The 115,343-nt window shown below is 64.0% G+C and carries 101 protein-coding genes, 1 tRNA gene and 1 pseudogene (1 of these 103 running past the window's edge); 55 read left to right on the top strand and 48 right to left on the bottom strand.

Translation table 11 applies throughout. The annotated features are described in order from the left end of the window. Positions 1-230: 230 nt before the first annotated feature. Entirely contained in the window at positions 231-848 is a 618-nt protein-coding gene (locus J1C48_RS11235) for a GNAT family N-acetyltransferase (RefSeq protein WP_207257935.1), read from the top strand. Positions 849-1,238: 390 nt separating this feature from the next. On the opposite strand, the gene J1C48_RS11230 is transcribed toward J1C48_RS11235, so the two are convergent. Further along, positions 1,239-2,558, bottom strand: a complete 1,320-nt coding sequence (locus J1C48_RS11230) for an MFS transporter (RefSeq protein WP_207257934.1) — start codon at positions 2,556-2,558, stop codon at positions 1,239-1,241. A 195-nt stretch (positions 2,559-2,753) separates the two neighbouring features. On the opposite strand from J1C48_RS11230, the gene cyoA reads away from it, so the two are divergent. From cyoA to J1C48_RS11195, 7 genes and pseudogenes are all read left to right on the top strand, one after another. Next, complete coding sequence (gene cyoA, locus J1C48_RS11225; protein ID WP_207257933.1) at positions 2,754-3,854, top strand: ubiquinol oxidase subunit II; 1,101 nt, start codon at positions 2,754-2,756, stop codon at positions 3,852-3,854. A 57-nt stretch (positions 3,855-3,911) separates the two neighbouring features. Beyond that, complete coding sequence (cyoB, locus tag J1C48_RS11220) at positions 3,912-5,915, top strand: cytochrome o ubiquinol oxidase subunit I (protein ID WP_207257932.1); 2,004 nt, start codon at positions 3,912-3,914, stop codon at positions 5,913-5,915. Positions 5,916-5,918: 3 nt separating this feature from the next. Continuing rightward, positions 5,919-6,545, top strand: a complete 627-nt coding sequence (gene cyoC, locus J1C48_RS11215; protein ID WP_207257931.1) for a cytochrome o ubiquinol oxidase subunit III — start codon at positions 5,919-5,921, stop codon at positions 6,543-6,545. Further along, a pseudogene (gene cyoD / locus J1C48_RS11210) lies at positions 6,545-6,949 on the top strand (cytochrome o ubiquinol oxidase subunit IV); the annotation flags it as partial. The gene cyoC and the pseudogene cyoD, both read left to right, overlap by 1 nt. Before the next feature lie 140 nt (positions 6,950-7,089). Then, on the top strand, positions 7,090-7,896 hold the full coding sequence (locus tag J1C48_RS11205; RefSeq protein WP_210345371.1) for an SURF1 family protein: 807 nt from the start codon (positions 7,090-7,092) through the stop codon (positions 7,894-7,896). A gap of 44 nt (positions 7,897-7,940) precedes the next feature. After that, on the top strand, positions 7,941-8,696 hold the full coding sequence (locus J1C48_RS11200; protein ID WP_207257929.1) for an HAD family hydrolase: 756 nt from the start codon (positions 7,941-7,943) through the stop codon (positions 8,694-8,696). Between the two features lie 144 nt (positions 8,697-8,840). Further along, positions 8,841-9,758, top strand: a complete 918-nt coding sequence (locus J1C48_RS11195) for a dihydrodipicolinate synthase family protein (protein ID WP_207257928.1) — start codon at positions 8,841-8,843, stop codon at positions 9,756-9,758. 108 nt (positions 9,759-9,866) lie between these two features. On the opposite strand, the gene phnE is transcribed toward J1C48_RS11195, so the two are convergent. From phnE to phnK, 6 genes are all read right to left on the bottom strand, one after another. Continuing rightward, positions 9,867-10,712, bottom strand: a complete 846-nt coding sequence (gene phnE / locus J1C48_RS11190; protein WP_207257927.1) for a phosphonate ABC transporter, permease protein PhnE — start codon at positions 10,710-10,712, stop codon at positions 9,867-9,869. Positions 10,713-11,162: 450 nt separating this feature from the next. After that, positions 11,163-12,173, bottom strand: a complete 1,011-nt coding sequence (phnD, locus tag J1C48_RS11185) for a phosphonate ABC transporter substrate-binding protein (protein WP_207257926.1) — start codon at positions 12,171-12,173, stop codon at positions 11,163-11,165. A gap of 51 nt (positions 12,174-12,224) precedes the next feature. Then, positions 12,225-13,085, bottom strand: a complete 861-nt coding sequence (gene phnC, locus J1C48_RS11180; protein ID WP_207257925.1) for a phosphonate ABC transporter ATP-binding protein — start codon at positions 13,083-13,085, stop codon at positions 12,225-12,227. Between the two features lie 110 nt (positions 13,086-13,195). Further along, positions 13,196-13,819, bottom strand: a complete 624-nt coding sequence (locus J1C48_RS11175) for a DapH/DapD/GlmU-related protein (RefSeq protein WP_207257924.1) — start codon at positions 13,817-13,819, stop codon at positions 13,196-13,198. After that, positions 13,819-14,547, bottom strand: a complete 729-nt coding sequence (phnL, locus tag J1C48_RS11170) for a phosphonate C-P lyase system protein PhnL (RefSeq protein WP_207257923.1) — start codon at positions 14,545-14,547, stop codon at positions 13,819-13,821. The genes J1C48_RS11175 and phnL overlap by 1 nt, the downstream gene beginning before the upstream one ends. A 4-nt stretch (positions 14,548-14,551) precedes the next feature. After that, positions 14,552-15,331, bottom strand: a complete 780-nt coding sequence (phnK, locus tag J1C48_RS11165) for a phosphonate C-P lyase system protein PhnK (RefSeq protein WP_207257922.1) — start codon at positions 15,329-15,331, stop codon at positions 14,552-14,554. A gap of 71 nt (positions 15,332-15,402) precedes the next feature. Here phnK and J1C48_RS11160 point away from each other — a divergent pair, with 71 nt between their 5' ends. Both J1C48_RS11160 and J1C48_RS11155 read left to right on the top strand, forming a co-directional pair. Beyond that, positions 15,403-15,702, top strand: coding sequence for a BrnT family toxin (locus J1C48_RS11160; protein ID WP_207257921.1), 300 nt, complete (start codon positions 15,403-15,405; stop codon positions 15,700-15,702). Continuing rightward, positions 15,647-15,994 carry a BrnA antitoxin family protein gene (locus J1C48_RS11155; protein ID WP_343217695.1) on the top strand — a complete coding sequence of 116 codons (348 nt, stop codon included), beginning with the start codon at positions 15,647-15,649 and terminating at the stop codon, positions 15,992-15,994. Before J1C48_RS11160 ends, J1C48_RS11155 begins: the two co-directional genes overlap by 56 nt. A gap of 55 nt (positions 15,995-16,049) precedes the next feature. Here J1C48_RS11155 and J1C48_RS11150 read toward each other — a convergent pair whose 3' ends face one another. Next, positions 16,050-16,931, bottom strand: coding sequence for an alpha-D-ribose 1-methylphosphonate 5-phosphate C-P-lyase PhnJ (locus J1C48_RS11150; protein WP_207257919.1), 882 nt, complete (start codon positions 16,929-16,931; stop codon positions 16,050-16,052). 68 nt (positions 16,932-16,999) lie between these two features. Here J1C48_RS11150 and J1C48_RS11145 point away from each other — a divergent pair, with 68 nt between their 5' ends. After that, on the top strand, positions 17,000-17,170 hold the full coding sequence (locus tag J1C48_RS11145; RefSeq protein WP_207257918.1) for a hypothetical protein: 171 nt from the start codon (positions 17,000-17,002) through the stop codon (positions 17,168-17,170). Positions 17,171-17,184: 14 nt separating this feature from the next. Here the strand turns inward: J1C48_RS11145 and J1C48_RS11140 are convergent, their stop codons facing one another. Genes J1C48_RS11140 through phnG form a run of 3 tightly spaced genes read right to left on the bottom strand, consistent with a single transcriptional unit; the run spans position 17,185 to position 19,385 of the window. Next, the gene (locus J1C48_RS11140) at positions 17,185-18,315 is read right to left on the bottom strand and encodes a carbon-phosphorus lyase complex subunit (protein ID WP_207257917.1); all 1,131 of its coding nucleotides are present in this window, start codon (positions 18,313-18,315) and stop codon (positions 17,185-17,187) included. Positions 18,316-18,318: 3 nt separating this feature from the next. Beyond that, positions 18,319-18,927, bottom strand: a complete 609-nt coding sequence (gene phnH / locus J1C48_RS11135) for a phosphonate C-P lyase system protein PhnH (RefSeq protein ID WP_207257916.1) — start codon at positions 18,925-18,927, stop codon at positions 18,319-18,321. Further along, a complete protein-coding gene (gene phnG / locus J1C48_RS11130; protein ID WP_207257915.1) occupies positions 18,927-19,385 on the bottom strand; it encodes a phosphonate C-P lyase system protein PhnG in 459 nt (152 codons plus the stop codon). Before phnG ends, phnH begins: the two co-directional genes overlap by 1 nt. Positions 19,386-19,492: 107 nt before the next feature. Between phnG and phnF the strand changes: the two genes are divergently transcribed. Next, positions 19,493-20,218 carry a phosphonate metabolism transcriptional regulator PhnF gene (phnF, locus tag J1C48_RS11125; protein WP_207257914.1) on the top strand — a complete coding sequence of 242 codons (726 nt, stop codon included), beginning with the start codon at positions 19,493-19,495 and terminating at the stop codon, positions 20,216-20,218. A gap of 31 nt (positions 20,219-20,249) precedes the next feature. Here phnF and J1C48_RS11120 read toward each other — a convergent pair whose 3' ends face one another. The 3 genes from J1C48_RS11120 to J1C48_RS11110 all read right to left on the bottom strand — a co-directional run bounded on the left by J1C48_RS11120 (position 20,250) and on the right by J1C48_RS11110 (position 23,274). Beyond that, positions 20,250-21,761, bottom strand: a complete 1,512-nt coding sequence (locus tag J1C48_RS11120) for a tripartite tricarboxylate transporter permease (RefSeq protein WP_207257913.1) — start codon at positions 21,759-21,761, stop codon at positions 20,250-20,252. Next, entirely contained in the window at positions 21,761-22,282 is a 522-nt protein-coding gene (locus tag J1C48_RS11115) for a tripartite tricarboxylate transporter TctB family protein (protein ID WP_207257912.1), read from the bottom strand. Before J1C48_RS11115 ends, J1C48_RS11120 begins: the two co-directional genes overlap by 1 nt. Before the next feature lie 71 nt (positions 22,283-22,353). Then, complete coding sequence (locus J1C48_RS11110; RefSeq protein ID WP_207257911.1) at positions 22,354-23,274, bottom strand: Bug family tripartite tricarboxylate transporter substrate binding protein; 921 nt, start codon at positions 23,272-23,274, stop codon at positions 22,354-22,356. A 411-nt stretch (positions 23,275-23,685) separates the two neighbouring features. Between J1C48_RS11110 and J1C48_RS11105 the strand changes: the two genes are divergently transcribed. Together J1C48_RS11105 and J1C48_RS11100 are read left to right on the top strand one after the other, a co-directional pair. Continuing rightward, positions 23,686-25,416 carry an IlvD/Edd family dehydratase gene (locus J1C48_RS11105; protein WP_207257910.1) on the top strand — a complete coding sequence of 577 codons (1,731 nt, stop codon included), beginning with the start codon at positions 23,686-23,688 and terminating at the stop codon, positions 25,414-25,416. 87 nt (positions 25,417-25,503) lie between these two features. Further along, a complete protein-coding gene (locus J1C48_RS11100) occupies positions 25,504-26,238 on the top strand; it encodes an HpcH/HpaI aldolase family protein (RefSeq protein WP_231081706.1) in 735 nt (244 codons plus the stop codon). Positions 26,239-26,373: 135 nt separating this feature from the next. Here J1C48_RS11100 and J1C48_RS11095 read toward each other — a convergent pair whose 3' ends face one another. Next, positions 26,374-27,357, bottom strand: a complete 984-nt coding sequence (locus tag J1C48_RS11095; RefSeq protein WP_207257909.1) for a LacI family DNA-binding transcriptional regulator — start codon at positions 27,355-27,357, stop codon at positions 26,374-26,376. A gap of 187 nt (positions 27,358-27,544) precedes the next feature. Next, positions 27,545-28,603: a phosphotransferase gene (locus J1C48_RS11090; protein ID WP_207257908.1), complete on the bottom strand. Its 1,059-nt coding sequence runs from the start codon at positions 28,601-28,603 to the stop codon at positions 27,545-27,547. Positions 28,604-29,161: 558 nt separating this feature from the next. Here J1C48_RS11090 and J1C48_RS11085 point away from each other — a divergent pair. After that, positions 29,162-30,472, top strand: a complete 1,311-nt coding sequence (locus J1C48_RS11085) for an aspartate aminotransferase family protein (RefSeq protein ID WP_207257965.1) — start codon at positions 29,162-29,164, stop codon at positions 30,470-30,472. Between the two features lie 46 nt (positions 30,473-30,518). Here J1C48_RS11085 and J1C48_RS11080 read toward each other — a convergent pair whose 3' ends face one another. The 5 genes from J1C48_RS11080 to J1C48_RS11060 form a co-directional block, all read right to left on the bottom strand. After that, the gene (locus tag J1C48_RS11080; RefSeq protein ID WP_207257907.1) at positions 30,519-31,244 is read right to left on the bottom strand and encodes an FCD domain-containing protein; all 726 of its coding nucleotides are present in this window, start codon (positions 31,242-31,244) and stop codon (positions 30,519-30,521) included. A gap of 76 nt (positions 31,245-31,320) precedes the next feature. Beyond that, positions 31,321-32,316: a 5-oxoprolinase subunit C family protein gene (locus J1C48_RS11075; RefSeq protein WP_207257906.1), complete on the bottom strand. Its 996-nt coding sequence runs from the start codon at positions 32,314-32,316 to the stop codon at positions 31,321-31,323. Then, positions 32,309-33,178, bottom strand: coding sequence for a 5-oxoprolinase subunit B family protein (locus tag J1C48_RS11070; protein WP_207257905.1), 870 nt, complete (start codon positions 33,176-33,178; stop codon positions 32,309-32,311). Before J1C48_RS11070 ends, J1C48_RS11075 begins: the two co-directional genes overlap by 8 nt. 6 nt (positions 33,179-33,184) lie before the next feature. Beyond that, complete coding sequence (locus J1C48_RS11065; protein WP_207257904.1) at positions 33,185-34,567, bottom strand: acetyl-CoA carboxylase biotin carboxylase subunit; 1,383 nt, start codon at positions 34,565-34,567, stop codon at positions 33,185-33,187. Between the two features lie 3 nt (positions 34,568-34,570). Beyond that, complete coding sequence (locus J1C48_RS11060; protein ID WP_207257903.1) at positions 34,571-34,813, bottom strand: acetyl-CoA carboxylase; 243 nt, start codon at positions 34,811-34,813, stop codon at positions 34,571-34,573. A gap of 221 nt (positions 34,814-35,034) precedes the next feature. Here J1C48_RS11060 and J1C48_RS11055 point away from each other — a divergent pair, with 221 nt between their 5' ends. The 13 genes from J1C48_RS11055 (at position 35,035) to J1C48_RS10995 (ending at position 52,335) form a co-directional block, all read left to right on the top strand. Beyond that, the gene (locus J1C48_RS11055) at positions 35,035-35,952 is read left to right on the top strand and encodes a LysR family transcriptional regulator (protein WP_207257902.1); all 918 of its coding nucleotides are present in this window, start codon (positions 35,035-35,037) and stop codon (positions 35,950-35,952) included. Positions 35,953-36,243: 291 nt separating this feature from the next. Next, positions 36,244-36,954: a LamB/YcsF family protein gene (locus tag J1C48_RS11050; protein ID WP_207257901.1), complete on the top strand. Its 711-nt coding sequence runs from the start codon at positions 36,244-36,246 to the stop codon at positions 36,952-36,954. A gap of 180 nt (positions 36,955-37,134) precedes the next feature. Beyond that, complete coding sequence (locus J1C48_RS11045; RefSeq protein WP_207257900.1) at positions 37,135-38,103, top strand: AraC-like ligand-binding domain-containing protein; 969 nt, start codon at positions 37,135-37,137, stop codon at positions 38,101-38,103. A 250-nt stretch (positions 38,104-38,353) separates the two neighbouring features. Then, positions 38,354-40,378: a hydantoinase/oxoprolinase family protein gene (locus tag J1C48_RS11040; RefSeq protein ID WP_207257899.1), complete on the top strand. Its 2,025-nt coding sequence runs from the start codon at positions 38,354-38,356 to the stop codon at positions 40,376-40,378. 5 nt (positions 40,379-40,383) lie between these two features. Then, positions 40,384-42,342, top strand: a complete 1,959-nt coding sequence (locus J1C48_RS11035; RefSeq protein WP_207257898.1) for a hydantoinase B/oxoprolinase family protein — start codon at positions 40,384-40,386, stop codon at positions 42,340-42,342. An 84-nt stretch (positions 42,343-42,426) separates the two neighbouring features. Then, positions 42,427-43,518: a TMAO reductase system periplasmic protein TorT gene (torT, locus tag J1C48_RS11030; RefSeq protein WP_207257897.1), complete on the top strand. Its 1,092-nt coding sequence runs from the start codon at positions 42,427-42,429 to the stop codon at positions 43,516-43,518. A 73-nt stretch (positions 43,519-43,591) separates the two neighbouring features. After that, a complete protein-coding gene (locus J1C48_RS11025) occupies positions 43,592-45,142 on the top strand; it encodes a sugar ABC transporter ATP-binding protein (RefSeq protein ID WP_207257896.1) in 1,551 nt (516 codons plus the stop codon). Continuing rightward, positions 45,139-46,164, top strand: coding sequence for an ABC transporter permease (locus tag J1C48_RS11020; protein WP_207257895.1), 1,026 nt, complete (start codon positions 45,139-45,141; stop codon positions 46,162-46,164). The genes J1C48_RS11025 and J1C48_RS11020 overlap by 4 nt, the downstream gene beginning before the upstream one ends. Further along, complete coding sequence (locus J1C48_RS11015; RefSeq protein WP_207257894.1) at positions 46,157-47,182, top strand: ABC transporter permease subunit; 1,026 nt, start codon at positions 46,157-46,159, stop codon at positions 47,180-47,182. The genes J1C48_RS11020 and J1C48_RS11015 overlap by 8 nt, the downstream gene beginning before the upstream one ends. A gap of 70 nt (positions 47,183-47,252) precedes the next feature. After that, entirely contained in the window at positions 47,253-48,116 is an 864-nt protein-coding gene (locus J1C48_RS11010) for an FAD binding domain-containing protein (protein ID WP_207257893.1), read from the top strand. 14 nt (positions 48,117-48,130) lie between these two features. Beyond that, positions 48,131-48,595 carry a (2Fe-2S)-binding protein gene (locus J1C48_RS11005; protein ID WP_207257892.1) on the top strand — a complete coding sequence of 155 codons (465 nt, stop codon included), beginning with the start codon at positions 48,131-48,133 and terminating at the stop codon, positions 48,593-48,595. Beyond that, entirely contained in the window at positions 48,592-50,949 is a 2,358-nt protein-coding gene (locus tag J1C48_RS11000; protein ID WP_207257891.1) for a xanthine dehydrogenase family protein molybdopterin-binding subunit, read from the top strand. The genes J1C48_RS11005 and J1C48_RS11000 overlap by 4 nt, the downstream gene beginning before the upstream one ends. A gap of 51 nt (positions 50,950-51,000) precedes the next feature. Then, a complete protein-coding gene (locus J1C48_RS10995; RefSeq protein WP_207257890.1) occupies positions 51,001-52,335 on the top strand; it encodes an aspartate aminotransferase family protein in 1,335 nt (444 codons plus the stop codon). Between the two features lie 116 nt (positions 52,336-52,451). Here J1C48_RS10995 and J1C48_RS10990 read toward each other — a convergent pair whose 3' ends face one another. Continuing rightward, entirely contained in the window at positions 52,452-53,102 is a 651-nt protein-coding gene (locus J1C48_RS10990) for a nucleoside/nucleotide kinase family protein (protein WP_207257889.1), read from the bottom strand. Positions 53,103-53,422: 320 nt separating this feature from the next. Here J1C48_RS10990 and J1C48_RS10985 point away from each other — a divergent pair, with 320 nt between their 5' ends. The 6 genes from J1C48_RS10985 (at position 53,423) to J1C48_RS10960 (ending at position 59,158) form a co-directional block, all read left to right on the top strand. After that, positions 53,423-54,430 carry a tripartite tricarboxylate transporter substrate-binding protein gene (locus J1C48_RS10985; protein WP_207257888.1) on the top strand — a complete coding sequence of 336 codons (1,008 nt, stop codon included), beginning with the start codon at positions 53,423-53,425 and terminating at the stop codon, positions 54,428-54,430. Between the two features lie 105 nt (positions 54,431-54,535). Next, complete coding sequence (locus J1C48_RS10980; protein ID WP_207257887.1) at positions 54,536-55,048, top strand: tripartite tricarboxylate transporter TctB family protein; 513 nt, start codon at positions 54,536-54,538, stop codon at positions 55,046-55,048. 6 nt (positions 55,049-55,054) lie between these two features. Next, the gene (locus J1C48_RS10975; RefSeq protein WP_207257886.1) at positions 55,055-56,611 is read left to right on the top strand and encodes a tripartite tricarboxylate transporter permease; all 1,557 of its coding nucleotides are present in this window, start codon (positions 55,055-55,057) and stop codon (positions 56,609-56,611) included. Then, complete coding sequence (locus tag J1C48_RS10970; RefSeq protein ID WP_207257885.1) at positions 56,608-57,474, top strand: shikimate dehydrogenase; 867 nt, start codon at positions 56,608-56,610, stop codon at positions 57,472-57,474. Before J1C48_RS10975 ends, J1C48_RS10970 begins: the two co-directional genes overlap by 4 nt. Before the next feature lie 175 nt (positions 57,475-57,649). Beyond that, the gene (locus J1C48_RS10965) at positions 57,650-58,327 is read left to right on the top strand and encodes a L,D-transpeptidase (protein ID WP_207257884.1); all 678 of its coding nucleotides are present in this window, start codon (positions 57,650-57,652) and stop codon (positions 58,325-58,327) included. A gap of 225 nt (positions 58,328-58,552) precedes the next feature. Continuing rightward, entirely contained in the window at positions 58,553-59,158 is a 606-nt protein-coding gene (locus tag J1C48_RS10960) for a DsbA family protein (protein ID WP_207257883.1), read from the top strand. 104 nt (positions 59,159-59,262) lie between these two features. Here J1C48_RS10960 and J1C48_RS10955 read toward each other — a convergent pair whose 3' ends face one another. The 11 genes from J1C48_RS10955 to J1C48_RS10905 form a co-directional block, all read right to left on the bottom strand. Further along, on the bottom strand, positions 59,263-60,621 hold the full coding sequence (locus J1C48_RS10955) for a hypothetical protein (protein ID WP_207257882.1): 1,359 nt from the start codon (positions 60,619-60,621) through the stop codon (positions 59,263-59,265). 18 nt (positions 60,622-60,639) lie between these two features. Then, on the bottom strand, positions 60,640-61,659 hold the full coding sequence (locus tag J1C48_RS10950; RefSeq protein ID WP_207257881.1) for an ABC transporter permease subunit: 1,020 nt from the start codon (positions 61,657-61,659) through the stop codon (positions 60,640-60,642). Further along, positions 61,656-63,179 (bottom strand): sugar ABC transporter ATP-binding protein, encoded by a 1,524-nt coding sequence (locus J1C48_RS10945; RefSeq protein ID WP_207257880.1) that lies wholly within the window; start codon positions 63,177-63,179, stop codon positions 61,656-61,658. Before J1C48_RS10945 ends, J1C48_RS10950 begins: the two co-directional genes overlap by 4 nt. Before the next feature lie 171 nt (positions 63,180-63,350). Then, a complete protein-coding gene (locus J1C48_RS10940; protein WP_207257879.1) occupies positions 63,351-64,295 on the bottom strand; it encodes an ABC transporter substrate-binding protein in 945 nt (314 codons plus the stop codon). 82 nt (positions 64,296-64,377) lie between these two features. After that, positions 64,378-65,430 carry a substrate-binding domain-containing protein gene (locus J1C48_RS10935; protein ID WP_207257878.1) on the bottom strand — a complete coding sequence of 351 codons (1,053 nt, stop codon included), beginning with the start codon at positions 65,428-65,430 and terminating at the stop codon, positions 64,378-64,380. Between the two features lie 425 nt (positions 65,431-65,855). Next, entirely contained in the window at positions 65,856-66,059 is a 204-nt protein-coding gene (locus tag J1C48_RS10930) for a hypothetical protein (RefSeq protein ID WP_207257877.1), read from the bottom strand. A gap of 860 nt (positions 66,060-66,919) precedes the next feature. Further along, the gene (locus J1C48_RS10925) at positions 66,920-68,974 is read right to left on the bottom strand and encodes a pectate lyase family protein (RefSeq protein WP_207257876.1); all 2,055 of its coding nucleotides are present in this window, start codon (positions 68,972-68,974) and stop codon (positions 66,920-66,922) included. A gap of 530 nt (positions 68,975-69,504) precedes the next feature. Then, positions 69,505-70,803 (bottom strand): serine hydroxymethyltransferase, encoded by a 1,299-nt coding sequence (gene glyA, locus J1C48_RS10920; protein WP_207257875.1) that lies wholly within the window; start codon positions 70,801-70,803, stop codon positions 69,505-69,507. 14 nt (positions 70,804-70,817) lie between these two features. Continuing rightward, positions 70,818-73,595 (bottom strand): phosphoenolpyruvate carboxylase, encoded by a 2,778-nt coding sequence (locus tag J1C48_RS10915; RefSeq protein ID WP_231081705.1) that lies wholly within the window; start codon positions 73,593-73,595, stop codon positions 70,818-70,820. Positions 73,596-74,113: 518 nt separating this feature from the next. Then, positions 74,114-74,189: transfer RNA gene (locus J1C48_RS10910), tRNA-Glu, on the bottom strand. A 101-nt stretch (positions 74,190-74,290) separates the two neighbouring features. After that, positions 74,291-74,656 (bottom strand): DUF6476 family protein, encoded by a 366-nt coding sequence (locus tag J1C48_RS10905; RefSeq protein WP_207257874.1) that lies wholly within the window; start codon positions 74,654-74,656, stop codon positions 74,291-74,293. Positions 74,657-74,805: 149 nt separating this feature from the next. Here J1C48_RS10905 and J1C48_RS10900 point away from each other — a divergent pair, with 149 nt between their 5' ends. Then, positions 74,806-75,819 (top strand): RluA family pseudouridine synthase, encoded by a 1,014-nt coding sequence (locus J1C48_RS10900; protein ID WP_207257873.1) that lies wholly within the window; start codon positions 74,806-74,808, stop codon positions 75,817-75,819. A 15-nt stretch (positions 75,820-75,834) separates the two neighbouring features. Here the strand turns inward: J1C48_RS10900 and J1C48_RS10895 are convergent, their stop codons facing one another. Genes J1C48_RS10895 through J1C48_RS10885 form a run of 3 tightly spaced genes read right to left on the bottom strand, consistent with a single transcriptional unit; the run spans position 75,835 to position 78,231 of the window. Next, on the bottom strand, positions 75,835-77,247 hold the full coding sequence (locus J1C48_RS10895) for an FGGY-family carbohydrate kinase (protein ID WP_207257872.1): 1,413 nt from the start codon (positions 77,245-77,247) through the stop codon (positions 75,835-75,837). A gap of 4 nt (positions 77,248-77,251) precedes the next feature. Beyond that, a complete protein-coding gene (locus J1C48_RS10890) occupies positions 77,252-77,392 on the bottom strand; it encodes a hypothetical protein (protein ID WP_207257871.1) in 141 nt (46 codons plus the stop codon). A 35-nt stretch (positions 77,393-77,427) separates the two neighbouring features. Beyond that, a complete protein-coding gene (locus J1C48_RS10885) occupies positions 77,428-78,231 on the bottom strand; it encodes a DeoR/GlpR family DNA-binding transcription regulator (RefSeq protein ID WP_207257870.1) in 804 nt (267 codons plus the stop codon). A gap of 211 nt (positions 78,232-78,442) precedes the next feature. Here J1C48_RS10885 and J1C48_RS10880 point away from each other — a divergent pair, with 211 nt between their 5' ends. Both J1C48_RS10880 and rhaI read left to right on the top strand, forming a co-directional pair. Beyond that, on the top strand, positions 78,443-80,542 hold the full coding sequence (locus tag J1C48_RS10880; protein WP_207257869.1) for a bifunctional rhamnulose-1-phosphate aldolase/short-chain dehydrogenase: 2,100 nt from the start codon (positions 78,443-78,445) through the stop codon (positions 80,540-80,542). A gap of 105 nt (positions 80,543-80,647) precedes the next feature. Beyond that, entirely contained in the window at positions 80,648-81,940 is a 1,293-nt protein-coding gene (gene rhaI, locus J1C48_RS10875; RefSeq protein ID WP_207257868.1) for an L-rhamnose catabolism isomerase, read from the top strand. 124 nt (positions 81,941-82,064) lie between these two features. Here rhaI and J1C48_RS10870 read toward each other — a convergent pair whose 3' ends face one another. Both J1C48_RS10870 and J1C48_RS10865 read right to left on the bottom strand, forming a co-directional pair. Then, positions 82,065-84,746: an alpha-L-rhamnosidase gene (locus J1C48_RS10870; RefSeq protein ID WP_207257867.1), complete on the bottom strand. Its 2,682-nt coding sequence runs from the start codon at positions 84,744-84,746 to the stop codon at positions 82,065-82,067. Between the two features lie 234 nt (positions 84,747-84,980). Continuing rightward, positions 84,981-85,652, bottom strand: a complete 672-nt coding sequence (locus J1C48_RS10865; protein ID WP_207257866.1) for a GntR family transcriptional regulator — start codon at positions 85,650-85,652, stop codon at positions 84,981-84,983. 205 nt (positions 85,653-85,857) lie between these two features. Here J1C48_RS10865 and J1C48_RS10860 point away from each other — a divergent pair, with 205 nt between their 5' ends. From J1C48_RS10860 to rpoH, 5 genes are all read left to right on the top strand, one after another. Next, positions 85,858-86,871 (top strand): DctP family TRAP transporter solute-binding subunit, encoded by a 1,014-nt coding sequence (locus J1C48_RS10860; RefSeq protein ID WP_207257865.1) that lies wholly within the window; start codon positions 85,858-85,860, stop codon positions 86,869-86,871. Between the two features lie 2 nt (positions 86,872-86,873). Then, entirely contained in the window at positions 86,874-87,392 is a 519-nt protein-coding gene (locus J1C48_RS10855; protein ID WP_207257864.1) for a TRAP transporter small permease, read from the top strand. A 10-nt stretch (positions 87,393-87,402) separates the two neighbouring features. After that, a complete protein-coding gene (locus J1C48_RS10850; RefSeq protein WP_231081704.1) occupies positions 87,403-88,707 on the top strand; it encodes a TRAP transporter large permease in 1,305 nt (434 codons plus the stop codon). Positions 88,708-88,782: 75 nt separating this feature from the next. Then, the gene (locus J1C48_RS10845) at positions 88,783-89,691 is read left to right on the top strand and encodes a dihydrodipicolinate synthase family protein (RefSeq protein ID WP_207257863.1); all 909 of its coding nucleotides are present in this window, start codon (positions 88,783-88,785) and stop codon (positions 89,689-89,691) included. Between the two features lie 248 nt (positions 89,692-89,939). Next, entirely contained in the window at positions 89,940-90,842 is a 903-nt protein-coding gene (gene rpoH, locus J1C48_RS10840) for an RNA polymerase sigma factor RpoH (protein ID WP_207257862.1), read from the top strand. Positions 90,843-90,941: 99 nt separating this feature from the next. On the opposite strand, the gene J1C48_RS10835 is transcribed toward rpoH, so the two are convergent. After that, positions 90,942-91,961 carry a DUF2125 domain-containing protein gene (locus J1C48_RS10835; protein WP_207257861.1) on the bottom strand — a complete coding sequence of 340 codons (1,020 nt, stop codon included), beginning with the start codon at positions 91,959-91,961 and terminating at the stop codon, positions 90,942-90,944. Between the two features lie 63 nt (positions 91,962-92,024). Here J1C48_RS10835 and J1C48_RS10830 point away from each other — a divergent pair, with 63 nt between their 5' ends. Further along, positions 92,025-92,537 (top strand): gamma-glutamylcyclotransferase, encoded by a 513-nt coding sequence (locus J1C48_RS10830; RefSeq protein WP_207257860.1) that lies wholly within the window; start codon positions 92,025-92,027, stop codon positions 92,535-92,537. A gap of 32 nt (positions 92,538-92,569) precedes the next feature. Here the strand turns inward: J1C48_RS10830 and J1C48_RS10825 are convergent, their stop codons facing one another. From J1C48_RS10825 to ftsE, 4 genes are all read right to left on the bottom strand, one after another. Next, the gene (locus tag J1C48_RS10825) at positions 92,570-93,319 is read right to left on the bottom strand and encodes a lysophospholipid acyltransferase family protein (protein WP_231081703.1); all 750 of its coding nucleotides are present in this window, start codon (positions 93,317-93,319) and stop codon (positions 92,570-92,572) included. A gap of 122 nt (positions 93,320-93,441) precedes the next feature. Then, a complete protein-coding gene (locus J1C48_RS10820) occupies positions 93,442-94,164 on the bottom strand; it encodes a YdcF family protein (protein WP_207257858.1) in 723 nt (240 codons plus the stop codon). Positions 94,165-94,412: 248 nt separating this feature from the next. After that, entirely contained in the window at positions 94,413-95,378 is a 966-nt protein-coding gene (locus tag J1C48_RS10815; RefSeq protein ID WP_207257962.1) for a cell division protein FtsX, read from the bottom strand. A 16-nt stretch (positions 95,379-95,394) separates the two neighbouring features. Further along, the gene (ftsE, locus tag J1C48_RS10810) at positions 95,395-96,054 is read right to left on the bottom strand and encodes a cell division ATP-binding protein FtsE (RefSeq protein WP_207257857.1); all 660 of its coding nucleotides are present in this window, start codon (positions 96,052-96,054) and stop codon (positions 95,395-95,397) included. 65 nt (positions 96,055-96,119) lie between these two features. Between ftsE and J1C48_RS18930 the strand changes: the two genes are divergently transcribed. The 3 genes from J1C48_RS18930 (at position 96,120) to J1C48_RS10795 (ending at position 98,063) form a co-directional block, all read left to right on the top strand. Next, the gene (locus J1C48_RS18930) at positions 96,120-96,941 is read left to right on the top strand and encodes a hypothetical protein (RefSeq protein ID WP_207257856.1); all 822 of its coding nucleotides are present in this window, start codon (positions 96,120-96,122) and stop codon (positions 96,939-96,941) included. Then, complete coding sequence (gene hpt, locus J1C48_RS18925) at positions 96,938-97,474, top strand: hypoxanthine phosphoribosyltransferase (RefSeq protein ID WP_207257855.1); 537 nt, start codon at positions 96,938-96,940, stop codon at positions 97,472-97,474. Before J1C48_RS18930 ends, hpt begins: the two co-directional genes overlap by 4 nt. Positions 97,475-97,655: 181 nt before the next feature. After that, entirely contained in the window at positions 97,656-98,063 is a 408-nt protein-coding gene (locus J1C48_RS10795) for a response regulator (RefSeq protein WP_207257961.1), read from the top strand. 346 nt (positions 98,064-98,409) lie between these two features. Here J1C48_RS10795 and sciP read toward each other — a convergent pair whose 3' ends face one another. Then, positions 98,410-98,700 carry a CtrA inhibitor SciP gene (gene sciP / locus J1C48_RS10790; RefSeq protein WP_207257854.1) on the bottom strand — a complete coding sequence of 97 codons (291 nt, stop codon included), beginning with the start codon at positions 98,698-98,700 and terminating at the stop codon, positions 98,410-98,412. 311 nt (positions 98,701-99,011) lie between these two features. Between sciP and mnmA the strand changes: the two genes are divergently transcribed. After that, complete coding sequence (mnmA, locus tag J1C48_RS10785) at positions 99,012-100,190, top strand: tRNA 2-thiouridine(34) synthase MnmA (protein ID WP_207257853.1); 1,179 nt, start codon at positions 99,012-99,014, stop codon at positions 100,188-100,190. Positions 100,191-100,343: 153 nt separating this feature from the next. Here mnmA and J1C48_RS10780 read toward each other — a convergent pair whose 3' ends face one another. Further along, complete coding sequence (locus J1C48_RS10780) at positions 100,344-101,303, bottom strand: Gfo/Idh/MocA family protein (protein ID WP_207257852.1); 960 nt, start codon at positions 101,301-101,303, stop codon at positions 100,344-100,346. A gap of 153 nt (positions 101,304-101,456) precedes the next feature. Then, positions 101,457-102,965 (bottom strand): sigma-54-dependent transcriptional regulator, encoded by a 1,509-nt coding sequence (locus J1C48_RS10775; RefSeq protein WP_207257851.1) that lies wholly within the window; start codon positions 102,963-102,965, stop codon positions 101,457-101,459. A 237-nt stretch (positions 102,966-103,202) separates the two neighbouring features. Between J1C48_RS10775 and J1C48_RS10770 the strand changes: the two genes are divergently transcribed. The 7 genes from J1C48_RS10770 (at position 103,203) to J1C48_RS10740 (ending at position 112,473) form a co-directional block, all read left to right on the top strand. Further along, complete coding sequence (locus J1C48_RS10770) at positions 103,203-105,029, top strand: M3 family oligoendopeptidase (protein ID WP_207257850.1); 1,827 nt, start codon at positions 103,203-103,205, stop codon at positions 105,027-105,029. A gap of 161 nt (positions 105,030-105,190) precedes the next feature. Next, positions 105,191-106,747 carry an ABC transporter substrate-binding protein gene (locus tag J1C48_RS10765; protein WP_207257849.1) on the top strand — a complete coding sequence of 519 codons (1,557 nt, stop codon included), beginning with the start codon at positions 105,191-105,193 and terminating at the stop codon, positions 106,745-106,747. Positions 106,748-106,835: 88 nt separating this feature from the next. Then, positions 106,836-107,780 (top strand): ABC transporter permease, encoded by a 945-nt coding sequence (locus tag J1C48_RS10760; protein ID WP_207257848.1) that lies wholly within the window; start codon positions 106,836-106,838, stop codon positions 107,778-107,780. After that, complete coding sequence (locus J1C48_RS10755; RefSeq protein ID WP_207257847.1) at positions 107,777-109,720, top strand: dipeptide/oligopeptide/nickel ABC transporter permease/ATP-binding protein; 1,944 nt, start codon at positions 107,777-107,779, stop codon at positions 109,718-109,720. The genes J1C48_RS10760 and J1C48_RS10755 overlap by 4 nt, the downstream gene beginning before the upstream one ends. Further along, positions 109,717-110,709: an ABC transporter ATP-binding protein gene (locus tag J1C48_RS10750; RefSeq protein WP_207257846.1), complete on the top strand. Its 993-nt coding sequence runs from the start codon at positions 109,717-109,719 to the stop codon at positions 110,707-110,709. Before J1C48_RS10755 ends, J1C48_RS10750 begins: the two co-directional genes overlap by 4 nt. A gap of 116 nt (positions 110,710-110,825) precedes the next feature. Further along, positions 110,826-111,374: a hypothetical protein gene (locus J1C48_RS10745; RefSeq protein WP_207257845.1), complete on the top strand. Its 549-nt coding sequence runs from the start codon at positions 110,826-110,828 to the stop codon at positions 111,372-111,374. 133 nt (positions 111,375-111,507) lie between these two features. After that, positions 111,508-112,473, top strand: a complete 966-nt coding sequence (locus tag J1C48_RS10740; RefSeq protein ID WP_207257844.1) for a lipase family protein — start codon at positions 111,508-111,510, stop codon at positions 112,471-112,473. Between the two features lie 103 nt (positions 112,474-112,576). Here the strand turns inward: J1C48_RS10740 and J1C48_RS10735 are convergent, their stop codons facing one another. Then, on the bottom strand, positions 112,577-113,680 hold the full coding sequence (locus tag J1C48_RS10735) for a TRAP transporter substrate-binding protein (RefSeq protein ID WP_207257843.1): 1,104 nt from the start codon (positions 113,678-113,680) through the stop codon (positions 112,577-112,579). 274 nt (positions 113,681-113,954) lie between these two features. On the opposite strand from J1C48_RS10735, the gene J1C48_RS10730 reads away from it, so the two are divergent. Then, positions 113,955-114,713 (top strand): gamma-glutamyl-gamma-aminobutyrate hydrolase family protein, encoded by a 759-nt coding sequence (locus J1C48_RS10730; protein WP_207257842.1) that lies wholly within the window; start codon positions 113,955-113,957, stop codon positions 114,711-114,713. Between the two features lie 12 nt (positions 114,714-114,725). Here J1C48_RS10730 and J1C48_RS10725 read toward each other — a convergent pair whose 3' ends face one another. After that, positions 114,726-115,343 carry the 3' portion of a nickel/cobalt transporter gene (locus J1C48_RS10725; RefSeq protein ID WP_207257841.1) on the bottom strand. It continues 465 nt past the right edge of the window, so only the last 618 of its 1,083 coding nucleotides appear in the window; the start codon falls outside the window, past its right edge — the gene reads right to left on this strand; it ends in the stop codon at positions 114,726-114,728.

The raw sequence follows: 115,343 nt of genomic DNA, 5'->3' as shown, positions 1-115,343 counted from the left end.
ACTTCGCTCCAAGCCCTTGTTTTGCCGCATGATGTGACCCGAAACGTCCTACAACCTGTCGGCACCATCATGCTCCAAACTGAAGCGCGGACGACATTGAAGTGCAAAGGCTTTACGTCTCCCGATGCACGACGCGGCGTTGCTTTCCGCGCACATGCCCGCTATCGGGCAATCAAAGCCCCGCCGCCTGCGCGCGGCCGCGGATCGGTCCCTCACGTGAGATGGTTTCAATGGTCCTGCCCGACGGTTTCACCGACATTCCCCTCGGCAAAATCGCCGCAATCGCGACGATTCTGGAGCGGCGGGAGCCGCCGGAGACTGGATCTCATATCGCAATCGATCAACCAGGCTGGCGCTTTGCGCTTGTCGAAGCCCCGGACCTCGACTGGTACAGCGATCTGATTCGCCGCGTCGGCTCGCATCATCTCTGGTACCAGCGCCTGATCCAGAGCCCTGATGCGATCACCGCCAAGATCACCAGCCCGGCCACGGTGATCCACGCGCTGTTCGTCGACGGGACGGCACAGGGCATCGCCGAACTCGACTTTTCCCAGAAAGGCGCCGCCGAACTCGTCTATTTCGGCGTCACGCCGGAGCTTGCCGGCTCGGGCGCCGCCCATGTCATGATGTCCCAGCTGGTGCGCTTCGCCTTCGGCCGCGGGATCGAGCGGCTCTGGCTGCACACCAACACGATCGACCACCCGCGGGCGATGGCCTTTTATCACCGGGCCGGTTTCACACCGGTGCGCCAAATGCTGGAGCTTGCCGACGATCCGCGCCTCATCGGCCTGTTTCCGAGAGAGACCGCGCCGCAGGTGCCGCTGTTTGAGCCTGCCACAAGCGACTGACACGAGCACTTGCGCGCCAAGGCATCGCGCTTGCGGCGGTCACCCCGTGATGATCTGCGCGATAACGCTTCGTGCTCGCGGCCCGCTTCAAGACGTCTCGGTTACGCTCCGTTTCGAGCGCTCGTGCCGCTCATCGCGGCCGGCAGCCAATATCGATGGCGCCGGGCGTTATCGGCGCATGGTCTTGCGTCCCATCATCCCTTCGCCAGCCATGCATTTAGTGCATTTCTAAAATGCGTAAACATGGGGAGCCGCGGCGGGATAACGGTCATGACGGCGCGACGCCGTGGCCGACCTGCCCGAATCAAATCGGACCGGCAGCTCTCAGCCGGCCCGTTTGCAGCTCCGATGCGGAGGTGAGAGGCGGAAGCTGGCGGCGCAGCCCCGGGCTCAGCCGCGATTTTCGAGCAAGTTGTTGTAGCGCAGGGCCAGCATGGTTCCGACCGCGCCCGACAACAGATAGAGGCCCGAGGCCACCAGTCCGAGATGATAGGAGAGGTAGAGCGCCACGAAGGGGGCAAATCCCGCGCCGAACAGCCAGGCCAGATCCGATACCAAGGCCGAGCCGGTGTAGCGATAGTTGCGCGGGAAGTTTGAGGCGACGGCGCCCGAGCACTGGCCGAAGGACACACCCAGCAGGATAAAGCCGAAGACCATGTAGATGATCTCGCCGGCAGCGCCCTGCGCCAGCAGCGACGGGGCGAATCCGCTGAAGATGGCGATGAACAAGGCCGTCATCCCCAGCAACTGGCGTCGCCCGTATTTGTCAGCGAGGATGCCCGAGGCGACGATCGCAACCGCGCCGATGGCGGCGCCAACGGCCTCGATGATCAGGAAGTGGGTAACGTTCTCGTCGGTGAAGAGATCGACCCAGGACAGCGGGAACACCGTCACCATGTGGAACATCGCGAAGCTCGCCAGCGGAGCGAAGGCGCCAACGATGATGTATTTCGAATATTGCCGGAGGGTTTTGCGCACGCGGGTCGCCTGCAACTCGCGGCGCTCGAACTGATGCACATATTCCGGCGTCACGACGATGCGCAGGCGGGCAAAGAGCGCCACGACATTGATCGCGAAGGCGACGAAGAACGGAAACTGCCAGCCCCACTCGTAGAACTGCTCGGACGGCAGAAAACCATGGAAGAAGGCGAACAGGCCCGAGGCGACGACAAGGCCGAACGGCGCGCCGAGCTGCGGCACCATCGCCCACCAGCCGCGCTGATTTTCCGGGGCGTTCATGGCAAGCAGCGAGGCCAGACCATCCCATGATCCGCCGATGGCGAGGCCCTGGCCGATCCGAAGCAGGGCCAACAGCCAGATCGCCGCAGGGCCGATCTGATCGTAGGTCGGCAGAAAGGCCACGACCACCGTCGAGGTGCCGAGCATCAGCAGCGCGATCGTCAGCTTCGTCGCCTTGCCGTGCAGACGGTCGATCGTCATAAACAGCCAGGTTCCGAAGGGACGGGCAAGAAAGGCCAGCGCGAAGATCGCGAAGGAATACAAAACGCCGGTGACCGGCGTCACGAACGGAAAGATTCGCTGCGGAAAGACCAGAACCGAGGCGATCGCGAACACGAAGAAGTCAAAAAACTCAGACGTTCGTCCAATGACGACGCCGATCGCGATCTCGCTGGGATTGAGGGCATGCCCTCCAACGTCCCGCGCTTCGGGTGCATCTGCGAAATGGGGGTGGGCAACTGTCTCGCTCATTCTGCGATCCCAAGCACGAATAGGGTCAAGCGGCAAGCGTGCCGCACATTAACGACGTGTAAGGTGGCGCCGTGTCACCGAAAAGGGGGTTGAGGCACTGCGCGTTTTGTTCAATACCAGCGCCGTGTGGCAGTCAATGACCGGTTCCCGCCGGGCTACCCACATTCCGATCCAGTTCAATACGAGGCCGCTCCATTGCGTCCCTTTCGCCTTCTCGCAGTCCTATCGCTCCCCCTTCTGTTGAGCGCCTGTGATTCCGCCCTGCTGTTTCCCAACGGTGATATTGCAGCGCGGCAACGCGACATGCTGCTGATCGCCACCGGCTTGATGTTGATCGTCATCGTGCCGGTCATCGTCATGTCGCTCTATATTCCGTGGCGCTATCGGGCTTCCAATAAGAAGGCCGATTACGATGCCGATTGGAATCACTCCACCAAGCTCGAATTGGTGATCTGGACCGTGCCGCTGCTGATCATCATCGTCCTTGGCGCGGTGACATGGGTCGGCACCCATCTGCTCGATCCGTTCCGCCCGCTCGATAAGGTCACTGCCAGCCAGCAGGTCGATCTCAAGCAGGATCCGCTCGAGGTACAGGTCGTCGCGCTGAACTGGAAATGGCTGTTTATCTACCCGCAATACGGCGTTGCGACGGTCAACGAGCTGGCGGCGCCGGTGAACCGGCCGATCCAGTTCGATCTCACCGCCGACACGGTGATGAACGCCTTTTACATCCCGACGCTGGCCGGCATGGTTTACTCGATGCCCGGCATGGAAACCAAGCTGCACGCCGTCATCAATAAGCCGGGTGTCTACGACGGCTTCGCCTCGCAATATAACGGCGCCGGCTTCTCCGACATGAGCTTCAAGTTCTATGGCCAGAAGAAGGGCGATTTCGAGGCCTGGATCAACAATCTGAAGGCCTCGAAGAAGACGCTCGACAGGGCGGCCTATCTCGATCTCGCCAAGCCGAGCCAGGACGTGCCGGTCACCTACTACACGTCGGTCGACAAGAGCCTGTTCGACCGGGTGGTCGGCATGTGCGTCCCGAAGGGTAAGCTCTGCATGCAGCAGATCGTCGACATCAACCAAGGCAAGATGGACGCCGGCAAGACGATCGACGTCAATCGCCTGACGCACAACACCTACGATCTGGATGCCTACGGCCATACCCTCGAGGCCCAGGGTGCCACCGCGCCGGCCTCGAATTACAAGCCGCACAGCGACGAATTAAAACCCGACGCCGGCTCGAACGCCGGCCAAGGTAGCGTCGCCCCGCCGCAACTTCATACGAACTGACCGAACGGTCCGGCGATCATCGCCGGACCTTGCGATCTTACACACAGAGATAAATCCATGCTGGGCAATACGGATCTCACAAGGCTGATCTTCGGGCGCCTGACGCTCGATTCGATCCCGTATCACGAGCCGATCCTCATCGGGACGTTTCTCGCCGTCGCCATCGGCGGCGCCGCGGTGGTCGGCGCCCTCACCTATTTCCGACTCTGGGGCTATCTTTGGAAAGAGTGGTTCACCAGCGTCGACCACAAGCGCATCGGCGTCATGTACATGGTGCTGGCGATCGTCATGCTGCTCCGCGGCTTCGCCGACGCGCTGATGATGCGTACCCAGCAAGCGCTGGCCTTCAACGGCTCACAGGGCTTCCTGCCGTCGCATCACTACGATCAGGTCTTCACCGCTCACGGCGTGATCATGATCTTCTTTGTGGCGATGCCGCTGATCGTCGGGATCATGAACATCGTCGTGCCGCTGCAAATCGGCGCCCGCGACGTCGCCTTCCCCTTCCTCAACAATTTCAGTTTCTGGATGACCGCCGGCGGCGTGGTGCTGATCATGGCCTCGCTTTTCATCGGCGAGTTCGCCCGGACCGGCTGGCTCGCCTTCCCGCCGCTGGCAGAGGCCTCGAACAGTCCCGGGGTTGGCGTCGACTATTACATCTGGGGTCTGCAGATCGCCGGTGTCGGCACCTTGCTTTCCGGCGTGAATTTCCTGGTGACGATCATCAAGATGCGGGCGCCCGGCATGACCATGATGCGCATGCCCGTCTTCACCTGGACGTCGCTGTGCACCAACATCCTGATCGTCGCCTCCTTCCCGGTCCTGACCGCCGTCCTCGCCCTCCTGTCGCTCGACCGTTACGCGGGAATGCACTTCTTCACGAACGACCTCGGCGGCAACTCGATGATGTACTTCAACCTCATCTGGATCTGGGGTCATCCGGAGGTCTACATCCTCATCCTGCCGGCCTTCGGCGTGTTCTCCGAAGTCACCGCGACCTTTTCGGACAAGCGCCTGTTCGGCTACACCTCGATGGTCTACGCGACGGTGGTCATCACCATCCTCGCCTATCTCGTGTGGCTCCACCACTTCTTCACCATGGGCAACGGCGCCAGCGTGAACTCCTTCTTCGGAATCACCACGATGATCATCTCGATCCCGACGGGGGCGAAGATCTTCAACTGGCTCTTCACCATGTATAAGGGGCGGGTGCGTTTCGAGTTGCCGATCATGTGGACGATCGCCTTCCTGGTGACCTTCACCCTCGGCGGCATGACCGGCGTTCTCCTCGCCGTTCCCCCAGTCGACTTCACCGTCCACAACTCGCTGTTCCTGGTCGCCCACTTCCACAACGTGATCATCGGCGGCGTGCTGTTCGGCATGTTCGCGGCGATCAACTACTGGTTTCCAAAGGCCTTCGGCTTCAAGCTGGATCCGTTCTGGGGAAAGGTCAGCTTCTGGTTCTGGGTGATCGGCTTCTACTTCGCCTTCATGCCGCTCTACGTGCTCGGCCTGATGGGTGTGACACGCCGCCTGCGGGTGTTCCACGATCCCTCGCTGCACATCTGGTTCATCATCGCCGCCTTCGGTGCGGCGCTGATCGCCTGCGGCATCGGTGCGTTCCTGCTGCAAATCTTCGTCTCGATCCGCAAGCGTCACGAGCTCGCCGACACAACCGGCGATCCTTGGAACGGCCGAACGCTGGAATGGGCGACTTCCTCGCCGCCGCCGCACTACAACTTCGCCTTCACCCCGGTTGTCCATGACCTCGACGCCTATGCCGACATGAAGAGGCGCGGCTTCAGCCGGCCGATGGAAGGCTTCAAGCCGATCCACATGCCGAAGAACACCGGAGCCGGCGTTGTCCTGGCGGCGCTCTCGACGATCTGCGGCTTTGCCCTGATCTGGTACATCTGGTGGCTGGCCTTCGTGAGCTTCGTCGCTCTGATCGCGACGGCCATCGGGCACACCTTCAACTACGACCGGGACTATCACATCCCGGCGGACGAGGTCGCGGCGTCGGAAAAGTCCTTCGCCGATGCCCTGGCTTCGCGGAGTTAATTGATGTCTGAAGCAATCCAGAGTCAGGAGATCGGCACGCCGGTCTTCTTCGACCTCGACGAACATGAACATGCCCCGGGATCGAGCACGATGCTCGGTTTCTGGATCTATCTGATGAGCGACTGCCTCATCTTCGCTGTCCTGTTCGCGACCTACGGCGTCCTGGCCGGAAATTACGCCGCCGGCCCGCGCCCGGACGAGATCTTCGAGCTGCCGCTTCTGGCCGTCAACACGGCGATGCTCTTGTTCTCGTCGATCACCTACGGCTTTTCGATGATCGCCATGCAGAACCGCAAGAAGGAAGCGGTGCTCGGCTGGCTGATCGTTACCGCCCTGTTCGGCGCGTGCTTTGTCGGCATCGAGCTTTACGAATTCGCTGGCCTGATCCATGAGGGCGCCTCGCCCGAGCGCAGCGGCTTCCTGTCCGGCTTCTTCACCCTCGTCGGCACCCACGGCCTGCACGTGACCTTCGGCATCATCTGGATGATCACGCTGATGGTACAGGTCTACAAGCGCGGCCTGATCGAAGCCAACCGCCGCCGCCTGATGTGCCTGTCGATGTTCTGGCACTTCCTGGACGTCATCTGGATCGGCGTCTTCACCTTCGTCTATCTCATTCGGGTGATTTGATGAGCAGCGCCTCCCACGCGTCCACGGCCCACGAAAGCGGTCACCACGACGACCACCACGGCCATCACGAAAGCGGTGAATCGCATTCGACCATGAAGGGCTACATGACCGGCTTCATCCTGTCGGTCATCCTCACGGTCATCCCGTTCTGGCTGGTCATGGCCCGCCCGCTGGAGGACGCGGTGCTGACCGGCATCCTCGTGGTGCTGTTCGCCGTCGCCCAGATCATCGTCCACATGATCTACTTCCTGCACATGGACTCCAAGTCCGAGGGCGGCTGGACCGGCATGGCGCTGATCTTCACCGTCGTCCTCGTGGTGATCACCATCTCCGGCTCGCTTTGGGTGATGTACCACCTCAACAAGAACATGATGCCGATGGGCGCCGCGACCATGCAGGGCATGTCGATGGACATCGATGGCGTGAATGCCGGCGAGAGCTTCCAGACCAAGCCCGACGGCAACGCGGCTTCGACCGCCAAGCCCGGCGACGCGGCGGCGCATTAACCGCCGCATCGCCGAGCCTTTCGAGGAAGGCCGACATTTTGGACGACAATTCCACCATCGATCCGGGGGCGGCGCGCGAGCGTCGTCCCCGCTCTCGTTTCAAGCGGGCGCTCCTCGCCCTCGCCGGCCTGATCCTGTTTGCCGGCTTCATCGGTCTCGGCATCTGGCAGCTCGAACGGCGGGTGTGGAAGCTAAACCTGATCGCGGCGGTGAACGCGCGCGTCGCGGCTGCGCCGGTGCCGGCGCCCGGCCCGAAGGACTGGGGCGCGGTCAGCTTCGATAGCGACGAATATCGCCACGTCGCGGCCACCGGCCGTTTCGTCAAAGGCGCCAGCGCCTTCGCCCAGGCGACGACCGACTATGGCGGCGGCTTCTGGCTGATGACGCCGCTGAAGGACGAGCGCGGCTTCACGGTGCTCGTCAATCGCGGCTTTGTGCCGTCGCGCGACTTTGCCGCCGATGCCGCCCTCACCGATCAGCCCATCGCCGTCAACGGTCTCTTGCGGATGAGCCAGCCGGGCGGCGGCTTTTTGCGCGCGAACGATCCGGCAGACGGCCGGTGGTATTCCCGCGATGTCGCGGCGATCGCCAAGACCGAGAGGGTCGACGGGCCGGTCGCCCCATATTTCATCGACGCCGGTTCACCGCGCGACCACCAACCGCTACCGAATGTCGAGATGGGCGTGCCGGACACGACAAAGCTCCATTATCCGATTCCCGGTCTGACGCGGATCTATTTCCGCAACGAGCATCTGGTCTACGCCTTCACCTGGTTCGGCATGGCGCTGCTGGTCCTGATCGGGGCCGTCGTCGTGGTGCGGCAGGAGCGGCGCGAGGACGTCTGACCCAAAGACCGGCATGAGACTGGCGGCTGCATAAGGGCCTACCCATGGCAGATCCGATCCTCGGCGTTCTTTTCGACAAGGACGGCACCCTCGTCGACTACAGCGCGACCTGGGCGCCGATCAATGTCGCGGCGGCGTGCTTTGCGGCGGATGGCGATCCAGATCTCGCTGAACATCTGCTGCGCATCGGCGGGCACGACCCCGTCACCGGACGGATCGCCGCCGGCAGCCTGCTCGCGGCAAGCCATACGATTGAAATTGCCCAGGCCTGGCGGAACGCCGGCTCGCCCTTCACCGCCGCCGCGTTGACCTGCGAGCTCGACCGGATTTTCACCGAAGGCGCCGCGGCGGCGGTGGCCGTGCCCAACGTCGTGCAGCTGTTCCAAGAGTTGCACGGAGCGGGCATGCGCAGCGGCGTCGCGACCAGCGATAGCGTCGCCGGCGCGCACGCGACACTGCGCACGATCGGTCTCGACGGCCTTCTGGACTTCGTCGCGGGTTATGACAGTGGCCATGGCGGCAAGCCCGAGCCGGGCATGGCGACGGCGTTTTCGAAGGCAACGGGCCTTCCCCCGTACGCACTTGCCATGGTCGGCGACAATCTCCACGATATCCGCATGGGCCGCGCGGCAGCGTTTTCGCTGTGCGTCGGGGTTCTCACCGGGACGTCGACGCGCCAAGATCTCGAGGCCGAGGCCGATCATATCCTCGACGACGTGACTCATTTGCCGCATCTCCTGCAGCATCTCGGCCGCTGGCCGAGCCGACAATTTGACGCCGGCGCGAACCCGCGAGGCTGACGCACGTCGCCTCATCCAAGGGGCGATTGCAACGTATACGCAGATGTGGCCTTATGCGCTTGATGCGCCCTGCGCCAAATCAAAATCTTGAGTCGCAGCCGTCATTGCCCTTTGCATCATCGCCCCGACGAGCTGATTTCTGCCATGACGAAGTATACCTACACCGGCGCCTGGCCTGTCGCGCCAACACCATTCCATGACGACGGCACCCTCGATCTCGACGGCATGCGCCGCGCGCTCGACTGCATCGTTGACCAGGGCGCCGACGGCATCTGCATCCTGGCGAATTTTTCCGAACAGTTCCTGCTCTCCGATGCCGAGCGGGAGACGCTGACCCGGCTTTGCCTCGAGCATGCCGGCGGCCGGGTGCCGATGATCGTCACGATCTCGCATTTCGCGACGCCGATCGTCGTTGAACGGGCCCGCCTCGCCAAGGCGCTCGGCGCCCGTGCGGTGATGATGATGGCGCCTTATCACGGCGCGCTTTTGAAGGGCACGCCGGAGCAAACCTTCGAGCAGTTTCAGCGCGTCGGCGAGGTCGGCATCCCGATCATGATCCAGGACGCGCCGCTGTCCGGCGTCGACCTCTCGGTTCCTTTGCTCGTGCGGATGGCCCGCGAGATCGAGATGGTGAAGATGTTCAAGATCGAATCGATCGGCGCCGCGACGAAACTCCGCCGGCTGATTACCGAGGGCGGCGAGGCGATCGAATGCCCGTTCGACGGCGAAGAAGGCATCACCATGCTCGCCGATCTCGACGCCGGTGCCAAGGGCACAATGTGCTCGGCGATGGTGACCGAACATATCCGCGCGGTCGTCACGGATCATCTCAAAGGTGACCGCCAGGCTGCCCTCGCCGGCTATCAGCGGCTGCTGCCGGCGGTCAATCACGAGAACCGGCAATGCGGCTTTCGCGCCGCCAAGGCGGCGATGGTCGAAGGCAAGGTCTTTAAATCGGAATTTTGCCGCCATCCGATCCCACCGCTTTCGCCCGAGACCCGGGCCGAGCTGATCGACCATCTCCGCCCGCTCGATCCGATCGCGATGAAGTGGGGGCTGTAACCGCGATCGTCTGATCAAAGGAGACGCACCTGCAAAGACAGCGCACGCCGCTTGCCCAAAGGCATTTGGCGCGCCGAGAATCGGCGATGGGCTTGCGCCGTCGCAAATTCACGTCACAAAGCGGCGAAGCTGCTGGGACAACAGGTCGGTCATCACCACCGTCACGACAATGATGATGAGGATCGCGGCGGTCTGACCGTAATAAAAGCCGCGCACCGTCTCAAACAGGATCTGACCGATCCCGCCGGCGCCGATAATGCCGAGTACGGTGGCGGCACGCACATTCGTCTCGAAGCGGTAGAGTGTGTAGGAGACCCAGAGCGGCAGAACCTGCGGGATGACGCCGAAGACGACTTCCTGCACCCGCGTCGCGCCGGTCGAGCGAATACCCTCCACCGGGCGCGGATCGATCGCCTCCACCGCCTCGGAAAACAGTTTTGCCATGATGCCGGTGTTATGGATGAACAGCGCCATGACGCCGGCAAAGGGGCCGAGGCCGACGGCGACGACGAACAGCACCGCCCAGACCACCTCCTGAATGGCGCGGAAGAAATCCATCAGCCGACGGCAGGGATGCAGGATCCACCAGGGCACCATGTTGCGCGCGCACAGGATACCAAAGGGGATCGACAGAATAAGCGACAGGAAGGTGCCCCACACCGCGATCTCGACGGTGACGATCATCTCCTGAACGTAATAATGCCACTCGGAAAAGTCGGGATGGGAAAAGCCCTCCAGATATTGGGCCATATTGCTGGAATCGGTGAACAGGGAGATCCAGCTCCCCATGTCTGCTGGCCCCCAGCTGATTACCAGGGATGCGATCAGACCGCCGGCGATCACGACATTCCAGATGGTGCGCGACCAGTCTCGCCCTCGATTGACCGACAGCGCGATGGGTTTGGCGACACCGCCGCCGGCCGACTTAGGAACAGTGTCGCTCGTCGTGCTCATGTCAGGTCGTGCCTCTCATCGGACGGTTTTTGGCCGGCTAGAGCGGAATGCGATGAACTGGAATCGCCACTTCGCTGCAAGCCATTGTTTTGCCGCATGATGTGACCCGAAACGTCGTGCAACCTTTCGGCACCATGCTCTATCCCGGCGGCGCGCAGCGTTCGGCCCCTGGCCGTTTCAAGCCTGTTGCGCCGCCGCCGCTCTGCCGACCGTCGGCGTCAAACGATCCGCTGGCGGAGCGATAGCGCGCCCTTTGGACCTGGGTTCAAATGCACAGAGGAGGCGCTGCCGCATTGATTTGATGCGTCATTCTTGCCCGCGCTCGATCCCGATTTCCGGGCCGATGCTGGCGAGCCATGGCAGGCGATAGGCTCGGACGGCCGACCTCCGATCCCGGGAACGGCCGTCCTCGATGTCAACGCAGCACCAACAGCCGCTGCGGATCAGCTGTTACGAGCCCGACGTTTTGCTCATGGCGTCGAGCTTCTTCTCATAGGCCGCCTTCTTGGCTTCGAGATCCTTGATCTTCGCCGCCTTCTCGGACGCATCCATATTGGTCTTGGCCTTGAGCTGCGCGATATCCTTGGTCATTTCCATGACCCGGATCGGCAGCAGCTGATCGTCGTTCGACGGCTTGAACGGCCCCCATTCGAGACCGGCGAGTACCTTTTTCTCGGCGGCCGCGTCGCCCGTGGACTTATCGGTGCCGTAGGAAAGAACGAAGTGCTCAATCTTTTCCTTCTCCGCCGCCGGCAGCTTCTTCGAGATGACCAGCGGATCGGACGGAATGATCGTCGACTTCCAGATGATCTTGATCTTCTTGTAGGCGTCGGGATGGTTCTTCTCGATTAGCGCCATGTTCTCGGTGTTATTGGTCGCCGCGTCGACCAGACCGTTGGCAACCGCCATGGCGTTGGTCTCGTGATTGGCGTTGGTCACCGTCTTGAAACATTTCTGCGGATCGACGCCGTGCTTGGCGAAGACGAAGGTCATCGGCACCAGATAGCCGGAGGTCGAGTTCGGATCGCCGAGACCGAACTTCAGCGTCTTGTCGCACTTCAAAAGATCGTTGACCGACGTCAGCTTGGAATCGACCGGCGCGAGGATGACCGACCAGTAGCCGGCGTTCCCGTTCGCATAGGTGGACTGGGCGAAGATCTGGCCGTCGGCGCGATCGACGGCTTCCATGGCCGACTTGTTGCCGAACCAGGCGACCTGGACCTTGCCAAAGCGCATGCCCTCGATCACACCCGCATAGTCGGTGGCGAAGAACGGATGCACCTCATAGCCCGTCTGCTTGGCCATATCCTTGAGGAATGGCTCCCATTTCGGGCGCAGATTCATCTGGCTTTCGGTCGAGATGATGCCGAAGTTGATGACCGTAACGTCTTTGGCGACAGCGGTGCCGCCGAGGGACAGAGCGATCGCCGCAGTGGCGAGCGCCTTCGAGAAGAAGTTCATGGGTGATCTTCCTGTTGAAGAGAGTGACGGATAGGGTAGCACCCCGCATTGTCAGGCGGGGATCAGGTCCTTCTGCCGCTGACGAACGTCAGAGGGAGTCGAGGCGGAGGCCTCGGCGGCTTGCGGCTTAACCGGAAGGCGTTGCGGCAAGACGAGCTCTTCTGATGCCGCTCCGTAGAGTTCGGTCAGAAAGGCGTCGGTGAGCGCGTCGGACGGACCGTCATAGACGACCCGGCCCTCACGAAGCGCGACCGTGCGCGGACAATAGACCCGCGCATATTCCACCTGATGCAGCGACACGAGCACCGTGATGCCGTCGCTCGAATTGATGTTTGCCAACGCATCCATCACTCGGCGTGCCGAGGCCGGATCAAGCGACGCGATCGGCTCGTCAGCGAGCAGAATTTTCGAGCGCTGCATCAAGGTCCGGGCGATCGCCGCGCGCTGTTGCTGGCCGCCCGACAGCGTCGAGGCGCGCTGCCATGCCCTTTCAGCGATGCCGACGCGGGACAACGCGGCGATCGCATCCTCCTTCTCGGCCCGCGTGAACAGGCCGAGCGTGCCGCGCCAGGCCGGAATGCGGCCGAGGACGCCAACGAGGACATTGGTGATCACCGGCAGGCGGGCGGCGAGATTGAACTGTTGGAAGATCACGCCGGTCTTGCCGCGCAGCGCCCGCATATTGGCGCCGAACTTGCCATCCCGCTGCTGGGTCTCGCCGAAGATGCGAATATGCGAACCGGCATCGCCGCGCTCCAACCCGGCGATATGGCGCATCAAGGTCGACTTGCCGGAGCCAGACGCGCCGATCAGTGCGACCATCTCGCCCTCCTTGACGACAAGCCCGATCTGCGACAGCGCCTGGATCCTGAAGAACCGCTTGGACAGATTCTCGACTGCGATCGCCGTCATGACATGCTCCCGCTCGGTGTCGCCGCTGACATGATGAAATCATTAAATTCAAAAGATGAGACTTAGATGACACCTCTATGATGCTTGGATGACGGTCATTATCCGTTGGATTAATTACACTTATCCGTGTATTTGACGATGAATTCCGCAGCGTCTAGCTTACGGAAATCTTCCAATGCTTCGTGCAGTTCGGCGTGCGACCAATCCCACCAAGCCAGCGCCTGCATGCGGCTCGCGATGTCCTCGTTGAAGCGGCGGCGGATGGTCTTCGCGGGCACGCCGCCGACGATCGTGTAAGGTGGAACATCCTTCGCGACCACGGCTCCGGCTCCGATCACCGCGCCGTTGCCGATGGTGACACCCGGCAAGATCGTCGCGCCATGGCCGATCCAGACGTCATGACCAATGACCACCCGGTGCGCCCGGCGCCAGTCGAAGAAAGCGGCCTCGTTGTCCGCGCCCTCGAAATAGTCGCCGGCCCGGTAGGTGAAGTGGTGAAGGGTCGCCCGCCAGGTCGGATGGTTGGTGGCGTTGATCCGAACCGCCGCGGCGATATTGACGAATTTGCCGATCGAGGTGGCCCAGATGCTGCAGTCTTCCATCACATAGGAATAGTCGCCGAGCCACGTCTCGGACATGCGGCTGCGCTGGGAAACCTCGGTGTAACGGCCAAGATCGCAGCCCGCGACTTCGGCGCTCGGATGGACAAGCGGCGTTTCGGACAGCTTCGGCATCACGCCGCATCCTTGCGCGCGGAAAAGGCCGAGACATCGACGATGCGGGTGGCGATGCGCTCGCGCACCTCTTCATCGTGGAAGATGCCGAGAATGGCGACGCCGCGCTGGCGCTTTTCCTCGATCAGCGCGCAAACCACGTTGCGATTGGCGTTGTCGAGCGAGGCGGTCGGCTCGTCGAGAACGAGCAGCGGGTGGTCGGTGAGAAACCCACGGGCGATGTTGACGCGCTGCTTTTCACCGCCCGAAAAGGTCGCCGGCGGCAGCTCGAACAGCGCCTCGGGCAGGTTCAGCCGCGTCAGCAGAGCCGCCGCGCGCGGACGGGCTTCCGCCAGCGGGATGCCGCGCGTCAGAAGCGGCTCGGCGACCACATCGAGCGCCGAAACCCGCGGGATTGCCCGCAGGAACTGGCTGACATAGCCGACGACATCGCGGCGCAGCGCAATCACCCTGCGCGGGCTTGCCGGCGCGACGTCGACGAACGCCGTATCGGTCGCGCCACGCAGCAGGATCCGGCCAGATTCTGCAGCGTAATTTCCGTAGATCATCCTCAGGATCGAGGATTTGCCGACGCCCGATGGACCACCGAGAACGACCACCTCGCCGGCATCGACATGAAACGCGACGCCGCTGACCACCGGCAGATGAACACCGCCGCGCAAGTGATTGGTAAAACTTTTGGAAACGGCTTCGACGATCAGTCGCGTTTCAGGCGAGACACCGCGCATGAATTCAGACCTCCAGGATCGAGGCGACGAGAAGCTGCGTGTAGGGATGCTGTGGATCGTCGAGCACGCGGTCGGTCAGGCCGTGTTCGATCACGTGGCCCTCTTTCATCACCATGATCCGGTGCGACAGCAGCCGCGCGACGGCGAGATCGTGGGTGACGACGATCGCCGACAGGCCCATTTCGCCGACCAGTCCGCGCAAGAGGTCGAGCAGGCGCGCCTGCACCGAAACGTCGAGACCGCCGGTCGGCTCGTCCATGAACACCAGCCGCGGCGCGGTGACGAGATTGCGGGCGATCTGCAGGCGCTGGCGCATGCCGCCGGAAAACGCCGTCGGCCGGTCGTCGATCCGCGTGCCGGGGATTTCGACCCGGGCGAGCCAATCCTCTGCCGTCTGGCGGATCCGGCCGTAATGGCGATCGCCGACCGCCATCATCCGCTCGCCGATATTGGCGCCAGCCGAGACCCGCATGCGCAGGCCGTCGGCGGGATTTTGATGCACGAAGCCCCAATCGGTGCGCATCAGGAAGCGCCGCTCGGCCTCGGTCAGCGTCGCCAGATCGCGCATGCCGCCGTCGCGCATCTGATAGGACACCGTGCCGCTGCTCACCGGCATCCGGCAGGACAGGCAGTTGAGCAGCGTCGTCTTGCCGGATCCGGATTCGCCGACGATCGCCAGGATCTCACCGGGAAACAGCGCAAACGACACCGCCTTGCAGCCGATATGGGCGCCATAATGCCGGGTGACGGCGTCAACGGTGAGGAGTGGGAGGTCGTCGGTCATGAACTTGCGCACCACGAACCAGAAGATGCATTCTGTCCCACCACGGGCACGTGTCTTGGCTGTGTCGGCACATGGGTGGTAGGCAGGGATTTGAATGGGACGATGCCAAAGCGACGGACAATCTCCGGCGCGGACGTCCCGCATTCGAAGAGGTGTTGCAGTTCAACTTCACAACCGCCATCTTCGGCGAAGATAACCGTATCGATTACGGTGAAGTGCGGATCAAGGCGATCGGATTTGTGCGAGAACGCCTGCACGTTCTCGTCTATACCGAGCGAGACGGACGAATACGTGTCATCTCGTTCCGAAAGGCCAATGACCGGGAGATCAAACGCTATGATCGTCAGACGCGAAGTTTTCATCAAAACTGAGGCGACAGCCGAAGACTGGGCCGAGGCCCACGAAAAGACCCAGAGGGCTCTGGCGGCGATGACGCCTGAAGAAGATGCAGCCATCACGGCCGACGCACTGCTCGATCCCGACAACCCGCCGATCGAAGAAGATGAAATCGAGTTCGTCGGCTGGAAAGAGGCGCAATTTCGGCTGAAGGGGAGAACCACCATCCGCGTCGATCGCGACATCGTCGAGCGGTTCCAGCGCGCCGGCGACGACTGGGAAGCGCGCATCAACGAAGCCTTGCGCGCCGCAGCGCCTGCCGAGTGACGCCGCGGGCTTTGCCGCGCCATGCCCGGCTGCGGCGCCAGAGCCGCCCCGCGGCTCATTGCGCAGCCTCCAGCGGTGCGGCAGCCGGTCCGACATGGCCCGCTGCGCGCCGCTCTTCGCAGTGATCGGTATCTGAACAGGCAAACAGCCGGCCGCCGCGATCGTCTGTGACGATCTCGTCCAGATAGACGCCGGTCGCCCCGCATAGGCCGCAGCATTCGGAGAAGGTCTGGACGGCGAAGGGATGATCCTCGAAGTCGAGGCTCTCGACCGTCGTATAAGGCGGGATCGCATAGATCCGCTGCTCGCGGCCGGCCCCGAAGAGCTGCAGCGCCGGGCAGTTGTCCATCTTCGGATTGTCGAATTTCGGGATCGGCGACGGATCCATCACATAGCGGCCCTCGACCTTCACCGGATAGGCGTAGGTGGTGGCGATATGGCCGTGTTGGGCGATATCCTCGTAAAGCTTCACATGCATCAGCCCGTATTCCTCGAGCGCATGCATGATCCGCGTTTCGGTCTCGCGCGGTTCGAGGAAACGCAAGGGTTCCGGGATCGGCACCTGATAGACCAGCGTCTGGCCCTCGCTCAGCGGCGCCTCCGGGATACGGTGACGGGTCTGGATGATTGTCGCCTCGCGCGTCCTGGTGGTCACCGCGACATCGGCGACCCGGCCGAAAAAGGCTCTGATCGAGACCGCGTTGGTGGTATCGTCGGAGCCCTGATCGATGACTTTCAAGACATCGTTCGGGCCGATGACCGCCGCCGTCACCTGCACGCCGCCGGTTCCCCAGCCATAGGGCATCGGCATCTCGCGGCTGGCGAACGGCGCCTGATAGCCGGGGATCGCCACGGCTTTCAGGATCGCCCGGCGGATCATCCGCTTGGTCTGTTCGTCAAGATAGGCGAAGTTGTAGGCAGGCAGCCCGGCACTCATCGCAAGGCTCCCGCATGACGAACGGGGATGTCGCGGCCCGGCGCCACACCAGAGAGAGGTGCGTTCCGATGGCGTGGATGGCGCTCGGCGAACTTTTCGCAATCCTGTTCGGTCTTCTCGCCGGCTGGTATTTTCTCGTCTATCGCGACCCGGTCACAGGCAAGCATGGCCGTAGCCTCACCGGCCGGCCGCCGCCTTCCGCTGACGGGAGCGACAAACGGAAGCGCCGGGACGAATGAGGGTGAAAGCTCGGTCATCGTGCCGCCTCCGCGTCGTCTGAGTTCTTGCGGCCAGTCGGCGGCTCGCCGTCACCGCCCACGCCAGCGGCCGTGGCGCGCATCGTGCGCAACAGCTGCAACTCGGCCTGAAAGTCGACATAATGGGGCAGCTTCAGGTGCTCGACGAAGCCGGTCGCCTGGACGTTGTCGGCATGGGCGAGAACGAACTCTTCGTCCTGCGCCGGGGCACGGCGTTCTTCATCGAACTCGTCGGCTCGAAGCGCACGGTCGACAAGGCTCATCGCCATCGCCTTGCGCTCCATCTGGCCGAAGACCAGCCCGTATCCACGCGTGAACTGCGGCGGCTCGGATTTCGAGCCGGTAAATTGCGACACCATCTGGCACTCGGTGACCCGCACCCGGCCGATGACGACGGTAAAATCGAGGCCGTCGATCTCGACCTCGACATCCACTTCGCCGATACGGATTTCGCCAACAAAGGGATGGGTGCGCCCGAAGCCGCGCTGCGTGGAATAGCCAAGGCCGAGAAGGAAGCCCTCGTCTCCCCTCGCCAGCGCCTGCAGCCGAAGGGCCCGCGCGGCGGGATAGGCGAGAGGTTCGCGGGTGAGATCGGCGGGATCGTTGCCGTCCGCTGCGCCATCGCTTTCGATCAACGCCTCATCGCCCAGAATGTCGGTGACGCGCGGGGCACTGCGACTGCTCTCCGCCACGCGGCGCTCCGGCGCCTCGACCGGCAGATCCGCCGCCATCGCCGGCTCGATCAGCCGGTGGGTGTAGTCGAAGGTCGGGCCGAGCAGCTGGCCGCCAGGCAGATCCTTGTAAGTTGCCGAGATCCGCCGCTCGATCCGCATCCGCCCGGTCTCGATCGGCAGCGACACGGCAAAGCGCGGCAGCGTCGTGCGATAGGCGCGCAGCAGGAAGATCGCCTCGATCAGATCGCCACGCGACTGGCGCACAGCCATCGCGGCCAATTCCGGATCGTAGAGCGAACCCTCGGCCATGACGCGGTCCACCGCCAGCGCCAACTGCTGGGTCAATTGCTCGAGCGTCAGGGCCGGCACCTGCCGATCGCCGCGACGGCGATCGTCGAGCAAACGATGGGCATTGGCGATGGCGCGCTCGCCCCCCTTGACGGCGACATACATGGCTCAGCTCCTCTCGACGACGGTTGAGCGCGGCAAGGCCATCAGCCGGGTGCCTGAGGTGAGGATCAGATCGAACCCGCAGGGAAACAGTGCGCGATTGCGCTGGCGAAGCTCGGTGAAGCCGCTGTCAAGCCCGAGGATGTGGATGGTCTGCACCCCGTCGACACCCGGCCCAGTGAGGACGAAGCCGTCGCCGGCGGTCAGATCGTCGACCTCGACGAGCACCGTCGCCGCGCGGTCGGGATATTGCAGCGTCCCGAGCGGCAGGGCCTCGAGCAGCATCGGGCGAAGCGTCGAGACGACCGCGAAGGCCGCCTCTTCGATCGGACGCAGCCGCGCGCCAGTCTGGAAGGCGAGCCAAGCGGCTAGATCGTCACTCGCCGCCTCGACATGGACGGGCGTGGCGGCATCGGCCATCGCCGCAAGCACCGCGCCTTGGGCTTGTCTCAGCGGCTCTGGCGGCCGGCAGCGATCGCCCAGATCGACCACCGTTCCCGGCCGCGCCATGGCAGCGAGGAGCTTGGCGAACACCGCCTGGGCGTCGAACACCGGATCGGCAAAGCCGCCTTCGACTGTCCGCGCCGTCGCCACCGCTGCGTCTTGCGTGACCATCAGTCTTCCCCGCGTGCCATCGTGAAGAAATCCACCTTCGTCGCCGCCGTTTCCTCGGCGCGCTGGCCGTCCGCCGCTGCGATCAGCCGTTCGATCTCGGCAACGACCTCCCGCTCGACGGCCGCCTGGCATGTATCGATCTGCCAGAGGGCGTCGAAGGCGGCGGCGTGACGGGCCTTTTCCAGATCGCGGCCGAGAATCATCGCGTGACCAACCGGCCCATTTGCAAGACGCACGCTCGCCCGCGTCGCGCTCGCCTCACCGAGATTGAAGGCGGCGCCGCCACCGCCGGTCCGTCCCCGCACCATGACGAGCCCGACCTCCGGCCCTCGCACCGGCACAATCGTGCGCCCGTCGGCCAAACTCGGCCACCGCGCTTCGAGAAAGCCGGCCGGCGCCTGCGCAAAGGCACTCATCGCGCGGCGGCGGCGCTCGGTCGGATCGGCAGCAGACCGCATGCGAAGCACCCTTCAATCCCAGCAAATTGTCTATTTGTATAGACAACTGTCCAGTCATCGACTAGCACGTCCGGAGTGACAGTTGAATGACGCCGTGAAAGAGCCTGATGAATTTGACGGAGACCGCCGAGGGCGTCGCCAAGTGGCTGCAGGTGAGCAACGCGCTGCGCGCGGCGCTAGCGAATGGCGCGTTCGGCGCACAGCTGCCGCCGGAGACCGAGCTTGCCGACCGATTTGCGGTCAATCGTCATACGGTTCGCCGCGCGATCGCGGCGCTGACGGCGGAAGGCCTGCTCCGCGCCGAACGGGGCAAAGGCACTTTCGTCGCCGGCGATGTCGGCCGCATGACCTATCGCATCGGCGCCAAGACCCGCTTTTCGGAAAACGTCGCGGCGGCGGCGCACAATCCCGGCGGACGGCTGATCGGCACCGGGCGCGAAGCCGCCACCATCGCGATCGCCGAAAAGCTCGGCTGCCGACCGGGAACGCAGCTGCTGCGACTGGAAACCCTCGGCGCCGCCGACGAAACGCCCGTGCTCATCGCCACGAGCTGGCTTGTGGCCGAGCGCTTCAACGGCATGGTCACGGCCTATGCCGAAACCGGATCGATCACCGCTGCCCTCGCCCGGCTCGGTGTCGCGGACTATCGGCGCGTCGAGACCCGGGTGACGGCACAGACCGCCGGGCCGAGCGAGGCATTGCGTCTCGGCTGCGCCGTCGGCACCCCCCTCCTGCAGACGGTCGGCATCGATGCCGACACCGATCTCCACCCGATCCAGGTGGTCCGCACCCGATTCCTCGCCGACCGCTTCGAGCTGTTCTTCGCCAGTTAAGAACCACGCCGGCGATCGTGGCGGCCGACCATCAGGGTTCCCGCGACAACCGAGCCGTCTCCGACCGTGCGAAGCGGCCGGAGATGAGCGTTTGCAACGGGCCGAACAGGATCAATCCGGCGGTGACCAAGAACAGGACCAGCGCGATCCAGCTATGGGTCGGAAAGCTCAAAATATCGCCGTCCGACAGGAGCAGCCCTCGCCGCAGATTTTCCTCGAATTGCGGGCCAAGCACCAGTCCGATGACAAAGGGGGCGAGCGGGTAGCCGCCCCGTCGCAGGGCGTAACCGAAGACCCCGAAGGCGACAGCCACAACGCCGTCGAGCGCATTGCCCCGAACCGTGATCGCCCCGATCAGCGAGAAGACGATGACGCCGGTCATCACATAGGATTCCGGAATCGCCAGCAGCTTGCCGAACAGGCGGACGATCGGAAAAGCCAGGATCAGCATCAAAATATTGATGATGACAAGCACGGCAAAAATGGCATTCACGACGTCGAGATGCTCGCTCATTAGGCGGACTCCCGGCGTGATCCCATGAACGACCATCGCCGATAACACGATGGCGGTGACCACGTCACCGGGAATGCCGAGGGCGAGCGTCGGGATCATCGCACTGCCGGTGACCGCATTGTTGGAGGATTCGGCGGCGATCACCCCGTCTGGCTCCCCCTTACCGAAATTGTCCCTGCGCGGCGAGAGCTGTTTGGCGGTGGCGTAGCTGATGAAAGCGGCGGTTGCAGCCCCGGTTCCAGGCAGCGCACCGATAAAACATCCGATCGCCGAGGAGCGCAAAAGATTGCCAATCCGTCCTTTCCATTCACTCAAGCTTGGCAGCATCAGTCGGACACCGCTAAACACCGACTCATTCTTTCCGTCCTGAGCAAGGCGGGTGAAGGCTTCGGAGACTGCGAACAGGCCGATAACGACGCTGATCAAATCGAGCCCCGCGGTGAAGAATTGGATCCCGAAGGTGAAGCGCGCTGCCCCGGTCACCGGATCGGTGCCGATCAACGACAGGAAAATCCCGGCCGAGCCCATGGAAAGCCCTTTTAGCATGCTGCCACGTGACACCGCGGCGATGCAAGTAAGCGCCATCAGGATCAGCGCAAAGACCTCAATCGAGCCGAAGCGGGTGGCAAAATGCGCGAGCTGGGGTGCGGCGACGATCAGGACAATGCAGGAGATGAGACCGCCGGCAACGGAGGATGCCGTCGACCAGCCGAGTGCCTTGCCCGCCAGTCCCTGCAGCGCCATTGGATAGCCGTCGAGCACGGTCGCGGCCGACTGAGGTGTGCCGGGCGAATTGATCAGGATGGCGGAGATCGACCCACCATAGACCGAGCCGCAATAGACGCCAAGCAGCAGCGCGAGGCTCGGCACTGTGTCCATGCCGAAGGTAAAGGGCAGGCAGATCGACAAGCCGACCACAGATCCGAGACCCGGCAGCGCGCCGATGATGATACCAAGGGCCGTACCGACGATCATGGCGACAACAGTCGCTGGAGCCCAAACGTCCGCCAAGAATGTCAAATCGACCATTAGAACATCCCTCCACTGAGAAGAGCCGGAAGCCGAATGCCGAGCCCGTCATTAAACAGCCACCAAAGGCCCGGCCCAAGAATTAGAAAGGCGACGATCCCACCGCCAAGCGACCGCACACCGGCCAATCGGAGCAGCAACGGCAAGATCAGGACGATCGGAACCATGTAACCAAAGAACACGATGGCCACGGCCAGACCGACCGTCGCCGCCATAATCGCGAGGACGAGCACTGGATCGTCGTCGGAACGACCCTGACTGTCGGGCGCCGCCGGCGCTCTAAAAAACGTCGTCGCCTCGCGGAAGAGGTCGACCAGACCCAGGGCGACCCAGACGACCAACAAGATATGCGGCAGCGCTTGCGACGTGTCACCGGCAGCAATATTCATGTCGCTGCCGGCGGCGCCCAGAAGGGACGCCGCGAGGAAGAACGGGCTAGCAACCACGAAGGCCGCGGAGACTATCAACCGTCCGATAGAGCGTGACACCTGCTCGTCTGATGTGTCCGAACTGTCCGTCATCAACCGCTGTTCCTTTTGCCAGCAAGACAGCGGCGCAATTTGATCCGCGCCACCGTAAGAACGCCTTGGCGTTATTTCACCAAACCCGCCTCTGCGAGGATCTTTCGGTTCTTCTTCGTGTTCTCCGCGACGAAAGCTTCGAACGCGTCGGGGCCGCGATATTTGATGCCGGTATTGGTCTTTTCCGCGAGCGATTTGAACCGATCCGTCGCGATCGCCTTCTGGCAGGCCTCGGCGTATTTCTGCTGCAGATCCTTCGGCAGCCCTTTGGGCGCGACCAAGCCCTGCCAGACCGAGAAGTCGAGGTCGTAGCCAAGCTCCTTCATCGTCGGAATGTCGGGGTAGGTCTTCAGTCGCTCCGGTGCAAAAACTGCCAGCGCAGTCACGTCGTTACCTTCGAGCACGGTTGCCGTGTCGGCGAAGAGATCGATCTCGCCACCCGCCATCGCATTCATCGCCGGCCCAGTCCCCTTGAACGGCAGATGAACCGCCTTCAGACCAGCCGTCGCCGCGAAGGCGGCCATGGCCAGATGCGGGATCGTGCCAGGCCCCGACGAACCGTAGACGATCCGCTTGGCCTTGCCACGCTCCACCCACTGCTTGACCGATTTCATCTCGGAGCCCTTCTTTTCCAGAAGAAACACCGGCGTCGACGTGGTCTGACAGATGTAGCTGAAGGAGTCGGCGTTGTAAGAGGTCTTGCGCAGCGATGGCTGGATGGCGAGCGGACCGATCGGCAGATAGCCGATGGTCGAGCCGTCATTCGCGGCATCCGCCGTCGCGGCCGCGCCAATGGTGCCACTCGCACCAGCAACATTGCGAATGACGGTGGTCTGACCGAGCGCTTCGGAAAAGCCGGGCTCAAAGACCCGCGCCACGCTGTCCGTGCCACCGCCGGCACTGAAGGGGACGATCATTTCGACGGTCTGCGCGCTGGCCGACGTCGAAAACGACAACGCCACACCAATGGCGGCCAATGTGATGATTTTCATGGTACCAAACTCCCAAATCAAACCGCGACGTCCTCGATTGTCGGCCGCTAGAATCATTTCGCTCCGCCAACAATTCGTAGCGCTATGATTTTTACACAGGCGAATGAGAAGGACAACCCACATGCCGTAACGGCATTTTTAAACAAACCAGAGAGCATTTTTATGAGATACAATGCCATTCACAATTGCACCACTTGGAATTGTTGCCAAATATGATCAGACTTGTGATTTAAATTGACAGCTATAATTCGTAGCGCTACGATTTATGAAACTAACTTTGCGACACGTCCGTTCCGACGCGAGCACAGACAGCCGGAATCGGCGAATGGTGCTACGTCGGACTGGCCATTTGCAGACCTCCGCCACATCAAGAACTTCCGCTGCATCAAGAATCCGAGTGAGTGATCGCCCATGACCCGAAAGGTCTCAGAACTTCGCAGCCAACGGTGGTTCGCCTCGTCGGACATCCGTGGCTTTGCCCATCGCCAGCGCACCCAGCAGATGGGCATGCGGCGCGAGGAGTTTATGGGCAAGCCGGTCATCGGCATCCTCAACACCTGGAGCGAGATGAGCCCCTGCCACAGCCATCTGCGTGATCGCGCCGAGGCCGTGAAGCGCGGCGTCTGGCAGGCCGGCGGCTATCCGGTTGAGCTGCCGGCGCTGTCGGTCGGCGAGGTCATGGTCAAGCCGACCACCATGCTCTACCGCAACTTCCTGGCCATGGAGGTCGAGGAGATCCTGCGCTCCCATCCGATCGACGGCTGCGTGCTGCTCGGCGGCTGCGATAAGTCGACACCGGGCCTTTTGATGGGCGCGATCTCGATGAATGTCCCGGCGATCTACTGCCCCGCCGGGCCGATGTCGACCGGCCGCTGGCGCGGCACCGTCACCGGCGCCGGCACCCATACCAAGACCTATTTCGACCAATTGCGGCGCGGCGAGATCACCGAAGATGACTGGATCGACCTCGAAAGCCGGATGACGCGCTCGGCCGGCACCTGCAACACCATGGGCACCGCCTCGACCATGACCTCGATCGTCGACGCCATGGGACTGACGCTGACCGGCGCCTCGTCGATTCCGGCGGTCGATTCGGGTCATCCGCGCATGGCCTCGCTGTGCGGCGAGCGCGCCGTGGCGATGGTCTATGAGGATCTGAACCCCCGTGACGTGTTGTCCGCCGACAGCTTCAAGAACGCGCTCGTCACCTATATGGCGCTCGGCGGCTCGACTAACGCCGCCATCCACCTGATCGCCCTGGCCGGCCGCGCCGGCATTTCGCTGACACTGGAAGAGATGGCAGCGGTCGCGGCGAAGATTCCGGTGCTCGCCAACCTCTTTCCGTCCGGCAACGGTTTGATGGAGGATTTCTATTTCGCCGGCGGGTTGAAGGCATTGCTGGCCAAGGTCAAGGATCATCTCGCCCTCGACGCGCGCACCGTCGAAGGCTGCAGCCTCGGCGAGGCGATCGCCGGCGCCGAATGCTTCGACGACACGATGATCCGCAATCTCGACAATCCCGTCGTGCCACTGGAGCGTGGCTGCAGCCTCGTCCTTTTGAAGGGCAATCTTGCTCCCAACGGCGCGATCATCAAATCCTCCGCCGCGAGCCCGAAATTCCTCAAGCACGAAGGCCCGGCGCTGGTCTTCGACCATCCGTCCGCAATGATGAAGGCGATTGACGACCCCGATCTCGACGTCAGCGAAGACACCGTCCTCGTCCTGCGCAACGCCGGTCCGGTCGGCGCCCCCGGCATGCCCGAATGGGGCAATCTGCCGATCCCGAAGAAGCTGCTCATGCAGGGCGTCAAGGATCTCGTGCGCATCTGCGACGGTCGGATGAGCGGCACCCATTACGGCACCTGCGTCCTGCATGTCGCGCCTGAAGCGGCCGTCGGCGGCCCATTGTCGCTGCTGCGCACCGGTGACACCGTCGCACTTGACGTTTCGGCAGGTCGGATCGACATGAAGGTGTCAGCGGAGGAACTCGATCGGCGGCGCGGCGAACCGCGCCACGACAAGCCTCTCTTCGAGACCTCATTCACGGCGCTCTATCAGCGTCACGTCAGTCAGGCGGATCAAGGCTGTGACTTTGATTTTCTGGCGGGCGTGCGCGACTTACCGGAACCCGAAATTTTCTAAGGATTTTCAATGTCGATCGATATTTCAAATCCCTTTCGTAAACTCCTTGCTCAATCCCGTAGCGTCAAGCCCCTTGGAACTTGGCTGATGTCGGCCGCGCCCGGCCCCTCGGAAGCGATCGGCCATGCCGGTTTCGATTTCGTCGTCGTCGACATGGAACATGTGCCGGTCGACGTGCCGCAGCTGACCGACATTTTGCGCGCCGTCGGCTGCACCCCGGCGGTGCCGGTCGTGCGCATGGCATGGAACGATCTGGTGATCACCAAACGGGTGCTCGATGCGGGCGCGGCGACGATCATGGTGCCTTTCGTGCAGACCGCAGACGAAGCCAGAGCCGCCGTTGCCGCCGCGAAATATCCGCCGCTCGGCCATCGCGGCGTCGCGGCGATCCAGCGGGGTTCACGCTATGGCGCCGCGCCCGATTATCTCAAACGCGCCAATGACGAGACTTTCGTCATCGTCCAGTTGGAGACACCGGAGGCGGTCGAACGCCTTACCGACATCGCCAGCGTGCCGGGCGTCGACGCGCTATTCATCGGCCCCGGCGACCTCTCGGCGGCGATGGGACATATCGGTGATCTCGGCCACCCGGAAGTGCAGGCGCTGATCCAATCAGCGGCCGATCAGGCCGACCGGCTCGGCAAGCCGATCGGCATCGTCGGGCCCAATCCGCAGATGGTATCGGCCTTCCTCGATTATGGCTACAGCTTTTCCGCCATGGCCTCGGACATCGCGATGATGACCGGCCGCGCCCGGGACTGGCTGGCGGATCTTCGCGGCGACGGCAACGCGGCGACGAGCACGGTCACCTCGGCCTATTGAGCCCCCTCGCCCGCGCCTGGCGACGCCGCTGATCGCCACGGCATCGGCGAGACAATCGGAATCGATTTTCGGCAAAGCACGATGCGTCGATTCAAAGGGTTAGAGCGCCCTGCGTCCGGTCGGACGCAGGGCGCTCTAACTGCTGCCGCGCTCGACCACCACAAAGCCGGTGTCGACCGCCCGATTTGCCGGGCGCTCGCCGGTCTCGAAACAGGCAAGAAGCAGCCGGGCGATCTCCTCGCCGATGACGTCGCCGAACGGCCGAATGGTCGAGAGCGACGGATTGGTGAAACCGGAAAATTCCAGATCGCCGAAGCCGATGATTGCGAGATCGCCGGGCACATCGATGCCGCGACGGGCGCATTCGAACAGCACGCCGAGTCCCAGCGTGTCGTTGGAGGTGGCAACGCCCTCGATGCCCGGCCGTTTGGCGAGCGCCATCCCGACGAGGCCGGCCGCCGTTTCGGCACTGGCCGGGCGCGGATGATTGACGATCTCCACCGTTCCGCCCGCTTGCGCGACTTCCTCGGCAAAGCCGCGCGCCCGCTGCATCGCCCGGCGATCCTCCTGCATGCGCGCGCCGAGGAACGCCAGTTGTCGCCGGCCCCGCCGCACGAGATGGCGGGCCGCCGCCCGGCCGGCCTCGATATGCGAAAACCCAACCGACAGATCGAGCGGATGATCGCCATGTTCCCACATCTCGACCACCGGACAGGCGGCCGAGTGCAAGAGGTCGCGCGTCATGACGGCGTGGTGGAAGCCGGTCAGCACCAGCGCCGAAGGTGACCAGGAAAGATAGGCCTGGACCAGCGCAAGCTCGCTCTGATCGTCATAATCGGCACTGGCGATCATCACCTGAAAGCCGTGCTGCGCCAACAATGTCTGCAGGGAAGAGACGGTCTGCGCGAAAAAGGCGTTGCGCATCGACGGCACGATCACCCCGACAACCCGCGAGCGCGCCGCGGCGAGCCCGCCGGCCATAAGGTTCGGAACATAGCCGAGCCGTTCGATCACTCGCGCGATCGCCGCGCCGGTCTTGGCCGAGACGGCTGTGGGCCTGCGCAGAAACAGGGAGACGGTCGAGGGCGACACGCCGGCCTCAGCCGCGACGTCGCTCATCTTCACGCTCTGCCGGTTGCGGCGATGGCGCCGTCCCTGCTGTCCGTCCAAACCGTCTCGCTCGAATCCCCGCCAGCCCGATGCGACGAGCTTATACCAAAGGACGCCAAACGGGAGCCGCTTGACGAAAGGGAAAGGCGGCGAAAGCAGCCCGGCGGATGGGGCGCGACGACGCGCCATGGCCGTCTCAAGCGAAATCGCAGGCACGCTGGAGCGTTTCGGTCGCCGCGCGGCGATCAAGATCGGCAAAGCGCGCGATGGCGCGGGCGGCGGTCGGATGATTGCGCAGGATATAGGCGGCATTGGCCGGCTGGCGGCGGGCGCGCCATTCGCCGATCGTGATCGTCATCGCGTGACGAACGCTGATCAGGTCGAACAAATCCTCGATCTCGCCCGCGTCTAGCGGATGCACCGGATGACAGGCGGCCAATAGTGTCGCGACGAGGCCGAGCGGCGGCCCTTCGGCCGGCACCTGATAGGAGCAGGCCACCGCGACGTCGAAGATCCGCGGTGCCTCCACCATATCCCCGAAATCGAGAATACCGGCGATGCAATCGTCGTCGCCCTCGGCGACGAGAAGATTCGAGGGATTGAAGTCGTTATGGATGATCTGACGGCGGAAGTGTTTCTGCCGCGGCACGATCTCGCCGGCAAACCGGTCGAGGATCGCCTCGACCGGTGCCCGCAGCGCCGGATCGGCGATGCTTCCCGTCAGCCGACGCAATTTCGCGGCGTGCTGCATGTCCCACAGGATTTCCTGCTCGGGAACGGGATAGGCAAAACTCTCAAAGGCCCTCGACACGCCGCCGAGCAGGCTGCCGATCGACGCCATCTGCGGTTCACGCCTCAGCACCTCCGAAAGCGGCCGCCCGGGCAGAAAGGTCAACAGCCGGACCAGATGGGGCAGCCCCTCGGCCTCGACCAAGACCTCGGCCTCGCCGGTCAGGGTCGGCACGAGGCGCGACACCGGCAAGTTCGGCGCGACCGTAGCGAGATGGACGAGCGCGGCATCCTGAAAGCGGATCACCGCCTGATCCTCCGCCGCATTGGCAATCTTCAAGACATAGCGCTCGCCGGTCTCGGCGGTCACGCCAAGCGTCAGATCGCGCTCGCTCGCCATGACAAAGACCTGGCCGGCAAGACCGTAGAACCGCTGCAGAATGGTCTCGGCCTCGCCGGCCGAAAACGGCGGTGTCGACGCCCGGAACGCGGCCGGCGCGTCGTCGGTCTCGGTCATGATCGTCATCCGTGGCTTGTCCTTCGCCTGTCTGGTCGCGGGCTGAGCGCGTTGACCGCCATGCTGCCTGCGCGCTGCCGGCTCCGGCGACACGCGCCGTACCGAGCCGCTTCGATCTCACAGCGATAAGATCCCGGGCCGAAAAAATGTCACAGGTCGCGTCGACGGCGACCATCATGTCTTGACCACGCCGAACGACGGCAGACAAATGATATATCATCTTGCGTTCTAGAGAAACAGAACCACCGGAAAAATGCGTGTCGTGCCTCGCAGTTTTGCTTATTAGCTGGAAAAATGCGGCCTCATGATATATGATCATTTCACCCGTGCTATGACAAGATGGCCCTCTTGCGGTCGTGCGATCGTCATCGAAATCGGCTTTCCAGCGTCGTGGGCAGCGTGGCCGCGGCATCGAGGAGGCCAGACTTCAAGCGTCCGAGGCCGGATGGCGGCGCAGCCGCGATCAGCCGGCCAAGCCTGCCATGCGGTTGTTGACGCGCCCATCCGTCGACACGTCCATTATCAGACAGAAAGACCGATCCCGTGAGCGCTGCCCCCGACCTTTCAATGCCGAACGCCTTCGTCGCAGGCCAAGGGAATCTCTCCGAGCACGAAGAGGCGATGGTCGCGCGGCGCGCCAATGTCCTCGGGCCGGCCTATCGGCTGATGTACGAGACGCCGCTGCATCTGGTGCGCGGCGAAGGCGTCTGGCTTTATGATCAGGCCGGCCGCGCCTATCTCGACGCCTATAACAACGTCACCTCGCTCGGCCATTGCCATCCCCGCATCGTCGCGGCGATCCGCGAGCAGGTCGGCATCCTCGCCACCAACACGCGCTACATGCACGACCTCATCCTCGACTATGCCGAGCAGTTGGTCGCGACCTTTCCGAACGAGCTCAGCCAGGTGATGTTCGCCTGCACCGGCAGCGAGGCCAACGATCTGGCGGTGCGCATCGCCAAGGCCTATACCGGCGGCACCGGCATCATCGTCACCGAAAACGCCTATCACGGCATCACCGAGACCGTCGCCGCCTTCTCGCCCTCGCTCGGGCCGGCGGTCGATCTCGGCGCCCATGTGCGCACTATTGCGGCGCCGGCGGCTTATCACGCCAGCGACAGCGATGTGGCAGCGACCTTCAAGCGGAACGTTGAAGCGGCGATCGCCGATCTGAAGCGTCACGGCATCAAACCGGCCGTGCTGATCGCCGACACGCTGTTTTCCAGCGACGGCGTGCTCCCCGAGCCGAAAGGCTTTCTCGCCGGAGCCGTCGAGGCGATCCATGCCGCCGGCGGCCTGTTCATCGCCGACGAGGTGCAGCCGGGTTTTGCCCGCACCGGCGAGGCGATGTGGGGTTTTCAGCGCCACGGCATCGTTCCGGATCTCGCCACCCTTGGCAAGCCGATGGGCAACGGCCACCCGGTTTCGGCCGTCGTGATGCGCCCGGAAGTATGCGACGAGTTCGGCCGCATGGCCCGCTATTTCAACACCTTCGGCGGCAATGCGGTGTCCTGCGCGGCGGCGATGGCGGTGCTGCGGACGATCGAGGAGGAGAGGCTGATGGCCAACTGCCAGTCGGTCGGCGCCTATTTGGCCGAAGGCATCCGCGCCCTTGCGGGTGACTGCGAGGCGCTCGGCGACGTGCGCGGCGCGGGCCTGTTCATCGGTGCCGAATTCGTCACCGACCGGGCGTCAAAGGCGCCAGATCGCGTCCGCGCCGGCAAGGTGGTCAACGCCATGCGCGATCGCGGCGTGTTGATCAGCGTCACCGGCCGCTTCCACAACAGCCTGAAAATCCGCCCGCCGCTGATCTTCACCAAGGACCATGCCGACCACTTCGTCGCGGTGATGAAAGAGGCGCTGGCCGCAACCGCTTGAGCCGCATCGCGAAAGCGCGGGGAAACGCGCAAGTGACGCTTCCCCGTCAGCGCGGCTCCGCCTTCGCCGCAACCCCGCCGGCTGCGGCAAAGACGCGTGGCCGTTCGCGGCGCTCGGCTTCCATCCGGAGGAGAGACGGCAGGATATATTCGCTGGCGCTGGCAAGATCGGCGATCAGGCCGGCACGCGCCGCCATTCCGTCGCCGACCTGGAGCGCACTCAAAATCCGCTTATGCGCAACATTCGCCTGTGACCCGTAGCGCCCCGAAACGACGAGCTCGGAGACGTAAGGGCCGGTCTGGCCCCACAGATCGCGGATCATGCCGCTCAGACGCGGCGAGCGCGCTTCGGCGTAAAGAGCGAAGTGGAACGCCTGATTGAGCCGGCGATATTCGGCGTGATCCTGCTTTGCGACGACCCCGTCGATCGCCTCGATCAGCGCGGCGAGCCCCTGCAATCCATCAGCCTCCGCCCGGCTTGCCGCCAGCTCGGCCGCCAGCCCTTCCAACTCGCAGCGGATGCGCAGCAGTTCGAGATAGGCGTCGAGCGACAGCTCCGGCACGGCGATGCTGCGATTGGCCTGCATCACCAGCAAACGCTCTGCGACAAGCCGCTGCAGGGCCTCGCGCACCGGCGTTGCCGAAACGCCATATTCTGCCGCGAGCGTGCGGATCACCAGCACCTGGCCTGGGCGGAAGGTGGCCGCCATCAGCCCTTGCTTGATCCGCTCATAGGCCTGGTCGTTGAGAGAGCGAAATTCGGGTTTGTCCACAGCGAACCTCCTGCGGCCGCTGATATCATATCCCGACCCGGGAGATCAGCGGCCGCAAGCGGATTTCACGAGCGGGTCAACCGCTGAGGAAGGCGCCGAGCGCTTCGAGGCGGCCCTTCTCGTCACGGCGGGCGGCGAGTGCGCCGTCCATGTCGATCGACTCGAAGCGGACCGGCTGGTGCGGCTGCAGCTGGCCGATCAGGTCCATATCGGCGGAGATCACCGTGCCGACCATGAAATAGCCGCCCCCCGAAACCGCATCGCGGTGCAGAACGATCGGCTCGGTGCCGCCCGGTACCTGGATGGAGCCGTAGGGGTAACAACTGTCGACGATGTTCGACGGATCGGAGCCGGCGCCGAAAGGCTGCTTGCGCGGCACGAAGTCGAGGCTGCGCCCGCCCCGGAAGCGGTAGCCGATGCGGTCGGCCTCGGGCGCGACCTTCCAGCTGTCCTCGAAGAAGGATCCCTGCGACTCTTCGGTGATCCGATGCCAATAAAGGCCCGGCATCGCCCGCAGCACCACGCCGGAGGCCGGCTGGATCCGCCGGATCTCCTCGGGGATCGACACGCCAAGCTTCGCCGCACCGCTGGCGGCCCCAATCTTGACCTGATCGCCCGCTTTGAGCGGCCGGCCCTCGAAGCCGCCCAGCGCGCCGAGCGCGTAGGTCGAGCGCGAGCCGTGCACCTCCGGAACATCGACGCCGCCGGCGATCGCGATATAGATGCGGGCGCCGGCCTTCAGCGTGCCAAAAGCGAGCTCCTGCCCCGCCTTGATCTCGAATGCGCTCCACAGCTCCTGCTCGACGCCGTCCACCTTCGGCGCCATCACCGCCCCGGTGACGGCGATCGTGGTGTCGCAAGCAAATTTCAGCACCGGGCCGAGAAAGACGGCCTCAAGCCCCGCGGCGCCGTCGGGATTGCCGACGAGCCGGTTGGCGGCGATCAGCGCGAAGCGGTCCATCGCCCCCGAGATCGGCAGACCGAGATGATAGTAGCCCGGTCGGCCGAGATCCTGCACCGAGGTCAACAGACCGGGTTTGACGACTTCGAACATTGCGGCACCGTCAGCCATCGAGCGCCTCCAAGAGTTTGGCGTTGAAACCTTCGGGATCGGCATTGAAGGCATCGAGCGAGAAGTGGACCGAGGCGATCTTCGGCTCGTAGCGGCCGGCCTCCACATCGGCGATCGCCGCGTCATAGGCCTCGCGATCGATCGGCTTGAACCGGATGATATCGCCCGGCCGAAACAGGAACAGATCCTTCAGATAGCTCTGCTCGGCCTTCGGATCGTAGATCGGCATCGGGGTGATGCCGAACATCTGGTAGCCGCCGGCGCCGCGCACCGAATAGATGCAACCGAAGCAGCCGCCATAGCCGACGGTCAATCGCGGCGTATCGGTCCGGGGCCGCAGATATTTCGGCACCTCGATCTGCCTGGAGCGCTCCACCAGCTGATAGGTGAAGGGCAGCCCCGCGACGAAGCCGACCATCGAAACAAACCAGGGCGCGCCCGAATGGGCCTCGATGAATGTTTCGACGCTCGGATAGTCGTTGATCCGCGCGGCATATTCGAGATCGGTCGCGTCGGGATCCTGATGGCGCTCGCGAAAGCGCATCAAGGTCTCATGAGTCCAGGGATCGTTGTAGAAGACCGGCACCTCGATGATGCGGGTGTCGATGGTCTTCTCGGCGGTCTCCGCCACCGCCTCGAAGCTCTTCAGCCGGGTCAGCAACGCCTCCGGCGCGATCACGTCGGGGTCGAACCTCACCTGGAAGGAAGCGTTCGCCGGACAGATCTCAGTGACGCCGGCGATCGTCGCCTCGCGCACCGCCTTGCTCATCGACAGGCTCTTGAAGAATGCCTCAAGCGACATTTCCTCGTCGATTTCGACGAAGATGTGTTCGTCGCCGCCGAAAGAATAACGCGTCTTCATCGGCCCTCACTCTTTCTCTGGAGTTGCATCGTCGGCCAGCGGACGGCCTTTCAGCCACTCCTCCAGCCAACCGGTGTGAAACGCCCCGTCTCGGACGTCCTTGGCGCCGGCGAGTGCCAAGTGAAGCGGCACCGTGGTCGGCACCCCCTCGACCGTCAACTCGCCGAGGGCGCGTTGCATGCGCGCGATCGCCCGCTCGCGGCTGTCGGCATGGGCGATAAGCTTGCCGAGCAGAGAGTCGTAGAAAGGTGGAATCTGATAGCCCGGATAGAGCATCGTATCGAACCGCACGCCCATGCCACCCGGCAGTTCGAGACCGCCGACGGTGCCGGGATGCGGGCGGAAATCGGCCGCCGGATCCTCGGCATTGATCCGCGCCTCGACCGCATGGCCGCGCAGGACAATGTCCTCTTGGCTCAGGCTGAGCGCCTCGCCGCCGGCGATCCGGATCATCCAGCCGACCAGATCAACGCCGGTGACCATTTCCGTCACCGGATGCTCGACCTGGATGCGGGTGTTCATCTCGATGAAGAAGAACTCGCCGGTCTCCTCGTCGAACAGATATTCCAGCGTGCCGGCGCCGCGATAGCCGACCCGCTCGGCAAGCTTGACCGCCGAGTGGCATAGCGCTTGGCGCTGCTGAGGGCTGAGACAGACGGCGGGCGCCTCCTCCCACACCTTCTGACGGCGCCGCTGCAACGAGCACTCGCGCTCGAACAGATGGATCGCCCGCTCGCCATCACCGAGGATCTGCACCTCGACATGGCGGGCCCGGCGCACGAAGCGTTCGAGATAAAGCCCGCCATCGCCAAAGGCGGCCTTCGCCTCGGCGCTCGCCTGAGGGATCAGCTGCGCCAACCCCTCGGCATTGGCGGCGATGCGGATTCCGCGGCCACCACCACCGGCGGCAGCCTTGATCATCACCGGATAGCCGACCGCGTCGGCGGCCGTTTGGGCTTCGGCGACGTCTTTCACGACTCCGTCGGAGCCCGGCACCGTCGGCACGCCCGCCAGCTCCGCCTCGCGGCGGGCGGCGGCCTTGTCGCCCATCTTGCGGATGGTTTCCGCCTTCGGCCCGATGAAGATGAGGCCGGCGGCCTCGACCGCCTCGGCAAAGTCGGCGTTTTCAGACAAAAAGCCGTAGCCCGGATGCACGGCGTCACAGCCGGTGTCACGGGCGGCGGCGATCAGGGCGTCGCCATTCAGATAGGACTTGGAGGCGTGCGGCGGGCCGACACAGACCGTTTGGTCGGCAAGACGCGCCGCCAGCATGGTCTCATCGGCGGCGCTGGCGGCCTGGACGGTTTTGAGACCGAGCTCGCGGGCCGCACGAATGATGCGAACCGCGATCTCGCCGCGATTGGCAACCAGGATCTTGGAAATCGCCATCGCTCAGGCTTCGAGATCGTAGAGCGGTTGGCCAGCCATCACGGCGTCTTCATTCTCCACATGGAAGGCGACAAGCGTCCCGGCGGTCTCGGCGATCACCGGGGTGAACGACTTCATGACCTCGATCAGCCCGACCGTATCGCCGACAGCAACGGCATCGCCTTCGTTCTTGAAGACCGGCTCCTGGGGCGAAGGAGAGCGATAGAACGTGCCAGGAATCGGCGCCTCGATAGTGCTCTTGGTCATAATCAGGCTCGCTGTTGCTCGTTTCAGAATTTGAAGAGCCTTGCAAAACTTCCAGCCCTCGTAAAATTGCAAATCAGAAAGCAGGCCATCGATAAAATCGATATCCTTTGACTGCGAGCAAATGGTGGCTTTCGCGTGCGCTCAACCGTATGGGTCGAAGGACTTGACTTGGCTGGGCAATATCGTCTCGGCCGGCAGCGTCGAGGGCTTGGAGAAAAGCGATGTCGATATCGTTCAAACAGATCCGCTACTTCGTCGCTGCGGCGGAGACCGGCCGGATCAGTCGCGCCGCGGTCGAATTGAACGTGTCCCAATCGGCGGTGACAACCGCGATCCAACAGCTGGAAGCCCTCGTCGGCGCACCGCTTTTGGAGCGCACGCCGCAGGGGGTGAAGGTGACGATCGAGGGCGGCCGCTTCCTGCCCCAGGCCAAGCAGATCCTGTCCTCGGTGGCCGAGGCGATCCGCAGCCCGCATATGAGAGGCGACCGGCTCGTCGGCCGGGTGCGGGTCGGCGTGACCTACACCGTGGCCGGCTATTTCCTGCCGCCCCACCTGATCCGTTTTTACGCCAACTTCCCCGGCATCTCGCTCGAGCTGTTCGAAGCGCCCCGCCCGGTGCTCGAACAGGCGATTATCGACGACGCCATCGACATCGCCGTGATGCTCGTCTCCAATCTCGAAAACCGCGACCAGATCACCAGCGAGATCCTGCAGCGCTCGTCGCGCCGGCTCTGGCTCACCCCGTCCCATCCGTTGACCCGGATCGACCGGGTCGGCCTCGCCGACATTCAGCCCTTTCCCTATCTGATGCTGACGGTCGACGAGGCGAAAATCACCGCGATGCGCTATTGGGCGAGCGCCAACATGGAACCGAAGGTGCTGTTCCGCACCGCGTCGGTGGAGGCCGTGCGCTCGATGGTTGCGGCCGGCGCCGGGGTGACGATCCTATCGGATCTCGTCTATCGCCCCTGGTCGCTCGACGGACAACGCATCGAGACCCGCGTCATCGACGAAGGCGTGCCGAGCATGGATGTCGGGCTGGCCTGGAAACGCCATGACGCCGTCGACCCGGCCTGCGCCGCGTTTCGCGACTTCATGCGCTACGCGACCGGCACTGTCGGCGTCGACCCCTCCTGACAGCGCCTCCGTCGCCGCCGTGCCCCGAACCGCCTCCTCCCGACATCTCACCACGCCAGCGGCGGACGGACAGGCTATCGATTTCACCGATACGGCGTTGCGATTTATTCAATTTGACGCCACACACTCATCCTGTCCACGCTGGGGAACCTAGCGCTCCGTGCGTCCGACAGGACGCGCAAAGAATGCGCTATATTATTGATTATACGCATCTTTCTTTCCGAAAATCGGGTCCGATTTTCGGGCCGATGCGGTAGCAAACACGGGCTGCTCCCAAAAAGGACAAGACCAATGAGCGTCACCATCAATTGCGATATGGGCGAAGGCTTCGGTCTTTATCACTGCGGCGACGACGCCGGCCTGATGCCCTTCGTCGACATTGCCAACGTGGCTTGCGGCTTTCACGCCTCCGATCCTTCGGTGATGCGCGCGACCGTGGCGCTCGCCGCCAAGCATGGCGTTGCCGTCGGTGCGCACCCCTCCTTCCCGGATCTACAAGGCTTCGGCCGCCGGGAAATGAAGATGGACCGCCAGGAACTTGCCGACTGCCTGATCTATCAGATCGGCGCGCTCAAGGGTTTTCTTCAAGCCGAAGGCCTGACGCTCAACCATATCAAGCCGCATGGCGCGCTTTATGGCGCCGCCATGCGCGAGCGGCACATCGCCAACGGCATCGCCGACGCGGCCGAGGTGTTCGGCGTTCCGCTTTTGTGCATGCGCGGCACGCTGCAGGAAGAGGTCTATTCGGAGCGCGGCATTCCGTGCCTTGCCGAATATTACGCCGATCTCGATTATGACGGCGAAGGCCGGCTGATCATCACCCGCCACCATGACGCCAAAGACCCCGAAGAAGCGGCGCGCCGCGTCCGGAAGGTCTTGAGCGACAAGAAGGCGACGACCGTCGACGGCACACTGATCGATATGAATGCCGACACCATCTGCATTCATTCCGACACGCCGAATGCGGTGGCGTTGGCTCAAGCCGTCCGACAAGCTCTGTGAGCGGCCGCAAGGCCTCCAACCTCCAGTCGATGAACACGGGACGCGGCGTCGAGTCCGCGTCAGGATCAGGGGACAATCATCTGAAAAGTCAACGAAACGACGCCGTATAACGAAAGGAAGTCAGGGGGAAAACGCCAACGCCGCACCTGGCACGCTCGACACGAATGGGAGTGAGTGAAGATGCAGTTGAGTTACTCGACCCGCGACCTTGTCCCGGCACAACGGCGCACGGCCTGGCAAAAGGCCATCGCGAGCGTTTATTTTCCCCTCGACCTGGTTTTCCAAGGATCGAGACAAGGATCAGGCGTCTTCGAGGGCAGCCTCGAAGCTTGGACCCTTGGCTCCGTTTCGATCTCGCGAAACTGTTCGAACGGCCTGCTTTATCGTCGGCATGAACAGCATCTCGTTGAGGAGTGCGACGAAAGCTACCTGATCACCGTGCCGGAGCTTGCGGAAGTGCGCTTCCTGCAGGATGGCCAGGACGTCTCCTGCCAACCCGGCGGCTTTCTGATCGAACGCAGCCACCTGCCCTACGAGTTCAGCCATCGCGATCCGGCTTCGCTCTGGGTGCTGAAGGTGCCGAAGGCGGTGCTCGAAAACCGGATCAGCCGGCCCGAACGACTGGCGAGCCTGCGCTTCGACGCCCGCACCGGCGCCGGCGCGCTGTTCGTTGATATGCTGCGCCTGTCCGTCGCCCGAATCACAGAATTCGACGCCACCGCCCAGCAACTGATCGGCTGCCAGTTGGTCGAGCTGTTGGCCGCCGCCGTGAGCTCCGACAGCCGCGTTTTGACCGGCTCGTCAACCACCGTGCGCCATGCCCATCTGTGCCGGGCCGAAGACATCATCCGCTCGCGGCTCCGCGATCCGGCCCTCACCCCGCAAAGTGTCGCCGACGCCTGCGGCATCTCGCTGCGCTACCTGCAGCAGATCTTCGAGGAGGAAGACACCACCGTCGGCACCCAAATTCGCACCCAGCGTTTGATGCAGTGCGATCAGCGACTGCGGGACCCGCATTTCCGCGGCTCGATCTCGCAGATCGCCTATGCTTGCGGCTTTGGTGACCAGGCGCAGTTCAGCCGCAGCTATCGCGCGCATTTCGGCCGCACCCCCAGCGATACCCGCGCCGAAGCCCGTCGCAATCACTGAGACGGGAGCGCGGCCACCGACGATGCGGATGATCTGCCAAAACCATAACCGAACTGCATTGTTGTGCTGCGCAGCATTTGTGCATTTCTCGCAAGTGCAAAAAAACCAAGCCCGGAATGCGCGGAAACGCAAAATTTCGTGCGCCAATCGTCAAGAACGCACCGTTCGAAGCTGCTTCACTTCCATCACGCAACGGAAAGCCATCGTCAAGCCAAGGCGACGGCAGGGCAAACGAGGTGGGAACGAAACCGTGCAGAACCTTCGCGTAGCCGTCGATGTCGGGGGAACCTTTACCGACATCTGTATCATGGATGAGGAGACCGGCCGGATCCGGATCGAGAAGACGTCGTCGACCAGCGACCCGATCGACGGGATCATGACCGGCGTCGGCAAGGCCGGTATCGACCTGTCCAAGGTGGCGCTCTTCTCTCACGGCACCACCGTCGCCACCAATGCGCTGATCACCCGTCGCCTGCCGCGCACCGCGCTGGTCTCCACCCAAGGCTTTCGCGACGTCATCGAGATCCGCCGCGCCAACAAAGAGGACCTCTGGGACGCCTATAAGGACGTCGTGCGCCCCTATATCCCGCGGCGTGACCGGCTGACCGTCCCCGAGCGTATCGACGCGGCCGGCGCGGTGATCGAGCCGCTCGACGAGGAGGCCGCCCGCGAGGTCGCGCGGATCCTCAAGCGGCGCGGCGTCGACGCGATCGCGGTCTGCTTCATGAACGCCTATCTCAACGGCGAGAACGAAAGGCGGATGCGCGACATCCTCACTGCGGTGATGCCCGACGTCCCGGTTTCGGTGTCGTCGGAAGTCTTGCCGGAAATCTTCGAGCACGAGCGCTTCTCCACCACCGTCGTCAACGCCGCGCTCAGCCCCGTCGTTGTCAGCTACACCAACCGTCTCGGCAACCGGCTGGCCGAGGAGGGCTACGAGCGCGATCTTCTGCTGCTGCACACCGGCGGCGGCGTGATGACGCCGGCGAGCGTCAAGGATTTTGCCGCGCGCCTTGCCGGCTCCGGCATTGCCGCCGGCGCCATCGCCAGCCGCCACATCGCCGGCCTCTGCGGCTTCCCGAATTCCATCGGCCTCGACATGGGCGGCACCTCGACAGACGTCTCGCTCGCCTATGAGGGCCAGTCGCGGGTGACCAAGGACTGGTCCATCGAATTCGGCTATCCGATCCGCTTCTCCTCGATCGAGGTGATGACCATCGGCGCCGGCGGCGGCTCGCTCGCATGGACCGACGAGGCCGGCTCGCTGCGCAACGGCCCGCAATCGGCCGGCGCCTATCCGGGCCCGGCTTGCTACGGCAACGGCAACACACAGCCGACCAACACTGACGCGAATGTCACGCTCCGCCGGCTCGGCACGAGTCTGGCCGGCGGCTCGGTGACGCTCGATGCATCGCTGGCCCGCAAAGCAGTCGCCGAGGGGGTCGCCGACCCCTTCGACCTGTCGGTCGAGGCCGCAGCGGATGCGATCCTCAAGGTCGCCAACGCCAATATGTCCGACGCCGTCCGGCTGATCTCGATCAGCCGCGGCTACGACCCGCGCGACTTCGCCCTCGTCGCCTTCGGTGGCGCCGGCGCGCTGCATGGTGCGGCGGTGGCGCGCGAACTCTCCATTCCGGCGGTGATCGTGCCGCCCAATCCGGGCGTCACGTCGGCGCTCGGCTGCCTGCTCGTCGACATGCAGCACGACTTTTCGGAAAACTGCATGGTCGACGCGACCGCCGCCGATCCGGAGACGATCGAGGCGCAGTTCGCCCGGATCGAAAAGGAGGCGCTCGACCGCCTGACCCATGAAGGGGTCAAATCCGAGGACATCGTCTTCCAGCGCTCGATCGACATGATGTATCGCGGCCAGTGGCGCTCGCTCGCCGTCACAGCCCCGAGCCCGATCCGCTCGATCCCGGACCTCATCGAGGATTTCCACCGCGAGCATCACCGGGAATACAACTTCCGCCGCGACGACACCCCAGTCAGCCTGTTCCGGGTCAATCTAAAGGCGATCGGCGTGGTGCCGAAAGCCAAGCTCCTCGAATATGAGCCGACCGGTGAGACGCCGGATCCGAAAAGCCGCCGCACCGTCTGGTTCGACGATCAGCCGCACGACACGCCGGTCTTTGATCGCGACACCCTGCCCGCCGGCTTTGCCCTTTCCGGCCCGGCCATCGTCGAACAGTTCGACTCCACCACGGTCGTCCCGCCCTGGGCCCATGCCGAAGTCGACAAGTATCTCAACATCATCATCCGGACGAAGGGCTGAGACCGATGGCCGACGAACAGCTCGATCCCGTGACCTTCGAGGTTCTGAAGAACGCCTTCATCACCGCCGTCGATCAGATGGGCGAACAGGTTCTGCGCACCTGCTACTCCTTCGTCATCTACAATCACGACTTCTCCAGCGCTCTCCACGATGCCAAGGGCGAATGCGCCGCCCAGGGCAATCAGGACATCGCCGTCCATGTCGGCACCCTGCATTTCACCTGCCAGGAGGTGATGCGGCAGTTCGAGGGCGACATGCACGAGGGCGACGTCTACGCCATCAACGACCCCTATGCCGGCGGCACCCACTTTTCCGACGTGCGGCTGGTGCGGCCGATCTTCGCCGACGGCAAGGTCATCGCCTTTTCCCAGTCGAACGGCCACTGGTCGGATGTCGGGGGTTCGGTGCCAGGCTCCTTCGACGTCTCGGCCCGCGAGATGTTCCGCGAGGGCCTGCGCATCACCCCGGTGCGGCTGTTCTCCAAAAACACGCTTCATCGCGACGTCGCCGGCCTGATCGCCCACAACACCCGCGATCCGGCCTCGATCATCGGCGACATGCAGGCCCAGGCCGAGGCGACACGGGTGTGCGAACGCGAGATCCACCGGTTGGTCGGTAAATATGGCCGCGAGACCATCACGACCGGCCTTGGCGCCGTCCAGGACTATGTCGAGCGCGCCGTGCGCCAGCGCATCGCCGCCCTGCCCGACGGCGAGTGGGAGACGGTCGACTTCATCGACCGCGATCCGGCCGGCGGCGAAGGCATGATCCCGATCAAGATCAAGATGACCATCAAGGGCGACAAGGTGATCTACGATTTCACCGGCAGCCACCCGGTGATCGGCTCGATCTACAATTCCGCCTTCGGCACCACCTTCTCGGGGGTTGCCGCCGGGATGAAGACCTTCTTCCCTGACCTGCCGCTGAATTCCGGCTTCTATCGCGCCTTCGAGATCATCGTGCCGGAAGGCTCGATCGTCGATGCGAAATGGCCGGTGGCGGTCACCGGCTTCCTGATGCCGTTCGAAAAGATCATGAACTCGATCTACGAGATGTGGTCGCGGCTGATGCCGGAACGGGCACTCGCCTGCGCCTTCAACCTCGAATATCTCCTGACCGGCGGCTGGGACGCCCGCGCCTCGGACCCGTCGATCTTCATGTTCTACGATTGGCTGCCCGGCGGTTGGGGCGGACGCAACGGTAAGGACGGCAACAACTGCACCACCGCCTCCTTCGGGACCGGCATGATGGCCCAGCCGGTCGAGGGCCAGGAGCGCGCCAATCCGATCCTGTGCACCGAGATGGAAATCGTCACCGACTCGCCCGGCCCCGGCCGCTGGCGTGGTGGCGCCGGCGTCAAGAAGACCTCGACGATGCTGGCCTGCGACGACGTCGTCATCTCCTATATCTGCGACCGCGAACGGGCCGTCGTCTGGGGTATCGAGGGCGGCCTGCCGTCCATGCCGCACGGCCTGACTCTGACCCGCGGCGCCGACGGCAAGCGCGAGCGGCTCGGCGCGATCTTCTCCGACGTCGCGATCGGCGAAGGCGACGTCTTCACCCGTCCGACCGCCGGCGGCGGTGGCTTCGGCGACCCGCTGGAGCGCGATCCGAAACTCGTGCTTGAAGACGTCATCGACGACTACGTCTCGATCGAGCGGGCGGCCAAGGACTACGGCGTTGTCATCAAGGCGATCGACCCCGAGATCTGCGAATTCGAGATCGACCAGGCCGCCACCGCAGCCCGGCGCGCCGAGATCCGTGCGCAGCGCGTCGACTGGGCGCGCACCGATCCCGAAGCAGTCGCCCAGCGCTTCCGCGACGGCGAGATCGACGCCCTCGACGTCATCCGCCAGCACGCCGTCATCCTCGACTGGGAAACCGGCGAGTTGCTGCCGGAATCGACCCGGCAGTTCCGCGAGGTGTTCGAACGCCGCTCGGTCTTTGAATGGAAGCCGGCCTGATTCCAAGCACGCGCCGCTACCGCAACCATCCCGATAATCGCATGCCCCGCAAAGCCCCTGAACCCTTTGAAAGGATCGCAGCTCATGGCCTCGAAACTGAAGACCCGCATCGCTCTGGCCGCGGCGAGTTCCCTCGCCGTCCTTATCGCGACGCAGCCGAGCAATGCGGCGGACGAAAGCCCCACCAAGTCCTGGTGGCCGTTCCCGATTTACGATTCCTCCTCGGGCACGCCGAAGGATGCCGAATACACCCCCCTCGACAAGGCCGAGAAGCCCTACAACATCTGCGTCCTCTTCCCGCACATGAAGGACAGCTTCTGGGTCGCCGTCGCCTATGGCATCGTGCAGCAGGCCAAGGCCGAACACGTCAACATGAACCTCTATGAGGCCGGCGGCTACGAGAACCTGCCCAAGCAGATCTCGCAGTTCGATGACTGCATGGCGAGCGGCGCCGATGCCATCGTCATCGGGGCGATCACCGGCGCCGCCTTCAAGCAGAAGTTCGCCGAGGCCAAGGCGAAGGGCATCCCGGTCGTCGGCGTCACCAACCCGATGCCGAAGGACGCCCTGCCCGCCGCCAACTACGTCGATTTCGTCGACATGGGCTCGGTAACGGCCAAGGGCCTGATCGCCAATCTCGGCAAGGACGAAGAAGCCAATGTCGTCACCTTCCCCGGACCGGCCGGCTCCGGCTGGGCGGAGGATTTTGAAAAGGGCTTCGAAGAAACCGTCAAGGATCAGAAGAACATCAAGATCCTCGACAAGAAGTTCGGCGACTCCGGCGTTGCGGTCCAGCTGCGGCTGGTTCAAGATGCGCTGCAGACCTACCCGAACATGAATGTCATCTGGGGCACGGCCCCGACGGCCGAGGCCGCGATCGGCGCGGTGCAGCTCGCCGGCCGCCCGGACATGAAGATCATCTCGTCCTACGAGAACCAGGCGATGCTCGACGCCTTGAACAACGGCCAGATCCTCGCCTTCGCCACCCAGTATCCGGTGGCCGAGGGGGCGATCGCCATCGACCAGGCCGTGCGTCTTCTGGAAAAAAAGCCGGTGATCAAACTGGTGCAGCCGAAGGCCAAGGTGATCGACCAGAACAACGTCAAGTCGCTGAACATGGATCTAGTTTTGGCGCCGACCGACTGGAACCCGGAATATTCGGTGACCGCAAAATAACGCGGCGACCAGCCCACAATGGCGGGCCGGCATGACGGCCGGCCCGCCTTCCGCATCGCAGGGAGACGGCCCAATGACGACCGCCGAAGGCTCTGGTGCCCCAAAGGACACCGCCGAGCCGCTGCTCGTTCTTTCCAACATCACCAAGCGCTTTCCGGGCGTGCTCGCCCTCGACGGCGTGGATCTCGACGTGCGCGCCGGTGAACTTCATGTGCTTTTCGGCGAAAACGGCGCGGGCAAGTCGACCCTGATCAACGTCATTTCCGGCACCTTCCCGCCGTCCAGCGGCAGCTTCCGCTTCGCCGGGCGGGATGTCGGAGAGCTCAGCCCCAGCGAGGCCCGCACGATCGGCATCAGCCCGGTGTTCCAAGAGTTCTCGCTGGTGCCGAGCCTGACCGTCGAGGAGAACTTGTTCCTCGGCCGCGAAAGCGCGACCGGCGGCTTTCTCGACACCCGTGCCATGCGCCATCGCGCCCGCGAGCTGATCGACGAACTCGGCTTCGACCTTGATCCCAAAGCCCGTGTGGACCGCCTGTCGCGCGCCCATCAGCAGATGGCGGAGATCGCCAAGGCGCTGCTCGGCAAGGTCAAGCTTTTGATCCTCGACGAGCCGACCGCCTCGCTGACCGAACGCGAGACCGGCCGCCTGTTCGAGCTGATCGCCAAGCTGAAGAGCCAGGGCGTCGGCATCATCTACGTCTCCCACCGCATGCGCGAGATCCGCGCGCTGGCCGACCGGGTGACGGTGCTGCGCGACGGGAGGCACATCAAGACGCTGAAGGCAGCGACGGTCACCGACGGCGAGCTCGTCGAACTGATGACCGGCCGGCGGATCGACGTCCTGTTTCCGACGATCACCCATACGCCCGGTACGCCGGCGATCGAAGTCGAAAATCTCACGACCGCCGATGGCCAAGTCGCCGGCGTCGACTTCGTCGCCAGAGCCGGCGAGATTACCGGCATCGCCGGGCTGGTCGGCTGCGGTAAGTCCGAGCTGGTCCGGGCGATCTACGGCATCGAGCCGGTCGCCGAGGGCACAGTCCGCCTGCGCGGCGAGACGATCGAAAAGCTCGATCCGCGCTCCAGCCTGCGACGCGGCGTTGCCTATTTCCCGGCCAGTCGCGGTGCCGAGGGCTTGGCGCTGACACGCCCGATCCGCGAAAACGTCTCGATGGCGGCGCTCGACCTGCCGCGCTACCAGCGCGGCGGCGTCATCCGGCAATTTGCCGAGCGCGCGCTGGTCAAACCGATCATGGAGACGTTGAAGCTCAGGCCGCCCAACATCGAGCGCGCGGTCGGCAACCTGTCCGGCGGCAACCGCCAGAAGGTGATGCTCGGCCGGGCGATGGCCCGCGACCTCGACATCTTCCTCTTCGACGAGCCCAGCGTCGGCATCGATGTCGGCGCAAAGGTCGAGGTCTACGAATTCATCAAGCGCTTGGTGGAACAGGGCGCCGCGGTGGTGGTGGTCTCGTCCGAGTTGCCGGAGGTGCTGGCGCTTTCCAACCGCCTGTATGTCATGCATCACGGCAAGATCGCGGCGCTTTTGGAAGGCGATCAGCGGACCGAGCAAAACGTTCTGTCGAGCTTCTTCGAGGAAGAAAAAAGGGAGAAAGCGGCATGAGTTCGACCGTCGCTCTTCCCGCCCACAACACCAGTTCGGCCTCGCGCGACATCCTGCACAGCCTGTTGCGGGTCGGCCTGTTGCCGCTGCTGCTGCTGATCGTGGTCGTCGGCACTTCGCTGATGTCACCCTATTTCCTCGGCTGGCTGAACGTCCTCAACATCCTGCGCATGGCCTCCTTCTTGGCGATCATCGCCTGCGGCCAGGCGCTGGTGATTATTGCCGGTGGCTTCGATCTGTCGGTCGGCGCGGTTGTCGCCCTGTCGAGTGTCGTCACCGCCAAGGTGATGGCGGCGCTGTCGACCGCGCTCGGCGGGCCGGAGCTTCTCGTCGCCGTGCTCGGAGTTCTCGCCGGTCTCGGCTCGGGCTTTGCGATCGGCCTGTTCAACGGCCTCTGCGTCTCGCGGCTCAAAGTCTCCGGCTTCGTCGTCACCCTCGGCACGATGTCGGCCACCGCCGGCATCGGCCTGCTTCTGACCAACGGCATCCCGGTCTACGGCATGCCGAACAGCTTCGTGAAGGCGATCGGCCGATCGCAAGTCCTGGGTTTTCCGATCGCCATCTATATCGGCCTCGCCATCGTCATGGTCATCGCCTTCGTGCAGCGCCGCACGCTGTTCGGACGCTATGTCTACGCCATCGGCGGCAATCAGGAAGCGGCCGTCGTCTCGGGCGTTTCGATCCGCCGCCATCTCGTCGGCACCTATGTCCTGTCGGGCGTGCTGGCCGCCCTGGTCGGGATCTTGCTGACGGCGCTCGTCGGCTCCGGCCAGGCAACGCTCGGCGGCGATACGATGATGCTGCAGTCGATCGCCGCCGCGGTGATCGGCGGCGTCAGCCTGCGTGGCGGGATCGGCCGGGTCGAGGTCGTCGCGGTTGCCGCGCTGTTCCTCACGATCCTGTCGAACGCCCTCAACCTTCTCCACGTCGATTCCCGGCTGCAGCCGATCTTTCTGGGGTTGATCATGGTCGTCGCCGTCGCCCTCGACGAATTCAGCCGTCGGAGAATGTCCAGTGTCTGACGTCAATCTCGCCGCGCCCGCAGATCCATCGACGGTCAAAGCCCCCGACGAGAAGCGCTCGCTCGGTACAGAATGGCTGCGCCAGCTCGCTTTGCCGATCGCCGTCCTTCTTCTGCTCGGCGGCTTCGGCCTCGCCGATCAGCGGATCCTGAGCACCTACAACCTCCTCAACATCGCCCAGCAGACCAGCTATCTGGCGCTGTTCGCGATGGCGCAGATGGTGGTGATCCTAACCCGCGGCTTCGATCTGTCGCTCGGGCCGACGGTGTCGATGGTGAGCGTCGGTGCCGCGCTGTCGATGGCGGCGATGGGCGGGGCCGATGCCAACGGCCTGTTGGTGGTGGTCGCCGCAATCCTCGGCGGCTTTGCGCTGGCGGGCCTGTGCGGCCTGTTCAACGGCATCGTCGTCGCGTTCTTGGGCGTCAGCCCCCTGGTCGCGACGCTTGGCAGCATGAACATCACCCTCGGCGTCGCCACCACCATTTCCGGCGGCCGGCCGGTGCAGGGCATTGCGAGCTCCTTCGCGAGCTTCTTCTACACCGGTACGGTCTTCGGCCTGCCCGCGCCGATCGTCATCGCCCTGGTCGTCGGGCTGGTGCTCTACGTCGTCCTCTCGCGCACGGTGTTCGGCCGCTCGCTCTACATCATCGGCACCAATCCGCAGGCCGCCGCCGTCGCCGGCATTCCCGTGAAGCGGCTGCTCGTCTACGCTTACATGCTCTGCTCGGGCCTGGCGGCACTCGGCGCGCTGATGATGACGGCGCGCACCGGCTCCGGTCAGCCCAATCTCGGCGGCACGCTATCGCTGCAGTCGATCGCGGCGGCGGTCGTTGGCGGCACCAGCCTCGCCGGCGGACGCGGGGGCGTCGGATCGGCGGTGCTCGGCGCCCTGTTCATCACCATTTTGTCGAACGGCATGAATCTCACCCGCATCGACGGATATGTGCAGATGATCGTTCTTGGCGCGATCGTCATCCTTGGCGTCGTCATCGACAGGCTACGGCTTGAGACCCGCTGAGCCAATCGTAGTGGTGGCGGCGCGCCGGGCACATGCCTCCGCCTCCGCCTCATTCAAGAGCGAGACGCCGATGAGTCCTCTGTCTTCGCCAGCCATCATTGTTCCCGAGACGCTCGCCGATGCGCTGGCCAGTCTCGCCGAACTCGGCGCCGACGGCACACCGCTCGCCGGCGGCACCTGGATCATGCGGGCTCCGCTGCGCGACGAGCCGATGGCGCACGCCTATGTCGCACTCGGCCGTATCGCCGAATTGCGGCGGATCAAGATCAGCGCCAAGCGCGTCGAAATCGGTGCCAGCGCCACCCATGCGATGCTCGCCGCCGCACTCGAGCGCTGTGACGACTTGGCGGCGCTTCGGAATGCCGCGGCTCAGTCGGCCAATCCAGCGATCCGCCACGCCGCGACCGTCGGCGGCAATCTGTGCGCCCGACGTTTTCCGGCTCCCGATCTTGCCACCGCGCTGCTTGGCCTCGATGCCAGTGTCGAGGTCGCCGATGCCGCCGGCAGTGAGCGGCTGACGATGGAGGCGTTTCTCGCCGCGCGCGGCGCGCTCGGCCCCGGCCGGATCGTGACGAAGGTGATCGTCGAGCGAACCGGTCATCGCAGTGCCCACAGTCGCCTGCCGCTGCGCAAGGCGGGTGATTATCCGGTGGCGATCGTTTCGGTCGCGGTTCGCCTCGACGACGCCGACAGGATCGTCGAGGCCAGGATCGCCGTCGGTTCGGTCGAGGGGGTGCCGCGCCGCTGGACGGCGCTTGAGGAGGCCCTCGCCGGCCAGCCCATCGCCGCGGTGGACGTTGCCGCGATCGCTCGGCCTCGCGCCGACCGGTTCACAGGACGCGACGGCGTCGAGGCGCCCGGTTGGTACCGCGTCCACGTGCTCCCCGTCCTCGTGGGCCGGGCTTTTGCCGCTCTGACCTCGGCGGCCACATGACATAAGGAAGCGCTATGACCATCCGCCTGACGCTCAACGGCGAAGAGCGCGAATTCGCCGCTCCACCGATGACGCCGCTGATCGACGTGTTGCGCGACGACTGCCATCTCACCGGCGCCAAGCCGGTCTGCCGCGAAGGCTTTTGCGGCGCCTGCATGGTGCTGGTCGACGGTATCCCGACCGTCTCCTGTCTGACGCCGATCGCCCTTGTCGAAGGCGGCAAGGTCGAAACCGTCGAGGGACTGACGTCGGCCGATACGCCGCCACCTGTTCAGGCGGCGCTGGAAGCCCATGACGCCGTGCAATGCGGCATGTGCTTCCCCGGCATGGTGGTGAGCCTCACCCATTTGACCCAGCCGGGCGAATGCGACGCCAGTCGCGCGGCGATCAAAGCCGGCCTCACCGGCCATGTCTGCCGCTGCACCGGCTACGAGCGTATCGTCGATGCCGCACTCGCCGTGATGGAGGGCCGGCAATGAGCGAGGTCGCCGAACGCGCTGTCCAGAACCTGCGCCGGCGTGATGCCCGCGACAAGCTGATGGGCCGCACCCGCTACACCATCGATCGCGGCGATCGCGGCATGCTGCATGCGGCGCTGTTGCGCTCCGACATCGCCAGCGGCAAGATCCGCCGTCTCGACGTCTCCCGCGCGGCCGCCATGCCGGGCGTGCGGGCAATCGCGACGGCCGCCGACGCGCCCGGCCGCGCGGGCCTCGGCATCGCCGATCACCCACTCTTTGCCACCGACATCGTGCGCTATTGCGGCGAGCCGATCGCCGCGGTGGCCGCCGACACCGAAGCCCAGGCAAAAGCCGCCCTCGCCGCCATCGCTGTCGAGATCGAACCGCTGCCGGCAGTTCTTGGCATGGCGCACGCGCTGGCCGAGGACGCGCCGCTCGTCCATCCGGACTGGCCGAGCTACGAACTCCTGCATGCCGGCGGCAAACGCGGCGGCAACGTCGCCTGGGAGGCGAGCGTCGATCGCGGCGATGTCGACGCCGTCTTTGCCCGCGACGACGTCACCATCGTCGAGACCGATTTCGAGGTCTGCCGGCAGAACCACGTCTCCTTCGAACCGCGCGCGACGGTCGCGCATTTTGAAGATGGCCGGTTTCACATCGAGAGCTCGACCCAGGTGCCCTGGACGGTACGCAACACCACGGCGACGGTTCTCGGCATTCCGCCCTCCGCCGTCCGGGTGACGGTGCCGCCGGTCGGGGGTGGCTTCGGGCTGAAATTCGACTGCGCCCTCGAACCCTTCGCGGCGATCCTCGCCCGCAAGAGCGGCCGCCCGGTGCGGCTGGTCAACAGCCGGCGCGAGGAGATGGAGACCTGCCTGTTTCGCGAGAACGCGCAGATCCGCATCCGCTCGGCGATCGCGCCGGACGGGACGATCGCCGGCCGCGAGGCGGTGGTGCTGATGGATTGCGGCGCTTATGGCGGCGAACAGGTGTTCCTGACCACGATGACCGCCCATACGCTGGGCGGCAACTACAAGCTCGGCGCGGCACGGATCGTCTCGCGCGCGGTCTATACCAACACCGCGCCCAACGGCGCGTTCCGGGCCTGCAACGGCGTCTACAACACCTTTGCGCTGGAGCGGCACACCGACGAAATCGCCGCGCGGATCGGCACGGCGCCGGACGCGTTTCGCCGGCTGAACGTCATCGGCGACGGCGATCTCGGCGCCACCGGCCAGGTCTTCGAGGGCGAGGTGCTGCGCCCGATGATGGCGAAGATGGAGACTTTGCGGGCGCAAACGCCCGTCGCGCCACTGTCCGACGGCCGCCTGCACGGCCGCGCCACCACCGTCGGCACCTGGTTCGTCTTCACCGGACCGTCGGCGGCGACCGTCAACATGAACGCCGACGGCAGCGCGACGCTCGTCACCTCCGGCGTCGAAATCGGCTCCGGCTCGACCCAGCAGGCGCTGCCGCAGATCGTCGCCGCGATCCTCGGCCTGTCGCCCGAGCAGGTAACGGTGCGGGCCGCCGATACCGATGCCGCCGGCTACGATGTCGGCGTCGGCGGCGGGCGGACCACTGTCTCGCTCGGCGCGGCGAGCCGCACGGCGGCGCTGGACGTGCGCACCAAGCTGTTGAAGGTCGCGAGCGACATGCTGGAGGCGGCGAGCGAGGATCTGGTGCTCGCCGATGGCCGGATCGAGATCGCCGGCGCCAAGGGCTCGGGCCTTTCCATCGCCGAGGTCGCGAGCCACGCCCAGTTGCACCTTGGACCGATCGCCGGCACCGGCGCCTTTGCCGCCGCCAACACACCGGCCATGGCCGGTTGCTGCGCGGGCCATTTCATCGAAGCGCTCGATATCCCGGTCTTCGCCGTCCACGACTGCGACATCGCCGTCGATCCCGACACCGGCCATGTCGAGGTGCTCGCCTACCGTGTCGTGCAGGACGTCGGCAAGGCGCTCAATCCACGGGCGATCCACGGCCAAGTCCAGGGCGGCGTGGTGCAGGGTCTCGGCTATGCCCTGCACGAGGAGGCCGATGTCGGCCCCACCGGCCAGATCCGGCAAAACAGCTTCGAGACCTACCGCGTGCCGCTCGCCGGCGACGTCGTCCCGGTCGCGATCGAGCTGCATGAGGGCGCGCCCTCGATCGGCCCGCTCGGCACCAAGGGCGCCGGCGAGGTGCCGATCCTCAATGTCGGCGCGACGATCGCCTGCGCCGTTGCCAATGCCACCGGCAAAGCGGTGCATGCCCTGCCGTTGACCCCGCCAAAGGTGCTCGCGCTGTTGCTCGATTCAGCACCTCCGCCGCGATTTGCCCATATCAAAGATCGCCATATCGACAACCGCCTGCCGCCGGACTTCTAAGCGACAGGCCGACGGCAATGCGACGGATCGGAACGACCCAAGAGGACCCCCATGAGCCAGATACCGAATTCGATCGAAGCCCGCGACAAGGCCTTTCAGATGCACCCCCTCGTCAATCTGCGCGAGCACGAGAAGATCGGCTCGCTGGTGATCGATCGTGGCGAAGGCGTCTATGTCTTCGACACCGAGGGCAAGCGCTATTTCGAAGGTCTCGCCGGGCTCTGGTCGGTGGCCGTCGGCTTTGGCGAGAAGCGGCTGGCCGCCGTCGCCAAGGCGCAGATGGAGAAGCTGGCCTACTACCATCTCTTCTCCTACAAGACCCATGGCCCGTCAGTGGAGCTGGCCGAGAAGCTGATAAATATCGCGCCGGTGCCGATGTCGAAGGTGCATTTCACCTCCTCCGGCTCTGAGGCCAACGATCTTGTCGTCAAGCTCTGCTGGTATCGCTCCAACGCCCTCGGCAAGCCGGAGAAGAAGAAGGTTATCGGTCGCACCAAGGGCTATCACGGCGTCACCATCGCGTCGGGGTCGATCACCGGCCTCGCCCGCAACCATGCGAGCTTCGATCTGCCGCTCGATCGCATGCGCCACACCCACTGCCCGGACTTCGATACGATGGCCGAGCCCGGCGAGAGCGAGGTCGCCTTCTCCAAGCGCATGGCGAGCGAACTGGAGAAGTTGATCCTCGAAGAGGGTCCGGAGACGATCGCCGCCTTCTTCGGCGAGCCGGTGATGGGCTCGGGCGGCGTCTATGTGCCGCCGGAGACCTACTGGCAGGAGATCCAGGCGGTCCTGAAGAAATATGATATCCTGCTTGTCGCTGACGAGGTGATCACCGGCTTCGGGCGCACCGGCAACTGGTTCGGCACCGAAACCTTCGGCATGCAGCCGGATGTGATGGTGATCTCCAAGCAGATGGCCTCGTCCTACATGCCGATCGCCGCGGTGCTGATGAGCGAGAATTTCTACGCGCCGATCGCCGACGAGTCCGACCGGATCGGCGTCTTCGGCCATGGCTTCACGGCCTCCGGTCATCCGGTGGCGACCGCCGTTGCGCTCGAAAACATCAAGATCATCGAAGAACGCGACCTCGTCGGCAACTGCCGGACGCTCGCGCCGCGCTTTCTTGGCCATCTCGACGCGCTCAGCCGCCATCCGAGGGTCAAGCTCAAGCGCGGCATCGGCATGATCGGTGCCCTCGAACTGCATCCCGATGGCGAGCCGGGCATGGCCGGCACGGCGATGGCGGCGGCGGCACTCGAAGAGGGCGTCATCGGCCGCGCGGTGGGCGACGCCTTCTGCCTTTGCCCGCCGCTGATCATCACCGCCGAGGAAGTCGATCAGATGTTCGCCGCCGTCGGCCGGGCGCTCGACCGGCTGGCATAAGCCCGACACAACGGGCATTCAGACTGGGCGCGCGCCAAATCGAAGGGCGCGCGCCGCGCGTTTACAAGCCGGCCCATCAAACCGCCGAAAACGCCATGTGAGCCGCCCGTGGCGGCTCACATGATCCGCATGTCGGGCTCGATGCTTTTCTCAAGCACCGTCCGCATATTGATGAAATCATTGCCTTCAAGCTTCGTCGTCAGTGCGTCGCCCGCAAGGCCGAAGCCGAGCCAACGATCCAGGAGACGCTGGCGCAAGATCGGCTCCGGCACGTCGAGCATCGCCGTCAGCGCGAAGGACGCCCGCAGCGGCGCCCAGGCCGGTTCGTCGAGCAAGAGGTAATTGCCCTCGGCAACGATCAGACGCGCCTCCGGCGTGATGATCCGGGCACCCGCCCGGGCGATCTCGATGCTGCGATCGAACACCGGCACCGCAACGTCGCGGCCGTCATCGGCGGCGAGCCGGGCGAGCGTGACCGCCAAACCATCGACGTCGAAGGTGTGGGGCGCGCCCTTGCGCGGCCGATCGCCGCGCGCTTCCAGCACCCGGTCGTCGTAATGGTAGCCGTCCATCGGCAGCACCGCCGCGCTGCCGGCTTGGCGCGCATTGATCGCGTCGACCAGCCAGTCGGCGAGCGTGCTCTTGCCGGCCCCCGGCGCCCCGGCCACCGCAACGATCTTGCGCCGGGTGCCGCCAAGCGCCAGCGCGGCCTCGAGAAAGGCCTCCCGTGACACCGCCGTGCCGCCCGTTCGCACTTCTTCCGCCATGGGTCCAAAGCCTTCCCTTGCCGCTCTTTCTCTGTGCGCGCCGACCGACCGGTTGACGCCGCGCATCCGTTGCCATGATGACCGAGCGCGACGGCGGCGAAAAGAGCGAAGCGGCCAGGTCGTCCTCAGAGATCACCCGGCCGAGACGAATAGGCCCGATCAAAAGCCGCAAAATGCTGCATTGCGGCCGCTCCAGCCTCGCTTGCTCTTGGCCCGGACGTGTTGAAATCGCGCCGAAAATATGTTCCGCCAAGACGCCGCGAGTCGGGCGGCGGCGCCATTTCAGGAGGACGCCCGACGTTCCCGATGGGAGGATCACTGTGAAATTTGCCCCATTCGTTGCCGCCGCCATTGCCGCAACGCTCGCCTTATCCGCGTCGCCGTCCCAGGCTCAGCAATATCCGACCAAGGAGATCCAGGGTGTCATCCAATGGGGCGCAGGCGGTTCGACCGACACGGTCATGCGCGCCGTCAGCCCCAAGGCGGAGGATGTGCTCGATCAGTCGATCGTGCTGCAGAACATCACTGGCGGCGTCGGCGCAATTGCCCTCAACAAAGTCGCAAGCGGCAAGGCCGACGGCTATACTCTCCTGATGGGCGCGGAAAACCCGCTGCTCTACAAGGTGATGGGACTCGGCACCAAGGATTACAGCGACTTCGTCCCGATCGATATTCTGGCGCGCGGGACCGGCATTCTCGTCGCCCGGCCGGACGCCCCCTTCGACGATTACAAGTCGATGATCGCCTATGTGAAGGCCCATCCGGATGAGGTGAAGTTTGGCTCGACCGGCCCCGGCGGTCTGCCTTCCGTCGTCACCGCGATGATCGAGAGCGTCGAGGGCAAGCTGCCCGTCACCTTCGTTCCCTATGACGGCGACGGCTCGGCGCTGACGGCCCTGCAGAGCAAGGCGATCGACGTCATGCCGGCCGTTCTCGGCGCCGCAATCGAAGGCATCAAGGCCGGCAAGATGAAGCCGCTCGCCATCATCGCCAAGGAGCCGGCCGATCAGCTGCCGCAGGTCAAGCCGATCACCGACGCGAACCAGAAATTCGCCAAGTTCCTGCCCTGGGGCCCGTTCTTCGGCATCTTCGCGCCGAAGGGTACGCCGAAGGAGGCCGTCGCCAAGTTGCAGGACGCCTTCAAGCAGGCGGCCAATGCGGACAGCTTCAAGACGCTGATGAAGAATCGCGGCTTCACGCTGATGAACATCAACGGCGATGAGGCTCAGGACTTCATGACCAAGTGGCAGCAGAATACCACGTGGTTGCTGCAGGATGCCGGCCTGACCAAGGCGTCGCCGGAAACCTTTGGCATCCCGAAGCCGTAGGCCATAAAGAGGGGCGTCAGCGCCGATCCCAACGAGCCCCACCCGTCATCGGCGGTGGGGCTCCCCAACCCCCAATTCATGACCGTGCGACCAGGAGACAAGACGATGACCGGCAGAAGAGCGCGTCGGCCGGGCGAAACCGTGTTCACGGTCGTTTTGCTGCTCGTCAGCCTGTATCTGCTTTGGAGCGCTTATGGCATCGCGGGCTTTGAATCGCTGAGTTCGCCGGGCGCGATCCCGCTGGCGACCACCGCGGCGATGGTCGTCACCGCCGCGCTCGTGCTGCTCAAGACCGCCCAAACGCCCGCCAATCGCGAGGAAACGCTCAAGCACGACATCTTGCCGCCGATGATCGCGATCTTTGCCGGGCTGTTGATCGGCTATGCGCTGCTGCTCGAGCCGCTCGGCTTCCTGCCGACCTCCTTCCTCTTCCTCACTGTCGCGATCCGCCTCCTGTCGAAGCGCTCGATCATCCATGCGGCGCTGATCGCGCTTTTCAGCCTGATCCTCGTCTACGTCCTGTTTCGCATCGTCTTCACCGTGCTGGTGCCGCCGGGCATCGTGCCGGAGGGCGAGATCCTCGCCTGGATCCGGCATCTTGTCAGCGGGAAAGCGTGAACGACCATGGCCACCCTTGCCGCCTTCTTCACGGTCTTCACCCATCCCGAACTCTTCGCCCTGGTCGCGCTCGGCACCTTTGCCGGCGTCTATGTCGGCGCGATCCCCGGCCTGTCCGTGACGATGGCCGTGTCGATCCTGATCTCCTTCACCTTCTCATGGGACGTGATGCCGGCCATCGCCTTGATGATCGGCATCTATATGGGCGGCGTCTACGGCGGCTCGCGCACGGCGATCCTGCTCAACATCCCGGGCGCTCCCGCCGCCATCGCCACGGCGATCGACGGCTATCCGATGGCCAAGCGCGGCCAGGCCGGCGAAGCCATCGGCATCACCACGACGATGAGCTTCTTCGGCGGCTTCGTCGGCATCATCGTCTTGGCCGTCGCCGCGCCCTTCGTTTCAAATTTCGCCCTCACCTTCCAGCCGCGGGACTATATGCTGCTGGCCGTGCTCGGGCTGTTGCTGGTCGGCTCGCTGGCGGGTGAATCGCTGGTCAAGGGCATCTTCTGCGGCGCGCTAGGGCTGATGCTCGGCACCGTCGGCATGGATCCCTTGACCTTCACCCAACGCTTCACCTTCGATCTCCCGCTGCTGCAGTCCGGCATTTCCTTCATCGCGGTGATGATCGGCCTGTTCGGTGTCTCAGAGGCGCTGTCGCAGCTGCACCACATCGACAAGACCCCTGTCCGCCAGGCGATCTCGCGCATCGTTCCGTCCTTCGCGACGATCCGCAAGCATCTGCCTTTGTCGCTGCAGACCTCGGCCCTGGGGGTTCTGATCGGCGCCCTGCCCGGCACCGGCGGCGACATCGCGGCGCTGATGGCCTATGACCATGCCAAGCGGGTAACCCGCAATCCCGAGCGCGCCTTCGGCGACGGCGCGATCGAGGGACTGGTGGCGCCCGAAACGGCCAACAACGCCGCCGTCGGCGGCGCCTTCATCCCGATGATGACGCTCGGCATTCCGGGCGACGCAGTGACCGCGATCATGATCGGCGCCCTGTTCATCCACGGTCTCAATCCCGGGCCAATGCTGATGGTCGAAAAGCCGGACATGTTCTGGTTCATCGTCGGCGGCCTGGTGCTCGCCAATTTCTGCATGCTGCTCTTCGGCCTGACCGGCATCAAGCTGTTCGTCAAGATCGTCGAGATGCCGCGTGCCGTCCTGGTACCGCTGATCATGCTGCTGTCGATCGTCGGCGCCTATGCGGTGAACAACTCGATCACCGACGTCTACTGGATGCTGGGCTTCGGGGTCTTCGGCTACTTCCTGAAGCTCTATGGCTATCCGCTCGGGCCGATCATTCTCGGCGTCATTCTTTCGCGTCTGCTCGACGACAACTGGCGGCGGGCGATCATCTCCGAGCGCGGCAGCCTGCCCGATTTCTTCCTCGGCCTCGTCTCCAGCCCGCTCTCCCTCACCCTGTTTTTGGCGGTGCTCTTCATCTTCTTCTCGCAGACCCCGCCGTGGAAGCGCTGGCGCGGCCGCCGCGAGGCGCTGCGCGCGAAGGCCGACCCTGCACGCCCGGCCGCCGCGACCGGGTCTGAAGGCGGTCGATGACGCCCTTCACCGCCGCCGCGCTCGGCACGCCCGAGACCCTGACCCTCGGCCTGATCGGCGACGGTATCGGCCTGTCGCGCACCCCCGCCATGCAGGAGGCCGAAGGCGCGGCGCACGGATTTCGCACCATCTACCGCCTGTTCGACGTCGCGGCGATGACCAGCCCACCGGCGCTCGGCGATCTTGTGAGCGCGACGGAACAATGCGGCTATGCCGGCCTCAACATCACCTTCCCGTTCAAGATCGCCGTGCGAGACCATCTCCACGCGCTCGGGCCGGAAGCCGAAATGCTCGGCGCGGTCAATACGGTGGTGTTTCGCAACGCTCGGCGGATCGGCCATAACACCGATCTCGGCGGCTTCTCGGACAGTTTTGCGACTGACATGGCCGGCGCCGAGCGGACCACGGTGCTGCAGCTTGGCGCGGGCGGAGCGGGTCTCGCCGTCGCCTTCGGCCTGATGCAAAATGGCGTCGAACGGCTGTCGGTCTTCGATCCGCATGCCGAACGGGCAACAAGCCTCGTTGCCGCAGTGGGCGCCCGCTTCGGACCGGACCGAGTGCGACGCGTCGAGACCATCGACGGCCGCTACGACGGCATCGTCAACGCCACCCCGATCGGCACGGCGCGGCATCCGGGCGTCCCCTATCCGGTCGAGCGGCTGAACGACCGAATGTTCGTCGCCGACGTCAACTATTTTCCGCTGGAGACGGCGCTGGTGCTGGCCGCCAAGGCGAGCGGCTGCCGGGCGATGGGCGGCGCCGGCATGGCCGTCGGCCAAGCGGTGCGCGCCTTCGGCCATTTCACCGGCCTTGAGGCCAGCCCCGACCGGATGATGGCGACGTTTCTCGGCCTTGATGGCTGAGCGCGGGCGCGGTCATCGGGACCGTCTCTTGCGACGTCTAACCGCAGTGCGACCGAAAAGACGCAAAGGCATGGCGATCCCGGAGCGAGGGATTTTCTCCACCGAGCTTTCTTTGTAGCAAGGACATTCCGCAAGGTGACGCTGCACATGCGCGCCGCAATGAGAGACGACCGACATGCATCGCTTCCCCGCCCCGGCTCGCGCCGGCCTTGTCGCCTTGTTCGCCCTCGGGCTCGCGGGCTGTTCGACGGTCAGCGAAATGGGGCAGCGCGCCCTGGCGCTCACGAGCTTCGGCCCGAGCGACAGCCGCTACGGCGCCTTCGAGGATGGCGGACATGCGGTGCCGGCGATTCCCGATCAGTATCTCGACAAGAGCAAGGTCCGGCGCCAGATCGCCTATCACGGTCCCGAGGCGCCCGGCACGATCGTCGTCGATCCCGCCGCCCACTACCTCTATCTCATCCAGAGCGGCGGCACGGCGATGCGCTACAGCGTCGGGGTCGGCAAGGCGGGCTTTGCCTTTTCCGGCCGCGCCAACATCGCGCGCAAGGCCGACTGGCCGCGCTGGACGCCGACCTCCAACATGCTCGACCGCGAGCCGCAGCGCTTCGGCCCCTATGCCAGCGGTCTGAAGGGCGGCCTCGGCAACCCGCTCGGCGCCAGAGCCCTCTACCTCTATCGCGGTGGCCGCGACACCTACTACCGCATCCACGGCACCAACGATCCTTCGTCGATCGGCCATTCGGTCTCGTCTGGCTGCATCCGGATGTTCAATCAGGACGTCGTCGATCTCGAAACCCGCGTGCCCGTCGGCACCAAGGTGGTGGTCAAGAGCAACGCGCGGATCTCCTGACGCAAAGACACCGTTGGCGCATCGACAAGACGATCGCCGCCCGATAGCCAAGCCGTCGACGAAACAAATCCGCTCGGCGCGCGAAGTCCGACACGGAGCGGAAGATTTATCGGCCCGCGGCAGTTTCGCTGCGGCCATGCCGCCGAACCATGGCCCTCTCCGCCAGGACGGCCATGGGGAAACGGCGCTGGAGAGCGCGATATCAGGAGACGAACGATGCGGGATATGATGATCGACCGACGCCGCATTCTGGCCGCGGGCCTTGCCCTTGGGGGTGTGGCGTTATTGCCGAACGCTGCTCTCGCGGCCGCCGATCCGACGCCGCAAGCGGTGTTTCATGATCCGGGCGCGCCGCTCCTCGGCAATCCAAACGGCAACGTCAATCTGGTCGAATATTTCGACTACCAATGCCCGTTCTGCAAAAAGTTCTATCCCGAAATGATCGACTTCGTGCGCAAGGACGGCAACATTCGCTTCATCATGAAGGACTGGCCGATCTTCGGCGAGGAGTCGGTCTATGCCGCAAAGCTGACGCTGGCCGCCGGCACGCACCGCCCCAAGGCGCTCGACGCGCTGATGCGCGCACCGGGACGGCTCAGCCATCGCCGGACCGAAGAGATCCTCGCCAAGGCCGGCTTCGATATTCCCGCCCTGAAGCGCAGCTACGCCCGCAACAAGGCCGGCATTGACGGGCTGCTGGAGCGCAACAACGCCCAGGCGGACGGCTTCGCCTTGAGCGGCACGCCGGCTTTCGTCGCCGGCCGCGTGCTGTTTCCAGGTGTGCCGCGGATGGAAGACCTGAAGGCCGCCCTGGCGCAGTCCCGGGCCTAAACATGATCAACGGGCGCCGTGCGGACCGGCGCCCGTCAGCCAAGCGGATCAACCAGGGCCAGCGGATCGTCGTCCGCCCGCACCCGCCGACCTGACGTCGGCGATCACTGCGCCTCGCAGCGAACCTCGACGGGGGTCTCGAGCGCATCGGCGACCGCTTCCCAGTTTCCGGCGAACGCGCCATAGGCGGTCTTGATGGTCACGCCGACCGGCAGTTCGGGGCACTCGTTCTCGCCATTGGTGCCCCAATTCACCCAACCGGACTGGCGGCGCTGGACGATCTGGAACGCGCCGGAGGCCTCGGAGGTGTACCAGACCATCGCCCGGCTGCTCGCCGTATCGAATTCGACGGTCTTCTTGGCGGGACCGGCAAAGATGGTCTCGTCACCGACGGCCGAAACATCCACCGGCACATCGGCAAAGCACCATTCACGGCGGGTCAGATCGGCCAGGACGTGGGATTTCGCCCGCACCTCGGCGAGGCGCTCGCGCAGCTCGGGCTCCTTGAGGACGCCCTCCCAGGCGCAGAACATCCGCCAGTAGAGGTCCCAGTGCGAGGCCTCGATGTTCGAGAGTTCGCGCCGGAATTCGGCAAATTTCGGATTGTCTTCGGTCGAGCTTTCAAGCGTCGCCTCGACCATCTTCACCAGTTCCATGGCGTAAGGGTCGCCGGCGCGGTAGCGGGTGCCGCCGTAAGCCGCATAGCGGTCGAAAACCAGTTCCCCCTGGCCACCCTCGAACTCGTCGCCGACGGTGATCTTGTTGTCGACCGAGCGGCCATTGATCACCGTGCGGAACGAATCGACCACATAGCGCCGCTGGAACCAGGGCGTGTTGTAGGTGAAGATCCAGTCGATGGTGAAGGACTTGCCTTTCAGCTCGTCGAGCAGGCCATCGGGAATCGTGCCGCGCATGCGGTAGTGGTGGAGCAGCGGCCCTTCTTCGAGGGCCTCAATCGAAACCGTCGTATGCTCCGGCGGATTGATCAGGCCGTTTTCCGGGGTGAAAAACGGCCCGTAAAACCCGCCGATGGCGTTGTTGCCGGAGGGCAGAAGCTCGAAATCGTCGCTGAGCGCCTTGAAATGGCGCAGGCCCCATTTCGAGCCGCCGGTGCCCTGCGCCGTACCACGGCACATTTCGAGATCGAAGGCGCCGGTGTCGAGACGCACGTAGCAGTCCTCTTCGCGACCCGGCAGCGCCCGGATGCCCATCGGCGTCTCGTCGGCCTGACAGGGATGGTCGAGGGTCAGCGTCTCCTCACCGCCGTCCAGGTCAAGGATGGCGACAAAGCGTGTCGCGCCGGTCTCACCGCCCCCGCTTAGCCGCTGGGCGAGCACCAGATCGCCGCGCGAGGTCTGCGCCCACCATAGGGCGCCCTCGATGGTTTCGGGCACGGAGAAATAGACCGGTTCGGCCCGCCGATTGGCCACGAGGGCATCGCTGATCGTGATCTTGAAAGACATGGGGAAAAGAACCTCTGGTCAGGCTTGCGGAGTCTTCGAGGCGCGAACGAAAAGGAAGGGCCTCTGCTTCAGGCTGTCGATGGTGACGGCGAAGATGATCACCACGCCCTTGATCAAAAGCTGGGTGAAGAACGGCACGTTCAGCAGAATCAAACCGGTGGTCAGAACCCCGAGAATGACCGAGCCGACCAGCGTGCCGACGATCCGGCCGCGCCCACCAGCCAGGCTGGTGCCGCCGAGCACCACCGCGGCAATCGCATCGAGTTCGTAGCCTTGGCCGGCCGTCGGCTGAGCCGAGATGACGCGGGCGGCGAAGATCAGTCCGGCGAGCCCGGCGCAAATACCGGCGATCACATAGACCGAGGTGACGATCCGGTTGATCTTGATGCCGGCAAGACGCGCCGCCTTGGGATTGCCACCGACCGCATAGACATGCCGGCCGTAGCGGGTCCGCTCCAGGAGGAACCAAGCGATCAGATAGACGGCGATCATCACATAGACTGGCACCGGAATGCCGAGGAAATAGCCGCTGCCCAGCACCTTGAAGCTCAAGTCGCTGGAGACGATCGGCCGGCCTTCGGTCAGCGTGTAGGCGAGACCGCGCAAAAAGCTCATCATGCCGAGTGTGACGATGAAGGGTGCAAGCGCCAGATAGGCGCTGAGCGCGCCGTTGACGAGGCCGCACAGCGCCCCGACGCCGACGCCGGCGAGAAGCGCCATCGGCATCGACCATCCGGAAATCGCGGCCAGCACCGCGACGACGCCGGAGACGGCGACGGTGGATCCGACCGACAGATCGATGCCGGCGGTCAGGATGACAAAGGTCATGCCGGCCGCGAGAATCGCGTTGATCGAGATCGCCCGCAGAATGTTCAGCAGGTTGTCGACGCGATTGAAGTTCGGCGCGAAGACCACCATGAAGATGACAAGGGCCGCCAGCACCACCAGAATGCCGACCCGATCCCACCATTTGGCGAAATCGAACGGTTCTTTGGCCGCCGGCTGCTGGCTGAGATTGGCTTCGGACCGTGCGGTCATCGGACACCCTCCTCAAGATCGTGCTCGTGTTGGGCCTTGGCTCCGGTCGCGTGGAGCATGACGGTTTCCTCGGTGGCGCTCGCCCGGTCCAATTCGTGGACCACCCGCCCCTGGCGCATCACCAGGACACGGTCGGCGATGCCAATGGCCTCGGGAAGATCCGAAGAGATGACGAGAATGGCTTTGCCGCTGCGGGCGAGCTGATCGATCAGCTCGTAGATCTCCCGCTTGGCGCCGATGTCAACGCCGCGGGTCGGCTCGTCGAGGATCAAGACATCGCAGTCCCTGAGCAGCCAGCGGGCCAATGCGGCCTTCTGCTGATTGCCGCCCGAGAGCGCCTCGACCGGCAGCATCAGGGCGTTGGCACGCAGGTGCAGACGTTGCATCTGGTGGAGCACCGCCGAGCGGATCTCGCCGCGCTTCAGGACGCCCGCGGTCGACAGCCGCTCCAGGGTGCTGATGGCGATGTTGTCATTGACCGAATGGGCCAGGAACAGGCCCTCGTCCTTGCGATCCTCCGGCACCATGCCGATGCCGTCGCGGATCGCCCCGGCCGGATCCGCCGGTGCGCTGACCTCACCGTTGATAAAGACTTCGCCGCCGGAGCGCGGATCGGCTCCGAAAATCAGTCGCGCCATTTCGGTACGCCCGGCGCCAATCAGGCCTGCGACGCAGACGACTTCGCCGGTGCGCACCGTCAGATCGACCGGGCCGACGCCCTCACCGGTCAGACCGCGCACATCGAGCACGACGTCGCCGGGCGCGCGGTGTTCATGATGGTAGAGATCGACGATGTCGCGGCCAACCATCATCGCCACCACGTCGCCGGAGGTCAGCTCTCCCGTCACGCCGGTGTCGACATAGGCCCCGTCGCGTAGGACGGTGACGCGATCGGCGAGCTGCCAGACCTCTTCCATGCGATGGGAGATATAGATGAGACCGACCCCGGCCGTCCGCATCGCCTCGATTAAAGCATAAAGCTCGCGGCTTTCCTGGCGAGACAGCGCCGCCGTCGGCTCGTCGAGCACCAAAATACGAGCTTTTTCGCCAACCGCCCGTGCGATCTCGACCATCTGCTGCATGCCGACGCTCAGCGAGCCGAGCGGGCGACGCGGATCGATGTCGGCGTGAATGCGGGCAAGCTTGGTCCTGGCTTCGGCAATCATTCGTTTGCGGTCGAGCATGCCGAAGCGGCCGCGCGGCTCCTTGCCGAGGGCGAGATTCTCCGCCACCGACATTTCCGGCACGGTGTTCAGTTCCTGGTGGATGATAGCGATCCCCAGCCGATCGGCATCCGACGGCGTGCGGATCGACACCGGTTCGCCATCGAGCAGGATGCGGCCGGAATCCGGCAGGACGTTGCCGGCGAGGATCTTCATCAGCGTCGATTTGCCGGCGCCATTCTCCCCCATCAAGGCGTGAACTTCACCGGCGACGAGGTCAAAATCGACGTGATCGAGAGCGAGCGTCGCGCCGTAGCGCTTGGTCACGCCCTCCAGCTTGAGAAGCGGTGCTGTCATGTCAGCGCTCCGAAAGACAGGGTCGTCGAAGGAGCAACTGCGAAACCGGACCTGCCGATCCCGCAGCCGCTGAGAGCGCCATGCATCCGACCGGACGCACAACGGCTCTCACTCATGGAAGCGACGCATCGGCCCGAAAATCGATCCCGATTGTCGCGCCGATGCGGACGATCACCAGCCCTTGTAGTCGGTCACGTTGTCGCGCGTGACGAGCTCGCTCGGGATCTTGATGGTGGTCTCCTTCGGCGGATTGCCGGCGACGATCTCCTGGGCGATCTCGATGCCCTTGCGGACCATCTCGGCTGGGTTCTGCGTCGCGGTGCCGATGAAGGGCGAGCCGTCACGTTTGAGCTCGGCGACCGCTTCCGGGCTGCCGTCGACGCCGGTGACCTTGATCTGGCTGGACTTGCCGGCCTGCTCGACGGCAAGTGTCGCACCGAGCGCGCTCGGATCGTTCATGCCGAAGATGCCGGTGACATCGGGATGGGCGGTCAGCATGTCGGTGGTCACCGCGAGACCGGAGGCGCGATCGTTCTTCGAGGCCTGCTGGCCAACGATCTTGATATCCGGAAAGTCCTTGGCGACCGTCTTGCAGCCGTCGATGCGGTCGATGATCGTCTGGATCGGCGTGCCGTCGACGAGCAAGACCTCGCCCTTGCCGCCCATCTCTTTGAACAGATAGGTGCAGGACTTCTCGCCCGCCTGGACCGCATCGGTCATGACCACGGCGTCGGCGCCCTTGGCCGGGGTGTCGACAGCGATCACGATGATGCCGGCCGCCTTGGCCTTCTCCAGCGCCGGCTCAATCCCATCACCGTCCACCGCCGATACGACGATGACGTTGACGCCCTGCTGAATAAAGGCATCGATCTGATTGTACTGTGTCGACAGGTCGAGCTGAGCGTCCTGGGTATTCAGCGTCGCGCCGATCTTCTTGGCGGCGTCCTGCGCACCCTTGTCCATCGCCGAGAAGAACGGATTGGACATGTCCTGGACCATCAAGCCGATCTTTTCAATCTTCTTCGGCAAATCGCGGGCCGACGCCGGCGCGGCGAACATCACGCCGGAGACAAGGACGCCCGCGGCAACGCTGGCCGCGAGTTTGAACGTGTTCATGAGAATTCCTCCCAGATAAAGCCAGCCATCAGACAACACGACAACACCCCCGCTGGCCGGAGGGACATCGCCGCGCGATCGGTTAGGATCGGGATCGGGTGGGATCAGGACAGCCGCAGGACCGACGCACGACGAGGTCGACGGGCACCTGCAGCTGATGCTCGTTGGTATAGATCGGCGCCGCCGGCTTGCCCGCCTTGCGGGCCTCGATCTGGGCGCTCATGATTTCGGTGAGCATGTGCGCCGACAGTCGACCGATCTCCTCGGAGCGCTCGTTCAGCACCGTCACCGGCGGATCGAGATATGGCGCAAAGGGGAAATCGTCGAAGCACACCATCGCCATGTTATCGGGAATGATGGTGTTGCGTTCGCGGGCCACTTGGAAGGCGCCAAGCAGGATCGGATTGTTGCCGGCGATCAGAATATCGGGCAGACGCCCACCTCGCCGGCCCAAGCAATCACGCAACGCCTTTGAGGCAGAAGCGGCATTGTTACCGGCCTCGACCACCTCGATCGTCGCGCCGGCCTTGGCAGCCGCATCGCGCAAGCCGCGCTCGCGCTCCTTCCGGCTCGACCAGATCGGCGGATAGACCAGAAGTAGCCAGTCCTGAAAGGCATGCGACTGCAGATGCGCGCCGACCAACAGACTGGCATTGTAGTTGTCGGTTGTCACGCTTGGAACGTAAGGCAATTCTTCGGGCGGCGAGGAATCGACGAAGACGATCGGGATTTCCCAGTCCTCCAGCCGCTTGACGCTTTCCGGCAGCAGCGTCAGCGTGGAGATCACGCCACCCACCCGGCCCTCCAGCAGCCGCTGGATGGTCTGGCGCTCACGGCCGATGTCGTAGACGCCGCCGATGGCGATATCGGTCAGAACGACTGTTTGATCCATGTCCTGCGCAACCGCCTGAATGCCGTTCATCATGTCGAGATAGTAGGCATTCGAGGTGCCGGCGGTGATGACGGCGATGGTCGAACTGGCAACGCCGCGCAGCTTCTGCGCCGCAAGATTGGGGACGTAACCCATCTCTTCGGCAACGCGCAGGACAGCCTCCCGGCTCTCCTTCGAAACGCCCTCGGCACCGGCGAGCGCCCGAGACACAGTGAAGGTCGACAGTCCGGATTCCCGGCTCACGTCTTTCAGTGTGAGTTTCCTGCGCACTGCACCATCCTAAACGTTTAGCAGCCGATAAAAAGGCACCTAAACGTTTAGTTCGTTTGCTGTCAACGGCGATTGGCAAGCGAACGCGCGACAAGTTGCCGCACAATAATAAGGCATTGTGAAAATTATTTGCGCTACTTATGGGGCTGAACGACCTGCCGCGTCGAACCAAACATGATCATTTCGTCGACGCCCCAACAGCGGACGGGCACCTCGCCCCTGACGGCAGCCGACCGGCATGGGAACGACTGCCGGGTCACCCGCGCCCGTCACTTCCTTCGAATCGACGCCAGATCTCAACGGACGTCAGTGTTGCCCGGCATCGACTTCCCATCGCAGACAAATTCCAGCCAAATCGAGGCGCCGCCTCGAAATGGCGAGGCGCCCGTTTTGCACCTTCACGGACGTTCGGCACGCTTTGATCGCGTCCGCCAACGCCTGACACCGAAATGGAGAAGGACCAACACCACGACCAGCGCGACATCGGCTTCAATGACGTCGCTCTTGCGGCAGCCAGAGGCCGCCATGCCGTAGCTGAGCAGACACACGAGGACCGTGGCCACCATCACCAGGCCAAACGCATCTCGCCAATTATCGTTCATGTCAGTTCCTGCCGCCACATCTCTTTCAGCATGCGCGCAAGAAGCCGAGCCGCAGAAGCAATTGCAATTTTGCTTCTGAGCGTCAGCGGGGCGGAGCATGCATGCATGCATCTTTGGTGCGACGGCCATGCACGCCGCATTGATCGAACACTTCGAAAAATACGAAGGACCGGTAGACAAATATCTAATAGCTCAATCGGATTGGAAGGTAAAATCGGCCATCGTGGACAAATTTTTTGTGAAGGGCGGAAAAATGGTAGTGAATAAAGCAACCAAACGACGAAACCACTCATTCATTCAATGTACGAGACGGCATTTTATCAGGTAATTGAGATTTTCAATTTCTCTAAAAATAACTTCGACATATTTCAACTAAGAATGTTCCCCCATTGCTGATACCCGGCGCAAAGATCGAGCCGCGCGCAACTCTGCAGTATTCCGCTCCAGCAATGCGCGCGGACAGCTGAGCGCTCCCTGTCCCTCTCGTCACGATCCGATCATGCCGGCCCCGGGAGGCGCTGCGGCCACGCTCCGATCTCGCTTCCCTTCCACACGACCAAATTTTCGCAGGCGCAACCTCCGTCCGAAACCGGCTCGATCGCGATGGCATGCCAAGCTGGCTCGTCGCCGACATCGCTCGCCCAGTTCGCCAACCCTTCAGCACCTGGCACCTGTCGCCACGCCCAGAGGCGCCAGCCCTCTCAACGGGCTGCCACCGATGCCCGAGGCACCGCGCGCCATGCAATCGAAACACCCAGCGGCGGCAGATGACGACAAAATCTGTCGCGAGAGGCGCGCCCCTTGGCGGTCGATCACCGTCGGCATCCACATTGCTTCGTCCGCAGGCCACCCTCTTGCGTTCAAATCGCATGCAGCCGGCGTACGCACAGCCAAGTGGCACCCCGTTCCTCATGAAGGTCGAGCGGCGCCCCCGAATTCTGTAGGACTTCAACGCCGACCGTATCCCCTTCCTCGAAGCGTCCCTCAAAGGAGGTGCGAACCGTCGTCTGAAACCCGACAACCCCGGCGACGGTGGCTTCGGTGTTCTGGAGCACCTCTCCGTTCTTAAGAATACGAATCTGGCGGCCATTTATCGGGTTGGGCTTGAAGCTGACCTGGGTTTCGACGCGGTACTGCCCTGAAAGCCTGATCTCGGCTTGTCCTGTCCGCTGATTCAACATCTTCATGCTGTCGATCGCCGCCTCCAAGACGAGATTCGTCGGCTTCGAGTTGGGAATCGACTGCACCGTCGCGGCACGAAGCCAACATTCAGGATGATGCCATCCCAGAAAGTGCTTGGCGCGATCTGGATTGCCTGTAACGACACAATCGGCATCGACAGTGTTCGGCTCGCCACCAGAATAGGCGACATTATTCCAGAAACCATACATCGGATGCTCTGGCGGCTTTGTCCAGATCGCCCGACAATTCCGGAGCTTTACGCCCTTTGGCCAGCGCTTATAAACGTTGGACGGCGAGACAATAAAGGCCCCCGGAACCGGAAACCCTTTCCTTTCCCAGTCGAAACCGGTGTCGATCGCCTGACAGTCGCGAAAAACGACATCCCTCGGCATATCGTCCGTTTCAACGCCGCGATCCCCACTGGCAATGCAGAGAAATCCCAACGACCCGCATCGAATGGCAGAACAGCCGTCGATTTTGCCATGACGATTGAAATTCGCGAGCTTGATACCGACTAGCGAGCATTCTTCCGCAACCAGGCCATAGACGGCAAAGTAGGTGTTTCCGTTGGAACCAGTAATGTCCAAGCCTTGGTCACAACGAGATATTTGCCCGCCAAAAATCGAGAAATTTCCCGAGCCCAGGCCGACCACGAAACCTCGTGTGCGTGCTTTCGCAAAGCTGGCGCCGCCATTGACCGATCCGCCCAGATCGCTGACCTTCGGAGCATAGGCACGCCAATTCGACGAATTCGATATCCAGATGCCCTGGACGCGATCGTCCATCGGATCGGCGGGCAAGACAAATTTGATGTCATGGACCCAAGGCCGGATAAGGTCGAAATCGTGACAGTTCTGAATGCCAAACCCGGTTCCGAGGTTGTCGCCAAAGACCTCGACATCCTGAAAAAGGTGGCCCGAGCCATTGGCAATCCGAATTCCGAAATGGGTTTCCAACCCGCCGTCGCGGCCCGATCCGTTGCGGTCGACCCGAAGATTGATAAGGCGCAATCCGTTCACCCCGTCCGCGCTCACGGTACTGCGCTTGCGATGACCGGGATCGAGCTGTTTGAACGTCGCGTTCATGATGGAGCCGTTGTCAGGCAGCTTGATCTCGCCGCGCACGGCGTAGGTCAAATTTTCTCCGTCGAGGGTGCCGGGAAACTTCAGCGCCGTCTGCACGGCGGCCAGGTCGTCGCTTTTGCCATCCCCCCTGCACCCGAACGATCGCAATGTGCGGACATTTTTAGGCAGATAAAGATGCGGATCCGTGCTCGCCTTTTGCCACCACGCACCGTCCTGCGACCGGATCGCGAACCGGTCGGGCCGCGATCCGGCGCGCTGATATGAGGCTCCCTCGTCGAGAAGCGTCACCTGCTCAATGCCGCGAGGCACCGCCGAGGCTTCCAAGGCGGACTGATCCGGGAGGGGAAGCCAGTTGCCGATATTGGCGTAGGCCTGCATCCGCGCCGACGGGGACAAATTTTGTGCGCGAGCGGCATCGACTTTCATCAGCAGCTCGCGGTGCAGCCAATCCGGCGCGCCCTGGAGATTGCGATCGCCAGATTGCTCCGCTCCAAATCGCTCCGCCTTTGTCGCGACGTCCAATCGGCGATCGGCATCGCGACCCGATGTCGCCTGGGTCAAGAACGACGTTGGAAGCGGATTGGCGGGCAGCGCCGCAGCCCCGAACAAACCTGCAGAACCGGTCAGCATCTGACGGCGGGAGACCATGCGAGACCCTCCTGAAAAGTGCATTGTGAAAATGCCGACGCTTTGGGCAGGAATAAGGACAGCGGATAATAACAGTCGGCGCTCGGGGTCTTCCCGAACGTGATACGATCTGCGATCGAGACGTCGGTTCGACAGAACGACAACCCGTTTCGTGCCAAGCGGCGGGTCGTCCAACACTGTTTTCAAAGGGGAATTTTCGGCCCTGGTTCATTGTTTGAACCATCGGACTGGCGTCGCCTCACTCAATCCGCCGATAGGCTTGAAGCGGCGATCTTTGAGAGAACCACGCGCGGAATGGGTCGCGACCCTTCGTGATTCTTGCGCGTTCTTCCCAAGATTGCGGCGATTTTGGTGACGTTATGCCCAATTTTTATTCAATTACAGCGTGCCATTTGGAAAGAATCAAGTTCAAAACGATCGCGTTTTCACGACGCAGATCATCCGCTTCATGGCGAGGCAGCATTGCGAAACGGCGAAGGCGACCGTCGCGAAACGGCCGCCTTCGTCATCACCTGTACCGGCCGATCGCCTCACGCCTGCGGATAAATCGGAAAGTCCTGCAGCAGCGCCCTGACCTTGTCCCGCACGGCGGTTTCGACGGCGGTGTTGCCGTCCTCGCCGTTGCTAGAGAGACCTTCGAGCACCTCCAGGATCAATTTGCAGACCGTCTTCACCTCCGCCTCGCCGAAGCCTCGCGTTGTAATCGCCGGAGTGCCGAGGCGAATGCCCGAGGTGACCATCGGCTTTTCCGGATCGAACGGAATACCGTTCTTGTTGCAGGTGATGTGGGCGCGCCCGAGCGCAGCTTCCGCCGCCTTGCCGGTGAGGCCTTTGGGCCGCAGGTCGACAAGCATAAGATGCGAATCGGTGCCGCCCGAGACGATATCGACGCCGCCGGCCTGCAGCGTCGCGGCCATGGTCTTGGCATTGGCGACGACCGCCGTGATGTAGTCGCGATAGTCCGGCCGCAGCGCCTCGCCGAAAGCCACCGCCTTGGCCGCGATGACATGCATCAGCGGCCCGCCCTGCAGCCCTGGGAAGACGGCCGAGTCGAGCTTCTTGCCGAGTTCCTCGTCGTTTGAAAGGATAATGCCGCCACGCGGACCGCGCAGGGTCTTGTGCGTGGTCGAGGTGACCACGTCGGCGTGCGGCACCGGGTTCGGATGCGCCCCGCCGGCAACGAGACCGGCGAAATGTGCCATGTCGACCATCAGCTTGGCACCCACCTTGTCGGCGATCGCGCGAAACCGCTTGAAGTCGGGAAAGCGCGAATAGGCCGAATGGCCGGCGATGATCAGTGCCGGCTTCGTCTCCTCGGCGAGCGCTTCGACCGCGTCCATGTCGATCAGGCCGGTGTCCTTGTCGACACCGTAATGGACCGCGTTGAACCACTTGCCGGACATGTTGACCTTGGCGCCGTGGGTCAGGTGGCCGCCAGCGGCGAGGTTGAGGCCCATGAAGGTGTCACCCGGCTTCATGAGCGTCAGAAACACCGCCTGATTGGCCTGGCTGCCGGAGTTCGGCTGGACATTCACCCAGGCGCAGCCGAACAACTGCTTCAGCCGTTCGCGGGCCAGCTCCTCGGCCTGATCGACAAACTGGCAACCGCCGTAATAGCGTCGGCCCGGATATCCCTCGGCGTATTTGTTGGTCATCACCGAGCCCTGGGCATCCATGACGGCGCGGCTGGCGATGTTCTCCGAGGCGATCAGTTCGATCTCGTCGCGCTGGCGCGTATATTCGCGTTCGACCGCTCCCCAGATCTCCGGGTCCCGGTCCGCCAAGCGGTCGGTGAAAAAGCGCGTCAGCGCTGGCACTCTTGCGTCCATGGTCGATTCCTCCGTTATCCTGTCCATCCCAGACCGCCGGAAATGACGTGGATGGTCATCAGCAGCGCGTCGACGTCCTCCGGCCGCGCCGCGTCGCTCTCCCGGCTCGCCCGGACCTTATGCAACAGATCCACCTGGAGCCTGTGCAGGCCGTCCATCTGAGCTCGCATGCCATCGGCGCGGGCGCGAAATTCGGGAAAGCGCCACGCGAGTCGATCCTCCTCGGTGAGGAACAGGATCATCTCCTCGGTCAGCCGTGCCTCCGCCTCGATCTGCCGAAACACCGTGTCGGCGGTCTGCGGATCGCTGACGAGATCGGCATAGAGCCGGCCGATGGTCAGATCGCATTGGAACAGCAGCTTCTCGGCCTCATCGATGATCAGCCGGAACAGCGGCGATGTGCCATACATCTTCTTCAAGAGCGCCCGGCCGGACTCGCCTCGCACGCCGGTAAAGGAGGAGAGCGCCGTGCCGATTCCATACCAGCCGGTCAGCATGTGCCGGTTCTGGCTCCAAGCGAAGACCCAGGGAATCGCCCTGAGATCGGAGAGATTCTGCGGCGCCGAGCCGAAGCGGCGGGCCGGCCGCGAGCCGATCTTCAGAAGACTTAGCTCCTCGACGGGACTTGCCTCATTGAAATAGTCGATGAAGCCCGGCATGCGCACCAGATCGAGATATTTCACCTGACTGAGACCGGAGAGCGCCTCGAACGCCTCCTTGTCCTCGCCGATCTCGTCCGGCCGGGCGGTGTCCGGCGGCTGCAGCGTGTGGTCGAGGACGGCGCCGACGAGCCGCTCCAGCATGGTCAGAGCCGTGCCGCGATTGGCGAATTTCGCCGAGACGATCTCGCCCTGTTCGGTCACCCGCATCCGCCCCTCGACCGTACCGTTCGGCTGTGCTGCGATCGCCCGACCGGCGGGGGCGCCGCCTCGGCTGACCGAGCCGCCCCGGCCGTGGAAGAACGAGACGTCGATCCGATGCTTGCGGCCGACCCGCTTCAGCGCGACCTGTGCCTTGGCCAGCTCCCAGTTGGAAGTGAAGAAGCCGCCATCCTTGTTGCTGTCGGAATAGCCAAGCATCACCTCCTGCCGGTCACCCGCCTCGCGCAGAAGCCGGCGCACGATCCGGTTGGAAAAGATCGCATCCAAGATGTCGTGCGCGGCGCGCAGATCGTCGATGGTCTCGAATAACGGCACGATCGGCAGCGGCGCGGTGATGTTCGACAACCCGCCCGAGCACCATTCGGACAAAAGATAGACCGCAATCAGATCCGCCGCCGATGTGGTCATCGACAGGATGAAGGCGCCGATCGCGGCGGGGTCGTGCCGACGCGCCTCAGCAACCAGTTGAAACAGCGCGACAAGATCGCGGGTCTCGTCCGAAAGCGTCAAGCCGGAAAGCTCCGGTGCCGGCCCGCGGAGGGCCGCCGTCAACCGGTCCAGCCAAGCCGGACTGCCGTCGGCGGCGACCGGCGCGCCTTCGAGGGCGGAGAGGATTTCGGCGAGACAGCGGTTGACCACGGTCGCATTCTGGCGAATGTCGAGCGCCACGGTGTGGAAGCCAAAGATCCGCAGCCGCCGCTCCAGCGGCAGCACCTTGCGCTTGGCCACCGCCGGCGCGCCGATCTCTTCCAGCGCCTGGCGAAGCGCCTGCACGAGCCGCAGCAACTCGGCGGCGCGCACGAAGGGTGCCGCCGGGCGCGCTTCGCCCCGGTCGGCCGCAATCGTCGCCTCGAGCCGGCAGGCCAGCGCCGCGGCATATTGGCGAAATGGCTCGCCGGCATTGCGCCGTTCGATCTCCAACCGCTCGTCGCCGCATTGAGCGAGCAATTCCTCCAGGGCGGTGCGAAAGGCGGGCGAGAAGGAGACGACGCTGACGCCGATCGACAGATCCGCCGCCAGCCGGCCAAGAATCGGCCGATAGGAGGCAAGGGCCGACTCGCGATAGCGCTTCAGCGCCGCGCGGGTGACATTGGCCGTGACGAATGGATTGCCGTCCCGGTCGCCGCCGATCCAGGAGGCGAAAGAAAGGCAGGTCTCCGGCGCATCGACGCCATAAGAATGCTGGAGAGCCTGGCCGAGATTGTTCACCACCGTCGGCAGCGCCTCGTAGAGCACCTCGTCGAAGAAGTGGATGCCCCAGTCGATCTCCTGAGCGACCGACGGCTTTTCGAGCCTCAGTTCACCGGTGAGCCAGAGCACCTCGACCTCCGCCCGCAACGCCGCCGTCAGCGTGCGCACCTCATCCGGCGTCCAGTCGCGAGTGCGCAGCTCGGTCAGCCGGCGATAGATCCGACGGTGAATTTCGAGCACCGTCACCCGCTTGGTCTCGGTTGGATGAGCGGTCATCGTCGGCTGCACTTGCAGCCGCGACAGCGCCGCCTTCACCGCCTCCTGACCGATGCCATGTGCCTCCGCCCGCCGCATGACGTCGGCGAAGGTGCCGATCATTGCCCGGCCGGCTCGCTCCTCGCGGCGGCGATACTGCGCACCCTCATACTCCATCGCAATCGCGACCAGCTGATGCCAGACGCCGAAGCTCTGCAACGCCAGAAAGCGCCGCGTCTCGGGGACCGCGTCGACCGAGAGCCGGCCCGACAGAAGATCCTCGATTTCCGGCAGCAGGTTGCATCCGACCTCGATCAGCAGCGACCGCAACAGATCGAGCGTGTCCTTCGCCATGGAGAAGGTGTCGGGGAGCGGCGTCAGCGAAGTCTCGGCGACGCCGTCCAGCCCGTCCAGCGGCGGCGACGCCGGCAGGGGGGATGCATGAACCAAGGTTTGTTGTGACATGTCTTCGACCTCCCGACTTCGCAGGATAATCTCAAGGTCACGGCGCACCACCGCTGATCGCATGAAATTTGGTGCCCGAAAGTCAGGGTGGGCGCTACTCCATCGGACAAAAACCGGGTGCCGGCGGTTCTCGATCAGCTCAATGCCACCCAAAGGGGACACGGGCTTGCATCCGGGATTGCCTTCAAGAAAAGCCGAGAGCGGTTTTGCCTTTCCATCGAACGACGCCGCGCGCGCGGTCCGACCGCCTTGCAATGCAGGCGCCATGCGGGGTTCGGCCGCGAACACATGATCGCGGCAGGAAGGCCCGGTTAGAGCATGGTGCCGAAAAGTTGCATGACTTTTCGGGTCACATCATGCGGCAAAACAATGGCTTAGAGCGGAATGGCGATTCCAGTTTATCGCATTCCGCTCTAACGGCGACCGATCCCCTCGCCAAGCCGATTGGGCTGAGGCAAAGACACACCGACGTCTCAATCTCTTAAAGAGACGTCCCGCGCCGATCTGATTGGAAAAAATGGTACTCCCAAGGGGAATCGAACCCCTGTTTCCGCCGTGAGAGGGCGGCGTCCTAGACCGCTAGACGATGGGAGCACTCAGCCAGCGCTCGGCGCCGGTGGTGGGTCTCTTAGAGGCTCTGACGACCGAACGCAAGGGCTTTTTCGAAGCTTTGGTGACACCGCCTTGGTGCCGGCTCACTTGCCGGACGTGCTGCCGGTGCGGGCTATATTCAGCTGCTTGAGGATCGCTCCGTCCGGCAGCGAAACCACGTAAAGATGGATAGTCTCGCCGGCCTTGGTGCGGATCAGCGCGCGGTCGCCATCGGCCGAAACCTCAACTATTTCCTCGCCCGCCGGAAGTTGAATCGTGGCAATGGTGCTGCCGAGACCGCCATGCTTCGGCAGTGTCTTGTAGACAACGACTCCGAGCACCGCCATAACGCCGACGATCATGATGCCGACCGAGACCACCAGCAGCCGGACCATCTTGCGGCGCAGGCGTTCCGCCGCCGGGTCGAGCGGCTTTTCGTCCTCGACCTCGTTCTGAATGCCGCGCGTCATGACATGTCCTTTCACACAGGAGCCCGCCGCCCGTCGCGGCCGCCCCTTGTTCCCTGGGCGCGGCAATCGTCGCCTGTCGCCCCCGCCCGCGCACCGCGCCCCATTGCACCGGCCGCTTCGTTCCGGCTGGTCCTACAAGGCTTGAAAGCATGGAGACAAGACGCTTCATCGTCGCCGAGCCGGATGCCGGCGAAAGACTCGACGTCTTTCTCGCGCGCGCGGTCGCCGGCGCCCTGTCGCGCAGTCGCATCAAGGCGCTGATCGAGGCCGGTCACGCGCGGGTCGACGAAACGCCCGCGAGCGGCGCCAAGCACAAGCTGAGCGCTGGCCAAAGCGTTGAACTCGCCCTGCCCGCACCCGAGGAAGCCGAGCCGAAACCGGAAGCAATCGCCCTATCTATCGTCTACGAGGACGCCAGCATCTTGGTGGTCGACAAGTCGGCGGGACTGGTGGTGCATCCGGGCGCCGGCAATCCGGACGGCACGCTCGTCAACGCCCTCGTCGCCCATTGCGGGCCAAGCCTGACCGGTATTGGCGGGGTCAAACGGCCGGGCATCGTCCATCGCCTCGACAAGGACACCAGCGGCCTGCTCGTCGTCGCCAAGACCGAGATCGCCCATCGCAGCCTGTCGGAGCAATTTGCCGCCCATGGCCGCGACGGCCGGCTGACACGCACCTATCTTGCCGTCGTCTGGGGCACGCCGACGCCGCCGGCCGGCAGCGTCGACGCCGCGCTCGGCCGCTCGGCGACCAACCGCATCAAGCGCGCCGTCGTGCCCAAGGGCCGCGCCGACGCGCGCCACGCCGTCACCCATTACGCCACCTGGAAAACTGGCACGGCGAGCGCCGAGGCCGCCCTGATCCGCTGTCGGCTGGAAACCGGACGCACCCATCAGATCCGCGTCCACATGGCCCATATCGGCCATCCGCTGGTCGGCGATCCGCTCTATGGCGTCGGCATGAAGACCAAGGCGGCACGCCTCGAACCGGAGGCTCGGGCCGGTGTCGAGCGGTTTAGCCGGCAGGCGCTACATGCCGCCGAGCTTGGCTTTCATCACCCCGAGACCGATCAGCCGATGCATTTTACCACGCCGCTGCCGGCAGACATGCGAGCACTCTGCGCGGCGTTGGCAATTCCGCTCGACGCGGCCGGGATCGGCTAAACCCCCACGGTTCTCTCAGGCGCCGACCGAGTAGAGCGCGCCCATGTCCCGCGTGACCGCCGTCTCCCAGTGTTGCCCATAAGCCCGGACCGCCGGCAGCAGCGCGCCCAGCGCCTCCGGACCGCGGGCCTCGACGGCCGATACCTTGGGACCGGCAGCGACCAGCATGGCCGCGCCGATGCTCGTGCCCGTCGTCTGCGCTTCGGCGCCTTTTACCTTTCGTCCGCTCAATGCCGCAATCAGCGCCAGCAGGATCGGATCGCCGGTGAACGAGCCCTCGACGACGATTGTCCCACCTGCACCGATCATGTCGAGACAGGTCACCGTCATGGACGCCAAATACAGTGCCGCCGCCGCTGCCCGCTCAGCCGCCGACAGGGTTTCAGGCGGCACCGTCCAGCCGCCGCTCCGTCCGGCGAACGGTCCGATCCCGCCTTCGATCGCCGGCAGGAGCATGATTTCGCGCTCCACGACAGCGGCAAGATCGTCCAGCCCGTAACGTGCCTCGGCCGCGCCAATGGCCCGCGCATGGTCGCGCCCTCCCATGAAGCGGGCCGAGCGCACTGGCTGGCCGTCAGCATCGACATTCACCAGCGTATCGCGGCGCGGATCGAGCGTGACGTCGTCTCCCCCGACCGCCATGGCGATCACCCAGGTGCCGGTGGAGACCACGGCGAAGGGGCGCGCCTCACACATGAGATGCGGCAAGAGCGATGCGTTGGAATCATGAATGCCACCGACGACCGGGCAGTTTGCCTTCAGGCCGGTCGCGGTCGCAATCTCAGGCCGGATCGGCCCGAGCACATCGCGCGCATGACGCAGCGGCGGCATCAGGCGGCGCCAACCCAGCCGATCGACGAGGCTTGAATAGCGGTTCCGGCCCGGCTCCCAGAGATCCGTGTGGCAGCCGAGCGAGGTCACCTCCGCGGCCGCGACACCGGTGAGGCGATAGGCCCAATATTGCGGATAGGTGAGCATCTCCCGCGCCGCGCCAAAGCGATCCGGAAAGCGTTGTTGCTGCCAATAAAGCTGTGCGCCAAGATTGAGGCCGGCCGGCAGACGCGGCGAGCCGGTCTCGGCAAAATCCGGGCGAAGCGCGTCATAGTCGGCGGCCCGGCTCTCCGGTCCGGCATGCTCGTAATCGAGGATCGGGAGCGCTAATTCGCCATCCGCCCGAAGCAGCGCTGCGCAGGCGCCATGGGTCGTCACCGCGATCGCGTCAACGCCACACTCGGCCTGTAGCGCCGACAGGCTATCGAGGATGAAGGCCCACAGCCGCTCGACGGCGACATGCGGATAAGGCGGCGCTTCGACCACGCCATTCGGGATCTTTCGGACGGCGACCTCCGAAAGCGATGTCCGATCAACCAGCGCCACCTTGGCATTGGTCTTGCCGATGTCGATGACGGCCACGCGCTCGAACGTCATCGCCTCACTCCATGGGAAAGACGGCAGTTCGTCGCCTCTTAGCGACCAGCGCCATCTTGGCTCGACCGGCGGCCCGCGCGGCGACGGTCATCGCCGCAAAAACACCGGTCGCGACCAGCTGTCGCTTCAGAATCAGACGCTGCATCGAATTCCTCCCTGCCCGACATCTGGACCGCCTCCTCAAGCGGTCGATATGGCCGTCTCCCGGTTTTCGATCGGTGCAACGACAAGCCTTATCCCAGCCGCTTCAAGCATCGTGGCATGCCTGTCGGCCAAGTCGCTGTCGGTGATCACCGTGCCGATCCGGTCGAGCCGGCATAAAATCAGGCTGGAGCGGCGCTCGAATTTCGACGAATCGGCAAGCACGATCAGCTCATCGGCCTGGTCGATGAGTTTCTGCTCGGCCTGGATCAACAACGGATCGGCCTCCATCAGCCCGAGCGGCCCGAGCCCCTGCGCCCCCATGAACATCTGCCGCGCATAGAAATTGCGCGTCACGTCGTTGTCGAAGGGACTGAGCACGATGTTTTGCTCGCGATAGATCGTGCCGCCCGGCAGCATCACCGAATTCTTCGAGTGCTTCAGCAGATGCTCGGCGATCGGAAATGAGTTGGTAAACACCTGCAGCCGGCGATTGGCAAGGAAATGCACCATCTGAAAGGTCGTTGTACCGCCGTTGATGATGATCGGCTGGCCGTCCTCGCACATCTCAACGGCGCGCTTGGCGATCGCCCGCTTCCTGGCGATGTTGATCGTTTCATTGACGCTGAAGGGCCGGCCGGCAAGCCCCGGAAACTGCGGCGGGTTCAAGGATTCCGCCCCGCCGCGCACCCGCCGCAGCCGCTTCTGGACATGCAGCGCCGCGATGTCGCGCCGGATCGTCGCTTCCGAGCTGCCGGTCAGATCGACGAGTGCGGCGACCGTGACGACCGGCTTGTCCTGAACGGCAGACAGAATGATGCGATGGCGCTCTTTTTCGTGCATTCACACCTCCGATTGAGCCGCGAACCTTCCATCAAAAATGAATGGCGTCAATCAAGTTCATTCATAAACTTTCATAAGGCAACTTAATGTGATTGATTATGATTGTTTATGATTGACATCGATCGCGAAGCGGCGAAAATGCACGCGCGACGCAGGGCCTCATGACGCGGCCTGCGCTCCCCCGTCACGACATCGCCCGGAAGGATTCATCATGCTCGACCAGCCCACCCCGTCGCGCCTCGCCAATCTGTGGGACGCCGGCCAGGCGGCGGCGATGACCGAGCCGGAAAAGCTGCTCTACCGCTCCAATCTGCTCGGCTCCGACAAGCGCATCACCAATTACGGCGGCGGCAACACCTCGGCCAAGGTGATGCAGCCCGATCCGTTGACCGGCGAGACGGTCGAGGTGTTGTGGGTGAAGGGATCGGGCGGCGACGTCGGCACCATCAAGATGGACGGCTTCGCCACCCTCTACATGGAGAAGCTCAGGGCGCTGAAGGGGCTCTATCGCGGCGTCGAGCGTGAAGACGAGATGGTCGGCTACCTGCCGCACTGCACCTTCAACCTCAACGCCCGCGCCGCCTCGATCGATACGCCGCTGCACGCCTATGTGCCGAAGCCCCATGTCGACCATATGCATCCCGACGCGATCATCGCGATCGCCGCGTCGGCCGATTCCGAGGCGCTGACCAACAAGATCTTCGGCCCGCGCATCGGCTGGCTGCCGTGGAAACGTCCCGGCTACGAACTCGGCCTGTGGCTCGCCGAGTTCTGCGAGAAGAACCCGGACGCCGACGGCGTCATTCTTGAAAGTCACGGCCTGTTCACTTGGGGCGACACCGCCGAGGCCTGCTACGAGACGACGATCGAAATCATCAACCGCGCCATTGCCTGGTTCGAGGAGAGCGTCGAGGGTACGGTGTTCGGCGGCGAAAAACTCCGCGCCCTGCCGGCGGCCGAGCGCCGTGCCGTCGCCGCCCGCCTGATGCCGGTCATTCGCGGCATGATCGGTGTCGATGAGCGCAAGGTCGGGCATTTCGACGACAGCGAGGCGGTGCTGCAGTTTGTCAATTCGAATGCACTCACACACCTGGCGCCGATGGGCACCAGCTGCCCCGATCACTTCCTGCGCACCAAGATCCGGCCGCTCATCGTCGATTTCGACCCGCAACAGCCCGATCTGGAGAAAACCATCGCCGGACTCGGCGATGCGCTGGCGCGCTATCGCGACGACTACGAGGCCTATTACGAGCGCTGCAAGCATGCCGACAGTCCGGCGCTGCGCGATCCGAACGCGGTCGTCTATCTCGTCCCCGGCGTCGGCATGATCACCTTTGCCCGCGACAAGGCGACCGCGCGCATCTCGGCAGAATTCTACGTCAACGCCATCAATGTGATGCGCGGTGCCTCGTCGGTGTCGGCCTATCGCGGCCTGCCCGAGCAGGAAGCCTTTGACATCGAATACTGGCTGCTCGAAGAGGCCAAGCTCCAGCGCATGCCGAAGCCCAAGCCGCTTGCGGGTCGGGTGGCGCTCGTCACCGGCGGCGCCGGCGGCATCGGCAAGGCGACCGCCCGGCGGCTAGCGAGCGACGGCGCCTGCGTCGTCCTCGCCGACATCGACCGCGAGACGCTGGAGGCCGCCAAGGCCGAGCTATCGGCAAGCTTCGGCAAGGATGTTGTGCGCGCGCTGGCGCTGGACGTGACGTTGGAAGACGCCGTGACGGCGGCCTTCGCCGATGCGGCGGTGGAATTTGGCGGCCTCGACATTCTGGTCTCGAATGCCGGCATCTCGTCCTCCGCTCCGATCGATGAGACCGAGCTGTCGCTGTGGAACCGCAATATCGGCATCCTCGCCACCGGCTATTTTCTCGTCACGCGCGAGGCTTTCCGGCTGATGAAGCAGCAGGCGAGCGGCGGTGCGATCGTCTTCATCGCATCCAAGAACGGCCTTGCCGCCTCGCCCAACGCTTCGGCTTATTGCACGGCCAAGGCCGCCGAGATCCATCTCGCCCGCTGCCTGGCGCTGGAGGGCGCCGAATTCGGCATCCGGGTCAACACCGTCAATCCCGATGCGGTTCTGCACGGCTCCAAGATCTGGACCGGCGAGTGGCGCGCCCAGCGGGCCGCCGCCTACAATATGGCTCCCGACGAGTTGGAGGAGCATTATCGCAAGCGCTCGCTGCTGAAACTGTCGGTCTTGCCCGACGACGTCGCTGAAGCGGTGTATTTCTTCGTTTCCGACATGTCGGCGAAATCGACCGGCAACATCGTCAATGTCGACGCCGGCAACGCCCAGGCCTTCACCCGCTGAATGAGCGGGCCGACCATCGACCCCCGTGTTCGGCCCGTTGCTGAGACCTGAAACAGAGAGCGGGACCACCCGCCCAAATGCCTGCATCTGCTGAGGAGGACAGCCATGGGTGAGCGGATCGCCGCGACCGTGATCGAAGCCGACAACGCCAAGCGTCGTCCGGCGCTCGATGCCGACTATGCAGCGCTCGGCGAGCGGCTTGCCCGCCGCGGCGTCGATATCGAGGCGATCAGGCAAAAGGTCGCCGCTTACGGCGTCGCGATCCCCTCATGGGGGGTGGGCACCGGCGGCACGCGTTTCGCGCGCTTTCCCGGACCCGGCGAGCCCCGGCACATTTTCGACAAGCTGAACGACTGCGCCGTCATCCAGGCGCTGACCCGGGCGACCCCTAGCGTCTCGCTGCACATTCCCTGGGACAAGGTCGATGATCTTGGCGAACTCACCGACACTGCGTCAACTCTCGGCCTGCGCTTCGACGCGATGAACTCCAACACCTTCCAGGATCAGCCGGGTCAGTCGCACTCCTACAAGTTCGGCTCACTCTCCCACAGCGATTCCGCCACCCGCAACCAGGCGATCGAACACAATCTCGAATGCATCGCGATCGGCAAGGCGCTTGGCTCAACGGCGCTGACGGTGTGGGTCGGCGATGGCTCGAATTTCCCCGGCCAGAGCCACTTTACGCGCAGTTTCGAGCGCTATTTGGAATCGATGCGGGCAATCTATGCTGACCTGCCCGACGATTGGCGGGTGTTTACCGAGCACAAGATCTTCGAGCCGGCCTTCTATTCGACCGTCGTCCAGGACTGGGGCACGAACTATCTGATCGCTCAGGAACTCGGCCCCAAGGCCTTCTGCCTTGTCGATCTCGGCCATCACGCGCCGACCGTCAATATCGAGATGATCGTCGCCCGGCTCGTCCAGTTCGGCAAGCTTGGCGGCTTCCATTTCAACGATTCCCGATATGGCGACGACGACCTCGATACCGGCGCGATCGATCCCTACCGACTGTTCCTGGTTTTCAACGAGTTGGTCGACGCGGAGACACGCGGCGCCAAGGGTTTCGATCCAGCGCATATGCTGGATCAGTCACACAATGTCACCGATCCGATCGAAAGCCTGATGACCAGCGCCATGGAGGTCCAGCGCGCCTATGCTCAGGCGCTGATCGTCGACCGCGTGGCGCTTGCCGCTTTTCAGGACGACAACGACGCACTGATGGCGAGCGAAACGCTGAAGCAGGCGTTTCGCACCGATGTCGAGCCGATTCTCGCCAAGGCCCGGCTCGACGCCGGCGGCGCCATCGCGCCGGTCCCGTGTTACCGGGCGGCCGGCTACCGCGCCAAGGTCGCCGCCGAACGGCCGCAATCGACAAGCCTCGGCGGCGGCATCGTCTGAGCAACAGGGGCAGCCGGATGGCAGGCTGGGTGATGGCTTGGTCGGCTCAAACGTAGCGCTTGGCCGCAAGGCATCTGCGCGCGCCAGCGTCCGGCTTTAAAGCGGGGTCATCCCCGTCGGCGGATCACCCAGCCGTCATTAACCGTCCGCGAACCTCATGTTGCCCCGGTCCCAGGGGGAACGCCGCATTGGCGGCGCGCCCGTCGAGCTCAATCGCATCGAGCCCCTCCGGCAACGTGACCTCGGCCGTTGTCGACGGCGGCAGACTGATCAGCCATGTCACCTGATCGCCCTCGATCCGCCAGCGGCTTTCAATCCGGCCACGCGCGGCGTCGTAGCGGGCGGCAACCCGGCCGATGCGCCGGTCGAAGATCGGGCGCATCTGAACATGGGAGAAGCCCGGCCTCTCCTTCGACCAGTCGATGCCGGCGATGCGCGACCAGATCCATTCGCCGACCGCGCCGAAGGAATAGTGGTTGAACGAATTCATCGCCGGGCTTTGAAAGCCCTTCTCCGGCGTCCAGCCGTCCCAGCGCTCCCACATCGTCGTTGCCCCCTGGCGGATCGAAAAACCCCAGGACGGATAGGATTCGCACAGAAGAAGATCGACCGCACGCTCGAGGCTCAGATAATCGGCGACCACCGGGCAGAGATGGCGCACGCCGATGAAGCCGGTGCGCAGATGCCGGCCGGCCTCACCGAGCAGCGCGTCGAGCCGGGCCGCCACCGCCTGTCGGGCCGCGTCGTCGCGCAACAGGTCGAAATCGAGAGCGAGCAGACAGGCCGTCTGGGTGTCGCTGGTCAGCCGGCCCGCGTCGTCGGGGCCGTAGCGCGCCTCGAACGCCGCCCGAAGCCGCACGCCGAGGGCCGTCCAACGCGCCCGGTCGCGGCCGAGCACATCGGCAAGCCGGGCCATCAGATCGGCGAGATGAATCCAGTAGGCCGTGGCGACAAGGCCCGGATCGGTCTTCTGGTCGACATTCAACCAGTCACCGTAATTGTTGTGCACCCGGTTGAGCCGGAGCCCATCGGGATTTTTGGCGGCGATATAATCCATCCAGGCGCAAAGATGCGGCCAGCACCGTTCGACGAGATCACGGTCGGCATAGCGCAGCCAGTGGTGCCAGGCGAGGATGATCGGCGCGTCGCCCCAGGCCGGGGCACCGGGCTGGGGGGTCAGGCGGTAGGGATTGAGAGGCTTGGTCGGTGCGACATCCGGAAACGCGCCCTGCGGCGACTGGCCGTCGATCAAATCCTCCATCCACTTGGTCAGGAAGGCGGCGATATCGGCGTTGAAGCCCGCCGTGCGCCAGAAGATCTGCGCGTCCGCGCTCCAGCCATAACGCTCGTCGCGCTGGGGGCAGTCGGTCGGCACCGACAGGAAGTTGCTGCGCTGACCCCATTCAATATTGGCGATCAGCCGATTGAGCATCGGGTTGGCGGTCTCGATGACGCCCGTCCAGGGCGTGTCGGTCTGGATCGCACAAGCCTTGATCGAGACCAGTTCGCCCTGTCCCTCGACCCTGACACCGACGAACTGAAACCCATGAAAGGTGAAGCGCGGGCAGAACATCTCGCGCCCGCCGCCCCGCGCGACATAGATGTCCTCAGACACCGCATAGCGCAGATTCTCGGTGTAAAGCCGACCGTCGACGTCGAGACGCTCGGCATGGCGCAGAACGAAGCGTGTGCCGGCTGCCGCCTCGACTGTCAGGCGGACATAGCCCGCCAGGTTCTGGCCGGTGTCAAAGATCAGTTCATCGTCGATCCGATGCATTTCATGCATCGGCAGCCGCGCCACCTCGCGTGCCGGCTGCATACGGGCGGCCTCCAGCCGCGGGGCGGCCGGTTCCGGCTCGAACACTTCGACCGGCTGCCAATCGGCCGTGTCATAACCGGGCCTGTCCCAGCCATCGCGCTCGCGCCGCGCGTCATAAGCCTCGCCGACGAGAAAATCGCTGTAAAGGATCGGCCCGCGTGCCGTCAGCCAGTTGCCATCGCTGGTGACGATCCGCCGGCTGCCGTCGGCGAACTCGAGATGGATCTGGCAGAGGAAAGCCGGCCGGCCACCATAATGATTGCCAGCGCGCCGCTGGTTGTGGCCGACGCGGCCAGAATACCAGCCTTCGCCGAGAATCGCGCCGATGCAGTTGGCCCCCGCCCTCAAACGATCGGTGACGTCGAAACTCTGATACTCAATGCGCCGATGATAGTCGGTCCAGCCCGGAGCCATCACCGCGTCGCCGATTTTTGCGCCGTTGATCCGCAACTCGTAAAGGCCAAGGGCAGTGACATAGGCGGTCGCCCGCAGCGGCGCTTGAGCCAGCGTGATTTCGCGGCGCAGATAATCGGCCGGTCGGGCCTGAAACCGATTGTCGTAGCTGTCTTCGCTCGGCACCTCGCGCCCCGCCGGCAGAACGAAATAGCGGGCGATCCAGGCGGCGCAAAACTCCTCATGCGGCAGGCCGGTGAAGAGCCGAGCGGGCGATGCGGGCGGTGCCGGATCGCCGCGATCGTCGTAGACGACGACGCTCCACCAAAACACCCGATCCGAGGGCAGCGCCGGCCCATCCCAGTGCGCCGCACAGGCGTCGCCCTCGCGTCGGCCGCCGTCGTAGAAAGCGCCCTCGCCTGCCGCGACGGCGTCCCGATCCTGACCGACGATCAGTCGCCATCCGCTCTGCCGCTCGGCCACGCCCTCAAGCGACCAGTCAAAACGCGGCGCTGCGCGGTTCAGCCCCGCCGGTTCGGCCAGATGTTCGCAGCGCAGCCTGACGGCGCGCAATCGCTCTGAGATTTTGCGCAAAATCCAACCCCCAAATCCTCGTGCATCGTTGCCAATTTCCCCGTCCGCGATTGCGGCTCTACGTCATTGGCGCATCCACCGCACGCCGCGCACCTTGGCTCACCCCATCGATCAGCCCTGCATGTTCGGCGATTACAGCATCGGCCCGAACATCGGAACGATTTTCGGCAAGCCCGACACGTCGACTGAATGAGATCGCGCGTCCTTTGTGCGTGCCGGCGGACAACCGGCGCGCTAAAGCGCAACTGCGCGGTTGCGGGCGTTGTGGATGTGGCGTTCAATCGCCGCCATCGCGCCTGCCCGATCGCGTTTGCCAAGCGCCTCGATCACCGCCAGATGATCGGCGAAGGCGTCCAGCGTCGCCTGCGCGGTCAGCGCATGGCGATAGAGATTGATCAGCCGCATGCGCGTCTCATTGGTCTCGTAGATCCGCTGCAGCAGGCCATTGCCGGTCGAGGCGATCAACGCGGCATGCATCGCCCGGTCGATCCCTTCGGCTCGCACCAGCACCGTCTCCGAACTGTCCCGCCGAATCTCATCCATCATGGTGCGATGGGCTGATCTGAGCGCCTCGATCGTCTCGTCCGGCATGGTCTCGACAGCCGTCGAGGCCGCCTCCCGCTCCAGTGCCAGACGGAACTGGAAGGTCTCGCGAATCATCTTCAAATCGATCGCCGGCAAAAGAATGCCGCGCTGGTTGAGCACCTGGATCAGACCTTCGGATTCGAGCAACGGCAAAAGTTCGCGCAACGCGCCCACCGACAGTTCGAGGTCGGCGGCAAGCTCGCGTTGGGTGATCATCTGTCCGAGCGTCAGCGTGCCCGAACGCAACGCGTCCACGAACCGATCATAGGCGGCCATGCGCTGATTCTTGCCATCACCGGTTCTGGCTTCGACTTTCGCCATCACGCCCCCCAAGCCCGCATCCGCCGGAGATTAACGAGATGGGAATCCTCAAGAGCGTTCCCCCCTCGCTCATCTGGTGGCCTCAAAAATCGGATCACTGATACAATCAGTCTTGCATAAGCGAAAAAATGAGGCAACACTCCGCGCCGTCCGATGTCGGCTCCCGCGGCGGCGTCGACCTTTGGGAGAAGGAGGAGGACAATCCATGTCAAAAGCGATTCTGGCTCTGGCCGTCGGTGCCGCTATGCTGGCGGGCAGCCTGTCCGCAAATGCGGCGCCGATCGACCTGAAAATCAGCGTCCCGAGCGTTCCGAGCGACATCCACACCCAGGCGCTCAAGATGTTCAAAACGGATCTGGAAAAGGCGGCACCGGGTCAGTTCAACGTCGAGATCTACGATTCGGGATCGCTGTTCAAACAAGGCGCGGACACCGACGCGGTCGAGCGCGGCAACCTGCAGATGACCTATCTGTCGTTCCAGCTGATTGCCGACCAGCTGCCGCAATATGGGCTCTTGACGATGCCCTATCTGTTCCGCAGCGCGCAACACTACGACGACTTCATGAAAAGCAAGCTCGGCGATCAGTTCAAGGCCGATGTCGAGCAGGCGATGAATATCCGCCTGCTCGCCCCCTGTTATCTCGGCACCCGCGAGTTGAATCTGCGCAAGCAGATGAAGGTCGACACGCCCGACGATCTAAAGGGCGTGAAAATGCGGATGCCCGACTCCGATGCGTGGCTCTTCATGGGCAAGGCGCTTGGCGCCAATCCGGTTCCGATGCCCTTCGGCGACGTCTATCTCGGCCTGCAGACCGGTACGATCGACGCGCAGGACAACCCGCTGCCGACCGATTATGCAGCGAAGTTTTACGAAGTCACCAAGCAGATCACCATGACCAAGCATCTGGTCGACGCGATCAATCTGGTGATCGGTGCAGACGTCTGGAACAAGCTGGACGACAGTCAGAAGGCGGCTGTGCAGAACGCCGCGGATGCCGCTTGCAAATGGAATGACACCAAGCGCAAGGCCGAAGAGGACAAGCTCGTCGACTTTTTCAAGTCGAAGGGGCTGGCGGTGACGAATCCGGATATCAGCGCCTTCCGCGAACATGTGCAGAAATATTATCTCGACAGTGATCGCTCGAAGCAATGGACCAGTGGTTGGGTTGACCAGATCAACGCCATGGCGCCCAAGGCTGACGCGTCGAAGAAGAACTGACAATGACCAAAGGCGCTCCGTCGTCCGGTTCCGCCGGCGCTCTCGCTTGGCTGGGCACCATGGCCAAGCGCGTCGCCGACTGGATCGGCGTAGCGCTGTTCCTCAGCGCGTTCATGGGATTTCTCGTCCAGGTCTTTTATCGCTACGTGCTCAACGCACCGCTGCTGTGGACCCAGGAATTCGTGATGATCAGCTTCATCTGGGCGGTGTTCTGGTCTGCGGCCTTTACCGTCCCGATCCGCAAGCATGTGTCATTCGACGTCGTCTACGACATCGTATCGCCGGAGACGCGCCGCGTCTTCAGCGTCATCTCGATGGTCGCGGTCATCGCCGCCTTCGCGCTGCTGGTGCCCTATACCTGGGACTATCTCACCTTCATGGCGCGCCGCAAAAGCGCCGTGCTCAGAATCCCGATGGACTTGGTCTATGGCTGCTATCTGTTGTTCATCGCGGGCTTTGCAATCCAGGGGTTCTGGCGGTTGATCCAGCTTTTCGGCCCCTCTTGGCGTGATCAGATCTAGGAGCGTTGACGTGGAGTTTCTCGGCCACTACGCCTTCGCGATCATGCTCGTCCTGATGGTGACGATCACCATCACCGGTCTGCCCTTCGGCATCGCGATGATCGTCGCCAGCATCTTCTACCTGTTTCTTTCCGGCCAGGATGTCAGCCTTGCGGCTGAAAATGTCCTTAACGGCATCTTCGGCAATTTCGTCGCGCTCGCCGTACCGCTGTTCATCTTCGCCGCCAACATCATGAATGCCGGCAAGATCTCGGACAGGCTCCTCGACTTCGCGCTGGCGCTGGTCGGCCGGCTGCCGGGCGGGCTCGCTCAGGTCAACATTCTGACGAGCCTCATCTTTTCCGGCATGAGCGGCTCGGCCATTTCCGATGCGGCGGGGGTCGGCAAGATCATCACCGATATGATGATGCGCGAAAACCGTTATCCGCGCGGATTTGCCGGAGCGATGACGGCCGCGTCGGCGGTGGTCGGTCCGATCTTTCCGCCGTCGATCCCGATGGTGTTCTATGCGCTGATTTCGTCGACTTCGGTCGGCGCGCTGTTCCTCGGGGGTGTCGTGCCGGCGCTGCTCCTGTGCCTGGTTCTCGGCATCGCCGTGGCGATCATGGCCAAGGTGCGCGGCTTCCCGATCGAGGCACCGGTGGCTCTGGCGATGTTGCCCGTGATCGTGCTGCGCGCCCTGCCCGCACTGTTCATGCCGGTCATCCTGCTCGGCGGCATCTATTCGGGCGCCTTCACTCCGACCGAGGCCGCGGCCGTCTCGGCCCTTTACGCCATCCTGCTTGCAGCCTTCGCGTATCGGGCGCTTGGGTTGTCGAGCTTCATCGACGTGGTCCGCGAGACCGTCGAGACCACCGCCGTCGTCACGATTGTTTTGTGCGGCGCCTTCATCTTCAATTATGTCGTCACCATCGAGCAGGTCCCGCAGACGGTCTCGGCGCTGTTCCAGCAGCTGCAATTGCAGCCCTGGGCCTTCCTTCTGCTGCTCAACATCCTCTATCTGCTGCTCGGCTGCATTCTCGACGTCTCGACGATCATGCTGGTCGTAACGCCCCTATTCATCCCGACTGCCGCGGCGATGGGGATCGACCTCGTCTATCTGGGCGTCGTCCTGGTGTTCAACATGATGATCGGGCTAATCACCCCGCCCTACGGAATCTTGCTGTTCATCATCAAGGCGCTGAACGGCATTCCGCTGGCCGAACTGATCCGCGAGAGCTGGTTCTTCCTGGCGATCCTCGTCGCGATGCTGACGCTTCTGACCTACGTCCCGGCTCTGTCACTCTGGCTGCCCCGCGCAGCCGGCATGCTCTGACGCTCAGAACGATCGCGCCGCCCTCTCAGCTTTCCCCGGCAACGAGCGCCGGGGCCGTTTTCCACGGAGTCTGCCATGCATCCGTCTAACACCTTAATCAACGATAATGTCGCGAACGCCAAGCCCTTCGGCATTTCCGCCGCGCTGATCACGCCCTTCACCCGGGATGGCGCCCTTGACGCTGCGGCCGGCGGGCGTCAGGCCGCCCGTGTCATCGCCGCCGGCGCCGAAGGCGTCACCTTATGCGGCACGACCGGCGAAGGCGCGAGCCTGACCCGTGCAGAACGCGCAAAACTCATCGACGGCGTGCTCGACGCCGGCGTTGCCGCCGAGGCGGTCACCCTGTGCCTGTGTGCGACCGCGGCCGAAGACGCGGCAAGCCAGGCCCGGGACGGGCTGGAGCGCGGCATCCGCCGCTTCCTCGCCACCCCGCCGTTTTATTTCAAAGGCGTGCCCGACGCCGGCCTCGAAGCCTGGTTTGGCGCGCTCATCGAGCGGCTCGACGCCGCGTCGGTCGAACTGATCCTCTACCATATCCCCAAGGTCACCGGCACGCCGCTGTCGCCGGCGCTGGTGCGTCGCTTGAAGGATCGCTTCGGCCCGGCCATTCGCGGCGTCAAGGACAGCTCCGGCAGTTGGAGCGGCGCACAGGGGTTCCTGAAGGCCCGCGATTTGTCGGTCATGATCGGCGACGAGCGCCTGCTTGCGGGCGCCGCCTCGCTCGGCGGCAGCGGCTCGATCAGTGGTCTTGCCAATCTCGTGCCTGCCCAGGTTCGAGCCACCCATGAGACAGGCACAGCCAACGCCGGCATCAACGCCCTCGTCGTCGCGGTCATCGAAAACGGCGGCACCGCGATGATCAAGGCGCTCGCAGCCAAACTCTTCGACGAGCCCGGTCTCGCCGCCATGCGCGCACCGAACGTCGCCGCCGACCCGGCCCGCGCCGACGAGATCATCGACCAAGTGCTGCGCCCAATGCTGTAACGCCAACGGCGGGAGCGTTCATTATACTTCCATTTGAAATCGCGACACTCCGGCGTCCCCGGACGGCATCTCGATCACCAAAAGATCATTTCGACATTGCAACATTGTCATGGCGAAAGCGGTTGGGAGACGTGCAATCCCGTTGCACAATCACCATATCGAGCGGATGTGGGTTGGCGACAGCGGCCCGCACCCTGGCTGGCTTTCACGCGAAGCGGCCGAATTCAAGCGATGGAGGGCGCACCAACATGGCCCAGATGAATCTTCCGACGATTTCGTCGGGCGACGGCGGACTGACTCGTTATCTCGAAGAGATCCGGCGGTTTCCCATGCTGGAACCGCAGGAGGAATACATGCTGGCGAAGCGTTACGCCGAGCATGACGACCGCAAGGCAGCGCATAAGCTCGTCACCAGTCACCTCCGGCTCGTTGCCAAGATTGCGATGGGCTATCGCGGCTACGGCCTGCCGATCGGCGAAGTGATTTCCGAGGGCAATGTCGGCTTGATGCAAGCCGTCAAACGCTTCGATCCCGAGCGCGGTTTTCGCTTGGCGACCTACGCCATGTGGTGGATCAAAGCCTCGATTCAGGAATATATTCTTCGTTCCTGGAGTTTGGTCAAGATGGGCACGACCGCCAATCAGAAGCGGCTGTTCTTCAATCTCCGCAAGATGAAGAGCCGCATTCAGGCGCTCGACGAGGGCGACCTGCGTCCTGATCAGGTCAATCACATCGCCACCACCCTCGGCGTGTCCGAGGAGGAGGTCGTGTCGATGAATCGCCGCTTGTCCGGCGACTCTTCGCTCAACGCGCCAATCCGTGCGACAGAAGGTGAATCGGGCGAATGGCAGGACTGGTTGGTCGACGATTCCGACTCCCAGGAAGATGTGCTGGTGCGCCAGGACGAATACGATCAGCGCCGCGACATGCTGCGCTCGGCAATGGGCGTCCTTAACGATCGCGAGCGCCGGATCTTCGAAGCCCGCCGTCTCGCCGAAGACCCGCTCACCCTCGAAGCGCTGTCCGGCGAGTTCGACATCTCGCGCGAGCGCGTCCGCCAGATCGAGGTGCGGGCGTTTGAAAAGGTCCAAAAGGCTGTGCGCGATAAGGCCGCGGCCGCCGATCAGGCGCTGACGCCGGTTGGGGCGTGAGCATCGAGGCATCGTCAAACGACGGAGGAGAGCCGGGGTCGACGCCCCGGCTTTTTTTTGTTGCGACCGTTGGTCCAGACATCACGGCGGCCGCCCCTCTCAGCGCAAAGAGGGGATCTTGCCCATCGGGAAAATGCCGACGGCGAGAATGCCGTTGCGCGCCCGCAGCTCGATCACGGTGCGACCGTCCACCTGCTGGCCAGCCATCGGAACGGCCGACGCCACCGCCGCGGCGATATCTCTCAGTTTCGGCGCGACGATGCCGATCAGCTTGGCGATTTCCTTCGGGTTTTGAATCGCAAGCTTGAACTTGCCGTTCAGACGACCCTCGTCGTCGAAGCTGAAGTCGCCGCTGAGATCGGCGTCAGCGCTGCCCATCTTGATCATCAGCGAGCGAAGCGACACGGGCCGGTTGGCGAAAAGTTCGCGTCCCGTCAGGCCACGCGCGGCGCCAGACAGCCAGGTCCCGGCCCCGTCGATGGTCAGATCCGCACTGGTATCGAGCGGCGGCAACGTCGGCGCGCCGGGCCACAGGAGGCGCCCGCCCCGCAGCAGCGTGAAAATATCGAGATTGCCGTCCCGGCGCCGGGCATGGGCTTCGGCATGGGCGGCGTTGCTGAGCGGTGCGATGTCGTTCGCCGGTTCCAACAGGGCGATCTGCGGATTATCAAAGATCAGCGAGACGCGGTCGAGCCCGGTGGTCCAGAAGGTCGCCGAGCCCTGAGCCAGTGACCAGCGCATGTCGAGCGGCGGCGCCGCCGGTATTTCGAGTTTCAGCGGGCCGTCGAGTTCGCCGACCAGCCGGTTCGGACGGTAGATCTGCGCTGCGGTGCGGATCGCCCCGGCCGAAGCGCGCACGGCCGCGTCCGGCCGATCCACCGAAATCGCGTCGCAGCGAAAGCCGAGTCGGAACGGGAAGCCGAAAACGTCGCGGTTGGGGCATTCGACATCAATGCCGCGCTCGCGGGCCGTCTCGACCACCCGGGCCAATTCCCGATCCAGCCGTCCAGCGAGGTAGAACCAGGCCCCACACAACGCCGCGATCAAGAGCACGACGATGACGGCGACGCCGATCAGAGCACGGCGGGCCTTGGAAGGGCTGTCGCTTGACGCTGCCATCCCGTTATCCTTTTACACGGAACCGGTTTTGCCGGAAAAAAATTGCGGCGTGGAAGAGGGGCAATGAGAGACTTCTGGGTGTTCGGTTACGGCTCGCTGATCTGGCGTCCCGGGTTTGACTATGTGGAACGCACAAAAGCAAGACTGGCCGGATATCATCGCGCGCTTTGCGTCCATTCCTATGTTCACCGTGGGACACCGGATCGGCCGGGTCTGGTTTTCGGACTCGATCGCGGCGGCTCCTGCGTCGGGATGGCATTCCGCGTCGACGATTCGCTGCGCGAGGAAACCCTAGCCTATCTGAGAGCGCGGGAGCTCGTCACCAATGTCTACCGGGAATTGATTCTGCCGGTCCGCCTTGCCGACGGCCGCGCGGTCCATGCGGTCTGCTACGTCGTCGATCGCGGCCACAGCCAATATGCCGGCAAGATCGCCCCGGCCGAAGCCGCTGCGATCGTGGCGCGCAGTCATGGCCAGTCCGGCCCGAATGTCGACTACGTGACCAGCGCCTACGAGGAAATTGCCGCCATGGGGCTGAAGGACCGCTGGCTGCAGGACGTCGTCTCCCGGCTCTGAGCGTGATCCTCGCCGCGCCTCGCCGGCCGCTCTCAGGCCCCGGCCAACGGACCGAGACCGTCCCGCGCGGCGGCTTCCTTCAACAGCTCGCGGCTGTGCGCTTCGATCGACGCGCGCAAGCCGCCAAGAAATGCCTGCCGATCGGCGCCCGGCGCGATTGTCGGCAGAAAAGCCGCATGGATCGTGCCGGCCCGCTTGATGAAACTGTTGCGCGACCAATAGATGCCGGAATTCAGCGCCACCGGCACCACCGGCAACCCCAGCCCCTCATAAAGCCGAAACACGCCCTGGCGATATTCCACCTCGGCCCCGGGCTTAGTGCGGGTGCCTTCGGGAAAGATAATGATCCGGCGGCCGTTCTCGACAGCCTCCCGCGCCCCTTCCATCATGGCCGCGACGGCGCCGCCGCGCTTGGCCCGATCGACCGGGATCATCTGCATCCTGCGGGCAAAGCTGCCGAAGAGCGGAATGCTGAGCAGCTCCTTCTTCAAGATGAAGGTTGGCCGATCGACGACAACGAGCAGCGCCAGGATTTCCCAGAACGACTGATGCTTGGAGGCGACTATGGCGCCGCCGTCGGGCAGATTCTCGGTACCGGTGAAGAGCGAGTTCGTGCCCGCGACAACCTTGAGAAGCCAGAGGCTGGAGCGCGCCCAGTTGCGCACGATCCACCATCCCGTCGCCTCGCCGACGACGAAAAAGACCGGAGACCAGAACAACAGTTGGATGACGAGATTGCCGTAGAACAGGATGTTGAACGCAAGGGAACGCAAAAACGTCATGGGCGGACAGGTCCTCGGCGAAAGCGGCCGTTTGCGATTCGCCGAGCCGCTGCCCGCGTTCATAAGGCTCTCGCCTTGTGAAGGTAAAGCCGCACCATCAGGTGGCGGCGCAAAACGCTCCGTCAGCGCTCGCTCAGACTGGCGAAGCGGGATTGCGGCTCGAAGTCCTGGGGGGCCATGCCGAGAACGCCGCGAATGCGCGTCGCCAGCACCTTGCCATATTCGGTCAAAAGCAGCCGCAGGCCTGACACCGTCGGCAGGCTGTCGCGGTTCCACAAACCGGCGCGGCGAACCGCCACGGGTTTGACCGAGCGGATATTGGGAATGCGATCGAACTCCACCAGCGAACGCGGCATATGATAGTCGCTGGTCACCAGGATCAGATCGCGATAGCCGTGCTTTTGCGCCCAGCGCCCGGCCATTTCGGCGTTGCCGATGGTATCGGCCGCGACATAATCGATGTCGACGCAGCAGTCGAACCACGCCTTATCCGTCTCCGTCAGCCGAGCCAGTGTCGCGGCGCTGGTCCCCGGATGCACGCCGCTGATCAACAATCGACGGCCATGGCCGCTCCGCAGAAGGCGCAGACCGTATTCGATCCGCATTGCCCCACCGGTCAAAACGACGATGCCGTCGGCCTTGCCCACCGGCGGCAGGTTCGACAGTCGATCAACCTCGTCGGTAAAGCGCCAGAAGCCGCCGATCAGATAGCCGGCAACGCCAACCAGCGCCAAAAACACCAGGAACCTCTTGCCGAGCTGCCCCTTCGGCCGCAGCGTCTCAGTCTTCCGCACGTCGCGCGAAAGCCGTGAAATACCATAGTCCTGGCCGGCCGCTAGGGTCATTCCGTCTCCGCATCGCCTCACGGCCGCTTGGGGCTGAGCACCATCGCGGCCATTTCATTGTTAGAGCCTTCCAAAGGCTTCATTGTGCCAGCGGCCGAACGGATCATCGCCCGGACCCGATATTGCGTCCCGATCCCGCTTCCTCTGTGGAACTGACAGTTTTCCAGACTGCTCATCATCGCAACAAAAGCAACCGATTGCATCGCAAGTGAGACGGCGAACACTCGACCAACATGGTGAACGATGCCTTAACTTTCGACCGGCGAGATCATGTCGATCTCGGCGAGATGCCGCGTCACCGTCAGCCGAGAGGTCAGCGCCGTCAGCCCGGCGACGACGATCAGCAGCACGAGAACCCCGACATAGCCGCTCCAACCGATGGTGAAGGAGCCGAACAGAGCGCTGATCTGGTCCGCTTCGGGGGTCAGCCGGTTGCTCTGCGTCAAGGCGCCGACCAGATAGAACACGATCATCGCCAAAATGCCACCAACGCAGGCGCCAATCAGCCCGAGCCGAAGGAAATGCCGCTCAAACTCCCGTGCAATGAAGCTCGACCGCGCCCCGACGAAATGGAGGACCTCAACGATCTGGCGGTTGCCTGACATCGCACCGCGCGTCGCGAAGATCACCGTCAGCACCGTTGCGACGACGACCAGGCTGAGAATGAATAGCCCGATCAGCACCATCGCCCGCGCCATCGCCACCAGACGCGACACCCAGGCGCGGTGATCGTCGAGCTGGGCTTGCGGCACCGCCGCCTGCAATTCGTCGCGCATGAAGGCGAAATTCGGCGGACTGCCGGAATCGATCTGGACGATCACCAGCCGCGGCACCGGCAATTCCTTGAAATCGATATTGTTGCCGAGCCACGGCTCGAGCAGTTGGCTGGTCGCCGTCTGGTCGAGGATCGAAGCTCCGCGTACCCCCGGCGTCTGCAGCGCGATCTGGCGCACGGTTTCGAGTGCCGTCTTCATGTCGAGCCCGTCGGCAGGCTTCACCTGAATGGTGATCTCATCGGAAATGTCATTTTCCCAGCGTGCGGCGGTGTCGGAGACCAGGCTGACGGCGCCAACGGTCAACGCCGCGAGGAAGGTCATGATGGCGATAACCGTTGTGAGCGCCCGACCCGCGACATTTCCCGGCGGCACGATCGGCGTCTGCCGGTCGCCGCGAAGCGCGTGAAAGGTCCGGATCAGGAAAGCGCGCGCGTCCATCATTCGCAAAGCCACGTCAGTCATAGATCTCCAGCCGACCATCGGACAAAATCAGCCGTCGCGCATCAACCTGATCCATCAGGCCGAGATCGTGGGTGGCGATGACCACTGCGGTTCCAGAGCGGTTGAGTTCAAGAAACAGGCGCAACAGCCGGCGGGCGAGCGGCGCGTCGACATTGCCGGTCGGCTCATCGGCGAGCAAGATGTCCGGCTGGTCGATCAGCGCCCGAGCGATAGCCGCACGCTGCTTCTCGCCGCCCGACAAGACGATCGGCAAAGCATGCAGACGCTCGCCCAGACCCACCCACTTGATCAGATCGATCACGTCCTGGCGGTATTCGTGCTCTTCCTTGCCGCGCACCCGCAGCGGCAGCGCGACATTCTCATAGGTCGTCATGTGGTCGAGCAGGCGGAAATCCTGAAACACCACACCGATGCGCCGGCGGATCGACGGCAGATCCTTGCGCGACAGCGTCGCGACGTCCTTGCCGAGGACGGTGATCAGTCCGCGCGTCGGCCGCAGCGCCAAGAACAGCATGCGCAACAGGCTGGTCTTGCCCGCACCGGACGGGCCGGTGAGGAACTGGAAGGACTGACGGCGGATCTCGAATGTCAGATCCCGCAAGACTTCCGGGCCCATGTCGTAGCGCAGACCGACATTTTCGAACCGTATCAACCCTGAATGCCCCGCTTTTGCGTGTTGGCCGCGTCGCAATGCCCTTGCAGCAGCAAGATGGCCGATTGACGGTCACCGACAGCGTCTTCCCGCCGCCTGCAGCCGAGCAACGCCAGATTCATTGCTCGTTAACCATGTTTCCTTACCGCTTGCTGGATGAACGAGCGGAGAAGCACATGCGCAGGCAAGACGACAGCGCCCTTTCGCCCGGTACCGTGATCGGATCCGGCCCGCCTCTCGCCCCCGGCACCCCCTGTATCGAGGGCGTCGCAGAGGTCACGGCGCGCCGCAGCCTGGACAAGAGCGCGGCACGATCTGCCATCCCCGCCGCCGATAGTCCGACGAGAGACTTCGGGCAACGCCGCCGCTCGGCCGCAGACACGCCCCAGTCGGCAAAGAACCACACAGATCCCCACGCTGACGCCAATCACCGAACCCTGCCCGGCTCAACGCCGCCTTGGCAACGCCTCGCAACCGGCCGATTCGCGGTACTTGCGGCAGCCGTTGCTGTCGGCGCGCCACTGGTGCCGGCTCTGCTGGTTGCCTTTCCGAAAACGCCGATCGCGGCAACCGTCGTCGACGAGCCGCAATATGCCGTCCAGCTCGGCACCGTCGAAGCCAGTCTCAAGCAGCATGGCGACCGCAAGATGCTGGAGATCTCCGGCCGCATCGCCAATCCCGGACGATCCGCCGCGGCCATTCCACCGCTTCAAATCAGCTTTGCCGATCCCAAACAAGGCTTGCGCTCGCGTACGCTTCAGACCAGTGTCGCCCAACTGCCGGCAGGTCAAACCCTCGACTTCATCTCGAAGATCGCCATGCCGGAAGATGCGAACGGAACCGTGCGCATCGGATTTGTCGGCAGCGCAATGAAAGGCGACCTGTGATCACCATCCGCGACCGCACGATCGACGTTCTTTTCAGTGCCGAGGCTATTGCCACGCAAGTCGATCGGCTGTCGCGGGAAATCGCACGAACCGCCGGAGAGGATCTGGTGGTCGTCTCGGTGCTGAAAGGCGCCTTCGTTTTCGCCGCCGATCTCATCCGCGCCTTGCACAGGGCAGGCGTTGCGCCGCAAGTCGAATTCATCTCCCTGTCGAGCTATGGCGCCGGCACCGTAGGAGGCGAGGTCAAGATCCTGCGCGACATCGATGCCGACGTCGCAGGCCGTAAGGTGCTGCTCGTCGACGATATCCTCGAATCCGGCCGCACACTGAAATTTGCCGAGACGCTTCTTCGGCAACGCGGCGCCAGCGATGTCGAACTGGCGGTGCTGCTCGACAAGAAGGGCCACCGCAAGGCCGAGATCGAAGCCGATTTCATCGGGTTTAACTGCCCGGATCACTTCGTCGTCGGTTACGGCATGGATGTCGGCCACGCCTTTCGTGAGCTGCCCTTTATCGGTCATGTGGTCGATTGACGACCCTAACGACTTGCGGATCAGCGATTTCGTCGCGTAAAAGCCGCGCCGAAGATCCGACGTCGATGGTTGCGATGTGGCGATCTCTCAGCCACCCGGCCGCCCCGACCACAAGCCTCAGGCAAGCGTAATCCGGGAGTGTTGTTATTCAATCGACTCATCTCGGATGAGGGAGTTTCTCGTGGCCAAACTGCTGATCGCCGAGGACGACGCCGGGGTTCGTCTGCTGTTGGAGCGCGCACTTCGCCTGGAGGGCCACGACGTCACGGCCGTCGAAGACGGTGAGCTGGCGCTGGAGATGCTCGAAGAGCACGATGGCAATTTCGACCTGCTTCTGTCCGACATCCGGATGCCGGCGATGACCGGTATCGAACTTGCCCATGCCGCAGCCAAACGCTGGCCCGGCCTGCGCATCCAGCTGATGACGGGCTATGCCGAGCAAAAAGAAGCGGCCGACGATCTTGCCGCGATCATCGTCGGCGTCCTCGACAAGCCGTTCAGCCTGGCAGAGATCCGCCGTTATGTCGGCCATTTGCTGAAGGACGTCGCCGCCGAGCCGGCCACGGATCTGCAGCGCCACTGCGCCTGAAGCCAATTTGACACGGCGCCTGGCGGCCTGACGCGATACGCGAGAAAATCCGATCAAAACATTGATCTTAATGGATTTTACATCACCTTGCCGCCTTCTCAGCCGGCGTTGCATGCCAGAGAACGCCGTGCGCCCGACAGGACGCATAAAGGACGCTCCAACGCATTGAAGCGGCCCGTCACGCTTCCCAAAATCGATTCAGATTTTCCGGCCGCTCGGTCAAAAACGAAAACGACATCGCCGGGTTGGCGCGCCATCGGACGATGGTGTCCGATGGCGCGCCAACCCGGCGATGTCGTTCGTGACGACCCGCGTCATTCAGCCGACAGCGCCGGCTGAATCGTTGTCAGTGCAGATCCGCCTTGCGGCGATACTCCTGCAGTTGCGTCGTGCGCAGCCCGGCCAACCCATGCTGGTCGATGGAGATCTGCCAAGACAGGAACTCCTCGACAGTCAAGGTGTAGCGTGAACAGGCCTCATCGAGGCTGAGCAAACCGCCTCGCACAGCCGCCACGACTTCCGCCTTGCGCCGGATCACCCATCGCCGCGTATTGATCGGCGGCAGATCCGCCAGCGTCAGCGGGCTTCCATCCGGCCCGATGACGTATTTCACTCGTGGTCTAACCTGATCGGTCATTGCACTCTCGATACACTTACCCAAAGACCCAATCGTCCCGACCTTAAGCCCCTGCTTCTAAAAAATCCGTCAAGCCACGCGTAAGCTTTCGATAAGAAGTTGCTGAAAATTCGCCATATCAGACGATAAATCCCCCGCGTTTCGCCAAAACAGCGCGCCGGTCGTCAAAATTGCGCCATCAGGATCCGGTCTTTTGGCACCCGGCCATGCGCTTGCCGCACCGAGTCGCTCTCCCATTCGCTGTTTTCTTCCCGGCCCCGCCTCGTCTATACGGGGAACGGGATCGAAACCTGCGCCGCGAAAGCTGAACCATGTCATTGAACAGTCTCGATATTGCCAAGCCGGCGACGGAGACGCGCGTCGTCGTCGCCATGTCGGGCGGCGTCGACTCGTCGGTGACGGCGGCTTTGCTCGCCGAGGCGGGCTACGACGTCGTCGGCATTACCCTGCAGCTCTATGACGGCGGCGCCGGGCCGCGCCGCGCCGGCGCCTGCTGCGCCGGACAGGATATCCACGATGCGCGCCGGGTGGCCGAGACCCTCGGCATCCACCATTATGTCCTCGATTATGAGGAGCGCTTCAAGAAGGCCGTCATCGATCCCTTTGCCGACAGCTATCTCGCCGGCGAAACCCCGATCCCGTGCGTCGCCTGCAATCAGACGGTCAAGTTCCGCGACCTTTTGGCGACCGCCGAGGACCTCGGCGCCGACGCGCTTGCGACCGGCCACTACATCGAGACCCGCCAGCGCGGCGCCCACAGAGCGATGTATCGCCCGGCCGATCTGGATCGCGATCAAAGCTACTTCCTCTATGGCACCACCCAGGAGCAGCTCGATTTCCTGCGTTTCCCGCTTGGCACCATGACCAAGGACGAGACCCGCCAGATCGCCGCGCGCTTTGGCCTTTCCGTCGCGGCGAAGCCCGACAGCCAGGACATCTGCTTCGTCTCCAAGGGCCGCTATTTCGACGTCATTCGCAAGCTGCGGCCGGAGGCGGGCGAGCCCGGCGACATCGTCCATCTCGACGGCCGCCGGCTCGGTCGACATGATGGCATCGTCAATTTCACCATCGGCCAGCGCCGCGGCCTTGGCGTTGCAGCCGGCGAGCCGCTTTACGTCGTCGCCCTGGATGCAGCCAGCGCGACGGTCACAGTCGGCCCCCGCGAGGCGCTTTTGACCCGGCGGATCCGGCTGCGGGATCTGAACTGGCTCGGCGCCAGTCGGCCTGAAGCCCATGTCGGCGATGACACCGCCTTGTTCGTCAAGGTGCGCTCGACCCGTCCGCCTGCCCCGGCGCGAATCCTGGCCACCGACGACGGATCGGTCGAGGTCGAGCTGGTGCTCGGCGAAGATGGCGTCGCGCCCGGTCAGGCCTGTGTCTTCTATGACGGCGTCGAGGCCGGCGCCGAGGTGCTCGGCGGCGGTGTTATCGCTGAGAGCCTGCCGAATGCCCGTCGTGCGGACCGCGAGCCCGCCGCCGCGACGGTCTGACCGTTACGTCTCCAGCATCGGTCCGAAAATCAAAATAGATTTTCAAAACGCTCGATGCATAGAATCAGATCGATAGTGCGTCCTTTGTGCGTCCTTTCGGACGCACGGCGCGCCAGGCGATCGTGCCGCCGCACGCCTCGGCGATGGACGATCTTACGCAACGGCCGGTCCGAGCGGCGAGGCCGCGTTCAGGATGCGCACGGTCTCGACCGCTTCCGCAGCGCCGGTTTCCGGCGGACGGCGATGGGCGACGCAGTCGATGAAATGGCGCAGCTCACGATCGAGTGGCAGGCCGGGACAGACCGGCAGATAGGTCACCGGCGCGTTCTCAAAGGAAAAGTTTGGGCCGTCGCGCCAGACCTTATGGCCGTAGAGCGCCAGCTTCTCGCCCTCAGGCGCCAAATCGTCGAAAACCAGCATGCCGGTCGTGCCGATCACCGAAAAGCGCCGGTCGCGATAGGGGGAGACCCGCGAGACATGCACTTCGGCCTGGAGACCACCGGGAAATTCCAGGCTGATATCGGCGATGTCGGTGGCGTCCGACAGGACCGTGCGGCGCGTGGCCTCGATCTGCCGCGGCATGGCGTTGGCGAGCTTCAGGATCATCGACAGATCGTGCGGCGCCAGATCCCAGACGACGTCCATGCCGAGGAAGCGGCCGAGCCCCATGCGGTTGGCGATGATATGCCGGACGGTGCCGATGCGGCCCTCGGCCACCGTCGTGCAGAGCTTTTGAAACACCGGGTGAAAACGCAGGACATGGCCGACCATCAGCAGCCGCTCGGTTTTCTTGGCGACGGCGGCCGTCAGCTCGGCATCGGCGATGTCGAGGGCGATCGGCTTTTCGATCAGAACGTCCTTGCCGGCGGCAAAGGCGGCCCGCGCTGTCGGCCCGTGCATGCTCGCAGGCAGCGCCAGGACCAGCGCGTCGATGTCCGGGGATGCGATGGCCTCGTCGGTGTCCATCGCCTTGACGCCGTGCCGCTCAGCGAAAAGGTCCGCCCGCTCGAAACTGCGATCTGCCACGGCGGCGAGTGCGCCGATCTCTGCCAGGGTGCGCACGTGGTTCTGTCCCCACTGACCGCAGCCGACCACGGCAATCCTTGGATGCATGCTTCAGCCTTTCGTCTGTTCGATCAAGCAAGTCGGCTGAAGCGTCTCCTCGGGAGACTTCGCTTCGCGCCGGCCCCCGTCAAACGCAGCCCTGTAGACCCCGCGAGCGAGAAGGGCAAGCCTTGCCCGCCGCAGCGGGCCCCGGCCCGCCCCTCAAGGTCGCTCTTCGATGCCGTATTCCCGCATCTTCCGGTAAAGCGTCGAGCGGCCGATCCCCAGCCGCCGGGCGATCTCGGTCATCCGGCCGTCATACTGAACAAAAGCCATGCGGATGAGATCCGCCTCGATATCGACCATGCGGCGGATCTCGCCATCTTCGCCGCGCAGCGGAAAGCCCCCGTCGGTCCCGCGTGCAGGACGCCCCGGCGTTACCGCCTCACGGATGATCAACTCGCCGTTTTTCAGGGCCTGATCGATCGGCCGTCCGATCATCGACACCTCCTCTGCGTCCTTATCTCTCACCGGCAAACTCGGCGGCTCGGCGGCTCCGGCCTGCGCCGCGATCAGCGCGCAGACTTGCGGAAAATCGGCAACGGTCAACACCGGCCCCTCGGCGAGAACCACCGCCCGGTGCAGGGTATTTTCGAGCTGGCGGATATTGCCGGGCCAATCATAGGCTTCGAGCAACGCGATCGCCGCCCGGTCGATACCGGTCACCCGCGCGTGCTTTTCCAGGCTCGTCAGCCGAGGCAAGATCTGATCGATAAGGCACCGGATCTCATCGCGGCGCGCGCGCAGCGGCGGTATCGCGATTTCGACGGCATTCAGCCGGTAATAAAGGTCGGCGCGAAACCTTCCTGCCGCGACGGCTGCCGATAGCTTCCGGTTGGTCGCCGAGATCAGGCGAATGTCGACCCTCACCGCCGTCTTGGCGCCAACGGGATCGATCTCGCCGTCCTGGAGAACCCGCAGCAGCTTGACCTGAGCGGTCGGAGCGAGATCGCTGATCTCGTCGAGAAACAAGGTGCCGCCGTCGGCTTCAACAAATTTGCCCGAATGGGTTTCGCTGGCGCTCGTAAAGGCGCCCTTGGCGTGGCCGAACAAAATGCTCTCGACGAGTTCCGAAGGCAGCGCCCCGCAATTGACCGCGACGAATGGCTTGGCCGCCCGGTCACTGGCAGCACGGATCGCCTGGGCGAGCCACTCCTTGCCGACCCCCGTCTCACCTTCGATCAGGATCGGGATGGTCGAAGCCGCCGCTTTTGCCGCCGTTTTCAGCACCGGTCGCATCGTCGCCGAGGCGCGCTCGGCGGTCAGCGTCGCGCCGGCGCGCTGCGGCCGCGCCACCGTCCGCATGCGCACGGCATTGGCGAGCGTTGCGCGAAATTTTTCCGGCGACACCGGTTTGACGACAAAATCGAAGGCCCCGGCCCGCATCGCCGCGACCACGGTGTCGATCGAGCCCTTGGCCGTCTGGACGACGATCGGCACGTCAAGGCCGCGACGCCGCATCTCGGCCATCACGGCGAGCCCGGAGGTGTCCGGCATCATCAGATCGAGCACGACCGCCGCGATCCGGCCGCCGGCATCACCGCCAAGTGCTGCGAGCGCAGCCTGGCCGCCGTCGCACAAAAGCGGAGTGAACCCCATCCGCGTCACCTGCGCGTCGATCAGGCGCCGCTGAATGGGATCGTCGTCGACGATCAGGACGATCTCGGTCATTCTTCGCCTCCGCTCTCGTCTTGATGCGAGAATGACCCACTTTGGCACGGACGCTTAAAATTCGACTGAACAAGCACGGGCAACGAATGCTCGAAAACTCCCTTCAAATTTGAATCGACGAGCCGCAGCGACGATATCAACACCCGGACGACGCAATGGCCGGACTTGGCCCTGCCGAACGGAATCGGTATTGCCAGGATCGACCGATCCGAATGAACGACGAGAGATTCAACGACGATGAAGACGACGATTACGCCGACCCGCTCTGCGGTCGAAGCGTCTGCGGCGGAAGCCAACGGGCTTCCCGAGTGGAACCTCGCCGACCTCTATCCGGCGATGGACAGCCCGGAGCTGTCGCGCGATCTCGATAAAGCCCGCGCCGACGCCACGAGCTTTCAGGACCGGTGGCGCGGCAGGCTCGCGGACGAGGCGAGCGCCGGGCAAGGCCAGCTCGCCGAGGCGATCACGGCCTATGAAAGCCTCGAAGAGCTGCTCGGCCGGATCATCTCCTATGCCGGTCTCGTCTATTCCGGCGACACCTCCGATCCGACGCGGGCGAAGTTCTATGGCGACATCCAGTCCGATGTCACCGACATCGCCTCGAAGCTTCTGTTCTTCACGCTCGAACTCAACCGCATCGACGACGCGGTGATCGACGCGGCGATGGACCGCGATCCGGCGCTCGCCCATTACCGCCCCTGGCTGGTCGATCTGCGCAAGGACAAGCCCTACCAGCTCGAGGACCGCGTCGAGGAGCTGTTCCACGACAAGTCGGTGACCGGCGCCGGCGCCTGGAACCGGCTGTTCGACGAGACGCTGACCTCACTGCGTTTCACCGTCGACGGTGAGGACATGGCGCTCGAAGCCGCGCTCAACATGCTGCAGGATCCCGAACCGGAAAAGCGCCGCAAGGCCGCCAACGCGCTCGCCAATGTCTTCAGCGCCAATCTCAGGGTCTTCACCCTGATCACCAACACGCTGGCCAAGGACAAGGAGATTTCCGATCGCTGGCGCGGCTTTTCCGACGTCGCGGATTCGCGCCATCTCGCCAACCGGGTGGAGCGTGAGGTGGTCGACGCCCTGACCGAGGCCGTCGCCGAAGCCTATCCGCGCATCTCCCACCGCTATTATGCCATGAAGGCGAAGTGGCTCGGCGTCGATCAACTCGAATATTGGGACCGCAACGCGCCGCTGCCGGACGCCAAGCGCCGCGACATCCCCTGGGACGAGGCCCGCTCGACGGTGTTGTCGGCCTATTCGGGCTTTGCGCCGGAAATGGCCGAAATCGCCGAGCGCTTCTTCGACAATTCCTGGATCGACGCGGCGATCCGTCCGGGCAAGGCGCCGGGCGCCTTCGCCCATCCGACGGTTCCGAGCGCCCACCCTTACGTGCTGCTCAACTACATGGGCAAACCGCGCGACGTCATGACCCTCGCCCACGAGCTCGGCCATGGCGTGCATCAGGTGCTCGCCGGACGGCAGGGCGCGCTGATGGCGCCGACGCCGCTGACGCTGGCCGAGACCGCGTCGGTGTTCGGCGAGATGCTGACCTTCCGCTCGCTGCTCGATCAGGCCAAGACCGACGCCGAACGCAAGACGCTGCTCGCCTCCAAGGTCGAGGACATGATCAACACGGTGGTCCGGCAGATCGCCTTCTACCAGTTCGAGCGCCGGCTCCACACCGAGCGGCGCGCAGGTGAATTGACGGCCGAGCGGATTGGCGAGATTTGGCTTGAGGTGCAGGGCAAGAGTCTTGGTCCGGCAATCCGTCTCGGCGACGGCTACGAGACCTACTGGACCTATGTGCCGCACTTCATCCACACGCCCTTCTACGTCTATGCCTATGCCTTCGGCGACTGCCTGGTGAACTCGCTCTACGCCGTCTATCGCACTTCGGAGGCGGGTTTTCAGGAGAAGTATTTCGCCATGTTGAAGGCTGGCGGCACCAAACACCATTCGCAGCTTCTGGCACCGTTCGGCCTCGATGCCTCCGACCCGGCCTTCTGGTCGAAGGGGCTGGCGATGATCTCCCGCTTCATCGACGAATTGGAAGCGATGGACTGAGCCCCACCGCATCGGCAAGAATGCTGAAATTGCCGAAGAGGTCGCCTGCCCGGCGGCCTCTTCTTTGGTTTTCGCGCGCGCCTGCCGCGAAATCGGGACATTTGCTTGCCATCCCTCAGCGTCCCCTAGTTTTCCTGCAACCGCAACGGAAAGGAGCCCTCATGCGAAAACTCTTGGCCGCCGCCTTTGCACTCTGCGCGTTGGTGATGGTCGGTCCCGCCACCGCCCAGACCCCGCCAAACGCCCTGATCGTCGGTCAGATCGCAGAGCCGAAATCCCTCGATCCGCAGGCCGTCACCGCGACCAACGACTTCCGCATCCTGGTCAATCTCTATGACGGGCTGGTCCGTTTCAAAAAGGGCACGCTTGAGGTCGAGCCGGATCTCGCCAAGAGCTGGGACATCTCCGACGACGGCACGACCTACACCTTCCACCTGCGCGAGGGCGTGAAGTTTCAGGACGGCACGCCGTTCAACGCCGAGGCGGTCAAGTTCACCTTCGACCGGATGCTCGACAAGACCAATCCCTATTACGACACCGGTCCGTTCCCGCTCGCCTTCTTCTTCTCGCAGGTGGACACGGTCACCGCGAAAGACGACAACACCGTCGTCTTCAAGCTAAAGGAACCGTTTGCGCCCTTCCTTTCCAATCTCGCCTATCCGACCGGGCTGATCGTCTCGCCGGCGGCGGTCAAGCAATACGGCAAGGATTTCGGCCGGCACCCGGTCGGCACCGGCGCGTTTAAATTCGCCGAATGGGATCCGAACACCAAGGTCGTCGTCACCCGCAATCCCGACTATTGGGGCGGCCCGCCGCAGCTCGAAGCGGTGGTCTTTCGGCCGATCACCGATGCCAACACCCGTGTCGCCGAGATGCTCTCGGGCGGCATCGATCTGATGGTCGAGGTGCCGCCGGACAGCCTGTCCCAATTCAAGCAGAATTCCAGCTTTAAGGTCTACGAGGCCGCCGGCCCGCATCTCTGGTTCCTGATCCTTAACACCAAAGAGGGTCCGTTCTCCGACAAGCGCGTCCGCCAGGCGGTGAACTACGCCATCGACAAGAAGGCGCTGGTCGACAACGTTCTCCAGGGCACCGCAACGATTGCCGCCGGCCCGATCCCACGCGCCTTCGCCTGGGCCAATGACGGCTCGGTGAAGCCCTATCCCTACGATCCGGAAAAGGCCAAGGAGCTGATCCGTGCCGCTGGCGCCGAAGGCAAGACGCTGACCTTCTACGTTGCCGAGGGCGGCTCGGGCATGCTCGATCCGGTGGCGATGGCCACGGCTATCCAGGCCGATCTGAAGAAGGTCGGCCTCAACGCCCGGATCCAGACCTACGAGTGGAACACCTATCTCGCCAACGTCAATCCGGGTCTCAAAGGCAAGGCTGACATGGCCGAAATGGCCTGGATGACCAACGACCCCGACACGCTCCCCTTCCTGGCGCTGCGCACCGATGCCGCCCCGGACAAAGGCGGCTTTAATTCCGGCTATTATTCCAACCCGGACGTCGACAAGCTGCTCGATGAGGCGCGCCGCGTTACCGACCGCAATAAACGCGGCGAACTCTATGAAAAAGTTCAAAAAATTGTTCATGATGATGCGCCCTGGGCGTTCATCGCCAACTGGAAGCAGAACGCTGTCTCAACGGCGGCGGTCAAGGGCTTCGAGCTTGAGCCGTCCTTCCTCTTGAACCTCAAGGACGTGACCAAGGAGTGAGGGTGGTGCTCGTCCCGGCACCGCTTCTCTGGCAACGCAGGCCGCGCCGCCTGATCCGGAGGCCGGCCCTCCCACAACGGATGCAACGATGACCGCGACCGTTGCCAAGCGGCTCTTGACCGCGATCCCGGTGCTGTTCGGCCTGTCGATCATCGTCTTCCTGATGATCGCCTTGATCCCCGGCGATCCGGCAACGGCGATCCTCGGCTCTTACGCGACACCGGAAAACGTTGCTCGGCTCAACGCTTCGCTGGGCCTCGATCAGAGCCTGCCGCAACAATATCTCGCTTGGATCACCGGCGTCCTTCACGGCGATTTCGGCCGCTCCTACGCCCTCAACCGGCCGGTCATCGACATCGTTCTGGAGCGGTTCTCCGCCACTCTGCTTCTCGCCGGCGCGTCGCTGCTGCTCGCCACCGTCTTCGGCCTCCTCGCCGGCATCGTCTCGGCGGTGCGGCAGTTTGGGTTGGCCGACAAGGTGATCACCCTGATCGTCCTGATCGGGATCTCGATGCCGTCCTTCTGGCTGGGATTGCTGCTGATCCTGTTCTTCGCGGTCAAAATCCGGCTGTTTCCGGCGAGCGGCATGGTCGCGATCTATGGCGGTGGCGGCCCGCTCGACATCCTCCACCACCTCGTCCTGCCGGCCGTCACCCTCGCCCTCGTCGCAACCGGTGTAATCGCCCGGCTGACCCGCACCGCGATGCTGGAAGTTCTGCGTCAGGATTATATCCGCACCGCCAGGGCCAAGGGTCTGACCGAGCGCCGCGTCGTCTATCGCCATGCCTTCAAGGCGGCGCTGGTCTCGATCATCCCGGTCATCGGCATTCAGGCCGGCTTCGTTCTCGGCGGTGCCGTCTATGTCGAGACGGTCTTCCAGTGGCCGGGCATCGGCGCCATGCTGGTCAACGCCATCTCCCAGCGCGATATCCTTCTGGTCCAGGGTGGCGTGCTGGTCGTTGCCGCCGCCTACGTCCTCTTCAACCTCCTCGCCGATATCTGTCAGACCCTGCTCGATCCGAGGCTGAAATGACGAGCGCCGCCGCCGCCGCCGTCACGGCCGAAAGCCAGCCGCGCCGCGAGCGCCCCTCGACGCTCGCCCTGCTCCTCAACAATCGCCTGGCGGCCGCCGGCCTGGTGGTCCTCGGCCTGGTCGTCGGCGCCGCATTGGCCGCGCCGATCCTGCCGCTCGCCGATCCGAACGCCACCGATCCCGCCCATCGACTCGCGCCGCTCTTTGCGCCCGCCCATCTCCTCGGCACCGACGCGCTCGGCCGGGACATTCTCTCGCGCCTCATCTGGGGCACCCGCGTCTCACTCGCCGTCGGCGTCTCCGCCTCGCTGATCGCCGCGGTCGTCGGTTCAGCCATCGGCCTCGTCGCCGGCTATGCCGGCGGGCGGAGCGACCAGATCCTCATGCGTCTGATCGATCTTTTGATGGCCTTTCCCTATATCCTGCTCGCGCTTGCCATCGTGGCGATCCTCGGCCCGGGGCTGATCAACGCGCTCTACGCGATCGCCATCGTCAACGTGCCCTTCTTCGCCCGCAATATCCGCGGCATCACCGTCGGCCTTGCCCGGCGGGAATTCATCGACGCGGCGCGGCTTTCGGGCAAGGGTCCGCTGCGGATTCTGTGGTCCGAGATCCTGCCGAACGTCCTACCGACCATCGTCATCACCCTGTCGACCACCGTCGGCTGGATGATCCTCGAAACCGCCGGGCTCTCCTTCCTCGGCCTCGGCGCCCAGCCGCCCCAAGCCGATCTCGGCTCGATGCTCGGGGACGGGCGCAAGGTCATGTTCACCGCGCCGACCATCTCGCTCGTCCCCGGCCTGATGATCTTCCTGATCGTGATCAGCATCAATCTGATCGGCGACGGCATCCGCGACGCCCTCGATCCAAGGCTGCGCTCCGGCGCGCTCGCCCGCCCCTCCTTCCGCACGGCGATCGCCGAACCGCTCGATCGCCCAACCGCCCCGCTCGACGCGGCCGCGACGCTCGACGTGAAGGGCCTGCGCACCGATTTTCGGATGGGGCCCGAGATCTATCACGCCTGCGGCGGCGTCGACCTCACCATCGCGCCCGGACAATGCCTCGGCCTCGTCGGCGAATCCGGCTCCGGCAAATCGGTGACGGCAATGAGCCTGATGGGCCTCGTGCCCTCGCCGCCGGGCATCGTCACCGGCGGGACGATCGGCTTTCGGGGCGAAGATCTGGCGACGGCCAAGAACGAGCGTATCCGCACCTTGCGGGGCAGTGCGATCGCCCATGTCTTCCAGGATCCGCTGGCAACGCTCCATCCGCTGTTCTGTGTCGGCGATCAAATCGTCGAAGCGATCCGCGCCCATCAACCATTGTCGCGCAGCGAGGCAGAGGGCAAGGCCGAGGAGTTGCTGACGCTCGTCCGCATTCCGAACCCCGCCGAGCGCATGAGGGCCCTGCCCCACGAATTGTCCGGCGGCCTGCGCCAGCGCGTCTCGATCGCCATGGCGCTCGCCAACGACCCCGAGCTGATCATCGCCGACGAGCCGACGACGGCGCTCGACGTGACGGTCCAGGCCGACATCCTGCGCCTGCTCGATACGCTGCGGCATGACAGAAAGCTGGCGGTGCTGTTCATCACCCATGATTTCGGCGTCGTCTCCGAAATCGCCGATCGGGTGGCGGTGATGTATGCCGGCAAGATCGTCGAGACCGGACCGACCACAGCCGTGCTCGCCGATCCCGCCCATCCCTATACGCGCATGCTGATCGATTGCGTGCCGGTGATGGGCGAGCCCGAGCGCCGGCTCGATGCCGTGCGCGGCCGCCCACCGGCGGTCAACCAGCTGCCGGCCGGCTGCTCGTTTGCCGCGCGCTGCCCGCGCGTCGAGCCGGATTGCAGCACCGGTGAGATTGTGCTCGACGAAAAGCGCAATGGCCTTCAAGCGCGCTGCCTTCATCCGCTCGAACCAGGAGAGACACTGGCATGACCGCCGTCAGCGACGCTCGGCTTCTTGAGGTCCGCGATCTGTCACGCCGCTTCGGCGGCGGCCGCACGCTGTTCGGCGTAAAGAAGCCGCAGCTGACCGCCGTCGGCGCCCTCTCGCTCGATCTGCAGAAGGGCGAGACCCTCGGCATCGTCGGTGAATCCGGCTGCGGCAAGTCGACCCTTGCCCGGCTGCTCGTTGGGCTCGACCGGCCGAGCGCCGGTACGATCCGCCTCGATGGCGAGGACCTCGCCGCCGCCGGACGGCGTGCGGTTGCGGCCAAAGTCCAATATGTCTTTCAGGATCCGGTGTCCTCGCTCAATCCGCGCCACACCATCCGCGCCATCCTCGAAGCGCCGATGCGCCATCTCCTTGGCCTTGGCAAAGCCGAGCGTGCGCGCCGCCTCGACCAACTCATCGAGGACGTCAATCTGCGACCGGAATTCCTCGAACGCTATCCGCACGAATTTTCCGGCGGCCAGGCCCAGCGGATCGGCATCGCACGGGCGCTGGCGGCCGATCCGGACGTCGTCGTTCTCGACGAGCCGGTCTCGGCCCTCGACGTCTCGGTGCAGGCGCAGGTGCTGAACCTCCTCGAACGGCTGAAACGCGAGCGCGGCCTGACCTATGTCTTCATCAGCCACGATCTGGCGGTGGTCGAAAGCGTCTCGACCCGCGTCGCGGTGATGTATTTCGGCGCCCTCGTCGAAACCGCCCCGGCCCGGGCCATCTTTGCGGCGCCGCGCCACCCCTACACCCGGCTGCTGATCGATTCCGCGCAGATTCCGGGCCGCCAGCGAGCGCCGAAGTCCGGCGGCAGCGGCGAACTTCCCGATCCCTACAATCCGCCGCCCGGCTGCGCTTTCGCCCCTCGCTGTTCGCGCGCCGAGGAGATATGCGGCGAGGCCATGCCAGGGCTCGAAGCCAGGTCCGGCGACAGCCAGCACCATGTGGCGTGTTTCAACCCCATTCCGTTAGCTGCCCACAGCTGAGTCAGGACCTGGAAACTTGTATCAGTTTTTCAACTCAAGATTCTTTTTGACAGTATTACAATCTTAAGGTATTATTAGTGGCAAAGAACTCATGTGACGATATGGAGGATTTCGCCATGGCTCTGCTGTCCGCCTTTGAAATCGTTGCAGAAAATCTCGTCCCGCAAGGAATTTTACCGCCGGACGCCAGCAACCCTTTTCTGATCCAGGGCTATTGGGTCGAGATCTCGCTGGCACTGGGCATCACCTCTGGCAGCTTCAACATCGTCTTCCAAGAGACGACGGATTTTACCCAAGGAAAGGGACAGTCTTCGCTCAACGCTCAATACATCGACGCAAAAGGCGAGGCGAATGTTTACCCAGACTTTTTCGCTTCAGCGGAACGTGGGTTTCTGAACCAGTCGATCTACGCGGGACAAACGCTGATTTATGGCGTGCAGTGCCTGCCGTTTGGACCAAGCCAACAAGGTCAAGATTTAGAGATTCCGCAAAGCGGCACCGGTTGGCGGGGTACGGTGCAGGTTGATGGCGTACGGCCGAACATGTTGATCGCGACGCCAACCCAAAGGCTCGTCTACTATCGGCGATACGACAAGCAGTTCCGGTACTTCGTTGATGCCACCGTCTATCCAGTCCCGACCTTCAGTGGCGGGACGATGATCTGATGGAAGAAAGCCAGCTGAGATTGCCCGGATCGCCGCATCCAAAGTCTGACGATACAACCGCGATCTTAACCCGGCCAGCACTCACGGTGGCTTAATGAGTGGATATGCGGAAATACCAAGCGACCCAGTCCTGATGACGCTGGCCGGCATAGCATACGGGAATCCGGGGCGCATTCCCAGTTATCTTGCCGAAGCCGCGGCGCTCGGTGGTGCTTGGTCGCTGCAATGGATGCCAAGCGCTAGCGACGCCGCGCCACCCAATTTCGCCTTTGCGGCTCGCGACCACGACACAGACGTAGTCGTGATCGCCATTCGCGGCACCTATCCAAATCCGTTGTCGCCGGCCTATTGGTCAGATACGTCTGAGGATAGCCCGTTCGGCGATATGGTCTCCTGGCCAAATGTCGGAGACGCAAAGATCGGCCACGGCACGGCCGAAGGGCTGAAGCGACTGATCGCGCTTGTCGATGACGACGGCGTATCCCTGGAAGACTTCGTCGCCGCTTTACCGGCCTCGACCGCCGTCGTCGTGACCGGCCACAGTCTTGGCGGCACTTTGACGCCTGTCCTTGCGCTGGCTTTGGCCCAGGCCGACCCGACGCGATTAATCTCAGCAACCAGCTTCGCGGGCATGACACCCGGCAACGCGGCTTTCGCGAATCTCTTCGGACCTGGAACCCGTCTCGATGGCAGAGTGCGCCGTGTCTACAATACCCTCGACACCGTGTCCTATGGATGGGACCGGGTTCTCGAAACTCGCGGATTTTACGAACCGTCGCCGAAGGGCGGGACGATCGTCGACGCGTTCTTACTGGCGACAGCCCTGCGGTTGATGACCGGGGATTACGACTACACGGCGGTCGGCCTGCCTGTGCCATTGCAGGGAACGGTGCGGCCCGACCAGCCCAGTTGCACCCTGATCGCTTATGTCATGGAAAACCTGCACCAGCATCTGCCGAACACCTATCTCAGTCTGCTCGGCGCGCCGCCGTTGCCATTTTCGATCCTCTTCGGAACGATCGTTGCAGACCGTCAGGACGACACCAACGCGTCCGAAGCCGAGAAGATCCTGCCTATCACCTATACACCCGCGGCCTGAGCATAGACCCGGCCGCCAGACACGAGGCGAAGAGATCTGACTATACGAAAACGGTGAGGAAGCACCAAGCTTCCTCACCGTCGTTACACAGGAGCAGACACCCTTACAGCGTGCCGTTGCGCTGCTGGATCATCATGAAGGTGTCGAAGGTATATTCCGGCAGCTGCGCCCAAAGATAGGCGTCGCGTTTGAAGGCGAGCTGATTGTCGTAGATCTTCTTGAAGCTCGCATTCTTCGCCGAAATATCGCCATAGACGCCCAAAGCCGCGTCGTAGGAGGCCTGCATGATCTCCTGGCTGAAGGCGCGCAGCTTGGCGCCATCCTTGACCAGACGCTTGATCGCCTGCGGGTTCTTGTAGTCGTAGGACGCCAGCATGTCGCAGTTCGCCGCCTGCGCGGCGGTCTTCAGCAGCGACTGATAGGACTTCGGCAGAGCCTCGAACTTGTCTTTGTTGATGAAGACGGCGACGGTCGGGCCGCCTTCCCACCAGCCGGGATAGTAGTAATAGGGCGCGACCTTGACGAAGCCGAGCTTCTCGTCGTCATAGGGGCCAACCCACTCGGCGCCGTCGATCACGCCCTTTTCCAGCGACGGATAGATATCGCCGCCGGCGATCTGCTGCGGCACGACGCCGAGCTTCGACATGATCTGCCCGGCGATGCCGGCGATGCGCATCTTCAAGCCCTTCATGTCGTCGAGGGTCTTCAGCTCCTTGCGGAACCAGCCGCCCATCTGGGCGCCGGTGTTGCCCGCCGGAAAGCCGACGAAGCCCTGGGTGGCGTAGAACTCGTTCATCAGGTCGACGCCGCCGCCGTAGTAATGCCAGGCGTTGGTCTGGCGGGCGTTGAGGCCGAACGGGATCGCCGCGCCCATGGCATAGGTCGGATCCTTGCCGACATAGTAGTAGGGCACCGTGTGGCACATCTCGACGGTGCCCGAGGAAACGGCGTCCGCCGCCTGCAGGCCAGGAACGATCTCGCCGGCCGCGAAGACCTGGATCTCGAAATTCCCGTCGCTCGCCTCGCGAACATATTTCGCGATGGTTTCGCCGCCGCCATAGATGGTGTCGAGCGACTTCGGGAAGGACGAGGTGAGGCGCCAGGTAATCTTCTTGTTTTCCTGGGCGATGGCCGGGGCCGCGAGCGTCGAGGCGGCAGCCGCGCCGGCGCCGATACCGGCCTTGGTGATGAATGTACGACGATCCAAAATAAACTCCTCCCAAAGATGACGGGCCTTGCGTCCAAGAACTTTCGTCCGAGAACAGGAGCAAGACCGCGTGCGGCAGCGATCCGCTCCGCCGCGTTCGAAATGTTTAGCCTCGCGATCCCGCGAAGGAAAGCCTACGAACGGGTGAGAAGGCACCGGGGCGTCAGACCCCTCTTCCGGGGCCGAGGGACAGCGGCTAAAGCATTGGCAGACAATCGACGTTTCGAACCACGGCGCTCTATCGGGCGTTGACTGCAGCGCGAAAAGGCCGACCATGCCGCACGCCCCGATCCTCGTCGCCGTCCCCGCCGACGTCCGTGACTTCGAGCGCTATCGCTGGCACGCCAGCCCAGACACCTATCTGAACGCGCTGACCCGCGTCGCCGCAGCAACGCCGATCATCGTGCCGGCGATCGCCGAGGAAATCGACATTGACCTGATCCTCGACCGGGTCGACGGCGTGCTGACCACCGGCTCGGCTTCGAACGTGCACCCGGCGCTCTATGGCAGCGAGCCGGACCCCACCTTCGAGCCCTATGACACGGCCCGCGACGCGCTCACGCAGCGGCTGATCCAGGCGAGCGTCGCGCGCGGCATTCCGCTGATCTGCATCTGCCGCGGCCACCAAGAGCTGAATGTCGCCTTCGGCGGAACACTCGCGACGGAGATCCAGGAGATCGCGGGACGCATGGACCACCGTGCCATCACCCATGACGACCAGCGCGAGCGCTACGCCACCCGCCACGAGGTCGCGCTCAGCGGTGATGGCCCGCTCGCCGCGATCGTCGGCCAATCCTCGATCCGCGTCAATTCGCTGCACCGTCAGGCGATCGACCGGCTCGGCAATGGCCTTGCCGTTGAGGCACGCGCGCCGGACGGCACCATCGAGGCCGTCTCGGTCAAAGGCGCGCAAAGCTTCGCGCTCGGCCTGCAGTGGCATCCGGAATATTGGGCCGAGAGCGACGCCCCCTCGGCGGCGATCTTCAGGGCCTTCGGCGACGCCTGCCGGCGCTATCGCCAGTCTCGCGGCTGATGCCCACAAGGCTCAGAGCGCCGCCAGCGCGCCGCCGAGCAGGCCGATGCCAAGCAGGGTCATCACGCTCGCGCCGGTCAATTCGATCAGATAGCCGACGAGAACGGCGCGCTGGGCATGACGACCGGCGCGCTCGATCGCGCCGCGCCCGACAACTGCGAGCGTCGCCAACGCTGAAACGGTGATCGCGGTGCCGAGCGCCATGGCGAAGACCGAGACGAGACCGCCGAGATAGAGCTCGTTGAGCAATGCGAAGGTCAAGACGACAACGGCGCCGGCGCAAGGCCGGAGCCCAACGGCGAAAACGGCCGTAATCGCGCTTTTCAAGGTCATTTTGCCGTGCAGCGTGTCCGGCTGAGCGATATGCGAGTGGCCGCAATCACAGACCTCCGCCCCGCCTGACCCGCAGACGTCGCCGGGCGCCAGCGCCTCGGCCGCCGGCATCGCATTCGCCCGCAGCTCGCCAGGCGCCGCAAAGGCCAGCGCTCTCACGGCGCCACCGGCGCCGGTCCGCCGCACGGGCCCCCGCGACAAGCTTGACCGGAGTTTTGCGACCGGCCGATAGTGGCGCTGCAGCTTCCAGCCGACCTTGAACAGCAGCAGCAGCCCAAACCCCGTCACCAAAAGATA

The organism is Jiella flava (assembly GCF_017349315.1).
GTDB lineage: Bacteria > Pseudomonadota > Alphaproteobacteria > Rhizobiales > Rhizobiaceae > Jiella > Jiella flava.
The sequence above is the reverse complement of the archived record's forward strand: the minus strand, read 5'-3'. Positions and strand labels throughout refer to the sequence as shown.

Coding starts and splice junctions, on each gene's coding strand:
- J1C48_RS11200 (WP_207257929.1), top strand. CDS start 7,941: ATGGCAGATCCGATCCTCGGCGTTCTTTTCGACAAGGACGGCACCCTC.
- J1C48_RS11195 (WP_207257928.1), top strand. CDS start 8,841: ATGACGAAGTATACCTACACCGGCGCCTGGCCTGTCGCGCCAACACCA.
- J1C48_RS10815 (WP_207257962.1), bottom strand. CDS start 95,378: ATGGACGCGCGCGCTTTCCTGATCCGGACCTTTCACGCGCTTCGCGGC.
- phnH (WP_207257916.1), bottom strand. CDS start 18,927: ATGGTCACGCAAGACGCAGCGGTGGCGACGGCGCGGACAGTCGAAGGC.
- J1C48_RS10890 (WP_207257871.1), bottom strand. CDS start 77,392: ATGCAGCGTCTGATTCTGAAGCGACAGCTGGTCGCGACCGGTGTTTTT.
- phnG (WP_207257915.1), bottom strand. CDS start 19,385: ATGCGGTCTGCTGCCGATCCGACCGAGCGCCGCCGCCGCGCGATGAGT.
- J1C48_RS10995 (WP_207257890.1), top strand. CDS start 51,001: ATGAGCCAGATACCGAATTCGATCGAAGCCCGCGACAAGGCCTTTCAG.
- J1C48_RS11000 (WP_207257891.1), top strand. CDS start 48,592: ATGAGCGAGGTCGCCGAACGCGCTGTCCAGAACCTGCGCCGGCGTGAT.
- J1C48_RS10970 (WP_207257885.1), top strand. CDS start 56,608: ATGACGCCCTTCACCGCCGCCGCGCTCGGCACGCCCGAGACCCTGACC.
- J1C48_RS10835 (WP_207257861.1), bottom strand. CDS start 91,961: ATGGCAGCGTCAAGCGACAGCCCTTCCAAGGCCCGCCGTGCTCTGATC.
- J1C48_RS11150 (WP_207257919.1), bottom strand. CDS start 16,931: ATGAGTGCCGGGCTGCCTGCCTACAACTTCGCCTATCTTGACGAACAG.
- J1C48_RS10760 (WP_207257848.1), top strand. CDS start 106,836: ATGACCGCGACCGTTGCCAAGCGGCTCTTGACCGCGATCCCGGTGCTG.
- J1C48_RS10895 (WP_207257872.1), bottom strand. CDS start 77,247: ATGACGTTCGAGCGCGTGGCCGTCATCGACATCGGCAAGACCAATGCC.
- sciP (WP_207257854.1), bottom strand. CDS start 98,700: ATGACCGATCAGGTTAGACCACGAGTGAAATACGTCATCGGGCCGGAT.
- J1C48_RS10750 (WP_207257846.1), top strand. CDS start 109,717: ATGACCGCCGTCAGCGACGCTCGGCTTCTTGAGGTCCGCGATCTGTCA.
- J1C48_RS10915 (WP_231081705.1), bottom strand. CDS start 73,595: ATGTCACAACAAACCTTGGTTCATGCATCCCCCCTGCCGGCGTCGCCG.
- J1C48_RS10860 (WP_207257865.1), top strand. CDS start 85,858: ATGTCAAAAGCGATTCTGGCTCTGGCCGTCGGTGCCGCTATGCTGGCG.
- J1C48_RS11090 (WP_207257908.1), bottom strand. CDS start 28,603: ATGACGATCATGACCGAGACCGACGACGCGCCGGCCGCGTTCCGGGCG.
- J1C48_RS11020 (WP_207257895.1), top strand. CDS start 45,139: ATGAGTTCGACCGTCGCTCTTCCCGCCCACAACACCAGTTCGGCCTCG.
- glyA (WP_207257875.1), bottom strand. CDS start 70,803: ATGGACGCAAGAGTGCCAGCGCTGACGCGCTTTTTCACCGACCGCTTG.
- J1C48_RS11120 (WP_207257913.1), bottom strand. CDS start 21,761: ATGGTCGATTTGACATTCTTGGCGGACGTTTGGGCTCCAGCGACTGTT.
- J1C48_RS10825 (WP_231081703.1), bottom strand. CDS start 93,319: ATGACGTTTTTGCGTTCCCTTGCGTTCAACATCCTGTTCTACGGCAAT.
- J1C48_RS10980 (WP_207257887.1), top strand. CDS start 54,536: ATGACCGGCAGAAGAGCGCGTCGGCCGGGCGAAACCGTGTTCACGGTC.
- J1C48_RS11075 (WP_207257906.1), bottom strand. CDS start 32,316: ATGGCTGACGGTGCCGCAATGTTCGAAGTCGTCAAACCCGGTCTGTTG.
- J1C48_RS10765 (WP_207257849.1), top strand. CDS start 105,191: ATGCGAAAACTCTTGGCCGCCGCCTTTGCACTCTGCGCGTTGGTGATG.
- phnK (WP_207257922.1), bottom strand. CDS start 15,331: ATGACCGACGACCTCCCACTCCTCACCGTTGACGCCGTCACCCGGCAT.
- J1C48_RS11025 (WP_207257896.1), top strand. CDS start 43,592: ATGACGACCGCCGAAGGCTCTGGTGCCCCAAAGGACACCGCCGAGCCG.
- J1C48_RS10820 (WP_207257858.1), bottom strand. CDS start 94,164: ATGACCCTAGCGGCCGGCCAGGACTATGGTATTTCACGGCTTTCGCGC.
- J1C48_RS11175 (WP_207257924.1), bottom strand. CDS start 13,819: ATGCCGAAGCTGTCCGAAACGCCGCTTGTCCATCCGAGCGCCGAAGTC.
- J1C48_RS11145 (WP_207257918.1), top strand. CDS start 17,000: ATGGCGTGGATGGCGCTCGGCGAACTTTTCGCAATCCTGTTCGGTCTT.
- torT (WP_207257897.1), top strand. CDS start 42,427: ATGGCCTCGAAACTGAAGACCCGCATCGCTCTGGCCGCGGCGAGTTCC.
- J1C48_RS10830 (WP_207257860.1), top strand. CDS start 92,025: ATGAGAGACTTCTGGGTGTTCGGTTACGGCTCGCTGATCTGGCGTCCC.
- J1C48_RS10960 (WP_207257883.1), top strand. CDS start 58,553: ATGATGATCGACCGACGCCGCATTCTGGCCGCGGGCCTTGCCCTTGGG.
- J1C48_RS10740 (WP_207257844.1), top strand. CDS start 111,508: ATGACGCTGGCCGGCATAGCATACGGGAATCCGGGGCGCATTCCCAGT.
- phnC (WP_207257925.1), bottom strand. CDS start 13,085: ATGACGGCGATCGCAGTCGAGAATCTGTCCAAGCGGTTCTTCAGGATC.
- rhaI (WP_207257868.1), top strand. CDS start 80,648: ATGGGTGAGCGGATCGCCGCGACCGTGATCGAAGCCGACAACGCCAAG.
- J1C48_RS10940 (WP_207257879.1), bottom strand. CDS start 64,295: ATGAACACGTTCAAACTCGCGGCCAGCGTTGCCGCGGGCGTCCTTGTC.
- J1C48_RS10745 (WP_207257845.1), top strand. CDS start 110,826: ATGGCTCTGCTGTCCGCCTTTGAAATCGTTGCAGAAAATCTCGTCCCG.
- J1C48_RS11005 (WP_207257892.1), top strand. CDS start 48,131: ATGACCATCCGCCTGACGCTCAACGGCGAAGAGCGCGAATTCGCCGCT.
- J1C48_RS10730 (WP_207257842.1), top strand. CDS start 113,955: ATGCCGCACGCCCCGATCCTCGTCGCCGTCCCCGCCGACGTCCGTGAC.
- J1C48_RS10845 (WP_207257863.1), top strand. CDS start 88,783: ATGCATCCGTCTAACACCTTAATCAACGATAATGTCGCGAACGCCAAG.
- J1C48_RS11050 (WP_207257901.1), top strand. CDS start 36,244: ATGAGCGTCACCATCAATTGCGATATGGGCGAAGGCTTCGGTCTTTAT.
- J1C48_RS10855 (WP_207257864.1), top strand. CDS start 86,874: ATGACCAAAGGCGCTCCGTCGTCCGGTTCCGCCGGCGCTCTCGCTTGG.
- J1C48_RS10865 (WP_207257866.1), bottom strand. CDS start 85,652: ATGGCGAAAGTCGAAGCCAGAACCGGTGATGGCAAGAATCAGCGCATG.
- J1C48_RS11055 (WP_207257902.1), top strand. CDS start 35,035: ATGTCGATATCGTTCAAACAGATCCGCTACTTCGTCGCTGCGGCGGAG.
- J1C48_RS11035 (WP_207257898.1), top strand. CDS start 40,384: ATGGCCGACGAACAGCTCGATCCCGTGACCTTCGAGGTTCTGAAGAAC.
- J1C48_RS11060 (WP_207257903.1), bottom strand. CDS start 34,813: ATGACCAAGAGCACTATCGAGGCGCCGATTCCTGGCACGTTCTATCGC.
- J1C48_RS10775 (WP_207257851.1), bottom strand. CDS start 102,965: ATGACCGAGATCGTCCTGATCGTCGACGACGATCCCATTCAGCGGCGC.
- J1C48_RS11085 (WP_207257965.1), top strand. CDS start 29,162: ATGCCGAACGCCTTCGTCGCAGGCCAAGGGAATCTCTCCGAGCACGAA.
- J1C48_RS11140 (WP_207257917.1), bottom strand. CDS start 18,315: ATGTATGTCGCCGTCAAGGGGGGCGAGCGCGCCATCGCCAATGCCCAT.
- cyoC (WP_207257931.1), top strand. CDS start 5,919: ATGTCTGAAGCAATCCAGAGTCAGGAGATCGGCACGCCGGTCTTCTTC.
- phnL (WP_207257923.1), bottom strand. CDS start 14,547: ATGCGCGGTGTCTCGCCTGAAACGCGACTGATCGTCGAAGCCGTTTCC.
- J1C48_RS11045 (WP_207257900.1), top strand. CDS start 37,135: ATGCAGTTGAGTTACTCGACCCGCGACCTTGTCCCGGCACAACGGCGC.
- J1C48_RS10755 (WP_207257847.1), top strand. CDS start 107,777: ATGACGAGCGCCGCCGCCGCCGCCGTCACGGCCGAAAGCCAGCCGCGC.
- J1C48_RS10885 (WP_207257870.1), bottom strand. CDS start 78,231: ATGCACGAAAAAGAGCGCCATCGCATCATTCTGTCTGCCGTTCAGGAC.
- J1C48_RS11155 (WP_343217695.1), top strand. CDS start 15,647: ATGACCGGGAGATCAAACGCTATGATCGTCAGACGCGAAGTTTTCATC.
- J1C48_RS10945 (WP_207257880.1), bottom strand. CDS start 63,179: ATGACAGCACCGCTTCTCAAGCTGGAGGGCGTGACCAAGCGCTACGGC.
- J1C48_RS11235 (WP_207257935.1), top strand. CDS start 231: ATGGTCCTGCCCGACGGTTTCACCGACATTCCCCTCGGCAAAATCGCC.
- J1C48_RS10975 (WP_207257886.1), top strand. CDS start 55,055: ATGGCCACCCTTGCCGCCTTCTTCACGGTCTTCACCCATCCCGAACTC.
- cyoB (WP_207257932.1), top strand. CDS start 3,912: ATGCTGGGCAATACGGATCTCACAAGGCTGATCTTCGGGCGCCTGACG.
- J1C48_RS11100 (WP_231081706.1), top strand. CDS start 25,504: ATGTCGGCCGCGCCCGGCCCCTCGGAAGCGATCGGCCATGCCGGTTTC.
- phnE (WP_207257927.1), bottom strand. CDS start 10,712: ATGAGCACGACGAGCGACACTGTTCCTAAGTCGGCCGGCGGCGGTGTC.
- J1C48_RS11115 (WP_207257912.1), bottom strand. CDS start 22,282: ATGACGGACAGTTCGGACACATCAGACGAGCAGGTGTCACGCTCTATC.
- J1C48_RS11065 (WP_207257904.1), bottom strand. CDS start 34,567: ATGGCGATTTCCAAGATCCTGGTTGCCAATCGCGGCGAGATCGCGGTT.
- J1C48_RS10900 (WP_207257873.1), top strand. CDS start 74,806: ATGGAGACAAGACGCTTCATCGTCGCCGAGCCGGATGCCGGCGAAAGA.
- J1C48_RS11095 (WP_207257909.1), bottom strand. CDS start 27,357: ATGAGCGACGTCGCGGCTGAGGCCGGCGTGTCGCCCTCGACCGTCTCC.
- J1C48_RS10905 (WP_207257874.1), bottom strand. CDS start 74,656: ATGACGCGCGGCATTCAGAACGAGGTCGAGGACGAAAAGCCGCTCGAC.
- J1C48_RS10990 (WP_207257889.1), bottom strand. CDS start 53,102: ATGGCGGAAGAAGTGCGAACGGGCGGCACGGCGGTGTCACGGGAGGCC.
- J1C48_RS10780 (WP_207257852.1), bottom strand. CDS start 101,303: ATGCATCCAAGGATTGCCGTGGTCGGCTGCGGTCAGTGGGGACAGAAC.
- J1C48_RS10925 (WP_207257876.1), bottom strand. CDS start 68,974: ATGGTCTCCCGCCGTCAGATGCTGACCGGTTCTGCAGGTTTGTTCGGG.
- J1C48_RS11070 (WP_207257905.1), bottom strand. CDS start 33,178: ATGAAGACGCGTTATTCTTTCGGCGGCGACGAACACATCTTCGTCGAA.
- J1C48_RS11160 (WP_207257921.1), top strand. CDS start 15,403: ATGGGTGGTAGGCAGGGATTTGAATGGGACGATGCCAAAGCGACGGAC.
- phnD (WP_207257926.1), bottom strand. CDS start 12,173: ATGAACTTCTTCTCGAAGGCGCTCGCCACTGCGGCGATCGCTCTGTCC.
- J1C48_RS10950 (WP_207257881.1), bottom strand. CDS start 61,659: ATGACCGCACGGTCCGAAGCCAATCTCAGCCAGCAGCCGGCGGCCAAA.
- J1C48_RS10965 (WP_207257884.1), top strand. CDS start 57,650: ATGCATCGCTTCCCCGCCCCGGCTCGCGCCGGCCTTGTCGCCTTGTTC.
- J1C48_RS10930 (WP_207257877.1), bottom strand. CDS start 66,059: ATGAACGATAATTGGCGAGATGCGTTTGGCCTGGTGATGGTGGCCACG.
- J1C48_RS11230 (WP_207257934.1), bottom strand. CDS start 2,558: ATGAGCGAGACAGTTGCCCACCCCCATTTCGCAGATGCACCCGAAGCG.
- J1C48_RS11110 (WP_207257911.1), bottom strand. CDS start 23,274: ATGAAAATCATCACATTGGCCGCCATTGGTGTGGCGTTGTCGTTTTCG.
- J1C48_RS10770 (WP_207257850.1), top strand. CDS start 103,203: ATGAAGACGACGATTACGCCGACCCGCTCTGCGGTCGAAGCGTCTGCG.
- J1C48_RS10955 (WP_207257882.1), bottom strand. CDS start 60,621: ATGTCTTTCAAGATCACGATCAGCGATGCCCTCGTGGCCAATCGGCGG.
- phnF (WP_207257914.1), top strand. CDS start 19,493: ATGAATTTGACGGAGACCGCCGAGGGCGTCGCCAAGTGGCTGCAGGTG.
- J1C48_RS11105 (WP_207257910.1), top strand. CDS start 23,686: ATGACCCGAAAGGTCTCAGAACTTCGCAGCCAACGGTGGTTCGCCTCG.
- rpoH (WP_207257862.1), top strand. CDS start 89,940: ATGGCCCAGATGAATCTTCCGACGATTTCGTCGGGCGACGGCGGACTG.
- J1C48_RS10880 (WP_207257869.1), top strand. CDS start 78,443: ATGCTCGACCAGCCCACCCCGTCGCGCCTCGCCAATCTGTGGGACGCC.
- J1C48_RS11010 (WP_207257893.1), top strand. CDS start 47,253: ATGAGTCCTCTGTCTTCGCCAGCCATCATTGTTCCCGAGACGCTCGCC.
- mnmA (WP_207257853.1), top strand. CDS start 99,012: ATGTCATTGAACAGTCTCGATATTGCCAAGCCGGCGACGGAGACGCGC.